Genomic DNA, 115,343 nt, shown 5'->3' with positions numbered 1-115,343 from the left:
GTATGCTCTACACCTACAGGTAGAGTCATAATGGCTTGGTAACTACCAAACTCACGCTGTTCAGACAATGCATGCACTTTCTGTGCAGGATACGCTGTAAATGTAGACTCTAAGCGTTGATATGGCTCGCTGGTTTTCCAATCTGCAAATTCTTTTTTCAGAATTTTTTCTATTTGCTTGGTATCAAAATCACCTGTTACCGCAATTTGTGCATGCTGTGTTTTAAAGAATTTTTGATGTAACTGCTGCACTTGATCACGTGTAGCCGACTCAATTTGTTTTTTCGTAAGTTCCGGTTCGAAGTGATAACGAATATCCCCCGGTTGATAGATCTCGACAATACGCGACAGCGTCATTGCAGCAACGGTATCCGGCTCTGTATAAGGTCGATCTAAACTCGATAAACTTTGCGCTTTGATTAAATCAAATTGTGACTCTTCAAATGCTGGAGCTTTAATAACATCAATGACATATTGCAAAAATTCAGCAAACTTTTCTTTACGTGCAACCACTTGAATCATGAGGCCATTATCATTTGCACTGACCGTTGCACCACCACCGACATCAATAATTTTATCGGCAATTTGCTGCAAGCTTTGATCTTTAGATGCACGGAACATGAGATAAGCTGTCAAACCTAGCAACTCACCTTTATTCATTAAGCTTTGCGCTGTACCAAAATCCAATGCAATCGTAGCATAGGTCTTGTCGTCACGTGTTTTAGTTGGAAACAATGCATACTGAATGCCGTTTTTAAATTTAGCGCGCTGAATCTGCTTTTCTTTCTGATTTAAATATTGCTTAGACTCTGCAACATATTGCTTCACTTCAGCACGATAAACACTCGCGTCTTTCAACGGCTCTTCTGCAGGCACTTGCTGATCTAAAGTTTCAGCAGGTTTTGACGCAGCCTGTTGCTGTGCTTTCTTTTGATCTTCAGGTGTAGGCAGAATATTTCCTGTGACACGGTATTCGGGCTTTAGAAAGTCCTTATACACCTGATTCACGTCGCTTACATTCAGCTTTTGTACTTTATCTAAGTCTCGGAAATATTGAGACCAGTCCCCGTTATAAGCCACAGTATAAGAACTGAGACGTTCGCCAAGAGCCGTAGCGCTATTCTTAACATTGTCAGCCATATTTCGAGTCAAGCTTTTAACACGGTTTAGCTCAACATCATTAAAGGCTTTATTCTGCTCTACACCTTGTGCCAGACTGGTTGCCACTTTGTTAGCATCATGACTTGGGCCATATATCGCCCCCATAAACACCAAATTAAAATCTTTATCTAACCATGTGGTGGATTGAACTGCGGTTGCTGTCCCTGTTTCCACCATGCTTTGATACAAATGCCCACTTGGCTGTAAGGTATACAAAGTTGGAGATACCGCCAAAGCGGTTTTAATCGGTTCGACTGCACCATTTAAATAAATATTAAATTTGCCAAAGTCACTACCCTTATGAACGGTAAATTCGCGTTGCTTTAATTTCGTTCCATCTAATTTAGGGACTTTGGCCTGTTCAGGAATTTGACGTGCGGCAATTGGGCTAAATTGTTGGTCAATTTGTTTTAATACAGCCGCTTTATCAAACTTACCAGAAATCACCATCACTGCATTATTTGGCGCATACCAACGGCGATAGAACTGGTTTAATTCGTTCATATTGATCGATTGAAGTTCTTTCAAATCACCTATCGGTAAGCGGCCTAAAGATTGATTGCCATAGGCTTCTTTTAAAACTTGGTCGATTAACACTGAAAATGGCTGATCTAAACGAATTTCACGTTCACGCTTAACGATATCAATTTCTGTCGGTACAAATTTTTCCTGAAGTACCAATTTGTCCATCCGTTCTGCTTCTAAATGCAAGACTTGATCGATTGAACTTTGTTCAGGACGAATCACATTGGTGTATTTTGTTGAATAATAATCCGTACTGGCATTGGTCATCAGCGTGAATTGGTCTAAGCGACGCTGAAATTCATCACCTTTGACATTTTCAGTGCCTTTAAAGGCCAAATGTTCGAGCAAATGTGCCAAACCACCTTTGCCCGCAGGGTCATTTAATGAACCCGTGAAATACACCGTATTCATAAACACTTTGCTTTCTTTATCATTTTGCGCCAAAACCACGCGAAAACCGTTGTCTAATTTATATTCTTCAATGGCTTGTTCAGTTTTAACCAATACAGGTTGAGCAAAGAGGCTTGTACTTAAACCTGCAAAAAAAAGTGAAAGCGTTAAATGTTTAATACGCATGTAATTCAAGTGTCCTTTATATTTAGCATCGATCAGCGCAGTGCTGTCGATCAGATTGGTTTTGATTTTATGCTGAGCTTTTCTGGATTAATAGTTATTTTTTATTAAATACATGCTGCAGATTTCGACAGCATGTATTTGATTTATGTTCAGATATAAATGTCAGACTGCATATATAAACAAGCATAGCCTGAGATTTCTATACGGTCATTTTCAAGCATTTGACAGTGTAACTCACCACCACGACTCGAAGCTTGATACGCTAAGATCTGACGCTTGTGTAGACGTTCTGCCCAAATAGGGACGATTCCAGTATGAATAGAACCCGTAACAGGATCTTCATTGATGCCATTACCCGGTGCAAAATAGCGTGAAATGCAGTCATATTGCTGGGCTGCCGCAGTGATTGCAACATCAGTGATCGTACCCGGCGCTGTGATGGCGGTGCGGATTTTGCCAAGACGTTTTAAAATTTCAAAATTCGGTTGTTCATCCAAGACTTGTTGTGCCGTTTCATATTCCACGATATACGCCTGCGCATTCAAATAAACCTGCTTAAAAGGTTGACTCAACCCTAGACGTAGCTCTTCAGGATATTCGCTCACGACCTGTGCCCGACGCACAGGGAAATTCATCAGAATTTTTCCATCTTCAGCTTTATTTACGCTAAAAATACCGAGATTTTTGACATGAAATTGGATGTTTTTTTCAGCCGTATAAAACTCAAAAAGCACATAACTGCTGGCCAATGTCGCATGTCCACAAAAATCCACTTCAGTGGTCGGCGTAAACCAACGAATTTCATAATTGCTGCTGTCGATTTTTTTCACAAATGCAGTTTCAGACAGATTATTTTCCAAAGCAATCTGTTGCATCAAGTGTTCATCTAACCATTCATCCAACACCAAAACCGCCGCTGGGTTGCCTTTAAATAACACTTGGGTAAATGCGTCCACTTGATACATTTTCATTGATAGAACTCCTGATTTAGTGATTTATATTAAAGGCTTTTGAAAATATTTCATGCGTTATATGCTATGTAACAACACTTTTTAATAAAACATCTAAGTTTTAGATGCACTTAAATATAGGTACAATTTTGAAAACGCATATTCACCCTGTTCCTTTAGAAAAATCATACCGACTTTTAAATCATGGCCCGACTGTGCTCGTCTCTGCTCAGGATCAAACCCATACTGGTGTGATGACTGCAGCATGGGCATGCGCCTTAGAGTTCAACCCTGCAAAAGTGACGGTAGTACTGGATAAATCAACTAAAACACGTGAGATTATTGAAAATTCAGGTTATTTCGCCTTACAAGTACCGACACTGAAACAACTCAAAATGGTCTATGCACTTGGCATGATGAGCCAACGTGATGCGCCAGAAAAATTACGCCAATGTGGCGTGGAATTATTTCAATTTAATGCCTCTGATATTCCTGTGGTTGAAGGTTGTGCTGCTTGGCTACTGTGCAAACTTATTCCTGAACCTCACAATCAACAAGCACATGATCTGTTTATCGGCGAAGTCATTGCTGCTTATGCAGACGACCGCGTCTTCCGTAACGGACATTGGTATTATCATGAAGTAGCAGATGAATGGAAAAGCCTACATCATGTTGCTGGCGGGCACTTTTATACCATTGGTAATCCTGTATCTGTAGACGAGACACCAGACTAAAATAGCGCTATGAACTCTGTCGTTTATTTAGGGTTGAAAATCGATAATCATACCTTTTGAGCATTTTCATGCTAACTTTAACTTAATTTAAAATATTGAATGAATGGATATGACGTTTAAAATACATACATTGGATGTCAAAAATTCACTGCAAAATTATATTTGGCTGCTTGAGCACACCGAAAGCCATGATGTCATTGCAGTAGATCCTACTGAAGCCGCTTTGGTCGAGCGCTATTGTCAGGTATATCAGCTCAATCTTACGCAAATTTGGCTAACGCATTGGCATAAAGATCACGTCGGTGGTGTACCTGAACTTATTCAAAATAAAAACATTGCCGTTTACGGCCCCCGTGCAGAATTAAGCCGTATTCCATGGGTGAATTTTCCTCTCGATCATAATGACCGTTTTGAATTTCATGGTCTTGAAGTTGAAATAACAGCAACGCCCGGCCACACCCTCGGTCATATCGTATATTTTATCGATGACATTCATACACTTTTCTGTGGCGATGTATTATTTGCTATGGGCTGTGGACGTGTATTTGAAGGCACCTTTCAACAAATGTACGATTCCTTGAACCGTATAGCCGCATTCCCTGCTGAAACTCAAGTGTATTGTACTCACGAATACACCCTATCGAATGCGCAGTTTGCGCGGCATGTTGAACCTGACAACCTTGCCATACAACAGCGGTTTGATGAGGTTGAATCCCTACGCATGCTCGGGAAATGTACTTTGCCAAGCAGCATTGAATTAGAACTAGAAACCAATCCATTTTTACGTGCAGAAAGTGTTGAAGCGTTTCAGCGCTTAAGAGAACTCAAAGACAATTTTTAATTGGATTGCGAGTTATAAGCATTTAAGATTTCATCACAAATAAACTGTTTTATTTGTGATGAATATTTCGGGCCGATTCATCATTTTATTTATAAAATTTGATTGGTTGCAGCAAAATCATCCAATTCGGCTTGAGTCACAACTCGTACGGCTTGCATTTCATCGATACGTACCATCAATAAACCACCTAATGCAGGCTGATAACGTCGCGCACTGCCAAAAGGCGTATATGCCACTTTGGATTGCTCCGAAAAGACCAACCAATCTTCATGTCCAAGCATCACCGCAACAGGCGTCTGCCCTGCTTGTTGCATCTGTTCAATTTTTGCTTTGACATCGTGCTCAATGTTTTGCATGCGTTCAATCTATTTATATCGATGGGATATAGTATAAAAGCATTTCGACAAATCTTGATGTGAAATAGCTTTGCATGCTCACCTATCCAGTTAATTTGGCTGTGAACAAGTCTTTATTTGCAATCAATACTGCACACCTAATCCACTATACTTTCTAAGTTAAGTCATCGCTTATTTTGCACACAGCTTCTCTATAGGCATAGGATAGATTTTAAGCCAGCAGTTAAAACCCAAATTTTCAAAATACGTTATATTTACTTACATTAAGTTTAGATTGTTATAAAACAGCGAGTTAAATGAATTTATACAATTTATAAGCCGATAATCTGTTTATTTATCAATCAAAATTTCATATTTTAAATAAAAGTTTTCCATTTCCCCTTTAAAAAATATTTTGACACCCCTATTTAATATTTTAATGATTGATAAGGAGTTCGCTCGTGAAAAAAGTGGTTAAAGCAAAAAATTTAGTTGCCTTCCGTCTTTGGTTAGAAAAGTTAGGATATTCTGTTCGTACACTGGCAGATAATCGTGGATTTACATTCAGTTTTAAAAAAGAATATGGTCTAGTGACTGTAGATTTGTCTGGTAATGCTTTGGCCATGCAGCTCGGTGAAGAGTTTGAAGATCATTTAAAGGCATAATCTTCTTTATAATTTATGCGAACGATTAGAAATAAATGATTTAATTCGATTGATTCGAATCCGCATTTCTAAATTTGCCCGTATATGCGGGCTTTTTTTCACCTTTGTTTTACTGACTCATTTTAACGAGATAAATTTCAGACAATAAAAAAGCAAGATAAGACATCTTGCTGTATCTCTGGTTCATCATTCTTTCATTAGATTTTTTTATTAGATTTTTTTATTAGAATTAGTCTTCAAAAAAGACCATGTTTAAGACACTGATTTTTTCGCATTTCAAAAACAAAAAAGCAAGGTATAAAACCTTGCTTAATCTAATGGTGGGGACGGAGAGACTCGAACTCTCACACCTCGCGGCGCTGGAACCTAAATCCAGTGCGTCTACCAATTTCGCCACGTCCCCAACTCGGGTGCTGACAATGTCAGACTTTAATTTGTTTAAAAACCTGTTTATTTTGCAACTTAATAAATTAAGTGGTGGGGACGGAGAGACTCGAACTCTCACACCTCGCGGCGCTGGAACCTAAATCCAGTGCGTCTACCAATTTCGCCACGTCCCCAACAGGGTTGCTGACAATGTCAGACTTTTTAAAACTTGGCAGAGGATCAAGGATTCGAACCTTGACGAACGGTTTTGGAGACCGTCATGCTACCATTACACCAATCCTCTGTGACCTTCATTACCAAACTCATGTTTAGTAATTCAGTGGTGGGGACGGAGAGACTCGAACTCTCACACCTCGCGGCGCTGGAACCTAAATCCAGTGCGTCTACCAATTTCGCCACGTCCCCGATGGCTGTGTATATTATAGAGATCATCCCTACATGACAAGCCTTTTTTATAAAAAAGCATCTTGTTTGTTTAAATAAAAAACAATAGTGCTTTTTTTGTATTTTTCTTAAGCAAATTCAGCAACTAAGTCGCTTTTTAAGCGATAAAAATCCACCAATCTGTCATTTTTTTGCTTCATCAACATGTGTTGCATTAGCTGATTAAACCCTTGATATTGCATTGGCAGATCAAGCTTTAAGCGTTGGCAATGTAAATAGGCCCAATCTTGATAGTTTTTCGCCTCTAAACGCTGTGATGTCAGCCATTCCAAGAAAATTATCCCCAATGCGTAGATATCACTGTGCAAAGATTTTGCTTGTCCATGGAAAAGTTCTGGAGCCATATAACGTGGTGTCGCAGTTAAGGCATTTTGCTGGTCAACAGCCAACGGGAGCGCTTGCTCAAAGTCGATGAGTCTGCACTGCCCTTGCCAATTCACAAAATGCTCTTGTTTTAAATCTGCATGTATCCAACCGTGCAAGCTTAATCGCTCAACCACATCGATTGCTTGCCATAGCACTTGCCTCACCTGCTCAATGCTCAAATTCGATGCAGGCTGTAAGAACCAAGGCTCAGCATTGGGCAGTATTAATAGGCGATCAATAGGCTCTTGCTGAATACTGAGATGCGTCTCTTTTATCACTTGAAAAGGTAGCGTGATACTGTTTTGTCTAGACGCTTGATTGAATAGCTGGTACAGCTCAATTTCTCGACCAAAACTAGCTACATGTTCAGGGCTGCTGTCACTGACTTGTGCCTTGAGCCAATAACGTTGTTGATTGAATTGAAATTGATATAGACGACGGCCAAAAACCAAACTTTTGGTTTTGGTTTTTGGCTCGCAAATGGTTTGCGCTAAATCTGTGGATTTAAACCGCAATAAATTCTGCATGTCGTTGACTGGGTTCATTTTGATAATTTAATAATTCCAAACAATGCTGAATGGTCTTACCAATGCGGGCTTGCGTTTCGATTAATGAAATCTTCGGCCAAGTGGCTCTTTCACCTTCACGCTGCAATACTTTAAACAGATAAGGTCGAGGATTTTGCAACATATAACTATAGTGTCTTAAGCCATATTTCCCCACAATATTGACATCACCATAGTAACGCTGATCCACCACGCCATAACCATGATCAAGCAACCGCCTTACCGGTGGAATACTTCCTGCTCGCTCACGGGCAAAATCCATCACCCCTTTACTAATCACCTTACCTTGACGACGAACGATCCGCTCAGGCCAACTCAACATGCTTTTACGAAAGCGTGAAGCATCATCCTGCATAAACGGCACAATATGCGGATTGACCTGACTAGCGATACTGTAATTAATATTATACAAACGCGCCATTTTCTCCTGTGGGAAATCACTGCGCACACTGCCATCCACCCAACGCGTTGCCGACATATATGGCGTAAATTGCCCGTCATAACGCTTACTGGTCAGTCGTACCGGTGGAAATAGAATGGGCACTGCACAAGATGCCAACACTGCACTCCACACCAACAAATCTGGTGATGTATACGCATTCATAATTCGTGCATCTTGTGATGCATCATAAGGCGCAACTGCCACATTGATATGCAGACCTGATTGCTTATATGCTTCGGCAAAAGTTAAGTCACCTAAGTTTTCAACCAAAAACTTTTTCAGATATTTTACATCTGCCAAACCGCCATTACCCTGCACTAACTCAGTCAATTTACGAAAGTGAAATGCCTCACTAAAGAAGTTTTGTCCATTTAATAAATTGGTAAATTCTGACGGTTTAGATACACCCAACATCCCGGTCATAATTGCGCCAGCACTGGAACCTGACAGAACTTTTGGCATCAAATCTTGTTCCATCAGTGCTTTACACACACCGGTATGAAACAAACCTAAAGTTGAACCGCCTGAAAACATCAAAACAGGTTGACCATACGCTTTTTTGCTTTGTTCAAAAAATTCAATTTTTTGTACAGCATTGAGACAAACGCATTCGTCGGATGCGATAAAAGCCAAACTTTGACTCACCTCATCAACATAGTCTTCAATAATTTTTTTGGTGCCGACGTAGGCTTCTGTAAACAGTAAAGGATGAGCAATATTGCCCACATCATAAGTTAAACCTTCACTTAAAATGTACATCAAATCTCGGGTACGTTTCTGAGCACGATATCGTCTCAGTAACCCTAAACGATGAGTAATAATTTCTGCATCAAAATACGGTGAACTATTATCGAATTTCCATTCTTGCGCACCCGATTCTTCATCTATTTTAAGTGCGATATCTTTCCATTCTTCATAACACTCAGCACGTTCAAGCTGACGCTTTAATTTTTTTATCCGATATGCCTGATGTGGATTAATACTTTTTGAAAACCCTGTAAACAACATGACTATCCCTCAGCACACTTTAAACTGTTCACTCAGCTAGATTTATAACAACTTTTTGGTTGTTCGAATAGCGCTGATCTCCCAGAACAATCATTAAACTTTGACATATTTAGGCGATTATAACTGCATTATTGATGTACACTGCTGTCATATACTAACCAACAACAAGACACGACAAGCTGACTTATCATGGCTACAATTGATTTACCTGACAACATCCTTCAATCGCTATCTACTGTACTGTTACAACTACAGCACAGTTTGCCTGAGCTTAAACAAGCACCCGATTTTTCGAGTATCGCGTTCAAATGGCAAGATAAACAGCTTAAAGCCATTCAACAGCCCAAAGTCATGTATTTAGAAGACTTAAAAGGAATTGAGCGTCAAAAAGAAAAAGTGATTCAAAACACTTTACAGTTTATAAAAGGCTTACCTGCCAATGATGTTTTACTCACTGGCTCTCGTGGTACAGGTAAATCATCCATCGTCCGTGCCCTACTGACCCATTATGCAGATCAAGGTTTACGTTTAATTGAAATTGAGCGTGATGATTTATCTGATTTGCCAGAAATCCAAAAGTTAATTGAAAAGCGCCCTGAAAAATTTATCGTGTATTGTGATGATTTGGCGTTTAATGCTGAAGATGAAAACTATCGCAGTTTAAAAAGTGTTTTAGATGGTTCATTACAATCAGGTTCGAGTAATTTTATTATTTATGCTACCAGTAACCGTCGTCATTTATTGCCTGAATTCATGCATGAAAACACACCTGTAACCAAGGTAGATGTGCCTCAATATACCGAACTTCACCCTCAAGAAGCGATTGAAGAAAAAATATCTCTTTCTGACCGCTTTGGGATGTGGCTGTCTTTTTATCCAATGGATCAAAATTTATATTTAGAAATTGTTGAACATTATTTGGCAAAAGCTGCAATGCCTTGGACAGATGAAGCGCGTGCTGAGGCACTACGTTGGTGTCAAGGTCGTGGGCAACGTTCAGGGCGTGCTGCTTATCAGTTTTCAAAGCATTGGATTGGGTCTGAAAATCTAAAGGCTTTGGAAAAATAACGTCTACAATATTTTTATGATCTGAAAATATAAGTTCTGCAAAGCCAGTCAGACAATTTCAGCTAAAAGCAGCCACATCCTCGTTGGCTGCTTTTAAATGCTAATAAACTCTTGATTGAACCAATTGCTTGAAAATCATTAAGAACACACCACTTATGGCGCTAAATTGAGTTGACCAATCACATATAAGGTATTGCAATCAATCACATTTTTCTCCGCATCAAGGTATTTTTGCTCCAAGATCCCATCCGTTTCTGTAAAACCATAATCATCATTTATAATTGCCAAATGCTGTTCATCAATCACCCACAAGCCTTCAACTTTATCGTGTGGATAATGTAAAGTTTCGACTAAATCGACAACTAAGCTCTTTGCCACAGGCAAAATATTTAATTTTTTTAGCGCCTCCCACCCCTCATTAAGCACATATTGTTCAGGTGTTTGCCCATCAATGAGCAATCCTAAAGATTCATTTTGCTAAAAATGATCACTTAGTTGAACTTTTTCTAGGTTTGTCGCCGCATCGAGATATATTTTATAGATTCGTTTAAAAGCGTTTGGATTATCTTTATAAAAATCATCATCACGTTCAGCCACTAAAAAACATGTTTCACTCAGCGCGACAATGGCTGTATTTGAGTTTGACTTAAGTTCTTGCCGATATAGATATTGTTCAGTTGAGCCATCGTCTAAATTGACCACCACAATACGAACCAAGTCCGACGTTGTGACTGATGAATCTGGATTACTCATCGTCGACTGCATGATGCCGACCAATTTTTTTTGATCTGGTGTAATCGTCAGACCTTCCATCCCTCGATTTTGCTTACGGTTGGCAAATGCATTTGGAAGAAAATAACCCGACTTGCAACGCTCATCTTGTTTGTATGCATTAATACGGTCTATTTCCACGCCTTCGCTATTAAAATGAACGAGATGAGGCCCATATTCATCACTCACCCAAAATGTGCCATCTTTTAATGCAACCAAACCCTCAGAATCTAAGCCATATTCATCTGTGCTAATTGCTAAAACCACACCATTTTGATCATAAGCCACTTCTTTTGTTGCACCAAAATGCCGATTTGGCAAACCTGTTATAGGTCTCCCAGTTGGATCTTTGAGTAATATTTCTTTCAATTTTTTAATCGATCCATCGAGCTGCAATTCAAAAAGTCTGATTTTTGGCATATAGCTTGGATCTAAGAATATCTTGCCTTTATCTCCATTCACATCATAGGTTGTATTCGGACCTCGATCCGTAAGAGCATAAAATTGATATTTTTGAGTGGGATGTGGGGAAATTTCCGACCCAAAACCTCCACAATGAATTTCAATAAAATGGTCTTGTTTTGCCCCATCTGGAATATTGTGGATATCCAAAGTTTCATAGGGTAAAGAAACACCTTTATAAAATTTCTTTAGGTCAATATGACTTTGATTTGGTTTTGATTGATCCAAAGCTTCATTATTTTTTGTCATTATTTCACATGGCTCTAATTATTTATTGAGCCATCATATCCACAATATTGTTCTAAAACCACAGTCTCTTTTTTGAAACACACAATAAAAAAAAGAGGCTAATTTAGCCTCCTTTTTAAACGATTTTTACGCTTCGTTTGGATTACCTAATTCCGTCATCGGCCAACGCGGTGTAGTCGTAACAGACAAACCATCACGTTGACCCGCTTTAAGACGCTGATAACCAGCAAATGCAATCATTGCGCCATTATCTGTACACAGTGCAGGTTCTGCATAAAACACATTTGCACGGATTTTTGCCAAGTCAGCTTCTAAGCGCTCACGTAAACGCTTGTTTGCACTTACACCGCCGGCAATAACTAAACGTTTTAAACCCGTTTGTTTTAATGCTTTCACTGATTTTTTCACCAATGTGTCAACCAACGCTTCTTGGAATGATGCAGCGATATCCGCCTCACGACCTTCGCCTTCAACTTTTTTCAATTGAACTGAAACGGCAGTTTTTAAACCACTAAATGAAAAATCTAAACCTTGGTGTAGCATTGGACGTGGAAATTCAAAGGCATTGATGTCGCCATTGATCGCCAATTTCGAAATATTTGGACCACCTGGGTATGGTAGACCCATCATTTTAGCGACTTTATCGAATGCCTCACCTGCTGCATCATCAATCGACTCACCCAATAATTCATATTGACCAATTCCATAAGCAGCCATCAATTGAGTATGTCCCCCAGAGACTAAAAGTGCCACAAATGGAAATTCTGGTGGAGTTTTAGACAACAGCGGCGCCAACATATGACCTTCCATATGATGTACACCAATTGCAGGTTTATTCAGTGCAAATGCCAACGTACGACCAAACAATGCGCCTGTCATTAATGCACCCATCAAGCCCGGCCCGCGAGTATATGCAATGGCATCAATTTCTGATTTATCAACTTTACTTTCTTCAAGCAGTTGTTTTAATAACGGAATTAACTTACGCACATGGTCACGTGAAGCTAATTCAGGTACCACACCACCATATTCTGCATGCAGTTTGATTTGGCTATACAATACTTGTCCGCGTAATCCTTGCTCACTATCGTAGAGTGCGAGTCCTGTTTCATCACACGAAGTTTCCAAGCCTAAAACGATCATTAAACTGCCTTTTGCCCATTTCAAAATATTGCGAAACCTATTATAGACTTGTGATATGAGATGTAAATGAGTAAAATACTGACCTTCACTTGTGATCAAGGGTAATTCGACCCGAGATCTTATCCATAACTTAATGAGGATTCTTCATGCCACAAGTTAAATTGAAAGAAGGCGAACCAGTAGACGTAGCTATCCGTCGTTTCAAACGTTCATGCGAAAAAGCGGGTGTTCTTGCTGACGTTCGTAAACGTGAATTCTACGAAAAACCAACTCAAGAACGTAAACGTAAAAAAGCTGCTGCTGTTAAACGCTACCAAAAGAAATTGGCTCGCGAATCAGTACGTACTACTCGCCTTTACTAAGATTAATTTGTGATTGATTGACTAACCTGGACAAGATAAATGACTACTTTAAAAAACCAAATAACTGAAGTTTTAAAAGCCGCTATGCGTGCTAAAGAAATGGACAAGTTAACGGTAATACGTAGTCTACAGGCAGCAATCAAGCAAATCGAAGTCGATGAGCGCATAGAGCTTGACGATAAGCAAGTTCTTGCGGTCATTGAAAAGCAAATCAAACAACGCAAAGAATCGGTTAAAGCCTTTTTAGGTGCAAATCGAGATGATTTAGCTAGTAAGGAACAAGCCGAGATTGAGGTGTTATCTCAATTTCTACCAGAAGCTATGACTGAGGAAGAACTTGATTCCATCATTGCGCAAACAATTACTGCGCAAGAAGCTACTAGCATGAAAGATATGGGTAAGGTGATGAACTCTCTACGTCCGCTCATAGCCGGACGTGCCGATCCTGCACAAGTTTCAGCTAAAATTAAAGCGAAACTCTCTTAATCTTTCATCTATATTGTTTGATTTGGTCTATTTAAGTACGCTGATGACTTAAATAGCCAAATTATCCAAATTCAAATTTATTCATCATTTATAATTTTCTTTCTTATCTAACGATTTCATACTTACAAATATCTCGCCAACTTCCATCTACTGGATTTTGAATTGCAGCTTGTTCGATTTCAATCAATTTAAAATTTGCTCGTTCACATAGACGTCGTGCTTGCTTGTTTTCTACATCTACAAAAGCGTTTAATTGCTGAAATCCTAGATCATTCAATAATTGATCCACAAATAACTGCAAGGCTTCAGTCATCAAACCCTGCCCTTTAAATTCAACATTTCCCCAAAACCCAACGTTAGCTTGGTTTTCCATCCAATTGATTTGATGAATATCCATGACACCTAAAAAGTTATGCGACTGTTGCTCACGAATCACATAAACAAAATTTTCCTGATTTAACGCAGCCAACACTCTCGAATCACAAAATGCCAATGAAGCATCTAAATTAGGTTCTTGTAAAGACCAAGCCAAACTTGCAGGAAACATTCGTAAGGTTTCTATACTTTGACAAATCGCCTCATAAAGTGCTTTTGCATCGTGGCGCTGAATCAACTGAAGCGTGATTCTGCCATGACTCATATCAAAATCATCGAGTTTCATTTTTATTTAGTTTCTCGTAATGATTTAAAATGCTAATAAATTTACTTTTAATTTAGGGTACATTGCACATTATATTTTTTTAATAATTGCATCTCTTTTGATGCGATCACCTGCTGAATCACATCCTGCTTATTCATATTACGGTACTCACGATCTAAAAATGCACGATTTTCGTCTGCAGCACGATAAAGATCATTCACATAAGTCTGAACAATACCGCAGTATTTCACTTGCTGGTCTGCTTTAAATCCCTGTTGCTGCGGATCTAATTGACTAAAAAATTGGCGTACATCGGTTTTATATTTTTCGTTAATATCATTCACAGCAATCACATATTGTTCTGCGCTAGCTGCTGCAATATTCGTTGCTAAGCCCAACAGACAGGCCACCAAAATCATATTTTTCATTTGTAAGTTCTTAATCATAAACATTTTACATACAGCTAGTTTACACTGATTAATCTAAACCACTAAAACTACAATTTGCACTTTATAATCGACATAGATAAGTGCATCACATTTGAAATCTTTATATTTTTAATTTCCGTTCATTTTGCATTTCGTCTACACGTTGCTTGATTTTCGCAGAAAGACTTTTCGAGTCTTTGGCGATGCGCTGCGCCTGTAGCAAAGATTTAATCGCACGTTCTTCATCCCCGCCCCAATACTCTACTTCAGCTCGATATCGTAGTACATTGACTGAACGGAAGCTTGCATCTTTATCTGCATCAGCCATTTGCAACATCAGTCGCCAACCACTCAAGTCACGCGGATTTGCTTGTAAAAAACGCTGTAGAATCAGTTGTGCTTGTGCATATTCTTTGTTTCGAATCAAAGCCTCTGCATATTTATAATTTAATGCACGATTTTCAGGCATGATGATTGCCGAACTTTTCACAGCGTTCACGGCTTCAGCCGCTTTGTTTTGACCCAACAGCACATCGGTCTGCAAAATAGTAAAAAGTGCATGCGAAGCATTTTGTTTTGCTGCTTCATTTAATAACTTTTGAGCAGCACTAAAGTCACCTTGTTTAATATGCAAGCTCACCAAAGCCAACTCAGCTGCATAATTCTTTTGTGCCACCATTGTATTTAATTGCAATTCAGTTGCCTGACCTGAGAGTACTCGACTATACCAGCGCAGAATTTCAAAATCTTGATCAACCAAACTAGTTTTAACTTTAGGCAACTGATTGGCACGTAAGCGAGCTTCGCTCATACGCTCCGTAGTTAAAGGATGCGTCAACCAAAAATCAGGCAGAAAGCTCACTCGACTCGTAGAGCGATGCATCACTTCAAAGAAGTCAGCCATGCTCTGTGGATTGTATCCAGCACGATACATATACTGCATCCCGATACGGTCTGCTTCACGTTCTTGGTTTCGGCTATAGGTTAGCTGTTTATCCATCAAAGCGGCTTGTGAGCCCATCATTACAGCCGCACCCACATCACCATCTGCCTGTGAGGCCACCAAGGCTCCAACCAAAATACCGGCTAGTGACAGTAAACCTTGCCCTTTAAAGGCTTCCTGCGAACGACTGTAATGACGTTGTGATACATGTGCAATTTCATGTGCCATCACCCCTGCCACTTCATCCATATTACGTGCTGAATTAATTAATCCCGCATTTAATGCAAACAAGCCACCTGGTACAGCAAAAGCATTAATTTGTGGATCATTAATTAATAACAAACCGACCGGTTGATTAAGTTGAGTTTGGCTCAAAATATGCGTAAAGACAGATAAAAGACGATCTTCCATCCACGGATTTTCAGTCACAGGAAGTTGACGATGCACCTCACGATACACCTTCTCACCAATGGCACGTTCTTTTTGTTGATCCAACAAGCCGACGCCACTACCTATTTCAGGCACAGAAAATTGTGGGGATGAACTAAAATCTACGGACTGCGTCTGCGCCAATGTCGAACAAAGCCCGAGACCACATGCCAGTAAAATCTTTTTCAAAGTCTATTCTCTAAATTTCATATTCATACTTCATCGAATATAGCATTGAATTTTGGTGAATTATGGAGAAAACTGTTGTGATTGTTTATTCAAATTTTGGATTGACCACATAGCGTGGCGCGCGCTCATGTACCAAAACATCCACTAGATTTTGATAAGCCAACTCTGCCATACGTTTACGGGTTGCCGCTGTTGCTGAACCCACATGGGGTAATGTCACGACATTGGCTAATGTAAATAATGGCGATTCTTGAAGCGGCTCTTGCTCATAAACATCTAAGCCTGCTGCAAAAATTTGACCACGACTTAATGCATCGATTAAAGCGGCTTCATCAATCACTGAACCGCGTGAAATATTGACCAATACTGCATGCGATTGCATCAAGGCCAACTCACGTTCACCAATTAAAGCTTTCGATTCTGCATTTAAATTCACTGCAACGACCACAAAGTCAGCACGTTGCAACAAATCATCCAAATCGCAATATTGCGCTGATAAAGATTCAGCCAATTCAATTTTTTCTCGGCGATTATGATAGAGCACATTCATATTAAAGCCGTAGCGAGCACGACGCCCAATCGCTGCGCCAATATGCCCTAAGCCAATAATTCCGATGGTTTTAGCAAAGACATCCATGCCAAATTGCTCAGGACCCACTGTACGCTTCCACTGCCCTTGTTTGGTCCATTGATCCAATACAGCCACTTTACGTGCTGCACTCATCAACAAGGTAAATGCTAAATCTGCTGTAGTTTCCGTCAGTACATGCGGAGTGTGGCTCAACCAGATATTTTTTTGGTTTAAAAATGCTAGATCATAGTTGTCATAACCGACACTTACACTTGAGATGACTTTTAATTGTGATGCATGGGCTAAATTCGAAGCATTCAACAAACGCCCCGCACCAATCATGGCGTCAGCATCTTTTGAATGCTCAAGTATTTGCTGATTCACATCGCCCAATTTAGGGCTAATTTGGAAAACTTTAAATTGCTGTTCTAAACGTTGAATTATTTCTTGATCTATTTGACTAAAAACCACTACTTTTTTTTGCATAAATTTTCCATTTACGTAATTTAAGTATTTTGTCCTGCCTTATTTTGCATAAATTGCCATAGGCGTTTTTTCAATAAAGGCTGTTCAATCATTTGCTGTAAAGATGCCAATGGATACACCTTCGCATGCTCTAAATGCGGAATATCGCCTAGGCAAATGACATTTTTATCCAAGCTCATCGCATCGATAAAGCCCTGCACATAAGATGCTGCACCACGACCATCTTGCAAATTCACCCAACCAAATGGCCACTGTAAGGCAAAAAAATCTGCACTGACTGCGCGCTGAATATTGCTCCACAAAACTTGCTGCTCTGCAGTTAATTCTGTGGCATCAATAACAATGACACAGTGCATTAAACAGATAGCTTCTAAGTTAAACGAAGGGATTTGAACAATCGGACGAACTTCAACAGGCTCAACAACCTTTGGTTCATCTTTAGGTGCTTCTACAGGTTGATTTACAACAACATCAACGTTCTTTTTAAGCTCAGTCTGTGATGGAACAGGCGTTGGCTGAGGCGCATTTTTGAGTAGAATTTCAGAGACTATTTCAGGAGCCGCCTGATCTCGCCAAATATTTGAGCTAAATTGCTGACACGGAGCTGCCTGAGGAATCCATATATCAATTCCCATTGCCGCCATTATGCTTCGCTGATGCCCAATCATGCTTTCATTTTCACCTATTCAAGGCTTGATATTCTAACGGGATTCATTGGTTTTTGCTGAACTTTTATAAATCAATTAGATCATACTATTTCTTTAAAGATTCTGTAGACTTGCTCAGATTACTTTTCATTGACACTTTTAATCTATTCATAAATCAAGCCGCTATAAATAATTATACGATCATTAAACTATTTTTCTTTTGCATTAGTTCAACTATCTCAGCTGATTCAAATCCAATACGCCAATATAGTAGCTGCAAAACATCCAACTCATCTTGCGTGATAATTCGATCATTCCATAAACATATTTCAGCAACCCCAAGAATGCTTAGACGCTCACGCAGCAGCAGCCCAGAAATATCATTTAGGATTTCAGCCAAATCAATTGGCTCATCAGATATATCGCGATAGAACTCTAGTTCTTCTTTCGTTAAGATTCGATTGAGGATTTTTTCACGCACTTCGAGTTGGTTATCACTGTTAATTTGTTGCACATGCAACAAGGCATCAATCAAACGCACAATACTCGGTTTTACATCTTCTAAAGATGTAGGTGTATGTGCAGGCAACAGATTTAACTCATATTTGACTGTTTCAAGTAGTAATGCATCGAGCAAACCAATTTCACCATCTTCCTGAATAATTTTGGCCAGCTTGGTTAAGAACTGCCGTGAAATTGTTGCTGGCATGGTACCAATATTTTTACATGCCTCATGAAAAATTGAGATATGCACACGACCATCAAGATTCAATAATGCATCTACAATCGCACGACTCACTTCAGCTTCAGTCGGAATAAACTCTCGATACTGACGAATCATTAAAATCGCCACCATCACTTCACGCGAACCGGTTGCTGTTTGTAAGGCACGTTGGATTAATTCAGGTCGCTGCCAATTTTCACGAATCTCCGGGTTTAACGGTTTAATCGCATCTCGTATCGCAAAACTAATCGGTGATAAGCGCAGTAAAGGCAATGGTTGCGGCGAGTTCCATGGTGTCGCAACATCTGGATTGGCTTCTTCCAACGAACGGAATAAATAAAATAGCGGTTGGTTTCGCAGTTTTTTTAAATTTTCAAGTTGCAGATCATGAATAAGCGCCGGATTTAATTCAAAAATACGCTGCTCAATACTCGGATGAATGTTCATCCAGTTTTGCGGACTGAGTGAGTTTGCAAAACACATATGAGAAATCGATTCCGCATATTCACTATGAATCTGCGAACCTGAATGATGCACATAAATCCTTAATAAGGTTTGAATATTGGCATCATTTTGAATCAGACGTTTAGTTTTCTGGTCATTACGATAGGTTCGAGAACCCAAAGAGATATATTTAATAAAGCGGGAAATCAAAACACCTAAACTACCGATCAACCAAATAACTGCGCCAATCGCTACAAAGAGCGTTTCAAACTTATTGTCCCGTGCTTGTCCATTTTTATAGAAACCACGTTTTGCAATTTTACTACCCCACTGACTAAAGGTCGTCAAACCGCTATATAAGATTTTCAAACGGGTATTTTCAGCAGCTTCCCCCGACAAGATCTTATTAAATTCATGGCTCAGCAAACCATACATTTCCATCTCATCTAGGGTTTGTAAGGCACCCCAGGTTAAAATGATCGATGTATCTCGAGGGCTAAAACCAGCGGTGAGCGCATTCACACCCACTTCATCAGGTAAGACATAAAGTGCAGGAGTATCGATTAGAAAGGTATCTGCCAGTTGCTCCGTCATACGCAGTGCAACACTTTCTTCAGGAATACTTTCAATGAGACTCAGACGTCGCGCACCTAACTGTTTTGCAAGTGAATAGCCGCCTAAGCGAAAGGTGTAAAAATCATAGAGAACTGAAACCAACATAATCAGCAGTACAGTAGCCACTAAAAATGGGCTAAGGACATGCCAATAGATAGACTGAGTGGAATCATAATAATCCACAATTAAACCGACAATTACATTAATAATTGCGACGGTCAAAAACACTGCCGCCATACACATGGTGACAGGCCAAAACATATTTTTGTTTTTTATAAAATCATAACCCACACGTCTCAATGTAATACCCTTAAGCTACATTGTCTTTTGTTTGCTCATCATAAATGAAAAAAGCGGGAAATTCCCGCTTTTTCAGTGTGTTTTCAGCAGATTATTCTTCGCGAACACCTGTTAAATCCACAGAAGCTGCATCAATGTTAACATCGATATAAGCTGGCTTTTCATTTTTTGCAGAGTCATTACGCTTACGCTCTAATGCTGCCAAATATTCAGCATCAATACCACCTGCCACATATTTACCATCAAATACCGAGCAATCAAAGTCTTGTAACTCAGGGACTTTCTTGGTGCGTACTGCAGATTTCAGATCTTCCAAGTCTTGGAAAATCAAGCGATCAGCACCAATAATTTCACGAATTTCTTCAACGCTACGTTCTGACGCAATCAGTTCAGATTTGGCTGGCATATCAATCCCGTACACGTTTGGATATTTCACCATCGGTGCAGCAGACGCAAAGAATACTTTTTTCGCACCCGCATCACGCGCCATTTGAATGATTTCGTTACAAGTTGTACCACGAACAATCGAGTCATCAACCAATAGTACGTTTTTGCCTTGGAACTCTAGCTCTACAGGGTTAAGCTTTTGACGCACAGATTTCTTACGAAGTTGCTGACCCGGCATAATGAAGGTACGACCGATATAACGGTTCTTCATGAAGCCTTCACGGAATTTCACACCTAAAGTATTTGCAAGCTCTAGCGCTGAAGTACGTGAAGTATCAGGAATTGGGATCACGACATCGATATCGTGCTCATCACCCCATTCACGCAGAATTTTCTGAGCAAGTTTTTCGCCCATTTTCAAACGTGCTTTGTAAACTGAAATACCATCAATGGTTGCATCCGGACGCGCAAAATATACGTATTCAAAGATACAAGGACGATATTCAGGGGCTACTGCACACTGCTTGGTCGACATCACGCCATCAGCAGTAATATAAATTGCTTCACCCGGTGCAATATCGCGCTCAACTTTAAAGCCAAGCGCTGTAATTGCGACAGATTCAGACGCAATGATATATTCCATACCATTTTCAGTTTCACGCGAACCGTAGATCAATGGACGAATACCATTTGGATCACGAAAACCCACAAGGCCTTGACCTGTGATCATAGCAACAACCGCATAACCACCTTTGCAACGTTCATGCACACGTGAAACCACGTGGAATACATCTTCAGCGCTTGGTGTAAGTTTTGCGCGTTTTTGCAATTCGTGAGCAAATACGTTTAATAATACTTCTGAGTCTGAATCGGTGTTCATATGACGTAAGTCAGTCTTGAACAAGTCATCATGAATTTCAGCAGCATTAGTTAAGTTACCATTATGTGCAAGCGTGATGCCATAAGGTGAGTTTACATAGAATGGCTGAGCTTCAGCACTGCTTGAAGAACCAGCAGTTGGGTAACGAACATGGCCAATACCATAATTACCCTGTAATGCACGCATATGACGTGTGTGGAACACATCACGTACCATACCCGTATCTTTACGCAGGAATAAACGACCATCCTGACAAGTTACGATCCCGGCTGCATCCTGTCCACGATGTTGTAACATCGTTAACGCATCAAACAACATTTGGTTAACAGGTGATTTACCAGCTATACCAACTACTCCACACATAGCAACCTCGCAGACAAGCTAGGGTTAATAAAAAGGATTATTTGTTGACTCACCCGATCCAGAACGTCCGTGCTTGTTCTGCGACTCAGATGGGAGGTCTGAAGATTTCTGAGCATCTTCAGACTGAATATGATGAAGTGCTTGATTTGCAGCATCTTTGGACAATTCGGTTGCCCAAGGCGCATATGGCAATAATGACTGAACCATTTTAGATTGTTTCCAATGTGGTGAACTTTCTACCCAAGGACCTAGCCCCTGCATAGTGATCAACACCACCAACAATCCTTTCAAGCTTCCAAAAACACCACCTGCCAGTCGATTTAAAGGACCAAGCTTTAATGTTTTCAAAATACTGTTCAATAACCATGTCGCGACCCAAGTCATGACTACAATCAACAATACAATAAATGCGAACGCGGCAATCTTCTGTACCACTGGATCTGTACTTAAAGATGTCATCGAAGGTGCAAGGACGGTTGCATACTTTGCCGCAATGACAAGTGCAAGAATCCATCCAATGAAGTTCGCAAAGGCTTTTACAAATCCTTGACGCAAACCGTTAAGCCCTCCAATGAGCAAAATAATCAGTATAAAGATATCAATGGTATTCATGATATTTACAATGCGTCTACGCAGTCTTTTACAAGTGTCGGACCTGTATATATGAGGCCACTATACACTTGTACAAGGCTAGCTCCTGCTTTTTGTTTCGCAACAGCATCCGCGCCCGACAAAATACCACCTACACCGATCAATGGAATTTGACCGTTTAATACTTTAGCAAAAGCCGCCAAACATGCCGTACTTTTTTCAAAGACTGGCGCACCGGATAGACCACCTGCTTCATCACCATATGGAAGGCCTTCAACACCTTCACGTGACAAAGTCGTATTGGTAACAATCAGACCATCAATTTTAAATTTTAACAATTGTTGGGCAATAAAATTAATGTCTTCTGGTTCTAGATCTGGTGCAACTTTAAGTACTAAGGGTACATAATGTTGATTTTCATCCGCCAACTCGAGTTGACGTTTCTTGAGTGTCTCTAACAGTTCAGTCAAAGCATCACCGCTTTGTAAGCTGCGAAGATTTTTAGTGTTAGGAGATGAAATATTAACCGTAATATAAGAAGCGTAGTTATAAACTTTTTCTAGACAAATCAGATAATCGTCAACTGCTTTTTCAACAGGTGTAACTGCATTTTTACCGATATTGATCCCAAGTACACCCTTAAATTTTGCAGCTTTTACATTTTCGATCAGCTGATCCACGCCATCGTTGTTAAAACCCATACGGTTAATAATGGCTTTTGCTTTCGGTAAACGAAATAAACGAGGTTCAGGGTTACCTGATTGTGGAAGGGGTGTAATTGTACCAATTTCAATAAAGCCGAAGCCCTGGCTCGCCAGCGCATCGATATAAGCACCGTTTTTATCAAGACCGGCTGCTAAACCAACAGGATTAGGAAATTCGATTCCCATACATGTCACTGGTTTAGACGCCACGTTTTGACGCATCATTCCCATCTTGTGAGAAGATTTCAACAGCGATAATGTCAGCTCATGTGCACGCTCTGGTGCTAAAGTAAACAACAAAGGGCGGGCTAGAGAATACAACATATCTATAAAAGTCTACTGCTTTTTAAGTCGGCATATTATAGGCACAGCACAAATAAAACACCATGCTTAGCAGATCTTTATTTTTACCGATTATTGTACACTCGCTGTTAATTTGACCTGTCCCGCTTCAGAACTTAATTCCATCTTTTCAATACTTAAACCCATTTGAACCAATTGCGTCAAAAAATTGGCCAGAATTGCATAATTTTCATGCATCACAGCAATCTGTATTTGCTCGCCGACTTGTTGAGATGCTACTGACAAGCCCTGTTGTTGCGATACACGCTGAACTTTTTCCAACGCGCTCAGTTGTGTATCACCTGCTGGTTTCATCGTGACGGCATTACTTTGCATCCAAACAACAGTATCTTTGAGTTCATTCACGCGCTTTTGTTGAAAATTTGCAGCTTTGTTCATATAAAACAGTGCCGAACCAATCGCTGCCACTACAACAAAAATTGTGGTAAAGATCACCATGACTCGTTCACGAGTAGAAAGTTGGTCTAAATAATCAGTGATGCGCTCAATTTGCCCATCTATACGTTGCTGTAGGTTTTCCATTTTTATCATTATTGTATTTTCACCAATCCAATCGCGCCGTTGGCACTTGGTTGAATATTCCCTAATTCGACTTTAAAACCTTGTTGTTTTAATTGATCAGTTAGGGTTTGTAGTACTTCTGCCGAATTAGCTTTTAACTCCATATTCAGCATCGAGGCTTCATAGCTCACACGATTTGCAGAAATTTGGTTTTGCATTAAAACTGGCCCGACACGGCTCAGTAAAGACAAAGCCTGTGCATTGCCCGTTTGACTCTGACGCAATTGTGATTCGAACTGGCTTTTCAGCGTTTGTTCGGTCACAGGATAGCTTTGACCAAACCAATATTTAAACTGATCAATCGCTTGTGCCGCAGTGATATTGGCCACTTTTTTGTATTGATACCAGCGAACTGCATCATAACTAAACTGAGTAATTAGAGCCGCAACCAAAACAGCTGCACAAGCTTTCCAATAACCGCTTACACCCGTATTGGTTTTGGCTTTCGGCAAAACATTCAGTGGATGTTGTTTCGGTTTTTTTATATTGGGTAATTCATAATGAAAAGATTCAATGTGATCATGCGTTACAGCGGCTTCAAGACTATGCGTCTGATCTGAACTTAGATTTGAAATCTTATAGTTCGGCTGACCAATTTGATAATCTAAGTACAAAGCCAAATCATCAACGGATTGCCCGACATATTCACCATTTCGGACCAATAAATGACCGCTGACATTTGCCAAAACATGTTGCCCAGCTTCTGGGCTTGGCAAGACCAAAAAGTCAGGTAATAACGAAATGACTTTTACAGGAATTAGCGTCAAAGCATGCTGCATCGTTTCGACTGTACTATGCGCAATCCCCATGACCGTTAATTCATCCGGACTTTGAAAATGATGCAATACTTTCATTGCATCCAAAGGCAAAATGACATATTCCTCAAGTAAATATTTTACGCCGTCTGGGCCAAGTTTTTTATATTGGTTTTTTGGAAAAATTTGCTGAATGATTTGTACATCACGACTTGGAAAGAAAACAACCGCTTCCTTTCCCGCATGCGGCTGAATTTCCTGAATCAATTGTTCAAGTGTCGATGACTGCTTCCAGAAATCCCCTTCTGACCATTGCCAAACCCCATTGGCTTCGGGCATCCATAAATACAACATTAATTTTTCTGCCGTTTTAATTGGTTTTTATGTTGATGGTATAAACGTTTTAATTTGTGTTGATAACCCTGGAGCAATGACCGCTTGTTCATAAATGCGCGCTTCTGCCAAAGCATAGGGATTAAAATATTCTGAGACCAAAACACTGGCCATATGTGCCACAACGTTCATATGGCACACCACCACAATAGACTCATACGGTAAATGTGACAACCATTCCACTGCAACTTTGGCATCATCTTCCGGTTTGATGGCATTACAAATAACCACAGGCACATGTGGAAAATGTTTTTGCAAAGATGAAAGTGTTTGCTGCGCACGCAGTAGCGGACTCACCACAAAAACGTCTGGTTGAATTATATCTTTCAAATATGCTGCAGTTTCTGCCGCTTGAGTTTGTCCGCGCGCTGTTAAAGGACGCTTTTCATCATTCCCCATTACTGGCGGAGCAGCTTCGCCATGCCTAACCAATGTCAGTTGCATAAAATTTCCTTATTCTATTCCGCACATTATATACAGCCAGTATGACAAAGCTATGTGTATTGCATATTAATCAGCAAACTTAAACTTGCTGATGTGGCAAGACAAATTCAACATCACTACGATGGCCATTTTTCATCAGTGACAATGCAATATTCAGTGCCGGTGCACCTTCAAAAATCACTTCGTACAAGGCACTGGTAATTGGCATATATACACCGAGCTCTTCAGAGCGTGCGCGTACTTGCACAATGGTATTAATCCCTTCCGCAGTTTGTCCCAGTTCTTTGGTGGCTTGCTCTAAGCTTTTACCACTACCGAGTGCAAAGCCGACTTGGTAATTACGGCTGAGCGGACTACTACAAGTTGCAAATAAATCACCGACACCAGATAAACCTAGGAATGTTAATGGGTTTGCGCCTAATTTCACTGCAAAACGGCTCATTTCTGCCAAAGCACGTGTCAAAATCATACTCTTGGTATTTTCACCGACACCATAAGCCGCAGCTAGACCCATCGCGACTGCATAGATATTTTTCAGAGCACCGCCCAATTCCACGCCATGCACATCATCACTGGCAAATACACGGAACAACGCACTGTGTAGCGCTTGTTGAACTGCATAACGAACCAGCTCAGATTGGCTTGCGATCACTGTTCCTGCTGGTTGTCCTGCAACAATTTCCTTCGCCAAGTTTGGCCCTGAAAGCACACCATAAGGGACTTCAGGAAGTTCTTCACGAATAATATCGCTCATAAAGCTAAAGGTATTGGCTTCAATACCTTTGGTTAAAGACACCACTGCTTGTGACGTGATAAAAGGCTTGATCTGCTGTAAAACACTACGGAAAGAATGGCTCGGAATGGCCACCAAAATAATGTCACGATTACATACTGCTTTTTCTAAATCTGAAACAGCAAGCAAACTTGCTTCTAATTGAAAATCTGGCAAGTAACGTTTATTAATATGTGTTGCATTAATGTCCGCAGCTACCGCCTCATCACGAATCCATATCATGGTGTCACAGCCATTACGTACTGCGGTATTGGCCATCGCAGTACCAAAACTCCCACCACCCAACACCGTAACACGTAGTGCAGTTTTTTGGTCAACTGACACAGGGCTAACAAGACTTGCAAAATCAAGTTCTGACATTGTTCTTTTATCCTAATTTCTTTACTGATCGAACTTCATCAATCGATCTATTTTTCACTTTTATTGGTTTGCTTTATGCCAATGGCTTACAAAGTCAGCAGACTGTATTTCAGCACGAGGTGGAATTGCTTTCACAGCTGTACCGATATAAATAATGCCTGAAATCAAATCGTTTTCCGTTAAGCCTAAGGCTTGTTTAAACAATTTAGATTCAACCACCGCCCCACTACGCCACATGGTTGAAAAGCCCTGTGCTTGTAAAGAGAGCAAAAAGTTTTGTACTGCTGCGCCTGAACTTAAAATTTGTTCGAAATGCGGAACTTTGGGATGATCTTGTAATTGAGTTAAAGCCAAAACCAATAGTGGCGCACGAAATGGATGGTGTTTCACACGTTCCAACTGCGCTTCTTCTGTTTGTCCAGTATCGGCTAAAGCATGTGAAAGCAACTCACCAAATGCTTCACGTTCAGTTTCAGGAATAATCACGAAACGCGTAGGCTTAAGACGATGATGATCTGGCGCCGTTAAAGCGGCTTGAAACGCATTTTCCAATTGCTCAGCATTCGGCGCAGGTTCAATTAAATGACCAATCGACTGACGCTGATGAATATTTTGATGAACTGTATCAACTGCTGATTTTAGAATTGACATCTATACACTGTACTTTAAAACGTTTGCTCAAGATTAGCATATTCTCAATAACTTACTCTAGAATGTTTACATCAGACTCGGTGCTTATTTGTTAAGTCAGCTTTATTCACAGATTTACTATAAAAAAACCGCATAACTTGTACAGCAGTTCCCTGTTCTATAAGAAATTTTATGTTCAAATAAATCAAATTGTTTCTAACTCGGGGCACCGCATGAAAAAATTCAACAAAACTGTTGCCATTGTTAGCACGCTAAGCGCAACTGTGCTTTTAGCTGCATGTACATCTACGCCAATAAAATCTTTAGCGATTCAAAAACCAAATAATCAATATGAAGTGACTGCCGTAGGTAAAACCAGTTTAGCGGCAAAAAATAATGCAATTGCAGCTGCAAATAGTACCTGTGGTAAAAATGCGACCCCTGTCGTGGTGGATGAAAAGCAAGAATACAACGGAGTTTTAAAAGGCGTGGTCGATGAAAAGACAGGTCAAATGATTCAAGCGGCGGCTGGCGTACTTGGCACCATTACAGGAAATAGCGGCAGCATCAGCAAAGATGATGATTACCAAACCGTACTAACCTTTAGTTGCCGTGCAAACTAAAACGCTAGTCTGTGATTTTGTTTTGTCATTAACTCAAAATGAAATAGTCGACATGAAATAAAAAAGCCTGCAAAAATGCAGGCTTTTTTAGAAACAAAAATTAGCAATAACCGTCTAAACGGGTTAAAGGTAATTTTTGACCAATGGCTTTTTCAATTTCAGGCAGTGAAAAAGCATCATCTTCAGACAAGAAACTAATACTCACACCACGAGTACCTGCACGACCTGTACGACCGATACGGTGTACATAATCATCAGACTGTTCAGGAAGTGTAAAGTTCACTACATGAGAAACACCATCGACATGGATACCACGACCCGCAACGTCTGTTGCAATCATGATGTTATGTTGACCATTTTTGAACTGATCAAGCATTTTCAAACGCTTATCTTGAGCGATTTCACCTGACAACATCACCACTTTATAACCGTCTTTTTTGAGATGATCATAAAGTTTACGCACTTGATCACGACGATTGGCAAAGATCATGACCTTTTCAATTGGTTCATCACGTAAGATGTCTTCCAATAATTTATATTTATCAGACTTCGCCACCATGTAGACACGTTGCTCAACATCGGCATTGGTTTTCTTTTCAGGTTCAATTTCAACAGTTACTGGTTCAAACAACCATTGCTGTGCCAAATTTAAAACGTCATAACTAAACGTCGCAGAGAACATTAGCGTTTGGCGTTGTTCTTTACGTGGTGAAAAGCGCACGATACGTTTTACAGATGGGATAAAGCCCATATCTAATAAACGGTCAGCTTCATCGATCACTAAAAATTCTATTTGATCGAGCCAAACTTCTTTTTGTTCAACAAAGTCAATTAAGCGACCCGGTGTCGCCACCATAATGTCGACAAAATTACGATTTAATAGATTTTTTTGCTTATCAAAATCTACCCCACCGAGCAAAGTCATGACATTAAGATCAGTATATTTCACTAATTCTTTGGCATCACTTTCAATTTGCAATGCAAGCTCACGGGTTGGTGCAAGAATCAATGCACGCGGCTCACCGCGGAAGCGTTGTTCTTTAATTGGATTATTCAACAAGTCATTGATCACACTGACCAAGAAAGCCGCAGTCTTACCAGTACCAGTTTGAGCACGACCAATAGCGTCATGTCCAGCCAATGTAAATTTTAAAACCTTTTGCTGAATAGGCGTCATATCCTTAAAACCTAAAGCATCAATGGCTTTTTTAAGGTTCGGATGTAAATTTAAGGTTTCAAAACCTGATGACATATAGATGTGCCCTAATTGAATAATCACAAAATTGCTGAAGCATTATAAACAAAAAACGCCCCAATTTACATTGGAGCGTTTTTGAGTACATTCAGACGATTAGTCTAAAGGTTGTACTTCTTCAGCTTGGAAGCCTTTTTGACCTTTAACAACGCTGAATTCTACGCGTTGGCCGTCACGAAGTGAACGGTGGCCTTCGCCCATAATTGCGCGGAAATGAACGAATACGTCGTCGCCGCCGTTACGTTGAATAAAGCCAAAGCCTTTAGTGTCGTTGAACCATTTAACAACGCCTTGTTCACGAGCTGTCATAAGTTAATCCTTATCGTATTTAAAAAAGAAGGACCACCCGGTGTTGCAAACAGCAGACCAAACAAGGTTAAAAAAAATATTTTTATTTCTAAGCTTGTAATCATTCTGTAAAACTATCAACAAAATCCCGGTTACATCCAAATATATCAAGAGTTAAGAGGCTTCACAGCCAACAAAAATCTTAACAACGCAACGAGCTTAACACGGGTTTACCGCAATTAATAGATTTTTTTGATCTATTTTCCTTTTGAATATTCTTATTTTTTCACATCGTTTGAGTTATAAATCACAAAGGATTTTTACCTATTTTAGGTTGGGATTTGGCACTGTATTTGCTAATATTTCCATTGAAATGTAAACATGTTGGATCTGCTTCGTGAGTGACAGCCAAAATTCGCTTTTAACTGTAGATGCAATGGGTAAACCCTGCCCGATGCCACTATTGATGCTCAAAAAAGCTTTAAAGAAAAGTCCAGACCAATCTTTATTGTTAAAGTCATCCGATCCGCACAGCCAACAAGATGTATCACGATACTGTCAAATACATCAGTTAAACTGTGAAATGCGCAAAATTTCCGATTCTGAGTTTCATTACTTAATTGAATCTTAAAAAGATTCAGTTAAACTAAATTGCTTCATAATTGAATAAAAGTTTACATTTCTATACCCAATTTTCCATAATTTACGGAAATATTGGATTAAGATGAATCTTAGTTATTGGGCTTACCCATTTTAATTCTCAAGGAGAAAACATGAGTGACAGCAGCAATCAATTGATGCCCCTGTCATTATCGGCACCTGGGGTGAATCTTGGTGCTTATATTAGTACTGTTAATCAGATTCCAATTTTATCGGCCGAACAAGAAAAAGAGCTAGCCGAGCGTTATTATTATGACCAAGATTTAGACGCAGCTAAAATGCTGGTGATGTCGCATCTTCGTTTTGTTGTGCATATCGCACGTAGCTATGCAGGCTACGGTTTGCCACAAGGTGACCTGATTCAAGAAGGTAACTTGGGCTTAATGAAAGCGGTAAAACGTTTTGACCCAAACATGGGCGTACGTCTTGTATCTTTTGCTGTGCATTGGATTAAAGCAGAAATTCATGAATATGTGATTCGTAACTGGCGTATTGTCAAAATTGCGACCACTAAAGCGCAGCGTAAATTATTCTTTAATTTACGTAGCTTAAAAAAGTCATCTAAAAAATTAACTTTGGCTGAAGCACAGTCGATTGCCAATGACTTGAATGTAACACCCGAACAAGTCTTGGAAATGGAAGGCCGTTTAACCGCTTATGATGCTGCGTTTGAAGCTCAAGGTGATGACGATGATGAAGGTTCGACCCATGTCGCTCCTGCCCTTTATCTCGAAGATAACCGTTACGACCCTGCGCGTTTAGCGGAAGATGAAGATTACGAAGAACAAAGCACTTCAGCTTTACATGAAGCCATGGATCAGCTGGATGATCGTTCACGTAACATCTTACAACGTCGCTGGTTAGATGACGAAAAGTCGACACTGCATGAATTGGCGGCGGAATATAATGTATCTGCTGAACGTATTCGTCAGTTGGAAAAAAATGCGATGGAAAAAATTAAAGTCGCAATGTCTTCAAACTAAGTTGAAGGCTTTTCCCAGTCATACTAAAAAAGAGCATTTCGATGCTCTTTTTTTTATGCCTGAATATTGTCGAATGACAAACTGCAACACAAAAACTTTGGGCATTTTTGCTTTAACCCTGCGTGCTAAATATGCTATGGTTATGCGCAAATTTTGTTAAGGTGAATGCACATGTGGATTGCCATTTCCGCACTTAACTTAGCTTTTGCTGTGATGCTTGGTGCCTTTGGTGCACACGGATTAAAAGCGCGCGCTACTGAAGCCCAATTGGCTTGGTGGCAAACTGCAACGGACTATTTCTTTTATCATGCACTGGGCTTACTTGCCCTCGCGATCTTATCCAAAGTCATTCCCCAACTTCCAATTAAAGCCAGTTTCCTGCTTATACAAATTGGTATTTTCTTCTTCTGTGGTTCTTTATATGTGATGGCTCTAGGCTTACCACGTGGTCTCGGAGCCATTACCCCGATTGGTGGAGCGCTGATGATTGCTGGATGGCTCATATTGGCATGGAATGCGTTGAAATACGCAAAATAATCAACAGCAGATATTGGCCTTACTCAATAGGCAAGGCAGCAAGAACGGAATCCGCAAATGCAAATCTATTTAAATGGCGAAGCTACACAAACCGAATGTGTCAACCTCTTGCAATTGGTTCAACAATTACAACTGGAAGGCAAACGCTTTGCTGTTGAAAAAAATGAAATGATCATCTCGAAAAGTAAATTGGAACAAACCCCAATTGCAGAGCAAGATCATATTGAAATTATTCATGCCGTAGGTGGCGGCTAAAATGGAGCTCCCATGGAAGATACACCCCTAATCATTGGTTCACGTACATTTAATTCACGACTTTTAGTTGGTACAGGTAAGTACAAGGACTTAACGGAAACTGACCAGGCCATTCAAGCCAGTGGTGCTGAAATTGTGACCGTTGCCATTCGCCGTGTGAATATTGGTCAACATCCAGACCAACCAAACTTGCTTTCAGTGGTTCCACCTGAGAAATATACGATTTTGCCAAATACAGCAGGTTGTTTCGATGCGAACAGTGCGGTCCGTACTTGCATGTTGGCGCGTGAACTATTAGATGGTCACAATCTGGTTAAACTTGAGGTTTTAGGCGATGAGAAAACCTTATATCCAAATATTACCGAGACTTTAAAAGCTGCACGTACATTGATTGACGATGGCTTTGAAATCATGGTTTATACCTCAGATGACCCGATTGTGGCACAAGAACTGGAAAGCATGGGCTGTGTAGCGATTATGCCTTTAGGTAGTCTCATTGGCTCAGGTTTAGGCATTCTCAACCCACATACTATTTCGATCATTAAAGACAATGCCAAAGTGCCTGTCTTGGTCGATGCGGGTGTAGGTACAGCAAGTGATGCAGCGATAGCGATGGAATTGGGCTGTGATGGCGTATTAATGAATACAGCAATTGCAGCTGCACAAAACCCTGTTCTGATGGCTTCAGCGATGAAAAAAGCAGTTGAAGCAGGTCGTGAAGCTTTCCTAGCAGGACGTATGCCTCGTAAACGCATGGCAAATGCCAGTTCACCTGAAACTGGATACTTCTTTAAATAAGAACTCATTCACGGTATAAAAGAGGACTCTATTGAGTCCTTTTTTTGATTTTGCAAACCTGATAATAATGAAAATATCCCATATATTTTGTACTTTGAGTCTTTGTGCCGCATCTAGTTGGCTGTCAGCCCAAGTGCCCAGCACAACCAAATCACTTGCACCGCAAGGTTGGAACATTTTGATGGCTACGACTGGCGACCTAAACAAAGATCAAAAGCCAGATATTGCGATGATCGTGGAAAAACAAAAAGTCGATGTGGCGACCTATGATGACGATGGCAAAGTCGTTCACAACCATCCACGAAAACTCATCGTGTTTTTTAAAACCGCAAAGGGATATCAACGTATCGTTGAAAACAACAGCATCCCTGTCGCTCAGCAGCCCAATTCATGCTTACTTGACCCACTTGCTGAAGCAGAAGACATCCAAATCAGTAAAGGCAATTTACTCGTTCATTTTAGTTATTTTATGGCTTGTGGTGGCTGGAAATGGCCCCGACATAGTTATACCTTCCGTTGGCAAAATCAACGCTTTGACCTGATTGGTTTTGACTACAGTAGCTTTCACCGAGCTTCTGGTGAAGAAACATCGAAAAGCTATAATTTTTCGACCTTAAAACGTAAGGAAATTGTAGGCGGCAATATGTTTGAAGATGTCAAAACTCAAACCAAATGGTCAACCTTCAAAGCACCACAACAAGTGACGCTTAAAAATATTAACTTTGATGATTTCTATACACAGTTCGAGTACTAAGTTGAACCTGAGCAATGCCAATCTAGCAATAAAAAAACCGCCAATTTCGGCGGTTTTTTTAATTCAATTTGAATACACAACTTAAGGAATCAATCCTTCATCACGCATCGCAATTTGAACTGATTGGCGCTCTGCAACTTTGTTACGCAATGCAATGATATTTTTATATGGCGTTAAATCATGACCGATGCCATTTGACCAATTTGTCAGTACAAAGAGATAAGCATCTGCTGGGCCAAAGTTATCATCGACCAAATAGTCGTTATCCGATTCACCAATCGCTTTATCGATGTATGTCAATAAACGATCAATTTCTGCATAAGCTTTTTCTTTAGCGTCTGCATCTAGTGGTGCACCAAAGAATACGGCATAAGCATCATGTAATTCTGAGTTCAAATAGCCAAGCCATTCTAAAACTTTGGCACGACCTAAACCTGATGGTGGAATTAAGTCTTGTTTAGGATCATGCTGCGCAAGGAAAGGTAAAATTGCCACATTCTCGGTCAGGATCAAACCTGGGTTAATTTCTAATGCGGGTACATAACCTTTTGGGTTGATCTCGTAATAATCTACCCCTTTTTCTGTTTTATGGTTTTTTAGGTCAACACGGACCAAATCAAAATCGACATTAATTTCATTTAAAATTATATGTGATGCTAATGAACATGCACCTGGAGAATAATAAAGCTTCATATCTGATCCTTGTTATGTACTATTCAATGTTTTAAATCTCTTCTGTCAAACTTTCAAGTGATCAAACCTGTAAATTGCAAAAAAGCGTAAATGCTGAAACACATATACTCATCGACTATTGTCCATAATCAAGAAGATTTCAAGTCAATCTGTTATGCATTTTTATACTCAGTTGTTTTAACATAGCCGCGTTTAAGATTTGATGAAAAGTTACCGTGTTACAACTTAAAAAAGAACAATGGTTTTCCAATATTCGGACCGATGTGCTCGCTGGCTTGGTGGTTGGACTGGCGCTGATTCCAGAATCGATCGCTTTTTCAGCTATTGCTGGGGTTGACCCTCAGGTTGGTTTGTACGCTTCGTTTTGTATCGCCGTCACCATTGCCTTTTTTGGTGGTCGTACAGCAATGATTTCAGCTGCTACGGGTGCGATGGCCTTACTTATGATCACATTGGTCAAAGATCATGGTTTACAATATCTTTTGGCAGCCACGGTTTTAACTGGTGTGATTCAGATCTTTGCTGGCTATTTTAAAGTCGCAAAACTTATGCGCTTCGTCTCGCAGTCAGTGGTGTATGGTTTTTTAAATGCACTCGCGATTTTGATTTTTGTCGCACAGCTACCTGAAATGTCAAAGATGGATAGTTTGGGCTATGTGTTTATGCTTTTAGGACTTGCAATAATTTATCTTTTTCCATATCTACCTAAAATTGGCAAAGCTATTCCATCACCGCTGATTTGCATTATTGTCCTCAGTGGCTTGGCATTATTTTTAGGCGCTGACCTGCGTACTGTGAGTGATTTGGGTAAGTTTCCAGAGACTCTACCTATTTTCTTGATTCCTGAAATTCCTTTCAATCTTGAAACCCTCACGATTATTTTCCCCTATTCCATTACCCTAGCAACAGTTGGCCTATTAGAAACCATGATGACCACTACAGTGATCAATGAAGTCACTGGAACTGAAGGAGATCGTCATCAGGAATGTCGTGGTCAAGGGATTGCCAATATTGTCAGTGGCTTTATGGGCGGCATGGCTGGCTGCGCCATGATTGGGCAGTCGATTATTAATGTCAGCTCTGGTGCGCGTACTCGCCTCTCCACTCTGGTTGCAGGTGTATTTTTGTTGTGCTTAGTGGTGTTCTTAAAAGACTGGTTGGCGCATGTCCCAATGGCGGCCTTAGTCGCGATTATGGTTATGGTATCGTTTACCACTTTCCAATGGAATTCAGTCAAGCAATTTTCAAAGCATCCGATGTCCTTTAATGTCGTGATGATTGCTGTGGTGATCGTGGTGCTTGCAACACATAACTTGGCGCTTGGCGTATTGGTTGGTGTGCTCCTCTCTGCGTTGTTTATTATCAATCAATTAGAAAGTTCGGTAAAAGTCACATCAGAACTTAAAGACAACGTCCGTAGTTACACGGTCTATGGGCAAATTTTCTTTAGTAGCTCTGAGAGTTTTTATCAATTTTTTGATTTTCAAGAGACGGTTCGTCAAGTGCGAATTGATCTGAATCATGCACATATTTGGGATATTACTTCCGTTAATATTTTGAAGAATGTCGTGCAAAAATTTGAGTCAAAACAGATTCAAGTAGAGGTTTTTGGCTTAAATGAAGCAAGTAGCACTTTACTTGACCGTGTCAGTGACTAATGGATTTTTGAAATATTCACTTTGAATCAAATCAATTTTCAATAAAGTGTGACCTATTGAAACCCTATGCAGGATGTATATAGCAAAGGGTTTCAATAATCAAAGTCTCATTTGTAATGACATTACATAAAATACCTAGCCTATAAAAAAGAGAAAAATTCACCATTCATTCGATTTAACTGTATAATTCATCTCATAAAATTATAACTATCAAAAATAAAACAAAGATTTGATGTGACTTTCTATTTATTTTTTTAAATTGTGGATACACAAAATTGGGGGAATTTTGATGGTATGGTTTTGGTCACGACACTACATTCAAGAAAATCGACTGCTGGTCTTCGCGAGTCTATTTTGCCTGCTATGTTGTATCGCTATACCCAGTTTTGCCAATGCCACCCCACAGATCTCAAGCAGTCATTGTCCTGTTGAAATTGCCCATATTGCCACAGCTAAAAGCGGTGTCGAGCAAGAGCGCCCACGTACAGGTTGGCAAAATCTGCAAAAGCTTCCAGACACTTGGAATAAGCGTTGGCCGGATTATCATGGTATCGCTTGGTACAAAATCCAATTTAAGTTGAACTGTGACCTCCATCAGTTAAATCAGCCCATTGCTATCGCCATACAAGGCATCACCCAAAGTGGTCGGGTTTACATTAACGATGCCCTACTTTGGCAAGATTATATTTCAGCAGAACATTTTTCGCGAAGCCAACATCAACCTAGACTATTGAACTTGCCTAGCTCGAGTTTAAAGCAAGGTGTTAATACCATTTGGGTGCAAGTGTATGGTTCAGTGACCCAAAAATCAGGACTCAGTTCAGTTCAAATTGGGGAATACCCGCAAGTCTACGACAGCTTTAAAATTTGGTTACTCGAACAACGACAATTAGTCGAACTGAATACGATGATTAATTTCGTCGTGGCCGTGTTCTTTTTTTTAGCATGGCTCGCCAATCGTAATGAAAGAGCGTACTTATGGTTAACCATTACAGGCATGGCTTGGGTATTTTATAGCCTGTGTATTATTTTTAATGGGCCAATTGCATTTCTAACCACCGTACAGGTCGACCGCCTACAAAATATTATTTTCTGCTTTTATACGGTTTTTGGCTGTATTGGTGCATGGTATTTTGCAAACCACCCATTTCCAAAAATTCAAAAACTATTATTAAGCCTTGCTACTATCGCAGCGCTCTGTATTGGTTTTGCGCCAGAGGCTTATTTAAAGACCGTCATCCAAATTTGTTTTAGCTTCTTTGTTTTGGTCTTTGTGGCCAAATGTATTAGCTATCCGTACTTGGCGTATAAAGCCAAAATGGCCGAAACCTATTTGCTTGCAACGCTGTATCTGATTTATTTACCGATTGCGGTACATGATGCGCACTTTATGATGACCATGGAAGGCCATGCACTCTCGCCGTATACTGGGCCACTGACCACCCTCGTCTTGGGCGGTGTACTTGCTTTGCGTTTAGCTCGACACACTCGTCAAATTGAGCGTTTTAATAAGACCTTAACTGAAAATGTTCAACGAGCTGAACTGAAACTCGCTACTTCACTCGGTCAACAACATCAACTCGCGCTTGAAAATGCACGACTTCAAGAACGAATTCATTTATCTCATGACTTACATGATGGTTTAGGCGGATCTATTGTCCGTTCAATTTTACTGTTAGAACAAAATGATAAAATTGAAAAACCACAAATCATGTCGATGCTTAAACTGTTCCGAAATGATTTAAGACAAGTTATCGATTCGGGTTCAAGTATAGGGACGAAAGTTCCAGACACTCCGATCGAATGGGCGGCGCCGATTCGCCATCGCTTTGTACAGCTCTTTGAAGAATTAGACATGAGCTCGAGCTGGAAAATTGCTGCCGAATGGATTCACTCACCGTCTGCGACCCAATGTCTCAATTTGACTCGTGTCGCTGAAGAAACCCTGACCAATATTCTAAAGCATAGTCAGGCTAGCAAAGTTCAAGTCAGTTTGTGCGAAACAGAGACTCAACTGATATTACGTATTGAAGATAATGGTATAGGCTTCAACCCTGACGATGTTGAACAAGGTCTACATGTTGGTCTACATAGTATGCAAACACGAATCCATCGTATCGGTGGTGAATTTAAAATACAGTCACAGCCGGGTTGTACCGTGCTTGAGGCCATTTTGCCGTTTAAGCTTGATGGTGCTGATCGTGAAGATATTGGCGATAAAATCGCCTAGCTTAATGTTATTTCATCGCTTTTGAGCTGAGTAATTCACTGTACATGGCAAATCCTCGGCACGGCTTCCGTCGGTGAGATTGAGCAAAAAGCGGATTTATTCACGGTAAAAATTTGACTTGTGCATCTCAGGACTTAAAATACCGCATTCGAATTTTTTACATTTGCCAAAGTTATGTCGAACGATCAATTAGACCAGCACGCTGTAGATCTGGATAATCTAAACGAACACCGTGAAATCGTGACGTTTATGCGCCGCTCTGCGCCACTTAATACTTCGCAACGTACTGCGCTGGAACAATATGATCATCTAATTTTGGAATACCCTGTTGGGGATTTGCGTCAGCATTTTGAACACCCTGAACGCCCATTAACTGTTGAGATCGGTTTTGGTATGGGGCGTTCTTTGGTACTGATGGCAAAAGCAAACCCTGAACGTAACTTTGTCGGTATTGAAGTACATGTTCCGGGTATCGCTCAATGTGTTTATGAAGCAGGTCTTGCAGGTTTAACTAACCTTCGAGTATTAGATGCTGATGCCATCCAAGTGCTACGTGAAATGCCAGATAATAGTATTAACACTGTGCAATTATACTTCCCAGATCCATGGCAGAAAAAACGTCATTTCAAACGTCGTTTTGTATCTCATGACCGTATGCCATTGGTTGAAGAAAAATTAGAAATCGGCGGCACATTCCACTCAGCAACTGACTGGGAACCGTATGCTGAATGGATGATCGAAGTTCTTGAAGAACGTCCACGTCTTGAAAACCTTGCGGGTAAAGGCAATAGCTACCCTCGTCCAGACTGGCGTCCACAAACTAAATTTGAACGTCGCGGAATTGAAGCAGGCCATAAAATTAATGACTTCATCTTCAAAAAAGTAAACTAATTTTTGAATGAAATAAAAAACCACCGTTAGCGGTGGTTTTTTATTGCTGTTTTTGATCTAAGATTTATCTGTGTTGTTTCAAATCACAGGAAAACTGCTTACACCTAGGCTACTTGCGCTTGGAGCTGACTTTGACGAATCATATCCACGGCTTTTTCAGCAATCATCACTGTTGGGGCATTGGTATTGCCATTCACCACAGAAGGCATGATGGAGGCATCGACTACACGAAGGTTTTGAATCCCGTAGACTTTCAATTCAGGGTCAACCACAGACATCTCATCTACGCCCATCTTACAACTACCGACAGGGTGATAAACCGTATCCACACGCTGACGTAAGATTGCACGTATGTCATCATCTGTTTTGACCAGTGAGGTAAATAAATCTTGCTGATAATGACTCGATAAAGACGGCGACATCATTAACTGCTGCGTCAACTTAAAACCTTGTACCAAATCTTCTAAATCCTGCTCATCCCCTAAAAAGTTTGGATCAATCAATAATGGAGCATTTACACTAGAACCACTCAATTTGATCGTACCGCGACTTCTTGGATTGAGCAGACACACATGACACGACAAACCATGACTTGCATGAAATTTCCGTGCATGGTCATCTACTAACGCCACGACAAAGTGTAATTGCAAATTTGGCATTGCTAAATTGGGTGAAGACTTTAGAAAACCACCGCATTCTGCAAAATTTGAAGCAATCATGCCTCGTCGTTCCTTACGATAGCGACCAATCTGCTTAAACATATCAATTGAACCGGGTAAAGATACGCCAAATGTGCCTTGGTATTCTTTGACTTTATAACCAAAAATGAAATCTGGATGATCGTGAAAGTTCTTTCCTACACCCGGTAAATGGTGTTTCACTTCAATGCCATGAGCTTGAAGTTCAGCCTGGTCTCCCACACCCGACAACATTAAAATCTGCGGTGACTGCATCGCTCCAGCACTGAGCAAGACTTCACGTCTGGCTTTTAGGTGTTTCATTTGCCCTGCATGGTGTACTTCTACGCCAGTCGCGACTTGATGTTCTATGGTAATTTTATGCGTTGTTGCTTTGGTCAATACAGTTAAATTTGGCCGATCTAAATGTGGAAATAAATACGCACGTGCCACACTACAACGCTCTCCATTGATATGCGTAACCTGATAAACCCCTAAGCCTTCTTGTTCTGCGCCATTAAAATCATCGAGGACTTTATGGCCTTGTGCACGAGCCGCTTCGGTATAGCGTTGATGGAAAATATTGTCACTTTGTACATCTGTGACGGATAGAGGGCCGTCATTTCCGTGGAATTCATTCTGTATTCGGTTGTTATTTTCTGAGCGAATAAAATATGGCAAGACCTCATCATATGACCAGCCAGTATTGCCCTGTACCGCCCATTGATCATAATCATTTTTATGTCCACGAATATAAATCATGGCATTAATACTGGATGAACCGCCAAGGCATTTTCCACGCGGTTGATAGCCTTTACGACCATTCAAGCCAGCTTGCGGCACAGTTTCAAAGGCCCAATTATTGATTTTAGTCGGTAAGCTCACCACGCATGCAGCTGGAATATTGACCGTCCACTGATCACCTTATCCACCTGCTTCTAGTAAGCACACAGATATATTCGGATCTTCACTGAGCCGTGCAGCCAGTACGCATCCCGCACTTCCGCCACCAATCACAATGTAATCAAATTCCATTTTTGACATTATTTTCATCCAATTGATTCTTTTTATAAATGCACAATAAGTGATTTAACGCTGACTGAAAAGTTTCTTTTTAAAATAATGAGCGCGATACCGTGCAAGAAGGATGAAACTGATGATCGAAATTTTGCCTCAAGCGTCACTCATGCAAGGTAGCAACTATATCGATCAAAATGATCAATGGATTTAATACACTTAAACTTGGTCTTTATTCTTTTAATCCATAGACGTTTTAAAAGCACTGTAAGCCGCATAGCTAAAGATTTGACTGAAACAATAGATTTGATCAAAGCCTATTTCCGTTAGTAAGCTTTGATAATACTGCTGGCTAATCAGTTCAAAATCATCCTCTAAACGCTGCATCATTTTTGTCGCTTGCGATGCAGATAAACCCTGCATTTTGCAAAACTCAGGCAGTACATGCTGCTCAAAATTCGAATGAGTTTGCATCAAGTCAAAACTTAAAAAAATGCCCTGCGGTTTAAGCAATTCAAAAGCTTTTGTTAAAAAATTCGTTTTCTCTGACAACGGAATGAAATGCGTCACCAAGATACTCAGCACCGCATCAAAATAACTTACTTGATCAAAAGTAGTATGACTACCCAAAACAAAATTGACGCGATGCAACTCTCCAGCGGCTTCAATACGTTGCCGTGTTTGATTCAGCATGTTTTCAGACAATTCTGTAACGGTAAATGACCATGTTGGATTCAAGGTCATGAGATAGCCCAATTCATAGCCCGTCCCACATCCAATAATCAGTACATGGGCATCTTCAGCGACATGGCAATTCAACACCGCCTGAATCTGTTGATGGACAAGTTCATAGCCGGGAATTAATTTTCGTATATGCGCATCATAACTTTCGACCACTTGCGGATTATTAAAATCTTTTGCCATGTAACATCCTGTTTGACATGTATTTCTAAGCTAATAAATATTCATTGTTCTATATGGATTGTTTATTTCTGATGATGCTCAAGAATCTGCTGACTCAGCATTTCATAGACCGCTTTCAGGTCGACTTGATCAGCTTGCTCAAGCATATTGGCATGCATCTGCATGATATTTTGATCCCCACGCATTGCAGGGCCAGTTTGCATGTTACGTGGTTCAGCCTGAGTAGCTTTATTGGCCGTCTCTAAAATCAAAGGATAAAGTAAGCTAAAATCGACATGTTTTGCATCGACAATCTGCTTTGCCATGTCATAACAATAATTACTAAAATTACAAGCAAACACCGCAGCAAGATGCAGACTCAAACGCTGTGCTGAATCATATTGATATACCCTTTGGCTAATGCTGTTTGCTAAATCTGTAAGTGTCCTCAAATCTGCAGAATCCGCGGCTTCAACAAAGATCGGTGTCGACGTCCAGTCCACATCTCGATCTAAACTAAAGGTTTGTAAAGGATAAAATACCCCTGCTCGCGAATGCTGCTGGGTCAGTACCGTGATATTGGTGCTACCTGACGTATGCACAATCAAAACCTGTGGCACATAGGCTATGACTTGCTGAATAACGGTTGCAATCGATTGGTCGCTTACAGCAATGATCAAAAGATCAATCTCAGCATTCAACTTAGTTGGGGTATGAATAGCTTCTGCACCTACACTTGCTGCAAGTTTTTCTGCCTTTTCAAGATTTCGCGCAAAAACTTGCACAATGTGATGTTGTGGATGAAGTACCTTGAGCAAATGATGTGCAACACGACCTGCACCCACAATACTGATTCGCATATAGTTTTAACTCATTTTGGATGGCTACAGCATGTCAGGAAAATATCCGACGTGCAAATCGAGTCGTATCGATAGAATGATTTATTTTCAATACTTCCCATCAATTTCGCTCAGATAAGTACTATAAAGGGATGCACTTCATCCCTTTTGCTAGACGTCAATCTAAGTCTAATGCATATCATATCGCTTTCAATCTAGACAATATCCACGATATGCACTTTAGCTTTTACGATTTACCAATGATTTGATTCAGAGTCTGTAGGTATTGTTCTGCGTCACGGCGCGCATTGAATTTCTTTTCAAATACACCTGTGTTTTGCACACTGTTCGGTGTGTATTCTACCGAAACAACAAAGGTATCAAGCAAATCTCTATTAATCCGAATTGCAATAATATGATGTGAGTTTAAATAAAAACCTTCATCAACCTTAACTAACATGACCCGCCTCAAAATCTTGCACAATGAAATAGATAAAAAAATCTAAACATTCATAAACTTGGATGCCTTACCGCATACAGTCATTCATGTGTTAGACCTATTTTATTGTAGCGCCATTATGTGATTTATATTGCAATTATTATGTAATTTAAATAAATGCTCAGAGAAATTTTTTGAGTTTCAGTCATCTAAACATGATTGATTTTCAATCCTAACTAAAGTTTAGATAAAAAAGACTGGATATAAAAAAGCCTGCTGCCATACCTATGACAACAGACTCATTTTAGTAGGACTGATTTAACTCAAATCAATCGTACAGAGAGGTTGAATGATTAAACACTCAACATACTGTTTAATGTTTCTGACACATTCTTCGATTTCACAACAGGTTTAAGTGCTTCAAGTTTTGCTTTGACTTCACTACGCTGCGGTTCTGCCAAAGTGTACCAACGGGACAAAATTTGCAGTAAACGTGAACCGACAATTGGATTCTTCTCATCGAGGAATTTTGCCAATTCAACAATGTGCTGCACACCAAAACTCCATGTGTTGACAGGATTGCTATTTAAACCGCCTGTAACCGCACGAATACGGTTCGGTACTTTCAAGTCATAGTCAGGATGAGCAGTCAGTGCATTGATGGTTTCCGCAGTTGCTTTCGGATGTGCTGCTTGCAGCATAAACCATTGGTCCATCGACAAGGCTTCATTTTTAAAGCGTGTGTAGAAAGTTTCTAAAGCTTGCTGTGCTTGTGGTGCATCATTCCAAACCAATACTTTTAAAGCACCAAGACGTTCAGACATATTGCCTGTAGAGCTAAATTGTTCATAGGCCAATTCAAATACAGAAGCATCGCCTTGACGTGCCATCATGCTCAACATGATGTTTTTCAATGCACGAACACCCATGGCTTGTGAAAACTCTTTCTGCGCATCAGGGTCTAAAGTTGCATAAGTCTCTTTAAAGAAAGCACCTAACTCACGTGCCACACGACTTAAAAGTGCTTCACGCTGTTCTTGCACTTGGGCAGGACTGTAGTCGGCATCAATACGGCTACCTAAATAACCCTCTGTCGGTACATCGAATAAACGTGAAGCAAGTAGTGGATCACGCTCAACCAATGCTGGTAATGTATTTTGTATAGCTTGGACATAGATGTCAGCATCATGGCCATTTAACAAAATACGTTCTAACAAGGTTTGGCTGGCTTGCCATTGGTTAAAACCATTCGGCTCGTACTGCATCAGGAAAGCAAGCTCTTCATCTGAATAGTTAAATTCAAGATTAACAGGTGCAGAGAAATTACGCAGTAAAGACACAACAGGCTGGGTTTTTACACCGCTAAATGTAATCGTTGCAGTATCGGTATCAAATAAATACACGCCATCTTTGATGCCATTTTCAACCAATGCATCTGAGCTGAGAACTAACTGTTCACCACTCGTCGCATCAAACAATGCCAAAGCCACAGGAATTGGCACTGCTTTTAAATTTGGATATTTCGGATGCGCTTTTAAGCTTTGTTTCAAACTTAAAGTATAGGTTTGATTTGCAGCATCGTACTCACCTTTTGCTTCAAGTTTTGGTGTGCCCGGTTGGTTATACCAAATCAAGAAACTCGATAAATCTACACCTGAACCTGCTGTTAGTGCTGCCACCCAATCTTCAACAGTCACAGCTTGACCATCATGGCGTTTGAAATATTCGTCAGTACCTGCACGGAATTTTTCTTTGCCCAGCAATGTCGCCATCATGCGGTTAATTTCCGCACCTTTTTCGTACACTGTTGCGGTATAGAAGTTATTAATTTCAACAAAATGATCTGGACGCGGTGGATGTGAAAGCGGGCCTGAATCTTCAGGGAACTGATGTGCTTTTAACACTGCAACATCATCGATCCGTTGTACCGCAGCAGATTGTAAATCTTCTGAGAACGACTGATCACGGAATACTGTCAAACCTTCTTTTAAGCAGAGTTGGAACCAATCACGACAGGTAATACGGTTACCCGTCCAGTTATGGAAGTATTCATGTGCAATCACAGACTGAACGCGCATGATCGCAGCATCAGTCGTATATTCTTCATCAGCAAGCACACAAGAGGTGTTGAAAATATTCAAACCTTTGTTTTCCATTGCACCCATGTTAAATGCACTGGTTGCCACGATCATATAATTGTCTAAATCATAAGGACGACCATAATGTTCTTCGTCCCAACGCATCGAATGTTTTAAAGCTTCCATCGCAATATGACATTTTGGAATGTCTTTTTCTTCTGCATAGATTTCTAAAGCAACATTACGACCTTCAGACGTCACATAAGAATCTTTGAGTACAGCCAAGTCACCAATCACACAGGCAAATAGATACGATGGTTTTTTGGTTGGATCTTGCCAAACGGTATAATGACGACCTTCACCGGTTTCACCCGCTTCAATCAAATTACCATTGGCAAGTAATACAGGGAATTTTTTATCCGCTTCGACACGTGTGGTAAATACCGATAGCACATCAGGACGGTCAGGATAATAGGTAATTTTACGGAAGCCTTCAGGCTCGTTTTGGGTAACGAATAAATCGCCTGCCGCTTGGTATAAGCCTTCGAGTTGAGTATTGCTTTCAGGATGAATCACGACTTCGGTTTCAATGACAGCTTGGTCAGGTGCATTTGAAATTACCAGTTGTTCTGCATCTACAACATAGGCATCTGCTGGCAAAACTTGACCATTTAAGCGAATTGACTTGAGTTCCAAATCACGACCCAATAACACCAAATCCCCAGCAGTTTGACGCTGCATCACTAATTTTGCATTTACATTGGTATGCTCATCAAAGACTTGAATATCTAGATCGATACTATCTACGACAAATGATGGTTTTTGATAATCTTTTAAATAAACAGTTTGGTCTGCTTCGACCACTGGATTTGCCGCAATATTCATATCTCGTCCTATTCCTTAGTTATTGCTTCATCAGCTTTTTGAACACATTGTGAATGACTTGATCATACGACAAGATGCATAAGCTGTCTTCGCATTTACAATGATTTATATATGGGCTCAGCGCATGTTGTTTTCAATCATCTTTATTGAATAATTTAAAGGCTGGCACATATTTTCGCCATGTTTAAGCAAAATAAATGCCTGAGTTGAGCACAGCTACTTCAATATGCAAATTTTATATCTACCTCAAATAAATAAAGCACCTATATACTAGAAAGAGAAAGTACAAATGCTTTATCCATCTGTACGTTCAAATTATTGCGCTGAAACTTTCATGCTTAAGACTTAGAGGATTATTGATTTGCAAAAATTAAATCGAGTGCGCTGTCGTAGTCTGCTGCAAAGTAAAATTGAAATGCCGTAACTTTTGAAGTAAGGAATTGCTGAATTTCTTCCGTCGCACCCGCCACATAAATTTTAGATACTTGATGTTGCTGCGCCAGGCCCAGTAACTCGATCGTCTTTTCTAAAGTTTGATCATGCCCAATAATCAGCGCGCCAACCGTACCCTGTAGCTGCTTATATAATTGCATACGGGTGATATTGCTGTTTTTAAGTGCGTCTGACATGTGTATTCCATACAAAGAAAGGATAAAAAAGATTAAAACCTTTAGAAATCAAGCTGAATCATGTTGTGTATCAAGTACAGTAATTCCGCTTCCTTTCAATTCTAAAAGCCTAAATCATTAAAAATTAAAAGCTCAATATATACAAATATACTTTTCAAATCCAATCGCTTAGGTGATTCCTTTCAAAAAGCACCTTAGTTAGCAAATCATATCAATCTTCTAATTTGGATTTGATTGCATATTTCTGTTTATACCATGCACCAAGATGTATCTTTTTCAACAGTTCAAGCATTTTAAAAACTCTTCTGAGATAGCAATACTCATCAATATTATTTTGTTACTTTTAAATTAATAATTTATTTTCAATACCTTAGTAAACAAATATACAGTTTATCTGCTTTAAAATGTCTACTTAAAACATTTGAGCATGCGTTTTGCATCTACTTAATTGCCAAAAGCAAAAAATTCAGGCTAAAACAAAAAAGAGGTGCATTATGTTTATTAAAGAACACATCATCCGTATTGAAAATATGAAGACCCTGCAAGCACTTGATGCTGCAAATATCGACCATCAAGTGATTGCAATGTTTATGACCTGCGAAGGGATTCCACTCAAAGCCTTTGAGGTCAGTTCATTACTTAACTCATATAGTGCATTAGGCACTAAAAAAGTTGCGTCTAAAAAAGTGCAAGCTTTAATACAAGCCAAACAACTTGGAGAGGAGGACGAATCGATCCCATGCCCAGCCGCCTATTAATAATCCATTCTGACTAAAAGCTGCATCATCACTATGCAGCTTTTTTATTTGTCGACATATCGCCTGAGCTGCCGCAACTGAAATTGCAAACCCGTCTTTAAACAGAGATGTGTATAATCAATTTAATCTTTCAAAAAACGCTGGCAACATGTTCAATATTCTACGCAAACAAATGGATGAAAGTACGCAATGCCCGTTGTGTCGTGCATCTATGTATTGGGTAGATGCTGAAAAATTAGATGAGCAAGAATTTAATTTTTACCAGTGTAGCCACTGTCATCATCAAATATTTCCAGAACAGCAATACAACTGTCATTGTGAAAACTGTCAGGCCGCACGAAAAAAACTACTCAAAGAAACCCGCTTACAAGAACAGCGTAAACTTAAAAATAAAGATATCGTTGAACGAGAATTAAGTGAACTGAGTTTTTTACAGAAACTTTTTTTGCTGGCTTTATTGGATAATCACGTCCAAGAACATACGGCGCATCAAGAATTTATCGACTGGGATACGATTAAATATCACAACATCAGCCCGAATTATCTCTTTCAACAGTCGCTCAAAAAGCATCTCGTACATGAGCAAATTTTGATTGTGAAAGATGATGCACTACAAGCTGAGCAGTATTATATCAATGTCCGTCTGCATGGATATTCGGAGCCCAGCCTTTTTAGCGTAGCGCAGCAACTGCGCCATTGGTTTTATGAAAATTTAGCCTTAGGCGTTCCTTTTAAAAGTGCTGACGAAGTGAAAGAGTGCTTGTATCTCCTACTTTTCCAAGAAATTGTGCAATTCATGCAGTTTTACTGTAAGACATGGGGTATTCAAATTGCAGGGAATAAAAGCTTTCAGGTGTTCTGTTATCGCTTACTCGACCATTTAGCGGTTGGGCAGATTTATTATATGATTCAGTCAGCACTCGAATACCTACATAAACAGAAAGCCCTGCAAGTACGTAATGAAAATTTCATTAATACCAATCTGTTAAAAAAGACCTTACAGCAATATCGTGAACGTGGCTTAAAGGAAAGATGGGAAACCTTTACCCTCCCTCGTCCGCCACAATTACCGTTTAGTAAAATGAGTGAAATTTTGCTCTTTAACTTTTTAGGACTCGATGAAAGTATCTTTGTGCAACCGATACACCATGCTTGGAAAAAAATCGAACCTCGATTAAATTTTTATTCCACAAAGCGCTGCATGTACTGTGGTTCACAAGAGCTCTCTGTCGATTATGATGCCGCAGATTATGTGACCCTGTTCTGCCGTAATTGTAAACATCAAGACCATTACTTCACCCGCTAAGGGAGAAAACGATGAATCAATCTGAAAATTTTGAAACGACCATGAACAGTGAATTAACTGACTTAAATAGCCCTCTTTTGCAAAGCGTTATCAATGCGTGGATTGAACTTCAATCCAAACAACCCTTGGTGCATATCATCACCAATGCAGTCGCGAGCAATTATGTGGCCAATGTCCTTTTGGCTGCGGGTGCTTCTCCTGCAATGATTGACAATCCCTTTGAAGCTGAAAGCTTTGCCTCGATTGCCAGTGCATTGAATATCAATTTAGGCACGCCAACGTCTGAACAAATGCAGGCCATGCAAATTGCTGCACAAACAGCACAAAATTTAAATAAACCTTGGGTGCTTGACCCTGTCGGTTATGGCCCCGTTTTGCCATGGCGATCTGAAATGGTTGACCAATTACTCCAATACAAGCCAAGTATTATTCGCGGCAACGCATCAGAAATTAGCGGTCTTGCAGGTAACCAAGGTGAATCCCGCGGTGTCGATAGCACGCTAAATAGTGCAGAAATTTATTTAAATGCTGTGCCCTTGTTAGAACACTGTGAATGTGTGGCAATTTCAGGCGAATCAGATTTCATCTTATCGAAAGAAATGAATGCAGTGATACAGATTAATGGTGGGTCTTACTTACAACCCAAAGTAACGGCTTCAGGCTGCGCTTTAGGTGCGTTAACAGCGGCGTATTGCGCCGTAAGTGAAACGCTAACTGCTGGCACGATCGCAGCACATTTGCACTTTGCGATTGCGGGTCAAAAAGCCTATGAAATTAGCTCAAGTGTCGGCAGTTTTAATGTTGCATTTTTAGATGAAATTTATAATCTCAATGAAGATGATTTCAATCAACTTGCCAACATGCAAATTTATGTACTATGAAGCTACGATAGCTTGAGAAAAAAAACAGCTTGAGTAAATGGCTCAAGCTGTTCAGGGATTCATACTGTTTTGTACTAATTAATATGCGACAAAAAATTTACTGTGCCGTACTGTCACTTGCAGCATTGGCATCAAACATTTCTGAATCTTCGATCGTTTCTGTTGGATTACTCAAAATCATGTCGAGGTCATAGTCCCCCGCATAAACAATATTTTTGATTTTTGAACAGTCGCCATCACTCATTTCATAATTTAAGACTTTGGCTTCATCACCAATTTTAAACTCAGCACGAACGACGTTTTTATTTTCATCAAAACTCAGTTTAGGCTGAACGCCTTTTTTCGAATCTTGCTGCGGATCTTGGCTATCCGTGAAAATATCGAAATCCACATTACACGCTTGTTGCGACTGCTTACAGTTAATTTCTGCTTGCATACGTTCCGCTAACGATGGCTCAAAATAGGCAGTAAGTTGATCTTTACTCAAAGCATGCAATTTCAACTCTTGGTCATAAATTTGTTTGACCAGTTTTTCGGGGGCAACACATTTCTGCGATTGCTCCTGTACTTTTTGCTCTGCTGGCTGACAAGCCGTTAAAAAGATCGCCGCGCCGAAACCGAATAATCGATATATCGTCATTTGTCGCATAACACATCCATGTCCATCATTAAACTGCCCGCCCAACTGCCAGATTCATACTTGCTTCAAAAATAGTTGAAACATTTAATTTACAAATACACATTAAACCCATGCCATCAAAATAATCTGGCACGTGCTGCATAAAAAATTGAACATGTTCATCAGATTTGTTCCGTAGCCGAACCAACTGCTCAGGCGTCACCTTCGGTAAATCACAACGATGAACAAAAATATCCTCAGCCCGATGCTGTACATCATGCTGACGGATTTTATAACTATTTAAAACATCCACATACTCAGTGGGCATCGGGACACCGTGCCTTGGATAAAACTTAACAGAGCGCGAGGCAAATAATGTATATACCTTTGGTTGTGCCAATGTAGCCACAAACCACATCGGAATCGCTGGAAATCGAATCTGATACTGCATTGCCACTTTAATCGCCGAGTTTAAGGTCAGGTTTTTCCGACGATAATCAACCAATACCCCAGCGCGTGAATTAAAAATAAAAATCGGCCGATTGTTATGCATAATTTTTAATATACGCACAATGTTTTGCCCGATCAGTTTATCTTGTTCAAAATACTGAATAATTGGTAATGCAACAATATCGGGGTCATGCATGTATTGATAGAGTTGCTCAATTTTCGAAGTCGGAAAAATACATTGATCAAACTCCCAGAGCCGTTGAAACAACTCATGTTTTTCTTCAGTCTTGAGCTTACTAAAATCAATGATATTTTCAGTAATCGCCATACCAACACCCATTTTTTAATGGATTAACTTTGAATTTCTTCAAAGTACCTAGTTATAAATTTTTCAAAACCGATATATAAAACGAAATAAAAATTATTAATAGATCATCTATGATGATTAAAACCCCGAGCTAAAATAAATCGCTATTTAACTTATGCTCTTTAAAACCAACCATATCAAAATTTTTTACTTTTGAACCGTTTTAGCCCTCTAACAAGCTCAAAAGATGCAGCGTTTTTTGACTGTTACATCATGTAAATATAATACGTTTTAACATCGTGAATTACAGCCCCCTTGGATAGGATTTCTTATACTTTCTAGTCATACAAAAAAGACAGCTTCGAAAAGCTGTCTTTGAGTTATTTTAAAATTTAAGCATTAAGCTTGGTAATAAATATCAACCGTTTTAATGCGGTTTTCATCCATTGCCGTGACTTTAAATTGGATGCCTTTAAATTCAACCACAGTTCCGACTTCAACATTGCCGTGAGTCTGATCTAAAATAAGGCCTGAAACACTGATATAACCATCATCTTCTTCGATCAAATCCAGCATTTCCAATTCAAGTTCTAACTGATACAGATCGAGCATGCCTGAAGCTTTCCAATGTTCATCATCGATTTTAATCAAATCAAGTTGTTCATCCGCATCTGGGAATTCACCAGCAATTGCTTCAAACACATCGAGTGGTGAAATCAGACCCTGTACCGCACCAAATTCATCCGTAACTAGTACCAAAGAGCCTTTAGAGGTACGCAAGGTATTAATCGCATCAATCACCTTCATTTTTTGGAAAATAAAAATCGGACGATGACGTTTAATCAATACTTTTAGATCATCTTCGCTATCTAGAACATCAATAAGTTCTTTCGCACGGACAATACTAATCACTTTGTCCAAGCTACCACGACACACAGGGAATAAACTGTGCGGCACTGAAAGTACTTGCTCACGAATTTGCTCAGGTGTGTCATTTAAATCAACCCAAGAAATTTGATTACGAGGGGTCATGATCGACGCAACTGAACGCTCTGCAAGCGTCAATACACCACCAATCATGTAACGTTCTTCGTCTGCAAAGGTTTCTTGTGCTTGATTACCGACTTGATCGGCTTCTAAGCGTCCACCCATCAGCTTTAAAATACTGTCCGCAGTACGATGACGTAATGGAATTTTCGCTTCGTGTTTTTGAGCATTACGCTGACTAAACTGGTTAAAGGCTTCGATGATAATCGCAACACCAATACCTGAGTAGATATAGCCTTTCGGAATATGAAAACCAAAGCCTTCTGCAATCAAGCTAATACCGATCAGCAATAAGAAACTTAAGCATAGGATCACGACAGTCGGATGTCGGTTTACAAAGGCCGTTAACGGTTTAGATGCAAATAACATCACTGCCATTGCAACAATCATTGCAGCCATCATGACATAAATGTTGTCGACCATACCGATCGCTGTAATGACCGAGTCCAGAGAGAAAACTGCATCTAAGACAACAATTTGCGCCACGACTGCTGTAAAGCTCGCATAAGCCACTTTTGTTGTCACTTGAACTTCTGGTTTACCTTCTAATTTCTCATGCAGCTCTGTGACCGCCTTATAGACTAAGAACAATCCACCGAACAATAATATGAGATCTCGACCAGAGAATGTCCAATCAAAAACTGTAATCAGGGGCTTTGTTAATGTGACCAACCAAGAGATTGCAAATAACAATCCTAATCGCATAAATAATGCGAGTGAAAGACCAAGTACGCGGGCTTTATCACGTTGTTCTGGAGGGAGTTTTTCTGCCAAAATGGCAATAAAGACTAGGTTATCAATTCCTAGTACAATTTCTAAAATAATTAATGTAAGTAAACCAACCCAGATTCCGGGATCTAACAAAAATTCCATTAGCTCTCTTCCTCATTCTGGATTGTAAGAATATCTTCAATCAGACCAACGCACGGCGACGGATCCATAAATTTAACCTGTGTAACTAGAGACCTTTCCATTATGCACAATCTTGCGCATTTGTAATGTATTCAAGCATATTTTTTCGCATCAACTATATGACAAAATGTTAAAAAACGCTGAATACATTACAAATCATATGGCCGATATAAAATACATATCTAGATGTTAAAACCTACTTTTTGATATATCCGCTTCCACTTTTAAAAAAGCTTGAATTCACCTGACTTTTAATTAAATGTAATTAAATACGTTGTATGAGATTGTATGAAAAATCTAATGAATTGTTTATTTTCAACCTTTTGGTAAAATATATTAATATTCAATTTAAATTAAAAACTTATTTATTTTCACTACACTATCTCTTTACCCAACTTTGCTTTTATTCTCTTTTAATCGCTTGGAAAGAATATCAATATAATCTATTAAGATAATCTAAAAATGAGATATCTTCTACTTTCTATTTTTTTATTGTGAACTCTTGCTATTACCCTCTATTTTTCAATAGAATGTTAAAACATTAAATAAAATTAAAACAAATATTCAGGGGACTTCTTCATGACAAAAAAGTATTCAAAATTTTTACCATCCACCGATGACTTTAGCTTAGAAAATTTTCCTTTCTACTGGGTCACTCAGGTTCATGCTCAATACGTTTTAAACGTTGACCATGCGTTGAAAAAATATGGTGTTGATAATTCACGTCGCCGTATCCTTCTCGCACTCAAGTCTAAGCCACATGCGAGCGTTTCGGATTTATCTGAAATGGTCGTGTCTAAAATGTCGACGACAACCAAAATTGTTTATCGCTTAAAAGATGAAGGCTTAGTAGATACCTATTCTTGTGAAGATGATGCGCGTATTACCCGCGTCGTGTTAACCGATAAAGGCACTGCAATGACGCAGAAGATTAACGATCTAACGAATGTCGTTCTCGAGCAATCTTTTGAAGGCTTAACACCGCTACAAATTGAAAAAACCATGGAAAGCTTAAAGCACATCTTCAAAAACTTAGCGCGCTAAGCATTCTGCATCACCGAAGTATTAATCGAAAAAGTTCAGTTGGGGACTGATTTTTTCGATTTTTATTTTAGGTGCATGCGCGCATTCAAATTCATCAACGGGAAAACCCTGTACAAAACTTTGGATATTGGGTGATTTCCAGCTTAACCATTCCTCTAATCGCGCATGCGGAATCACAATCACCGAGCGTTTTATATTTCCTGGCTCATGAAAGTGTTTCATCATTTCATGATCGATAGCATCCATCGTAATCATGGTTGCAGAACGTACAATCTCATCACCTTGCCGACAAATGTCATATAAGGCAGCGATATAAAACGCTTCTCCATCTTTGCGTTTAACACTCCAACGCTGCGGTTTATTGTCGATATACATAGACTCATAAAATTCAGACACTGGAATTACGCCAAACTTACATTTTGAGATCGCATTGATAAAAGACGGCTTTTGATACAAAGTTTCATTTCGGGCATTATAGGTTTTTAGTGCAATAGATTTGTCTTCGGCCCATTTAGGCACCATGCCAAAACCCACTTTTCGCCACTCTAGCCCTTGCTCAGACTTAAAGAGCAGCGGTAAATCATAATTTGGATAGACTTCCTCAGGATATTCAAAACTGATTTCAGGCAAGTTTTGCGACTTTAATTGCGCTAAGGTAATCGGTTTGAAATTGGCACACATATTTGCCATAATCCGCAAAAATTCAATCTTTATAATAAATGAAAAATCTAGACCGAAGTCGCTTTATCGTTTTAATTCTCAGTTTAAGTCTATATCCAACTGCAAAGCAGCAAAAGTTTCTGTACATACCGTTTCATTTCTACCTTTTAGTCTCGACGCGCTCTATCTCAATGAATATCCATTTAAACAAAGCCTGATCAATGAAATCGAGATCCCTGCAGGCAAATACCGCATTCAATATAAGCATTTTCGCAATCAGCAAATGATCAGTACACATCATTGGGTCACGGTCAAAAATCTTCCCAACACCCAAGAGCAGCAGTTCTCATTAGTCATCCTGCCCTATGGTGAAATGATCAATGTCTCTGACTTTAAAATTACATCTCCAGAAATGTTTCCTGAAATCCGTTTTGCAAAACATGCTCAAAATAGTTATCGCTTGATGCAAAATCAGCAAAGACAACGAGATCAATTTGGCGTGATTCTTCCTGACGCAGATGAAGCCCACACGACAGAATTAGAAGATCAATTTGACTGGTTTACAGTGAACGCAGATGAAGGCCGTGTCAGGACAGATTGTACAGGCACTTTTAAGATCAATCCTCTGGATGCGCTCCCCTATTTCACCACTGCAAATTCAGCTATTCAGTTTAATTATCAACAAGGAAAACAAAAACATAATGCATATTTAGCGTTTAGTGATAACAATCCGCTTATTCCAATCGAAGATCGAACAACTCATGAGGCAACGGATTACAAAAATGGCTTGAAGTTTGATGTGTATATTAACAATATCCAAAAAATGAAAACCGAGACTATTTCTTCTAATTATTCAATCTACAATTATAAAGTGCAGGTAAAGCTGTATATAACGACCTTGCAACGTAAGCCTATGCTGTTGATGAATCAGCAAATGTACTATCAGAATAATTGTTCAAGTCAGGATATTGGCGCTTTTCTGTATTACAAAACACGTTGGAGTCGTTTTTGGGACTATATACTTCCTGATATTTCATGGAAATAAACTAGAGAGGTCCTGCTCCTGCGCAACAGAACCTGTTGTGAAGTCTATTGCACAAGATAAAATAGACTTCATTTTGTGTATTTTAAGCGGGGAAAGTCTGCCAATGGGTGCGGGTAAATTCCTCAAATATCCACTCACCATTAAAACGGCCAAGGCCTGAATTACGTTCACCACCAAAGGGTGCATTAGAATGATCCGCCACACTGATGCCATTGATATGCGTCATGCCTATATCGAGTTTGGCAGCAAACTCTCCGCCGCGCGCTAAGTTTGACGTACATACCGCACTCGATAAACCAAATCGGGTTGAATTCGCCAATTCTAGTGCATGTGCTTCATCTCGCGCTTTTAAAATCGGCAAGATTGGCCCAAAGCTTTCTTCTAATGCAATATCAGCGTGTGCATCCACATGGGTAAAAATATGCGGTGCAACCAATTGACCTTCAATGCCGCCTGCATAGGCTAAAATTGCATCTTGCTGAATAGCATTTTGAATAATGGTTTTTAATTTATCAACCTGCGCCTTGTTGATGATAGGCCCTATGAGGGTTTCAGTAGCATTTGGATCACCGACCACAATACTTTTTACCCGCTGAATCAATTTTTCAACATAAGCATCGTGCAAGGATTCATCCACAATCACTCGATTGGTACTCATGCAGATTTGTCCTTGATGCAAAAAACGCCCCATCACGGTCAGTTCAACGGCTAAATCTAAATCGGCATCATCTAAAATCACTAAAGGCGCATTACCGCCAAGTTCTAGCGCTAAACGCTTAATCCGTGAACTTCCTAGTGCTTTCACCCCGACCTGCTGACCCACTTCAGTTGAACCTGTAAATGAAATCATTTTAGGCACAGGATGCTCTACAAAATAGTCGCCAATTTCACTGCCACTGCCTGCAACGACATTTAACACGCCATGCGGCAAGCCCGCTTCTTCAAATAATTTTCCGAGCAACGTTCCACCTGTCACTGGCGTGTCACTTGCAGGCTTCAACACCACACTATTACCGCAGGCAATCGCAGTCACCACAGAACGCATCGATAAATGAAATGGAAAATTCCACGGGCTAATCACCGCAATGACACCCAAAGGTTTGCGCAGTACAAAACTCTTTCGACTCGGGTCTTTACTCTCTAGCTGCGTAGTTTGCATTTTTTCAGGAAAACGCAACGATTCTTGGATAATGCCGAGCGCCGCATCAACTTCAATATTGGCTTTTAAACGTGTACTCCCAGATTCATCTATCAGCCATTGAATAATTTCTTCTCTGCGCTGCTGAATGGTTTGAGCTAATTTATTGATAACTTGCTGACGTATTTCAATGGGCTTGGTCATTTCTGATTTGAATGCAGCTTCTGCCGCACTATAAGCACTGTCTACATCGACACTGCTGGCTGCCTGCAATTCAAAAATCTGTGCTTGGCTAAAGGGATTTATATTTTTGATGTGACGCGTTGAAGTCCCTGCTCGCCATTGCCCACCAATATATTGCAAATCTAATGCGGTATAAGCTGACATCGTTTCCATCCTATTTTTATCATTCATCCCAATGTAAAGACTTCAGCATCGAAAAGCTATGAGAAAAACAGGATAAAACTTTATAATTAATTTCTTTTGCAACCTTATACTTTAAACAGGCTGATGAATCTGCCGCATCGCTTTATAGATTCGCCAATAAATATAACAGCTAATGATGACTTCAAAACTTAGATCTTTAACTGTGGTGAGTTGCTCAAGCGCAGCCTCCTCCATGTTTAGGGTCAACATAGGTAACAGCCCTTCGACAACAACAGCGATCAAGATAAAGAGGACTAAACTCTGAATCGTTACGGGCAAATACAATGCAATAAAGCGCTTTAAAAAATCTCGGCCTTGCTCGCCGCCATTGGCTTTAAATATGGCATTCACCCAGCTAATCAGCAGACCAACTTGTAAAACAAACGAAGCCCAAGCTTCTGTAGGTTTGGATTCTGGGGTTAACGTCAGTGCTAAGTAGCTAAAGAAAATCAATATTGAGCTGGCAATATAGTAGTTTTTATAATGGGTTTCAGAGACTTTATTCAGTCTTATATCATCCACCAACCGATTTACATTCCATAAATACATGGAGTTTCCTTTTCATTTTTTATGTCGACATTCTAAATTTCTCAAGCAATAAAAAAAGCCTCCGAAGAGGCTTTTTTTGATTTACAGATTAGTCACCTGTATAACCTTTTAATTTTAAACGGTAAGCATGAAGAAGCGGCTCTGTATAACCAGAAGGCTGCTCGCCACCTTTGAATACTAAATCATAAGCAGCTTTGTATGCATAACCATCAAAGCTTGGTGCCATTGGTGTGTAAAGTGGATCGTTGGCATTTTGCTCATCTACAACTTTCGCCATGCGCTTAAATACTTCTTCAACTTGCTCAGCAGTTACGATACCGTGACGTAACCAGTTCGCAACGTGTTGAGAAGAAATACGTAAAGTTGCACGGTCTTCCATCAAACCAACGTTGTTGATGTCTAGAACTTTTGAACAACCTACACCCAAATCAACCCAACGAACCACATAACCCAAGATACCTTGAAGGTTATTTTCGAGTTCTTTGGTTTTCTCTTCTTCAGACCAGTTTGTATCTGTCGCTAAAGGCGGTGTTAACAAGTCATCTAAAGATAGCGGTTGAGTATTCAACAACTCTTTTTGACGTTCAGAAACATTGCACTGATGATAGTGAATCGCGTGAATTACAGCGCCAGATGGAGACGGAACCCATGCACAGCTTGCGCCAGCTTCTGGATGCTCAATCTTAGTTTTGTACATATCAAGCAACATATCTGGTTTTGGCCACATGCCTTTACCGATTTGCGCTTTACCACGTAAGCCTGCTTGTAGACCGATCATCACGTTACGGTTTTCATACGCTGGGAACCAGATTTGAGACTTCACTTCGCCTTTACGAACGAATGGACCTGCTTCCATGAAAGTATGGATTTCATCACCCGTACGGTCCATGAAACCTGTATTAATAAAGATCGTACGATCTTTCGCTTGCGCGATACAGTTTTTCAAGTTCACAGAAGTACGACGTTCTTCGTCCATGATACCGATTTTCAAAGTCTTCGCAGGTAGACCAAGCGCTTGTTCAGCACGCTCAAATAATTCAACTGCAAATGCAACTTCTTCTGGACCGTGCATTTTTGGTTTAACGATGTACATAGAACCTTTACGAGAGTTCTTGTTTTCGTTTTCGCCTTTGATGTCTGCAAACGTCAATAACGGTGTGATCAATGCATCCATGATGCCTTCGTAGATTTCAGCACCATCTACAAGGATCGCAGGGTTTGTCATCAAATGACCTACGTTACGAAGCAACATCAATGAACGACCGTGAAGCGTAGTTTCACCACCGATCAAGTTTTTGTGCGTACGGTCTTTGTTCAATGTACGAGTAACGGTTTTACCATTTTTCTCGATAGATTCAGAAAGCGTACCTTTCATTAAGCCTAACCAGTTACGGTAGCCTTCAACTTTCTCTTCAGCATCAACTGCTGCAATTGAGTCTTCCAAGTCTTGAATTGTCGTTACCGCAGCTTCAAGAACTAAGTCTTTCACGCCAGCAGCATCTGTTGAACCAATTGGGCTCGTCGCATCAACTTCAATGATTACATGTAAACCATTGTTTAAAAGTACGATTTCAGTTGGTGCAGCTTCGTCACCATTAAAACCAACAAACTGAGCTTCTTTCGCTAAAGTTGCAGTTGAGCCATCTTTTAGGCTTACAACTAACTTTTTGCCTTCTACCGCATATTTAGTTGCATCTGCATGCGAACCATTTGCTAACGGGAAAGTTTCATTTAAGAAGTTTTTAGCAAATTCGATAACTTTTGCGCCACGAGCTGGGTTATAGCCCTTACCTTTTTCCGCGCCGCCTTCTTCAGAGATCACGTCAAAACCGTAAAGAGCATCGTAGAGTGAACCCCAACGTGCGTTCGCAGCGTTTAAGCAGTAACGTGCATTACGCACAGGTACTACCAATTGCGCACCAGCCAATAATGCGATTTCTTCGTCTACATTTTCTGTGCTGATTTGGAAATCTTCTACTTCTGGTAATAAGTAGCCAATTTCAGTAAGGAAAGCTTTGTAAGCTTCGAGTTCAAATTTGTTGTTGCGGTGCCATTCATCAATTTTAGCTTGAATGTCGTCACGCTTAGCCAATAGTGCTTTATTCTTTGGGCTAAGATCGACAACGACTTGTTCAAAGTTTTTCCAGTAAGTTTCACTGTCTAAACCTGAACCCGGTAGTGCTTCATTTTCGATGAAATCGTAAAGTTCTTTAGCAATCGCTAACTTGCCTTTTTGAATACGTGCAGTCATTGTCTTTCCTGATATTGCTATTTTTTATAACAAGAGATTCTAGTATACCCATTTATACTTTGCTGAATAGTACTATCACATTCCTAAATAATGATCATTTTCTATGTAATGAAATACCCTCATCATTCAACATAATAAAGATCAGAAATACGACGTCATCATCAGCCTGAATACCTTTTTACAGTGTATAAAGTTTTTGAAATGTCGAAATTAGACTTAAGTGCAGAATTTTGTTCTAAAACTGAACAAATAGACCCAAGCCTCAAACAAACTCACTCGATTAAGCCATGAAATGCTGCCAATGTCGATGCTACAACTTCAACCAATCAGTTTAAATTTAACGCTTTTATCGATGAATTATTATTCAGTCTAGCTTCTTATTAAATGATGCTTTTATCTTGAGACTTGGCTTTAACTTCTATTGTTCGTTCCACAGCTTTTCTTAATTTATACATGTTATCTAAAACAAAAAATCAAAAAAAAAGAACGCCATTAAGACGTTCTTTTTTTATTCCAACAAAAACGCTTAATTTTCTGCTGTAGATTCTGTTACATTGATTTGGCGGTGAGAGGTATGTAGATAATCATCAGATTGCATTTCCAATAAGCGCGAACGTGTACGCTCAATTTCAAATGCCAATTTTTCACCTTGATATAATTCAATAATCGTATCTTCTGAAGTAAGCAACAACTTCACCCCACGGTCATAAAATTCATCAACCAAGTAGATAAAACGACGTGTCCCTTCAGACAAATAATCGGTCATGTGCGGCACATTACTCACCAAGACTGTATTATAAATATTGGCAATTTCAATAAAGTCCGCTGGGCTACGTGGTTTTAGGCAAAGCTCAGAATATTCACACCACAGCACATCTTCCGTATGACCAATGGTTTCTACAATACGCTGATTAATAATAATTGGCTCTTGTGAAACCGTTTGGGTTTGCGTTAATGCTGTAAAACGCTGTGCCATCCACAACTTATGTTCATGTGTTAAAGGCGACTTAAACAACTGCGCTTGTTTCAATACACGTAAACGATAGTCTACGCCTGAGTCTACATTTAAAATCACACAGTTCTTTTTTACCATTTCGATGGTTGGGATAAAACGGTCACGGTGGATCCCGTTTTTATATAAACCATCTGGTGCGATGTTAGATGTTGCAACAAGGGTGATCCCACGCGTAAATAATTTTTGGAATAGATCACTCAAAATCATCGCATCTGTGACATTGGATACAAAGAATTCATCAAAGCAGATCACGACTGCTTCTTTATAAATTTGGTCGGCAACAAGGTCGAGTGGATTACGCTGACCTGAAAGCTTATTTAATTCACGGTGTACGTACTGCATAAAGTGATGGAAATGCATACGTGTTTTGCGTCGAAATGGCACAGAATCATAAAACTGATCCATCAGCCAAGTTTTACCACGCCCTACACCGCCCCACATATACACCCCTTTCGGTGCTGTTTGACGACGGAAACGACGAAATGCTTTTTTAGAAGCCTTAAAACGTTGGATTAATTCTTGCCAAACTCGATCCAACTCATGCACTGCTTGCGCCTGTTCCTGATCTGGTAAAAACTGACCAGATGCTAAGGCTTGAGCATAACGCTCAGCCGGTGAAATCGGAGTAAATGCGGTGTTGTGTGGTGACTGAAAATCTGACATATCATTAAATACTTTTTGGGGCTAAATGAATTATAACGAAGAATAAACTCGAAGATATAACACTTTGGCAGTAAAGCGCATTGGCTATTTATTATATTGTCTCGGACTATGCCCAAACCAACGTTTAAACGCATGATTAAACGCCGCAGGTTCTGAATAACCCAGCAATTCTGCAATCATTTCAATTGAATATTCATTATATTCAATCATACGGAGTGCTTTATCTTTAATAATATCTTCACGAATTTGCTTATAACTGGTATTTAACTGTTGCAATTGATGACGTAAAGTTCTTTCCGGCAAGTTCAATGCTTGAGCAGTTGCTGCCATACTTGGCATCGCACCACTTTGTAATTCCAAATAATCTTGTACCCGTTGAACCAATGATGGCGCATCTTCATCGGCGCTTAAACGTTCTAACTCCGCAATACACTTCGACTCATATAATCGAAACGTAATAATATCAGCGGATGGAATACGAATATCTAGAACATCCTCATCAAACCAAAATGCCGCAAATGGCGCGCCAAAACGAACTTGAGAGCCATAATAATCGGTGAACATTTTTAATTTTTCGGGATCTTTGGGTTCAGCAAACGGCAAATCAATTTGAACTTGTGGCGTAGATAGCCCCATCATTTTGTACAGATCACGGATGAATTTATACGTTCCTGAAATCTCTGACTGTGCTAATAATGCACCCAGTGGCGCATACACATCTTGCGGTTGATAGCATAAAGCCACTTTATGTTGACTGATTTGCAAACTTAAACGCCCAGTTAGATGCGTCAACTGTTGAAAGCGAATCCCCTGATTTAAAGCTTGGCGTAAAGTATCACTAGTAACCAATAACATCAGCAATGGGCCATAACCCGCCAACGTATAATGTTGACCAATAAATAACCCTTGTTCAGGTTCTACATCTTTACCAATGACTTTCAGTACATCCCACTCCAAACTCGGATGGATCACTGAGGTGGGATCGAGTGCGTCGACACGCAGCCCAATGGTTTGCAAACGTTGATCGACATCTACGCCTGCTTTACGCATTCCTTGTACTAAATACATCAGGCTTAGAATGGATCGTTTCATAAATCGTAAAATGACATTAAATTTCTTCTTTTTTACTACAAATTTGCAATTATGAACATTGCTGTTTCGATCAATATTTCTGTCACCTCAATCATATTGTTCTGATCATGAACTCAAGTATGCTTAGCCTGTAATCTCGCTTGGAATTAAAAAAATGATGCAGGAAGCGCAAACAAAAACAATGCAAACCTCTAAAGCCAATTCGGAAATTCATACGCAAATCGCTATCATCGGCGGTGGTTTTGGTGGTATTGCTATGGCAATACGGCTTTTCCAACAAGGCAATCAAGATTTCCTGATTCTCGAAAAAGCCAATGATTTTGGTGGAACTTGGCGTGAGAACCGCTACCCTGGCGCTGCGTGTGATGTGCAATCACATATGTATTCGCTTTCTTTTGCACCCAAAACAGATTGGTCAAAACGTTATGCCGAAGCACCTGAAATATTTGATTATATCCAACACGTCACCCGTGAATATAATTTAAAACAATTCTGTCGCTTTAATAGTGAAGTGCTTTCAAGTCGATACAATGAATCAACCTGCGACTGGCATTTAGAACTCAAAGATGGTGTTAAAATTACCGCTCAATACGTGATTTTTGCATCTGGCCCGCTACATGTCCCGCAAATTCCACACATTCCGGGCATTGAAAAATTTAAGGGTAAAGTGTTTCATTCTTCGCAATGGGATCATCAATATCCATTAGAAGGTAAAAAAGTCGCATCGATTGGTACAGGCGGCAGTGCCATCCAATACATTCCAGAAATCGCACCACAAACACAGCAACTGTATGTTTTTCAGCGTACCGCGGCTTGGGTCATTCCACGAGATGAACGTAGTTATCATGGTTTAGAAAAATCATTATTTAAAAAATATGATTGGTTTCGAAAAATTCACCGCGCTCGCCTGTATTGGACCAACGAATCACGTGTCGTACCAATTGTTAAACCAACCACCATGAAATATGCGCAAAAACTGGCAGAACTGTATATTAAATACCAAGTCAAAGATGCTGAACTTGCCAAGAAACTAACGCCAAACTACATCATGGGTTGTAAACGCATTTTAATTTCTAATAAATACTTTCCAACGTTTAATCGACCTAATGTGGAATTGGTCAGTGATGCAATACAAGAAATCACTGAAAATGCCATTATTACCAAAGATGGAAAATCCCGTGAAATCGATTGTCTGATCTATGGCACAGGCTTTATTACCGATCCAAGAATTTATTTAAAATCATTTAAATGTATTGGTGAAAATGCTCAAGAACTCAAACAAGTTTGGCAAGCTGGCGCAGAAAGTTTTTATGGCATTTGCACCAAAGGCTTTCCAAATCTATTCCAATTATTAGGCCCCAATACCGTACTTGCGCATAATTCAGTGGTATTTATGATTGAGGCACAAGTCGATTACATCTTACAAATGATGCAATTGGTTTCAAAATCTAATGTTCAAGCCATCGCTGTCAAAGATCAGGTGCAAGATCAATTTAACACTCATGTACAAGACATGCTTGATGGCACGGTATGGCAATCAGGCTGCGTGAGCTGGTATCAACAAAATGGCGGTAAAAATTTTGCACTGTGGCCAACTTATACATGGAAATATTGGCTCGCTACTCGAAAAATAAATCCAGCTGATTTTCGACTCCTAAGTAAAACAAAATCTAGTCATGCAGCTTAAGCAATAACAGGTCATAATAGGCAGGTATTCATTATCTGCCTATTTTTTATGCAATCTTTCTGGCTGATTTTCCAGCTCTTGGCCTGTTTAGGGCTTGGTTTTATTCTTGCACGTCGCCTACCCACTTGGCTTGAAAAAATCGCCTTTAAACTCCTGCCGTACTTTACTTATATTTTGTTATTTGCGATTGCGATCGAATTTTCTGAAACATTACACACTATTCCAGCACCTCTGCAAATCCTCTCTTCATCAGTACTTATTGCACTATTGACCTCAATGGGTGCTTTTATTTGCTGCTATATTTTGTTTAAGCTTTTAGGCTACAAACCTAGTCATGGCAAAGTGTCCATGCAGTTAGTGACAAGCTCACTCATCAATATTAGCTATGCTTTTATTGCATTAGGTTTAGGTTATGCTTTTGCCGAAATTGCAGCACATTTTAGTCTTCAGCCACATATTAGTACTTGGGATCTACTTTTAGTCTTCATGTTTCTGATTGGGCTTGATCTCGCCTACTCACCGCTCGATCGTTCTTGGTTAAATTGGAAAATTCTACTTGTTCCACTCGGCTGTATCGTCGGTTCACTTTTGGGCGCTTTTGCTGCTGCCTATCTATTGCCACAAATCAGTTTGAAAGATTTGATTATGTTGTCACAAGGCTACGGTTTCTATTCGATGACAGGCATCGTCGTGACTGAATTAAAGAATGCGCATCTAGGCAGTATCGCGCTGATGAATGATTTATTCAGAGAAATTTTTGCGATTGTATTTATGTATATTATTGGCTGGCGCTACCCACGCTCTGCAATTTCATCTGCGGGTGCAACAGCTATGGATGTCACCCTACCCATGGTCAAACAAGCCTGTGGTAATGATTTTATTCCACATGCTATGGTCAGCGGCTTTATCCTTTCTGTACTTGCACCAATATTGGTGAGTATATTGGCGGCTATCTAACCCCTCACCTAAATCCTCTCCCAAAGGCAGAGGACTTTCTCTCTCCCTTTGGGAGAGAGTTAGAGAGAGAAGGTAAATATTAAAGTGTCGCTAAAATATCTTTTAAAGTCTGACGCATATTGTCCGATTTGGTAATCGGACGACCAATCACCAAATGTGTAGAACCATCGAGCATGGCTTGTTTAGGTGTCACAATTCGTTTTTGATCATCAGCAGCAGAACCCGCAGGACGGATACCCGGTGTCACTAAAGCAAACTCAGCACCCAAAGTCTCACGCAGCATTTTTGCTTCTTGTGCCGAACACACTACACCATCTAAACCACTTTCTTTCGTTAAAGTCGCAAGACGTTTCACATGTTCAAAGGGTTCAACATCTAAACCTAAATCCGCAAGATCTTCACGGCCCATCGAGGTTAATACCGTTACTGCAATCAGCTGAGTGTTATAGTTACCCGTCTTTAAACGCTCAACACAGGTTTCCATCATTTTACGACCACCTGAAGCATGAACATTCACCATCCACACACCCATATCCGCAGCTGCACAAACTGCTTGCGCTGTAGTGTTTGGAATATCGTGGAATTTTAGATCTAGAAATACTTCAAAACCTTTATCATGCAATGCCTTAACGACACTTGGACCCTCATGGGTAAATAACTCTTTACCAACCTTAACTCGACATAATGCAGGATCTAACTGCTCTGCAATTGTAAGTGCGTCATATTGGCTTTTAGCATCTAGTGCAACGATGATACTCAAGAGACTTACCCTTCATTTTGACAAAATTAGTGCATTATAGATGGATTCAACTTGATCAGAAAGTCATAAAACTCATGTTATTTGAAATGATTAATTTGAATTGAGTTATCTCATTATTTTATTTGAGATAAGCGTTTTATTTTTTCAGCCCATAAAAAAACACCCCGATGATCCACCGGAGTGTTAAATATAAAATTTAAATCTACTCATAAAAGTAGTTAATTTACTTCTAAAACCCAATTATAACGGGTTAGAAGGACGCTCATTCGCATCAATATCTAAAACTGTCTTTTCATGACGCGTATGTGCAGCCGCTTCAGCAGCAGCCAGTTGAGCAGTTTGAATTTGCTCTTTGCGTAGGCGGTCAATATCTTTACGTAGACGTTTAATTTCCCAGTTATTTTGAAATACTCGAAATACTTGCACTGCCAATAAAAGACCTAACACCAAACCTAAAGACAAGGTTAATAGCAATAAAAGCCCTAAACGCATTGCAGGCACTTGTGTAAATAACAAATCGACTGAAAGTTCAGTTCCGTTTTGCAGAACCAAAGCCAATGAGTATCCAAATAGAACCAGTAAAATTACGACCAATACGTAACGCATAAACACCCCTAACAATGTTTTGAATTAGTTTGCAGATTCGTTTACCGCATCACGTAAAGCTTTACCAGGTTTAAAGTGCGGTACAGCTTTTGCTGCAACTTCTACTGATTTACCTGTTTTTGGGTTACGACCCACACGTGGTTCACGGTGATGTAATGCAAAACTACCAAAACCACGGATTTCAATTCGGTTGTCTGTAGATAACGCTTCGATCATTTGATCGATCATTATCTTAACGGCCTCTTCCACTAAGGGTTCAGCTAAGTGTGGGTTTTTAAGAGAAATACGCTCTATTAAGTCAGACTTATTAAGTGCTTCAGTAGTCATCTGCGACCTCTTTAATTATCAAGCTACCTAGGATCAGTTTCCTGATAATAACCTGTTTAAATACAAAACGGTAGCGTAATAATCACTTACTACGCTACCGTTACAGTAATTGTGTAAAAAATATTAATTAATTTACATTAATAATACAATTCAAACACTTACTTAGTGGTTCATTTGAGCTTTGATCAAATCACCAATAGTCTTAGGACCATTGTCTGAAGATGCTGTAGCTGTCTTGTTCAAGTTAGCTACCGCTTCTTTTTCTTCAGCTTCGTCTTTCGCTTTGATAGACAAGTTGATAGAACGTGATTTACGGTCTACGTTGATGATTTTAGCTTCAACTTCTTGACCAACTTCAAGGAACTTAGTTGCATCTTCAACGCGGTCGCGGTTGATTTCAGATGCTTTAAGAGTCGCTTCAACTTCGTCAGCTAACTTAACAGTAGCGCCTTTAGCGTCAACTGCAGTTACAGTACCTTTAACAAGCGCACCGCGTTCGTTAGCAGCTAAGAAATCGTTGAACGGATCGCTGTTCATTTGTTTGATGCCAAGGCTGATACGGTTGCCTTCAGCGTCTACTGAAAGGATAACCGCTTCAACTGTGTCACCTTTCTTGTAACGACGGATAGCTTCTTCGCCTTGTTCGTTCCAAGAAATGTCAGACAAGTGAACTAGACCATCGATACCGCCTGGTAAACCGATGAAGATACCGAAGTCAGTGATTGACTTGATCGTACCTGAAACTTTTTCACCTTTGTCGTGTTCTTTAGCAAACTCTTCCCATGGGTTAGCACGAGTTTGTTTGATACCAAGAGAAATACGACGACGCTCTTCATCAACTTCAAGAACCATAACGTCAACTTCGTCACCGATCTGAACAACTTTAGATGGGTGGATGTTTTTGTTAGTGTGGTCCATTTCTGAAACGTGTACTAAGCCTTCAACGCCTTCAGCGATTTCAGCGAAGCAACCGTAGTCAGTTAAGTTAGTTACACGAGCTTTAACGATAGAACCTTTAGGGTAACGGTTCATGATCGCTAACCATGGATCTTCGCCTAATTGTTTAAGGCCTAAAGATACGCGGTTACGTTCGCGGTCGAATTTAAGTACTTTAACAGTAACTTCTTGACCAACTTCAACAACTTCTGAAGGGTGCTTGATACGTTTCCAAGCCATGTCAGTGATGTGAAGAAGACCATCAATACCGCCAAGGTCAACGAACGCGCCGTAGTCAGTAAGATTTTTAATAGTACCAGTAACTGTTTGACCTTCTTCAAGCTGAGCAAGAAGAGCTTCACGGTCAGCTGAAGATTCAGCTTCCATAACAGCACGACGAGATACAACAACGTTGTTACGTTTAGCATCAAGTTTGATTACTTTAAATTCTAACTCTTTACCTTCTAAGTGAGTAGTATCACGAATAGGACGAGTATCAACTAAAGAACCTGGAAGGAACGCACGAACTGGACCGATGTCAACAGTGAAACCGCCTTTAACCTTACCAGAGATAACACCAGTAACGATTTCGCCGTCTTCAAAGATTTTTTCAAGTTTAGTCCAAGTTTCAGCACGTTTAGCTTTTTCACGTGATAAAACTGTTTGACCCATACCGTTGTCAAGAGCTTCAACAACTACGTCAACAGTGTCGCCAACTTGAACTTCAAGTTCACGTTGTTCATTTAAGAATTCAGCGCGGTCAACAATACCTTCTGATTTAAGGCCAGTGTCAACTGTTACCCAGTCAGAGTCGATATTTACTACAACGCCTTGGATGACAGCACCCTTTTCAACGTTGAGGTTTAATTCGCTTTCTTCAAAGAGGGCTGCAAAAGATTCGGTCATGATATACCTAGTAAAGTCAGCGGTCTTGGATCAGACAAGGCCGGTTTAATTAAGCGTCTACATAGTCCGTATAAGACTGATCAAGCTATGCTTCTGCTGAAAATTCTTTAGTTTGCTAATTGCTGATCGATGTAATTCGTCATCAGCGTGAATACTTCATCAATACTCAAAGTTGAACTATCAATGAAATAAGCATCTGGCGCAGGCTTGAGTGGAGCGACTGTGCGTTCCATATCTCGCTTATCACGCGCTTCGATATTAGCTAAAATGTCGTTTATTTTAACATCCACGCCCATAGCCTGCAACTGATTTACACGGCGCTCTGCACGGGACTGAGCAGAAGCCGTTAAATAAATCTTGGCTTGAGCATTGGGAAAAATCGTAGTTGCCATGTCACGGCCATCTGCAACCAAACCAGGTGCTTGGGCAAAGGCATGCTGACGTTCTAAAAGCGCAGTTCTAAGTGCGGGAATTGCAGCAACTTTTGAGGCAAACTCTCCGACTCTCTCAGTACGGATAACTTTTGAGACATCTTCACCATCTAAAAGCACCGAAACACCTGCTTCATTTGTCACAAATTGTATGTCTAAATTTGTTGCAATTTTTACGCATTCATCGAGCTTTGAGTCTAATGCATCAATTAAGTCTTGCTTATGCAATGACAATCCCAACAGACGATATAACGCACCTGAGTCGAGTAAGTGGAACTGATAATGTGCCGCAATTTTTGCTGCCAATGTTCCTTTACCTGAGCCACTTGGGCCATCAATTGTAATGATTTGAACTGTCATTGCTCTTCCATTTTTGTTTATACGGTTTTTGCAAGTTTTGAAAAACCAATTTTAATCGCTGACTTCAGTTGCGCAAGGATTAATTGACTAACGAATGGCGCACGCGCCTGTAATTCAATCGTATAAGTGACTAAAGTACGCGCAGCATCGATCGCTTCGAATTGAATCACACCCAAATGATGTTTCACCAATGGGTTTTTAATAATCTTATATTCAATGCGTTGGTTTGGCTCAAGTAAGGTAATTTGCTCTTGTAACGGCTTCACTGGCCCAAAGCCCATTCGGCGCACTGAACCCACACCATCAGGACGCTCAGGATCTGCTGAATCTTTGACACGCACCACTTGAATCGGTGCAAAAGCCACGTTATAGGTCGAATGTTTTGAAAGTAAGTCAAAAACCTGCTCGACTGGTGCATTAAATTCTTTTTTTACTTGGATCGATTTCATGGTGTACCCTATTTTATTTGACAATATTAATTGTCAGTAGAGTTTACTTGATTTTTTAAATGAAGTTCAGTCAAAGTGGCTTTTTCCTGTAACTTCATCAGTCGTTTTTGTTCACGACGCATTTTAAAAAAATCACTTAATTGTTGGGAGCATTGCGCTTGCAGGCAACCATGCTCAAACTCAAAGATATGGTTATAGTAGCCTGAATTTAACAATTGACGCGAACTCACTAAAGAACCTGCTTTAGGCTCAGTCGTCGCAAATACCACGCGTTTAATTCTTGAATGGACCAAAGCACCCACACACATTGTGCAAGGCTCCAAGGTCACATATAAAGTTGCATCATCAGGTAAACGGTAATTATCGATATTTAAACAAGCTTGACGCAAAGCTTGTACTTCCGCATGCGCGGTGGGATCTTTCAAAGAAATAGGCGCATTAAACCCTGCACCTATGACTTGATTTTGACTCACAATCACTGCACCTACAGGAATTTCTTGCAATTCGGCAGCTTGCGCAGCTTGCTCGAAAGCAAGCTGCATCCAATGCTCATCACTATGTTGGTTTTGTTCAGACATCAATTAACTAAATTACACCATACTGTCTTAACAGTGCATTCCAACTGTCAATATTGGTTACAGGAGGATCGTCAGCCAAAATCCCTTTAAGGGAAAGGTCTGTACCTTTTTTCCACTCTGGGGAGAGATCTTTATCAACAAGACGTGCACGCACACCTTCCACAAAGTCCGCATGACGAATTTTCCACTCTGAAATTTGAGTTTCTAGTTCAAACACTTCATTCCAAGAATGCACTTTTTTCCCCCACTGCCACAATAACCATGTTAATGCTGCGGTTGCAGGTGAACCTTTTTGCAGATTTTCACTGGCTTGGCGTAGCCAATCACTGCGTGCATCGCTTAAACCAATAATTGATTCATAGTCATGTTCAAAATTGTGCCCACGGCACACACTCTGAATCACATCTAATGAATTTTGTAATGGGCCCGGCCCCACAGGACGATGCATACTATTTAAAGTGTCATCAATGGCACGGAAATCGCCCGCTGGATAATGATCCCAATCAATATTGATGACAGTTTCAAGTACGTTATCACGCTGTGCATCGCAAATGTGGGTTGCCCAGCCGATACCATAAGCACCTGCTGCGGTCATAATCGAGCCTGTTAATCCCGTAAACAAACCAATAGCACCACGGTCAGCTAGGAAACGCGTCGCACCTACATCTGGATACAAACCGATATTAATTTCAGGCATTGCTAAACGCGAATAAGGTGTCACCAAACGGAAAGGTGCGGCCATAAATAGACCTAAACCACCACCCATGACATAACCTTCGCCCCAAACCAAAATCGGCTTTGCATAGTTATGCAGCAGCAAATCTAGGGCATATTCTTGTTCAAAGAATTTATTCGCCGTTTCAACTTCATCATTGACCACCAATTGTCGCAATTTGCGTACATCGCCACCTGCACAAAATGCTTTCGGCGTAGTGGAATCCAACCAAATCGCTTTAACAGCATCATCATGTTGAAAGTCCTGAAAGACTTCAAGCAATGCTGTACAGATAGATTCATCTAATGCATGAAGCGATTTTGGGCGATTCAGGCGAACAATGCGCCAGCCCTTTTTCGCTTCTTCCACAATCAGATCTGGGTGATAATTTTTTGAAACGGGAGAATAAGTCATGCGTCCAGCTGCCAGTCTATTGGCTCAATGCCATTTTGTTTAAGATAATTATTACTTTTTGAGAACACCTTACAACCAAAAAAACCACCGCGGTTTGCAGCCAAAGGAGATGGATGCGCGGCTTTTAGCACCAAGTGCTTATTTTGGTCAATGCGTTGTCCCTTACGCTGTGCATATGCCCCCCATAAAATAAAGACAATATGCTCACGTTGCTCATTTAAAACATCAATCACATGGTCTGTAAAATCCTCCCAGCCACGTTTTTGATGTGAAGTTGGTTGCCCAGCCTCAACAGTCAGTACCGCATTTAAAAGCAAAACACCTTGTTCTGCCCAGCGTGTTAAGTCCCCATGTTTTGACACAGGCACCCCAAGGTCGGTATTTAACTCATGGAAAATATTACGTAAAGAAGGTGGTAATGCAACCCCCTTTTGTACCGAAAAACTCAAGCCATGTGCCTGATTTGGCCCATGATACGGGTCTTGGCCTAAAATCACCACCTTTACATTCGCCATAGGCGTCGTGTTTAAGGCATTAAAAATCAGCGGATTCGGTGGATAAATCACTTTATCCTGTTTCATTTGTTGTAGCAGAAAGTCTTTTAACTCATCCATGCGGGGGCTAAGCAAAAACTCACTTAGGCCATATTTCCAGCTAGCATCAAGCTGCACTTTAGCGAGTTTTGCTTGTTGCTCTTCTGTTAAAGACATCACTGTTAACCAATCCTAATAAAACCAAATATTTACTTAAATTTTAACTTGTAAATCAACTGCAGGGTTTAAAAATTTTTGACCCTGTTTTAATTTTTCATACATCTGGGAATCGTTCCATTCCGACTGAACCTGTTCGGAAAAGACGATTTGATCTAACTGCAACAGCCCCATTTGTGCGTTGTCGATATCTTCTAAAAAGCTTTGCGCATAGCCTGTGTCCGTCTCATGTACGATCACAGAATACACTTCAACATCACCCTCACCATTTTGAGTTTCTGTTGATTTTAGAACTTGTTGTGCCAAGTAAAAGAAGATCCGTGAAAACTGTTCTGCTGAAGGCGATACGGGTAGTTCAACCCAACGTGCGCTGAACTGCTTGCAGGCACGAATATACTCGGCATCATCGTGTTGCCAAAAACAAATCGCATGATCAAAACTGTCAAATAAGTCTTTAATAACCCCTTTGAGCAAACCGAAATCGTAAACCATTTGTCCATGGTCAAGTTTCGACGCTTTGAGTAATAGTTCGACTTTATAACTGTGTCCATGAATGGAACGTTTGCAGCGGTCTGACGTGCAATTACGCACGATATGCGCATTTTCAAACTTAAATAACTTACGAATTAACATATGTCGTAATGCAATCAAATAATCTATGGGTTCTCAGAGATTATAATGCAAAAGTCTAACAAGAGGCATTAATTTTGCTGTTCAGCACAATTGGGAAAAGGCATCATGAAAATTTAGCGATATTTAAGACCTAAAATGGTGCCATACTGCGAAAAGCCACATATACATCTTTATCTTTTCGCACTAACTCACTGGTAAATTGACGCTTTCTTTCATTTAAAATAATTTCAATTTGCGCTTTAAAATAGTTCGACTGCACACCCAATTGTGAGTTTAAAACTTCTCGATTTTCTGTGCTCACCTGTGCAAATGGCTCCATTGCCCATAAATCATTGATATTTTCAAAATGTTCAAATTTGGCAGCTTTTTGTTGCAAAGCTTGTTCGACTGCATTGACATCTAAACGATCATCCATAGTCGCTAACAAAAATGCAGGAGCGGTATTAATGTTTACCGTTGTTTCATGCGAGGGCAAGCTACTCACATAGGGCGCAATCAGTTTATATTGAGCACCTTCAAAACCACGGACTGATTTCAGTTCTTCCACACTATGAAATTTTGCATTTGGCGGTAGTGCCGCATTATTTAAACCACGATAGTACGCCAGCTCTGCTCCCATCGGGCCAGAGGTCTCATCATCTTCATCTTGCCAATCAATCACGGCTTGACTTAATTCTGCGGGTAAACCAACACGCTGCAATATTTTTTCAAACCATAGCTTTGCTTTGTCATTTACCACACCCTCTTCTGAAACCAAACTATTGAGGTTAAATTTTCCAGATTCGTCTTGCAGCACACCTGCAACAGTTCCACCTTCCACTGGAAAGGCGGGCATAGGCTGAGCCCAATTTTCTTGGAGGTGATCCACCTGCCCTGCATTTTCGGCATCATTTACTAAAAGTTCAGCAAAAAATGCTTCGGCACTTTTCGCATATAACAACGACTGATTTTGGCGCATCACATAAGCGGTATTTTCAGAAGTATGGGCTTGTTGTTTTGCGATACCTGCTGCAACTATGGTTGCCAAAGCTACCATCATCAGGATAGTTAACAAAGCGATACCACGTTGCTGTTTCATACGCAACTCCGAACTTCAAATGACTCTACTACCTGACCGCTAACCATTCTTATTTTTATCCAATAAAAAATCAGTATTTAACAAACTGAATAACCATTCGTAGTTTGTCCCATCCACTGTGAGCTGCATCCTGATACCCCGCGGTAACAGTTGAATGGTTTTTTCATTATTCAAATCAGCGGCAGCATCTGGCCAATTCTCTAACTCATTTGGATTGAGTACCGTGATTTTATATTGTTCAACATTATCCAGTAAAACACTCGAATCTGGCTGATCATGCCCCGTTTGGTTGAGATTTTTAAATTTTAGCCGATACAATTTTTTTTCATCAGCTTTGTATTGATATTCCACTCGCTCGTCAGGTGCAATGCCCTGATTTAATGGATCAGTGACACCTGTCTTACTGAAATTAAATCGGCCATTTTGCAATACTAACGCTGGTTGAATATCTCCATTAATATTGGCAGTTAAGGGCACAGCTTGTACTGTGTCTCTGAGAATTTGCTGATGGGCATCTTGCAACTGACTAAGCCTTGCCTCATGGGTTGCGTTTCGTTCCTTCACTTTCGAGACATAATCAAAAACCTTCCAACCCAAAGCAGACAGCACTGCGAAAATAGCAATCGCAACCAAAAGCTCAACTAAGGTAAATCCTGCTTGATTCTTCATTCCTTGCTGTACAAGCACAGGCATATCTTGAGATGTACGTTTTTTTCTAGTTATTATTTTCATCCAACGGAGCCTTATAGTTAAAGAACACCAAACTGCTAATCCCTGCTTCAACATCGCCTGTTTCAGCATTCATCAAACTCACTTGGATATCAATCCGTTGTACATTTGGACTAATGGTGGCTTGGGCTTTTTTGTCAATTTGCCATTGTTCGCCTTGTTCAGTGACTTGTTTAGATGCAGTACCCGTCATCCATTCACGATTGATTTCCATCTTAGCGATTTCATTCAACGCGACAAATTGTGCTTTATTTCTTAAAATTGCGTGTGCTGTCGACTGTGTATATTGCATCGCAACATTAGACAAAGCCATTGCCGCAGTCGCAAAAATCGCCAATGCCACCATGACTTCAAGTAGCGTAAACCCTTTAGCCCGCATTAACTTTCCCTAAATGATCGATTTCGATTTCATTACCAATGGGACGTTCTTCAAAATAAAACTGTATACGCACAGGCTTTACCTCACCATTGCCCAACCAAATCAACTTGGGTGCATTGGTATTTAACAAATCATCATTATTGGCATTTGCATACTGCTGATCTAAAGGCTGAATCGTAAAAGAGACATTTTCAGGTAATACTCGGGTTTCAAAATCTTTATAGTTTTGCCATTTATTATTCTGATTTAAAATACTATTTTCTACACGTTTTTGTTCTGGTAAATATTCTTGTACCGCATAGCTTTGCGTGTTGACATCCGTTCCAGCGTTTTGCTGTAGGGCCAATATCAAAGCTTGATCATTTGCATCGCGTAAAATTCGTTTTAGATCCATCACAAACACTTCACGTGCCTGCATGGCTTTGCGTTGATCTGTCCCACCGATATTCAAAAGCACCAATGAGGCCATGATGCCCATAATCACAATCACCACCATCAATTCTACGAGGGTGAAGCCACGAACCAATGATGGTGATGCACTTTTCATAAGCAGCCTTTAAGCGAATTGAGCAACCGCATGCACTTGTTTTGGTAAGGCCAAGGCTTGATCAATATAAGCAACCCGCAAGGTGTCTCTTGAACCCAAATAACGCTGATAAAAACTTGAATTCAAAATTGCTGCAGCGCCATGTGTAAGTGACCAAATCGAAGCAAGATAATCACGTACTGGCATGCTACTTTGAATCGACTCCAAATAACGCTCAGTCATACGGATGATCAATCTTAGACGCTGTTTGCGTACCTGATATAGTTCACTAAACAAGTGCTGAATACCCACACCCGTTGTCGATAAACGCTCTTCAATTTGGTGAAACAACACAGTACGTTCTGGGTGATGTAAGTGATGCAACATAAAGAAAGCAAGGTGTTCAGGAAAAGCTTTATCGGTGTCTTTAATCATTTCCAATAACATGCGTTCATTACGAATAATGAGCAACATATATAGTTCATCTTTACTTTGAAAATGTTTATATAACGTCCCTTTTGCCAAGTCGAGTTCTGCCGCTAGCGCATCTAGTGTCATCCCTGCTTCGCCATTTTCCAATAGCAGTTGCTCTGCCACTTGGAAAATTAATGCTTCTCTTGCTCTAAACTGAGCTTGACGATCCATCTTCACCCTATACTCTCTTACTCTTATATCAATTCAAATTATTTACTTAAGATTGAGGAGATTTTCAAAGTTTTGCATTGTAATGAAAGCCATCTCTTCAATTGACTTATCATATACATCACTTAAGGCTTTGGCTACATAGGGAACGTATTTTGGTTCATTAGACTTTCCTCTATAGGGCATCGGTGCAAGGTATGGACTATCAGTTTCAATCAGCACTCGATCCAATGGTACTTGCTTGGCCACATCACGCAAATCTTGTGCATTTTTAAAAGAAACAATGCCTGAAAATGACACGTAATATCCACAATCTAAGACAGCTTTTGCCGTTTCCCAATCTTCAGTAAAACAATGCAAAATACCGTGAGTAGATTTCTCTGCACGGATAATATCCACCGTATCATGCTTTGCAGAACGGGTATGAACAACCACTGGTTTTTTTACAGCTTGTGATGCGTGAATATGGCGGGCAAAGCATTCTTTTTGCTCTGCAATAAAGTCTGTACTATGAAAATAGTCCAGCCCTGTTTCACCAATCGCCCAAACCTTTTCAGGTTGTGCTAATTCAATGAGATATTCTTCTGTTGCCCGAGCCATCGTTGCAGGATCTTCACATGGGTGAACCCCAACGGAATAACCCACATCAGCATGACGTGATGCAATTTTTGAAAGTTCGATATGGTCATCTAGATCAACCGAGATACTCATAAATTTTGAGACCCCGGCTTGACGAGCCTGATCCAATGCAAGATCTAAATTACCCTCATAAGGGCTTAAGTCAAGCATGGTTAAATGGCAATGGGTATCTACAAACACAATATGTACCTACAAGTCTTCACTGTTGTAACTACATAGTGTAACTTCTACGCCCCTCAGATTTAAGCCCTGCAAGTAAACGTTCTGCTTCTGTTTTGAAATAAACGCCTTTTTCGCCGCTTAATTGAATTCCAAAGCCTTGTGGTTTAATGCCATTTTGCTTTTGCGAAATCCAAATGACTTTTCCTGTCAAAGGAATTTTTATACTTTGTTCAGGCAAAGTCGCCAATAAGAAAACCTCATCACCCATTTTCACAGCTTGCTTTGATGGTACAAATAAACCGCCACCAACGACATAAGGCATGTAGCTCGCAAAAAGTGTTTCCACATCTGGAATATTAGCGTGAACGATCCCGCCCATACGTGGTTGCATGATGTTTCCCCTTAATTAAACATTCATCAGTTTGATGCAAAGCTCATCTACGACCAGATTCCCCTGTACGTTCTGCTCGATGAACCGCTTAGACTGCTGTAATTCTGTATAAATCCCAAAGAGTGTTTCGAGCGAATATTGCTCTGCCAACACCCCAAAATCCAAATCTATATTTTTTATGGATTGATTTAGCTTGACACAAATTATATCGGACAACAAGTATTCAAACATTTGACTAAAATCACTAAAACTCAGAGCTTTATTCCACTTGGTCGCAATTGCCATCGGCATATTTTTTTGTGTCACAAGTTTTTGCCAATCTTGTAGAAACTCTTGGCGCATATTTAGCCATTCACTACTTGCCAATGAAATCGCTTGTAATGGCATTTGACTGGCTAAGTTCATGAGAACTTTGCGCTGGGTTTCACCACTATCGGGCAAATGCTGCTGTAAATATTGCTGTGATTGTTCCGGTTCAATACGATCCAATGCATAGTGCTGCATTCGACTGCGAATGGTTGCCGGCAATTTCAAATAATGCTCTGCCAATAACATAATCACAATCCGCTCGCCCGGCTCTTCCAATGTTTTCAGCAATGCATTTGATGATGCAATGTTTAATGCTTCAGCGGGCTCAATCAACACAACTCGCCAACCGTCTACGGTTTGCTGCACAAAGGGCAATAAATCACGAATTTTTTCGATTTTAATTTTGGCGTTTTGCTTTTTATTGTCTTCATCTGTGCTGATGTGGACAAAATTTGGATGTGTATCTGACTTTAACCACTGGCAACTCCCACACTCACCACATGGCTCAGTCCGCTCATCACGTTTTTGACACAGCACCCATGCAAGAAATTGTTTTGCAAATGCCTCTTTACCACAGCCTTTTTTGCCATACAAAAGCACGCCATGTCCCAGTTGTGGAAAACGGCTGGTTAATGTATTCCATGTATTTTGCTGCCAAGGGTACACTTGCGCCACAATTTCATTTTGCATAAATCGTTAAACCTTATTCGAAGTTTGAAACATCCATTTGGTTCAAACGATCAAGGTCAGCTTGAGTATCTACGCCCGGTGGTAGGTTCGCTTCTGCCACAGCAATGGCAATACGGTGACCATTTTCCAAAACGCGTAATTGTTCAAGGCTTTCTAATTTTTCGAGTACACCCATATCCCAAGTGACATATTCTTGTAGGAGTTTTACGCGGTATGCATATAGGCCTAAATGACGATAAGCCTGATCATGCAAGGTTTGTTCTGCTTGCTTTGCACCATCACGGTCATACGGAATAGTCGCACGACTGAAATACAGCGCTTGATTGTGCTTTGACATCACCACTTTGACAATGCTGTCACGTTGAAATTCTTCTAGACTATGAATCGGCTCGCAGAGTGTCGACATTGAACATGTCGGCTGATCAACGAGTAATTGTGCAACTTGTTTTACCAATTGAGCGGGAAGCAAAGGTTCATCGCCCTGCACATTGACAATAATGTCATCACTTGCCCAACCTTTGATACGTGCAACTTCACTTAAACGATCTGTCCCAGATGGATGCTCTGTAGAGGTCAATACCACATCAACCCCTTCCGCACGACATACTGCTGCAATACGCTCATCATCTGTAGCGACACAAAGGTCATCGAATCCTGCAACTTTTTTGGCTTGATCAACCACACGTAAAATCATCGGACGGCCGTGAATTTTAAGCAATGGCTTACCTGGTAAACGTGAACTTGAAAAACGTGCAGGAATAACAATATGTTTCATAAATTAAATGCCTTCGGGAAGTTTCAGACCCAGTTGTTTCAACTGCGCATGCAAAGTTTCATAACACGCAGGTGACAACACTGCATCTACAGGAACAACCCATATTTCTCTTTTAAAATCTGGATTATTTTTGAGGATCGTTAAAATTTTAACTGCATCTTTTTCAGTGGTAATGATGGGATTGGCATCTTCAAACTGCAAATCACTCAGTTCATATTCATAATGATCTGGGAATTCATGACATTGAAATTGATGAATCCCCATATTTTCTAAAGTTTTATAAAATCGTTGCGGAAAGCCAATACCCACCACAGCATAGAAATCTTTATTTGCATCAAATGTCGTCACAAGATCTTTATTGAGCAAATAAGGCTGCGCCGCTTCTAGGTGCATATTCAGTGGAGAACTTGGATCTGCTGAATGCTCAATGACCGTTCCACTGGCAAGACGCTTTTTCGGTTCACGCAAATAACCTTCGGGTAATAATTTTTCATTGCCTAAACCACGGTTATTATCCAGCACGATCCACTCCAACTGACGTTGAAGCGCCCAATGCTGCAAACCATCATCGCAGATAATCAAATCCAATTCATGCTTGGATAGTAGCAACTCAATACTTTGCTGGCGATTTGGACCGACCGCCATCGGTACACCTGTAGACTGAACAATTAAGCTCGGTTCATCACCCACGATTTCAGCCGTCGACTCTAAATCGACATAAGCCGGAAATGGTCCTTGACCACCATAGCCACGACTGATCACACCAACTCGCAGCTTTAAGCTATTTAAATAACTAACCAAATGAATGAGCAATGGGGTTTTACCACTTCCACCCACTGTGATGTTTCCAATGACCATGACTGGAATAGGAGCTTTATAACTTTGCTTAATACCTGATTGATAGAGTTTTTTATTGAGTAAAAAGCCGCCACGATAAAGCCATGACAAAGGTCTAAACACAACGAGCCACTTTGCCTGTTCATTCCAAGCATCCTGAATCAATTGTGCAAAAGACATGACTTAATTTTCCTCAAAATTACGCTGATGAAGTTGGTAATATGCACCACGTTGTGCCATCAATTCTGTATGCGAACCTTGTTCAATAATACGCCCTTTATCCATCACTACAATACAGTCTGCATTTTCAATGGTCGATAAACGATGCGCAATCACGATCGTGGTACGATCTTGCATCGCAGCGTCAAATGCTTGCTGAATGAAAAATTCAGATTCGTTATCTAGCGCACTGGTCGCTTCATCTAAAATTAAGATCGGTGCATTTTTCAAAATCGCACGCGCAATCGCAATACGTTGACGTTGACCACCAGATAGATTTAAACCTTGGGCACCCAATGGTGTGTCATAACCTTGCGGTAAGTCCATAATAAAATCATGTGCAAATGCAGCTTTGGCAGCAGCAATGACTTGCTCATCTGTTGCATGCTCGAGCTGACCATAAGCAATATTTTCACGTACTGTACGGTTAAACAAAACCACTTGCTGATTGACCATTGAAATCTGAGTACGCAAGCTATTGAGTTCTATGTCGTGAATATCATGCTGATCAAGCAACAATTGTCCAGAAGACACCTCTTGGTAACGTACCAACAGATTGACCAATGAAGTTTTACCTGCACCTGAACGCCCAACCAATGCAACGGTTTGCCCTGCATTAACTTTTAAATTAAAGTCATGAATCGCATGGTGACCATCAGCATAGATCAAATTGACATTTTTAAATTCGACATCACCTTTCAAAGCAGGCTTCAGCGTGCCGTTATTCACTTCTTCAGGCATATCTAGCAATTCAAATACCGAATAGGCCGCTGCCATGCCTCGTTGTAGTTTTTCGTTGACATCCGTCAAGGTTTTAATTGGCTTACTCAGCATACCTGCGGCAGTGATATACGCTACAAACTCACCCGCTGTTGTATCTTGTAAAATCTCAGGGCGTAGCGCGATATACATCACGATACTGAGCGCGATCGACATAATCAGCTGAACAATTGGGCTATTGAGTTGCTGCACCACAACCATTTTTAAGCCGCGGCGTAAGTTCTCCATTGAGCTTTCATAAAAACGTTTTTGTTCATAATCTTGCCCTGCAAAGCCCTTCACTACCAAGTTGCCTTGTACTGTCTCTTGCACCACATGGTTAACGTCACCCATGGTACTTTGTACTTGCATGGATAATTTACGCATGCGCTTGGATGCTTTACGGATAATCAACCCAATAATTGGACCAAAAATCAAAATACACAGAGTTAAACGCCAATTGGTATAGAGCAAATAACCCAATAATGCGATGGTAATCAGACCCTGTTGTACAATCGTTTTCAGTGACTCAGACGATGCCGCCGTCAACTGTTCAACGTTATACATAATTTTTGCAGTGATATGACCGCTCGAATTATCTAAATAATATTGCGAAGGCAAACGCATGAGTTTTGCGAACACTTGCTGACGAATATTAAAAATTAAGTTTCGAGAAATCACTGCGGTAAAATATCCCCCCATGAACAAACCGAGTCCACGGAAGAACATCAATAAAACCACCAAGAGTGGAAATAAGGTTGTAAAGCTTTGATCTTTGTTTTGAATGGCTTCAATAATGCGTTCTAATAATTTTGCGACAGAAACTTCTGTCGCAGCATTAATACCGAAACCAAGCAAAACCAGCAGGCCGATTCCCCAAAAAGGTTTTAAATAACTTAATAGGCGTAAATAGACTTTAAAATCGTGCTTCACTAATAACCTCGAGTTGGAACTTTGGTACTGATGTTGATATTCACAAATCCAAGTTGACCTGCAACATCCATCACCCGGATCACATCTTGATGTGTTGCTTTTGCATCTGCTGCAATCACGAACATTAAATCACGACGATCATTGGCTGTCTGTTTAATTGCAGTATTCAAATCAGAGACTTCTTTACTCGCCAATGACTGACCATTGACAGAATAGTGTCCTGAAGAATCCACCACAACTTCAATCTTTTGATCATAGTTTTTAGGCGGAACACCTTGTGCATCTGGCAAAGTCAGGTTCATTCGACTCATCTGGTTAAAGGTGGTCGAGAGCAACAAGAACACCAAAATGAACATCAAACAGTCAATCATCGGTGTGAGGTTGATATGAATATCTTCAACCTGACGACGTTTAAATTTCATGCGCAGTCTCCACTCAGCTGGCTTTCTGAATGTCCTGACTTTCTACTTCAGGTGTTTTTTTATAAAACAAAGCGGCATGAAATAACGTCGACTGCTGTTCTAACTCAGCCACATATTCCTGAACCAAACGTTGGAAATAGCGATGTGCAAATAATGCAGGTACAGCAATTAACATACCGGCAGCAGTGGTAATCAAGGCTTTAGAAATACCCGGCATCATCAACACTGGATCACTATTGGTGCCTATATCAATCATTAAGAATGCTTCAATGATACCGATCACCGTACCCAACAAACCTAGTAAAGGTGCAACAGCGCTTAAAGTGCCCAAAAAGTTGATATTTTTTTCTAAATAACCAATTTCTTGTGACGCTGTGACTTCCATTTGCGCACGTGCATATTGCTCGTTTTGATCTTTACTAGCGTAACCTGCGCCCAATACACGACCCAATGTACTTTGTTGTAAAGTTGGACTTTGCTTTAGCTGCTGCACCACATCTTTCACCGATGTGTTTACATTCATCATCAAGTCTTTTGGTAACACCATTGATTTCTTTAAACGAATAAAGCGCTCAATGGTAATGGCTACCGTAAAGATCGAACAAATGACGAGCGGGATCATTAACCACCCGCCCGCTTTGACTAATTCCCACATTTGATTTTCCCCAATAAATCGAATTTAAAAATTATTCAGCTAGACAAATATTTAAAATGCCATCTAGCTCTTCAAGAGTATGGTAGCTAATCACCAGCTTGCCTTTCCCTTGTTTATTATGATCAATTTTCACATCTGCACTGAAACGATCAGAGAGACGTTGTGTCAGTTGTTGAATGTCTGATGAAACAATTGGTTTAGCTTTTTGTTGTTTTGGTGCATTCAAATCACGAACAAATTGTTCGGTTTGACGTACAGACATACTTTTTTCAATCACCATTTCAGCAACTTTAAGCTGATCTTTGGCTTTTAACGTCAAGATCGCACGTGCATGCCCCATATCGAGCAAACCTTGCTGCATAAAGTCTTTGACTTGATCCGCTAAAGACAAGAGGCGTAGCAAGTTACTAATCGTGGTACGTGCTTTACCGACCGTGTCAGCAATCTCTTGATGACTTAAACCAAATTCGTCATGGAAGCGTTGCAAAGCCATTGCTTGATCGATTGGGTTCAAATCTTGACGTTGAATGTTTTCAATCAATGCCAATGCAATTGCCACTTGATCACTCAAGTCACGAACAATGGCAGGAACTTCGGTTAAACCTGCAAGCTGAGCCGCACGCCAACGACGTTCACCAGCAATAATTTCGTAGGGATGCTTTTCATCTTCGACAGGACGAATGACGATTGGCTGCATGACACCATGCTTTTCAATCGATGCAGCAAGTTCTTGTAAATCTTGTTCTTTAATGAAACGACGCGGTTGATACTCGCCGCGTTTCAATAAATGCACATCAATTTGTTTTAACTGTCCATGATCTAAAGCTTTTGCTTCGAGCTGTAGTTTTTCTTTTTGGATTGAGCCGAGTAAGGCATCCAGACCACGACCTTTAGCCAGTCCGCGTTTTTTTACGGTCATGCTTTAGTTCCTTTTTTTACTTTGGTTTTTTTTAACATCTCAGCTGCCAAGTTCAAATAAGCAACTGCACCCTTCGAGCTTTTTTCAAAATAAATCACTGGTAAACCGTGCGCAGGCGCTTCAGCCAAACGAATATTACGCGGAATAACCGTGTCATAAAGTTTCTGACCGAAGTATTGTTCAAGCTCAGCAGACACATCACGTGTTAAGGCATTACGCGCATCGTACATGGTACGAAGTACACCCACGATCTCTAGATCCGGGTTTAAAGCTTGCTGAATACGGTCAATAGTTTGGGTTAAGTCAGCCAAACCTTCCAAGGCATAATATTCACACTGCATTGGAATCAGCACCGCACGTACCGCTGCAAGGGCATTGACAGTGATCAAACTTAAACTTGGTGCACAATCGACAATAATATAGTCGAAGTCTTTTTCAACGCTTGCCAACGCTTCACGCAAAATAAACTCACGACCGTCTTGATCCGCAATCGCCAGTTCAACGCCAGCTAAGTCACGGTTTGCACCTAAAACCTTATAGCCCACTTCCGCTTTATAAATAGCGGTTTCAATCGGCACTTCACCAAGTAAGACATCCGTGACTGAATACAACAAATCATTTTTTTGAATGCCCGAACCCATCGTGGCATTGCCTTGTGAATCCATGTCCACAAGTAAAACTCGTTTTTTTAATATGGCTAAAGATGCAGCCAAGTTCACAGCCGTTGTGGTTTTACCTACGCCACCCTTTTGGTTTGCAATCGCAATAATTTGAGCCATGGTAACCCCAGTCCTTTGAAAATTTTAAATACGTTTAAGAAAAATTAAATGACGCTGCTCATCAAGTCGTGGAACTTTTAATGCAACGATATCAATCTTGAAATCACTTTTTAGTGTTTCAACTTCTTCTTCAGGAATTAAGCCTTTCATCGACGCGATAATACTTTGCGCATGCATATACGGTTTAGACGCATCCACAAAATCCGTTAACGATGCAAAAGCACGGCTGGTAATCACATCAAACTGACCCAGTTCATGAATGCTGTCTTCATTTTCGACACGTGTTTGTACCGCAATGACATTTTTTAGTTTTAAGTCAGCAATAAATTGTTTTAAGAATCGAATTTTTTTACCGTTGGCATCTAAAAGCACACATTCACGTTCAGGCTGACACAGTGCAATGATCATGCCCGGCATGCCACCACCCGTACCGATATCCAATAAACGACCTGCAGGCAAATCATTTAGGATACTTAAGCTATCCAATAAATGCTTAACCAACATTTCTTTAGGATCACGAATAGCGGTTAAGTTATATGCTTTGTTCCACAGCACTAGGGCATCTTGGTATTTCAGCAATAGATTTAATGCTTCTTCACTCAAATCTAAGCCAAGCTTTTGACTACCTTGCTTTAAGTCTTGAAAAAAAGGATGCATAAAGAAGACATCTCAATAAAAATTAACTGAAGTATACCGATTTCTAAGCCGTGGAACAGTAGCTAACGCTTAGCGAATATGCACTTAATCGTACATGCCTTGGCGAATCTGTAGATCTAGATCACTTAAACGCTCAGGTGTGCCAACATCAACCCATGCAGTTTGCATTTTCTCTGCAGAAATTTTTCCATCCAACATAGCTTCTTTCAATAAAGGTGCGAGCGGACGCTTGCCCGCTTCCAATCCATCAAACATATTTGGATGAATGACCGCGATCCCACTATAGGTGAGTGCCTCGCCTGCATGTTCTTGCTCAAAGGTATAACTACGCCCTGCATCCAAGATAAAATCACCCTTTGGATGTTGCGTTGGATTAGTCACATAAACCAAGTGTGCCAAATCATCTTTTAGCTCAACATTGAGCAAGGCTGAAAAATCGTAAGTCGTCCAAACGTCACCATTGACTAAAATAAACGGTTCTGTCCCAAGCAAAGGTAAAGCATTAATAATGCCACCAGCTGTTTCCAAACCTTCCGCTTCACGTGTCCAACGAATATCTACACCAAACTGCGAACCATCACCTAAAGTACCAATCAGGATATCTGCAAGCCATGCAGAATTGATGATGATTTCAGTTACGCCAATTTTTTTTAGCTTTTCTATATGCCAAACAATCAGTGGTTTTCCACCCACTTCAAGCAACGGCTTTGGCTTATACAATGTTAAAGGGCGCATCCGATTTCCGAGACCCGCCGCTAAAATCATGGCTTTCATTATGCAACAACCTCATAAGTGCCGTATTTGGCTTCAAATTTCGGCAATACTTTAGCCTGAATAAATTGCATAAAAGGTTGTAATTCTGCATACGGTTTACTTTCTTCGAGTAAATACCACATCACGCGCGGCAAATCTTTGAGATAACTCGACTTACCATCACGCTCAAATAAGCGCACAAAAATACCTAAAATTTTGATATGCCGTTGAATCGCCATGAGGTCTGCGTCTTGTTTGAATTGCTCAAAGCTACGACCTTCTTTTGCCGATGCAGGTAGCAAATCATAGAACGTCTTAAACCATGCATAAACGCGATCTGCATTCCACTGCACATAGGCATCACGTGTAATAGAAATCAAATCATAAGTATCTGCACCAATCACAGCATCTTGGAAGTCAATCACACCCTGATCTTGCTCACCATCAAGTACCATCAAATTACGGCTATGAAAATCACGATGCACAATCACTTGAGGCTGAGCCAATGCAGCATTGGCTAAGATAGCAAAGGTACGTTTAATCAGTGCCGATTCTTCTTCAGTAGGCTGCACTTGTAGAGATGGCAATAACCAATCGGTTAACAGCTCCATTTCAGAAATCAGCTTTTCATAGGTATATGCAGGAAAATGAGCAGTACCATCAATTGACTGTAATTGAATCAACTGTTTAAAACTTTGAGCATAATGTGCGTCTACTGTTTGATCATTCAACAACGTGGACAATAAAACATCACCAAAATCCTCTAACAATAAGAAGCCTTGATCAAGGTCTTTGGCCACGATATGTGGTACACGCACGCCATGTGCATCAAAAAATTCATCAATCGACACAAAAGGACCACAATCTTCTTTTTCTGGTGGTGCATCCATGAGCATAAATGTTTTATTATTCAATTTGATTCGTGCATAACGACGGAAGCTTGCATCGCCTGCTAAGAAGTTAATTTCAAATTGATCTGAATCGAGTACAGATGAAATCCATGTTTGTATCAATTGTTCACGTTGTGTATTCATTTGCGATAAATTCTAATACAGGCTGAGTTTTTAAAGTGCTAAGTGTAGCTACTTATCAACTTTTTCTCTATGATGCGACAATAATTAATTGCGATTAAGCATACCTGGTTAATGAGACAAATGAAGCATCAGTTTAAATTTAATCCTTTAGCGACTGCGATCTTAACCCTTCTATGTGGTAGCTCGTTACCAAGCTATGCAGCACCTGTTTCAAACCCGTCCACGGATGACGATACAGAACAACTCAAACAAAGCATTTCAGAAGCTTATCCGGGGCAGCAGTTCTTCGAACAATATTATGTCGATAAATCTGCACCTGAAGCACAGATTCGCAACACTAATCAATTAAGTTCTGCGTTTTGTACAGGCACCTGGATTACCCCAGTTGCTCCAACAACGAAAGCAGTCGCACCTGAAGATGCAACCTCTACCATTACCGCAGACTATGGTCATTTTGACCCGAATGGCGACTCCATTCTTGAAGGTAATGTTCTGATTGACCAAGAAGGTCGTCAAATTCGTGCCGATCAAATCAAAATTGATAAAACCCAAACCTACGCCAATGCTTCTGGCCGCGTACAAATGGCACAGTCTGGGCTGATTTCTCAAAGTGATTCGATTGATTACAATTTAAAAACCCAACAGGGTGATTTAAATAACAGTTTCTTTATTGCTGAACAGCAGCATGCACACGGTCGCGCTGAGAAAATTTCACGTACTTCAACCGAAACCCTTGAATTAGAAAATGCGGTTTATACCACCTGTCCACCCGATGAAAAACCAACGTGGAAAATTCAAGCAGACAAAATTAAGCTGAATCAAGAAACCGGTCGTGGCGAAACCAAGGGGACAACACTTTATGTAAAAGATGTTCCTGTGATGGTTGTACCCTACTTCAACTTCCCGATTGATGACCGCCGTACCACAGGTATTTTGATCCCAAGCTTTGGTTTTACCAATGATGGCGGTATTGAACTTGCAGTACCAGTTTACCTAAACCTTGCGCCAAACTATGATGCTACAGTAACACCACGTTATATTGCAGACCGTGGCGCAATGATGGAAGGTGAATTCCGTTATTTGACCAAAAACTTTGGTTCAGGGATGGTGTGGGGGGGGTATTTACCATCCGACCAAAAGTATGATGATCAGGATCGTAAAGACTTACATTTCCTACATAACTGGAAAATTAACGATCAATTCACGACAAATTTAGAATACAATTATGCATCTGATAAAGACTATTTCTCAGATCTCAATAATAATCCAAACTCAAAAACTGACCTGAACTTACGCCGTGCATGGGAACTCAATTATAAAAATGGTATCCCTGGCCTAAAAGCACAGCTTAAAGTGGAAGACTTCCAAACACTGGATAAAACTGTCAGTGATGAAGACCGTCCATATGCGCGCTTGCCACAATTCCTACTGAACTACAAGACTGGTAATCCGCTCGGCTTACAGTACGAATTTAACAATGATACGGCTTACTTCAAAAAGAACTTACGTAGTAATAATATTCCAAGCAATACTGGCGATTCGCCAATGTATGAGCCAAGCGGCGCCCGTATTTATAACGACTTTAGTGTGCGTTATAACTATCGTACTCCTTGGTCATTTGTGATTCCTGAAGCAACGATTCGTAATGTCAACACGATTTACGATCAAGACACCGTTAATGCACAAAACATTAGTTCATCAAATGAAAGTAAGTCGGTCGTTGTACCGCAATTTACTTTAGATGCGGGTCTTGTGATGGAGCGCGAAGGTCGTTATCTACAAACTTTAACGCCACGTTTCTTCTACGCGTATTCTCCATACAAAAACCAAGACACTAACCCGAACTTTGACTCAACCACAGCGTCAATTAACTATGACCAGTTGTTTAGCCCGCGTCGTTTCTACGGTAATGACCGTTTAGAAGACAACAACTTCGCATCTCTAGGCTTGAGCTATAGTTTATTTGATGATGTAGGTCTTGAGCGTTTAAAAGCTAGCGTTGGTCAAAGTTTCTATTTCGAAGACCGCCGCGTCACGCTAAACAACGTCTCTGATAAATTTGATACCGAACGCCATACCGGCCCTGTCGTGAGCATTTCTAGCCAGCTATCTGACAGCATCAGTGTGAATGCCAATTCTGCATGGATGGCGAATGGTGATAATGCTCAGCGCGATATTCAAATGTATTACACAGGAAATAAAGGCAATTTATACAATGTCGGTTATTTCCATCGTAAAGACATTCCGAACCGCCAAGACAGCTATGACCAAGCAGTAGCATCGTTTATTCAACCTATACACAATAACTGGCGTATTATCGGTCATGCACAATATGACCTCGACAACAGTATTGCGCGTGAATATTTACTTGGTGTGAACTACGAGTCATGCTGCTGGGGTGTTTCAGTTTATGGTCGTTCGTACTATAACGATTTAGATGATGTAACATCTTCAGATGTTAAACCAAAACGTGCCATTATGGCGGAGTTCACCCTAAAAGGTTTAGGTGGCTTCAACAATAAATTAACCTCTTTGCTTGAAAACCGAGTGTTGGGTTTTAACAATATTAATCAATCTTGGACAGAACGTTAATGAAGACAAAACAGTTAAAACAAATTTTTAAAGCGTCAGCCTTGGCACTTTGCCTATCGACTTCTGTATCTGTATTTGCTGCTGCGCAACCTAAAGATGAAATTGTAGCTGTCGTTGACAATAGCGTGATTCTACGTAGTGATCTTGATCAAAGCATTGCCGAAATTACTCACCAACTTCAAGCAAAAAAACAAACCATCCCACCGACCGAATACTTGCAGCAACAAGCTTTAGAACAGCTGATTACGCGCCAAGCACAGCTTGAACAAGTGAAACGCTATAACGTCAAAGCGGATGAAAAATCACTCAATGAAGCCGTACTTAAAGTTGCGAAAAATGCCGGCTCTCCAAGCTTAGAAGCGTTTCAGCAAAAATTAGATGCTGTTGCACCAAATACCTATGCAGGTTTACGTGCACGTATCGCTGAAGACATCGCGTTACAACGCCTACGCCAACAGTTGGTCACTTCTCGTATTCAAATCAGTGACCAAGATGTGAAAAACTTCTTAAGTTCACCACAAGGTCAAGCTGCGCTAGGTAATCAAGTCCACGTCTTACATGTACGCGTTGCTAGCAGTGATAATGCCGTTAAAATCGCTGAAGACATTCGTAAAGAACTTGCAACAAGCAACGATGTTAAAGCGATTACTAGCAAATACAGTACCAAAGACATTAAAGTTGACGGTGCCGATATGGGCTTCCGCAACTTATCTGATATTCCAGATGAACTTGCTGCACGTGTAGCACCTTTGCAAGTTGGTCAAACCACTGAACTGATTTCAGTACGTGATGGCGTTCATGTTTTAAAATTGGTCGACCGTAAAGGTGGCGAACAAAAAGCCATTGTTCCTCAATACCAAACTCGCCATATCTTGATTCAACCATCTGAAGTGGTGAGTCCTGAAAACGCAAAACAAATGATCGACAGCTTGTATAACCGCCTGCGAAAAGGTGAAGATTTTGCAGTCTTGGCTTCAACATTCTCGAATGACACAGGTTCTGCTGCCAATGGTGGTAGTTTAGGTTGGGTTAGCCCAGGTGTTATGGTTCCAGAATTTGAAGCAATGATGAAATCAACTGCGAAAGGTGAAATCAGCAAACCTTTCCAATCTCAGTTTGGTTGGCACATCCTTCAAGTAACAGATACACGTCAACAAGACATGACACATGAAGTACAAGAACGTATGGCCCGTCAGATTTTAGGTGAGCGTCAATTTGACACTGAACTGGACAGCTGGTTACGTGAAATTCGTAACAATGCCTATGTTGAAATTAAAGACCCTGCTCTAGATCGTAAAAAGAAATAAGTGAATAAATAACTGATGTTACGCAGTAACATCAGAAGCGTAATTTGATTCAAATGAAAGAACGATACGCGGTAAGGTCATCCGCAAGTGTTTGAGACAGGACTACATCTATTCAAAAATGTTTTTGCGATACTTTGAATAAGTAGACGCTAGTGAACGAGTTTTGCGGATGACCATGGTTTTGGGTACTTTTGCCGAATGAGAAACAACGTTTCGTAAAAGTACCTCCAGCCGAAGGCTGATCCCTTTATTTAAACCCTAGATGTAAGACTCCGTCGAATCGGCTTAAAAATCATTTAAAAAATACGATGTTACTTTTACGTGCGTAACATCAGTAAATAAAAAAACCAGCTTCGGCTGGTTTTTTATGTCGATTCTTATCATTATTCAGCGTTGTAGTAATTATTAGTTGTAGTAATTATTAAAAAACCAGTATTTAAACCATCTACTCTTTTTATAGGCAAAAAAAACCTCCCATTTGGGAGGTTTTTTTAACTCAATTAACGATTGTTGTTTTCGTCGTCTTGAGCATCTTCAAATTTAGTTTCGCCATCAAAACCAGCATTTTGACCGCCGAAGCCACTTTGACCGCCGAAGCCACCTTGACCACCAAAGCCACCTTGACCACCGAAGCCACCTTGACCACCGAAGCCACCTTGACCACCAAAGCCACTTTGACCACCGAAGCCACCTTGACCACCGAAGCCACCTTGACCACCGAAGCCACCTTGTTGACCGCCGAAGCCGCCTTGTTGACCACCGAAGCCAGCAGCGCCTTGAGCACCAGCAGGAGCACCAGCAGGACGTGGGTTACGTGCTGGAACAACAGTTGAAATAGCGTGTTTGTAAACCATTTGGCTTACAGTATTTTTTAATAAAACAACGTATTGGTCGAAAGATTCAATATGACCTTGTAATTTAATACCGTTGACAAGGAAGATCGACACAGGAATACGTTCTTTACGGAGAGAATTTAAGAACGGATCTTGTAAAGTTTGACCTTTAGACATGTTATAACTCCAAAAAATAATAAAAATCAGCGCAAAAGCTACCTTTACTTTTCAATTAAAAATTATCAAAAAGGTAGTCTGTAAATTTTGCTTTATCCGTAGTACTTTCGCAAGTCTTCTTGAGCCTGCTGCGCAGTTAAATATGTAGTAAATTTATGCGTTTCTTGCAAAGATCTTAACCAAGTATATTGACGTTTTGCAAGTTGTCGTGTTGCAAAAAGCGCCTTATCCTCCATTTCACGCTGTTTTTCGCTACTTTGATCACTATTTTTCAAAAAATCTAAAGCTTGACGATATCCAACTGAGCGCATAGAGGGTAAATTTTCATCTAAATCGTATTTTTCAATGAGAGCTTTCACTTCATTTAAAAATCCAATTTCCCACATTATTTTTAGACGTTGAGCTATGCGCTCATGTAATTCTAATCGGTCTGGCAATAATGCGTAATTATGAAAATTGTAACGGTATGGTAGGTTTTTAGGTTGCTCAGCTTGTAACTGAGTAATGGGTTTACCGGTTAACTTAAAAACTTCGAGCGCACGGATAATTCGTTGCTTATCACTCGGTTTAAATTTTTCACCTGCCAATGGGTCTACATTGCACAGTTCTGCATATACAGCATCCCAACCTTGCGACTCAGCTTTGGCTTCAATTTCAGCACGTACAGCATAGTCTGCACTTGGTAAGTTTGAAGACAACCCTTCCAATAAAGCCTTGTAATACAACATTGTACCACCGACTAAAATCGGTGTTTTACCTCGTACATGCATATCATCAATCAGTACACACGCATCTTCCACAAAGTTCGCTGCCGAATACACTTCTAGCGGACTGATAATATCAATCAAATGATGTGGATATTTCTCCAACTCAGCTTTACTTGGCTTGGCCGTACCAATATCCATATCCTGAAAAACCAAAGCAGAATCGACTGAAATTAATTCGAATCCACCTTGCTCGTATAACTCACATGCCAAGGCGGTTTTACCGCTTGCAGTTGGTCCCATTAAGTTGATGACCGGCAATTGATTTGACATGTAAAACTACTCTCCCCGAGCAAAAAGTTTATCTAGCTGTGCCAATGGAAACGCACGCCACGTCGGACGCCCATGGTTACATTGGCTGGCAAATTCAGTTTGTTCCATCTGACGCAGTAATGCATTCATTTCAGATAGACTTAAAATACGGTGTGCGCGTACAGCGCCGTGACAGGCCATGCCTGCCAATATTTGATCACGCTTTTGTAGTAACCCTGCAACCTGATCACTTGGGTCTAAATCATTTAATAAATCTGGAATCAGCGCATCAAAGTCTGCTTTATGCAAAATGGCAGGAACACCTCGGACAATGACTTGCTCATCGCCATATTGGTCTATTTCTAAACCTAGGCGTGCCAATTGTTCTTTGAGCTCATCGACGCGCATCGCTTGCATCCGACTGATACTGACGACTTTAGGAATCAGCAACTGCTGTGATGTCCAAAACTCAGGTTTATCCCAAGCCGTTTTCATTTGTTGTAAAACGATGCGCTCATGCGCAGCATGCATATCAACAATGATTAAACCTTCGGTGTTTTGGGCCAAAATATAAATACCATGCAATTGCGCAATGGCAATCCCCAAAGGATGCTCATCAACTTTCTGCTGAATATGTTCAGCTAAAGCGGTATCCGGATCATTTAACGACTCAGTTTGACGTAAAGGCGCTAAATAACTTTGCAATGCATTATTGAGCTGTCTGGAACCCGCTATATTTGACTGATATCCAGTGCTATTGTTCGACGCATTTGAATATTGCTGTGTATAAGCTTCCTGACCTGTTGGCGCATGATTTGAAGCATATTGCACCGTTGCTGGCGAACTAAAGTCAGTAAGTCCACCTGCGATCTCTGGACTGACAAAATTTGTGCCTTGCTCTGCAACTGGCTGAGGTTGATGTAATGAAAATTGTTCCTGATGACGCGGCTGCGGAATAATATTTTCGTGTGCCTGCCCATCAAGTTTCATTGCAGATGACAATTCGGCGGTCGCGGTTTGAAATTGCGCTAATGTCGATTTGGCAAAATGACGAACAAACTCATGTACTTCACGTTGATTTAGAAACCGAATTTCATGCTTGGTCGGATGCACATTCACATCGATATTTTCAGGATCAACTTCCATAAATAACAAATAAGCGGCATGTTGATGCCCATGCAAAATACCGTCATAAGCCATGCGAAGTGCATGTGAAACGGTCTTGTCTTTTACGATACGTCCATTCACATATACGTATTGCATATCGGCCTGCGCACGTGCATCTGAAGGATGGCCTAACCAACCACTGAGACGCATATTGACGCTATCAGCATCTATCCAGTACGCATTTTCAGTAAATTGACGGCCTAATAATTGTTGTACCCGCTGAAAACGGAGCGCGCCACTGTCTGCAATCGGCAAGTTCAGCTTAATACTATTGTTATGCTCAAGGACAAAACGTATATCAAAATGGGTCAGTGCCAAACGACGGACAATTTCTTCGATATGTCCAAACTCAGTCCCCGGTTTTTTGAGGAACTTACGCCGTGCAGGCACATTAAAAAATAAATCTTGCACACGGATGGTGGTGCCTTGCGTCGCTGCCACAGGCTGAATTTCTTGCGAATCAAATGCAGTGCCATTTACTTCGACCTGATAGCCTACACCGTCATCATTTTGGCTACTGGTCAAAGTCAAACGAGACACCGCAGCGATCGAAGCCAAGGCTTCCCCACGAAAACCTAGACTTACAATGGCATGCAAATCTTCAGCAGTTTGGATTTTACTTGTGGCATGGCGCATGACCGCCAAAGGTAGATCTTCAGGGTGAATACCCCGACCATTGTCTATTATTTCAATCAGTGTACTGCCGCCTTGTTCAATACGAACAATCAGCTCAGTCGCCCCTGCATCAATGGCATTTTCCAGTAATTCTTTGACCACAGAAGCAGGACGTTCAATCACTTCCCCTGCGGCAATTTGGTTGGCTAAGGCAGGATCAAGCGTTCGAATGCGGCGGGCACTGATTTCATTCAGCATGGTTAAATTTTTGCTCCAAAGCGTTTTGCAAAGTTTCTGAAGAAGAGCTTAAAGTCGCTGTACGGGTGGTTTCATCCGCAGACTTTTCAATATTAATAATTAAATCAGCCTCAGGGATTTCGTCGCCCCCTTTAGATGGCCATTCAAATAAAAATAGGGCGTTCGGCGTTTCTAAATAATCACGGATACCCATAAGTTCAAGCTCATAAGGGTCATTCAGACGATATAAATCAAAATGAAAAATATCTTGTCCTTGAATATTGTAAGGTTCAACCAATGTATAGGTTGGACTTTTTACCGCACCTTGATGACCCAAGTGTTGTAAAAAATAACGTGTTAACGTGGTCTTTCCTGCACCCAAGTCACCAATTAAATACGCTACACCCGTCGTAAAATGCGTCGCCAGTACGGTAGCTAAGTTTTGGGTATCGACTTCACTATTAAGTTCCAGACTGAATGAATACTGCATATTACTCACAACATGTACATAAGAATTAAATATGATAGCATCGCACTGGCTAAAATGGATATGTTCACACTACAGATTGAGCATTTTTCATGATGTGTTCTCTGCTTTATTTGCTCAGTTTTTAGATCTTTCTTCATGCACAGTTTTGAATTTACTCCCCCAATGATCAATGGTGTTAGTGCCAGCAAAGTCTTCCTTGACGGTCAACACACGCAAGCCTCTACCGTCTATGCATATTTGTGTGAACAATTTCCTCATATCCAAGCAGCAGAGTGGCAACAACGATTTAAGGATGGATTGGTCTATGCCGCAAATGGTGACGTTTTAACGATAGACAGTCCTTTTGAAGCCAATCGTCATGTTTATTATTATCGATTCTTAGCGCATGAAATCCATGTTCCTTTTGAGCATCAGATTTTGTTTGAAAATGATCATTTCATTGTGGTCGATAAACCACATTTTCTCACCATGAGTCCAACCGGTCAGTATGTACAAGAAACCTTATTGGTTCGACTCAAAAAACAAACGCAGCTTGAACAGCTAACGCCGATTCATCGTTTAGACCGTGAAACTGCAGGTGTGGTGCTGTTTTCCAAATGTGTCGAAAGCCGTGGGCTGTATCAACAAATGTTTGCCACTCGAAACGTTCAAAAAACCTATCATGCCATTGCAGCTTATCGAGATGAATTAAATTTCCCAATCACAACTCGCTATCGTATGGAAAAAGGTCAGCCTTTTTATACAATGCAAATAGTAGATGGTGAGCCTAATAGTGAAACCTTCATTCAGCTGATCCAGCAGCATGGAAACCGTGCCAAGTATGAATTAAAGCCACATACCGGCAAGCAGCACCAACTCCGTGTGCATTTAAATGCTTTGGGCATTCCAATTCAAAACGACCCCTTTTATCCAGTAGTGCAACATAAGGCAGAGGATGATTTCAGCCAACCTTTACAACTACTTGCGAAACATCTTGAGTTTATCGATCCTGTGACAGAGCAGGCTTTTCAATTCAGTTCTGCCTATGAATTGACACTGTAAATCGATTGTCATTACATTAAATTGATAAAATACTGCCGAACATTCTTGAATTTATGATAGTTTTGATTAGAATAAATGCGAAAAGTTAAGTATTTTAAAGCTTTCTAAGAATATGAGAAAAACTGAAGTCTACCAAATCCGCCTCGATTCACAGGAAAAGAAACAGGCCTTTGCCGTGTTTAAGCAATTAGGCATTACACCTGCACAGGCTGTACGTCTATTCTTTAAACAAGTTGTTTTAACCAAATCGATCCCCTTCTCTATTGAAAACCAAAATATCAATATTGAACAATTGATTAAGTTACGTAAATTAAAACAACAAGAAGCTCAAGCCATTTCAACCACTGAAATTAGCCCTGCGGAATTAGAAATTTTAAATAATGATCCATTATTAGATGATGATCATCTCGACTTGTTTGAAGAGCTCAATGCAATTTTGGGTGAAGGTGACAAAACTTAACACTGTCGCATTTATAAACAATTTATAAATCAACCAATTTCGAAAATTCGATATGCTTCATGCAAGACTGATAAAAATAGCATGGAGTATAGAAAAAAATGATCGTTCGACGCGCAACAGAAGCAGACCTTCATCCACTTGCTGTTTTATTTGATGAATATCGCCAATTTTATGGCACCTCTTCTAATCTTGATATTTCATATAAATTTCTAAGACAACGTTTTGAAAATAATGAAAGCGTAATTTTTATTTGCTTAAAAGATGATGTGATTACTGGGTTTATCTTACTATATTTGGGCTTTTCATCTGTGGCTTGTTCAACCTACTATATTTTAGATGATGTCTATGTCAGCCCTATATATCGTCGTCAAGGTTCAGCCAAACAATTGATCGATACTGCGGTTCTCTTTGCTCAACATGAAGGCGCGCTTCGAATCAGCCTCGAAACTCAAAAAAATAACTATCACTCACATCAACTCTATGAATCGATGGGCTTCATTAAAGATGATGAATTTCAAACCTATCATTACTTTATTCGCTAATGCATTGCTCAGCTTTAAAATACATCAACAAAGCATGTTGAAAAACGCATCTTTAGATCAGCAGACAGCAGACAGCAGACAGCAGACAGCAGACAGCAGACAGCAGACAGCAGACATATTAAAGGGCTTTAATACCGCACATTCATCCTTCAAATGATGACGTATCAAAGCCCTGTACCTATTACTGTGAATTTAGATTTTCACGAAATTTCGATTGTTCAATTTGCTCTGCATTCAAATAGATCCATTCACCCTCAGCAATATCTTCAAGCTTTAATTGTCCTATTTGAGCACGATGTAATGTTTCAACTTTATTGCCGACAGCCGCCAACATCCGCTTCACTTGATGATATACCCCTTGATGGACAGTCATTTGCAATTGATGTGAAGCCAATAGCTGTACATCGGTTGCAGCGAAAATGCCTTTTTCGTTTCGAAGCTCCACGCCTTGTTCTAATTGTTGTATTTGCTCAGGTGTCACAGGATCTGCGGTATGCATCGAATACACTTTGGCAACATGCTTTTTAGGGTGTGTAAGCGCTTGTAGATATTGACCATCATCCGTGAGCAGCAACAGTCCAGTGGTGTCTTGATCCAGTCGCCCGACGCATTGCAGACCACGATTTAACAGCACATCATCAAATAATTCAAAAACACTAAAATGATGGGTTGCCTGATGCGAACATTCATAACCTTGAGGTTTATTTAACGCGATATAAACATGCTCACGATAGGTATAGTCCTGTCCATGCACACTGTAAGTTAAATCATTCAAGTCCAGCTTTTGCTTTGGATTATCTACAATCTCACCGTGTATTTCGACCGCACCATTTTTAATCAACTGTTGGCAATATTTACGCGAACCAAAACCTTGTGATTGCAGCATTTTTTCCAAAAACATAGAACAACCTAATAAACACCATATATTGCTATTTTATACTGAACCACGAGCCAACTTGCAGGAAAAATAGCGGAAATAATCTTGAACGCCAGTTTTTAATGTTTCTGCGCTACACTATTGATTATTTATTGAAGTTTCTCACGAATATCCTATGTCTCAGTTGGATTTAAATCTGATCGTGTTATTGGTGTTATTGGCTTGTGGCATCTTTAGCCACAATACAGCGATCACCATAGCAGCAGGTGTCTTGATTATTTTCCGCATCACGCCTTTAAGTGAATTTTTCCCCTATCTGCAACAATATGGCTTAAACATTGGCATTATTATTTTAACCATTGGCGTACTCACGCCGATCGCTAGCGGAAAAATACCCGGTGATTCGATTTTAAAATCCTTTTTAAGTTGGAAATCCCTCGTCGCAATCGCCATTGGCATCTTTGTCGCATGGCTAGGCGGACGTGGTGTCAAACTGATGTCCAATCAGCCAGATGTGGTTGCCGGACTATTGATTGGGACAGTCGCAGGTGTTGCCATGCTGCGTGGTGTACCTGTCGGCCCACTCATTGCAGCAGGCATCTTGTCGCTACTGATTGGGATTAAACAATAAGGCCGTTGCTGACATAGCGGTTTAACAAAATTTTAATTTGAGCCATGCTGCATTTGAAATAAACGTCGACTAAGCATGATTCCAACGAATGATAATGCTGACATCAAGATCCCCGCCCAAAACCACGCTCCAGTTTGTGAAACCACAGTGGCAATCACAGGTGGCAGAACAAATTGTGATATGGCAGAGCATTGTAAAATCATGCCGACCGTCGTACTAATTGCCGCAGGATAAGGTGCAAAATGCAGTGATTGCGCAAAGACCGTCGCAGCAACCAAGCCTCCAAAAAGCGAAAAACTAAACACCGTTAAATATTGCAGTAAAAAAGGTAACGCATCTTTAGAGAGATAAAACCCTAAGGAGCAAATGATCAAAACAGCAAAACCCAGTTGGACTAAAGTTTTAGCTTGAAAACCACGCTGTAATAGCAGTCCACACCCCCATGTGCCCACAGCATTCGCAACGGCAACACTGGCTGTTAAAGCACCCGCCAGTTCTGCTGAAATTTGGTTTTGGGCATAAATCATCGGTAAGAAGCCCACCAATGCAAACCACTGCCCTGCATATGTCCCAAAAATGAGCGCCAAAAGCCATGCTGCAGGATGTTTCAGAGTATCCCGAATGAGACCAATAATAGGTGTTGTATTCAGCGCCACATTAGGCTGAGGAATAAACATAGCGATACAGAGTAGTAATGCTGCAGTAATCATAGCGAAACTGAGCCAAACCACACTCCAACCATATTGAGCAATTAGAAATGGCGCAACCAATAAGGCAATGCCCATACCTCCACCCATATAGGCACTCCACAGCCCCATCTTTGCGCTGATGTGCTGTAGCGGTACAAGCTGACGGATAAATGCAGGCCCTGTGAGTGTCACCAATAAGAAGCCAAATCCTTCTATGACACGCAGTAGCAACAAGACATCAAAGCTTTGTGCAAAGCTCCCCCATGCACTTGCTATCGTCAATAGACTTAAGCCCAATAAGATACACAGTTTAAATCCAATTTTTTGGATATAACTACCAATCAACAATGCAAAGCACATTCCTGCACCCTGTACTAGTGAGAGCAATAAACCAGACTGAATAAAGCTAATACCAAGTTGCTGTTGTAATACAGGTATTGCGGGCGGTAATTTCCCGATATGCATTGCAGCAACAAAACCTGCCGCAATAATGAATAAATCTTTTGACATCCCTTTCATTGAATTGTCATGCTCTTTTCGCCATGCAATAGTGCACAGCTTAACAATTCAAAATATTATTTTGAGTCAAAAAACAAATGACCTTAGATGATTTTTCAATTATTCAATCATCTTGCACCGTCACATGCTAAGCGCACTTTGATTTAAATTAAACAATGATATTCCGTGATGTCATCTGCAATTGTTTGAGACAACACGCATTCCCATCAAAAATGTTTTTTCTGATACTTTAGATAATATGAAGGTAGTGAAGGAATTCACCTACATAACAATTAGAGAATTATTTAGGCAGTACGTTATTCAGGATTGATTTGTTTCCGTACACGCTTATTGGCGTACATTTTCAAATCTGCCATTTCGACCAATTGATCGATGGATTCGGCATCCTCTGGAAATAAAGCCATGCCTATACTGGCACCAATTTTCAAGCTCATTTGCTCAAATACAAACGGCAGTCCGCAACTTTCTGCGATTCGATTCATCGCCGTTTGCGCACGTTCTAAGTTGGCAATATTGGTTAAGATCACAGCAAATTCATCACCACCCAAGCGTGCAACCAAGTCATCTTGACGTGTTTCACGCAAAATGCGCTGTGCAATTTCTTTCAGTGCAGCATCCCCAATGCGATGTCCGAACTGATCATTAATCGGTTTCAGACCATCCATATCAATCATCAAGATACCCAGTACTTTTTTCTGCGCGCGTGCTTTTTCTATCCCTTGACGTAAAAAGTCGACAAACAAAGCCCGATTAGCTAAGCCTGTTAAGCTATCTTGAGTCGCCAATTTATATAACTCTGTCGCACCGAAACGTGTCGCATGGTACATTGCCGCAGCGATCAACTCAGACATCAAACTCAATATATGCAAGTCGGCTTCCTGAAAGGCATCGACTTGGTCAGAGTAAATCTTTAAAACACCAACACCTTCATCACAATGAATCAATGGCACCACAGCCATCGAACGCAACCCGACACGTCGACATGCCACGCGATCTACCCGTGCATCTGTTTCCGAATCTTGGCAATACAGTGTTTGTTTCTGCGCAATACATAGACCTGATAAGCTATTTTCAATATGTAGTCTTAAACCCAGTAAATGACTCGCCCCACCAGACACTGCACGATAGACCATATCACCATCTTCAGCCAACTCTACAACAGCACCTTTAGCATGTGTAATCTGCTGCGCCTGTTCTGCGACCACGGTCATCACTGCATTTAGATCTAAACCCAGTTTGGCAATAGCTGTCTGCGTTTGAATCACAGACATGAGTTGAGTTGGTGAAGGTTCTATAGTATTCGGCATGATTGAGCCCAAACAGGTTTCAGTGTGAGATACAGCTCAATTCTAAAAATTATTCATCCACTTGTATAGCAATCTTAAAGTGATTTCTGTGCATTCAAGCACTTTAGATACAACTCTTTCAAATACTGCTCTTTAAAAGAAAATGCACTCAAGGAAACAATAGAGCAAGCAGAATCATCGATACATATTTCGAAGGTCGGGGAAAATCATGATGTATGGATGGCCCACGTATTTTACAACTCTCCCCTCAATATTATTTCAAAGCGTAAATTTCACTCTGCATCCATTCTCCGCCTTCCAATTGCACATCGACAGCCACACGTTGATATTCAGCCCCTTCAAATTCATCTAAAGCCGCCCAATGTGCTGCTAAATTTTCAGAGATAAAAACATAGCCTTCAATGGCTTGACCTGACTTCGATAAACGAATGCCCGGACTGCCCATCGCCGCACCCCAGCCTTTATGTTCTAATTCACCCCAAACCACACCTTTCTTCCACACACCACCTATGCGCTCCATCACATGAGCATTGGGCTGACCTAGACGTAATGTCCCGTATACAAAAAGACTCTGTGTCATAGATCCTCCTTAGTTGGAATAATATTGATTGCGTTTTTGTGAGAATTTCGCCAACTGTTTTAGGAAGCCTTCAAAGTAGCTTTTTTCAGCCTCTTCGGTACGATAACCGGCGTACAAAGTCCGTCTTAAACCTTCAGGTGAAACACAATCTAAGCGTCGAGAGGTCACCCAACCTTTTTGTTCATATTCATTTACCACCCAATCAGGTAATGCCGCGATACCACGACCACTTGCAACCAACTGAATCAGCATCTGGGTCAAATCTGTGGTACGGACGTGTTTAGGCTGAATATTGGCCGGTAAAAATAATTTCGCCATGATATCTAAACGATGTTTATCGACCGGATAGGTAATCAGCGTTTCTTCTGCTAATTCTTGAACAGTCACATTTGTTGCACGAACCAATGGATGCGTATTTGACAGTACCAAACGAGACTCATATTCAAAGATAGGGAAATATTCCACACCTTTTAAATTGATCGGATCTGCCGTAATCAGAAGATCAAACTCGCCCGTTTGTAATAGTTCATGCGGATTGGCTTCAAAGCCAGAGGCAAAGTCTAAATCTACATCGGGGTATTGCTGACGGTAGACATTCAATAACGGCATGAGCCAATCAAAGCAACTATGACATTCTGAAGAAAAAATAATTCGGCCGGTTTGACCATGCACAATACGTGTAATGTCCGATTGTGCAATTTGAACTTGCGGCAAAATATCATCAGCAAGGCGTAGTAAACGTTGCCCAACATTCGAAAAGGTCACAGGACGTGTGCGTCGGTTCACCACCTCTACCCCATACCAATGATCTAGCTCTTTCAACTGGTGTGAAAGTGCAGAAGGCGTTAAACACAGATCATTAGATGCAGCGACCAAAGAGCCGTGTTCTCTGAGTGCCAATAAGGTTTTGAGATGGCGTAATTCCAACATGATTGTTCTCAACTAAACTTGGGAGCAACTTTGCAATCGAATAGTTTTCGCAAAGCATTAATGAATTATACTCATCTTATCATTATTTTATTAAGTTTTATTCATTTAAAGTTTTATTTGGAACTTTAACCACCAATTCATCGTTTTTAAGCAGATGCAAAGGATGAAAATAAACACGATGCCCCTTATTAAAAAAGCCAGATTGATCAATCTGGCTTTAAATGTATGTAATCCAAAGAATGTGTTATTCCACAAATAATAAAGCCAAACGAACTTGGTCATATCCCATGCGTGGACTGGTCAACTCCACAATTGGGCGCAGCTTAACAGTACCATCATCGTTATAATGTGCTGGGTCTTGTCGTTTCGCCAAACGTTTATAAATTTTACGCACCTGCTCAACCACGTCTTCTCCCGGATGTGCCACCGATATATCTAAACCTTGCTCTTTTTGCAGACGAGCCAAATGGTTAATAATCGTAGCAGGTGTTAAACCACGCTCCACTGCAATATCTTGAATTTCATAACCTTCCTCAAACAACTCCCGAGTTTGATCTAAAGTCGCTGTGGCAAAGCTTTGTTTTACTCCAGTTTTGGCAATTTTCTTTTCATTGCGCTCGATTTCCACTTCATTCAGTGTTCCGCCACAGTGGCGAATAAAGGCTTTATGTTGTACGGTTAAATCAGCCTCTGCAAAATTGGTTTCCGCTTCGTCAGAGAGTTCCTGAAAGCGTCGATCGGCTTTAATCGCCAAACTGTCGAGTTCTAAGGCTTGTTCATTAAAGCCAAGTAAACGCAGACCATCTAATGTTTTTAAACGAGACAATGCCACATACCCCTGACCCTTTTCAAAAGTATGCGTCAAGTTAATTTCAGCCGCTGCAAGGGTCATCCCTTGAGATTTATGAATGGTGATCGCCCAGGCCAAACGCAGTGGAATTTGTTGGAAACTGGCAATGGTTTTACCATCATCATTATCGACAGACCATGTTTCAGGTTCGACCACCAAGGTCGTGCCGTCCGTAAGTTTTACTTTAGGCAAGATGCCATATTCATCATCTTCTTCAAAACCTATCACTTCACCGAGGCTGCCATTGATATAGCCCACGTCAAAGTTGTTTTTTACAAACATCACTTTGGCATTTTTCTTTAAGGTCAAAGTTTCCGGCGCACGCACTGAAGATTTTAAGGTTTCGATCAGTTTATCATTACCATCACATTGGGCATCAAACTGGCGAGATTCTTGCTCAATTTCATTTAGATGTTTATAGTTAATACTATCTACATCCATATTATGGGTATACAAGCGCGTAAAGGTTTCACCTATATTTTGTGAACTTGTCTGCCTTAAAGCATGCAAATGATCGCCCGTAATTTGCTGAGCACGAATCGCATTTAGAATATCATTGAGATAGTCATTACCCTGACGATGTTGTTCGGTCAAATAACACACGCGAAACTTCGCTTCTACCCATGCCTCAGACATAAAGCAAAACTTGTCACGGTTTAATTCACCTTTGCGTCCCACAGGGGGTAACTGGAAGAAGTCACCTGCAACAATGACTTGAATCCCCCCAAAAGCATCTTCACTGTCTTTAAAAAATTTTAAAACTTTATTCACCAAGTTTAATTGCTTGGCATGCAACATCGAAATTTCATCGATGATTAAAACTTGGGCATTTTCCAAATGCTCTTTTAAATATTTACGTTCTTTTAAGCGCTTTAACTCATCTTCGGAAATCGCATCTTTAATCCCAATCCCTGCCCATGTATGAATTGTCATGCCATTCATATGGGTTGCAGCAATCCCTGTAGAAGCCGTAATTGCCACCGGCACTTTGCGCGCTTTTAGATAATTGATGTACTGATTTAAAGTATAAGTTTTCCCTGCACCAGCCGAACCTGTTAAAAACACATTTTCGCCTGCTTTGAGCAGCTTGAGTGCAGTTTCTTGTTTCATAAGACCTATACCGTAAAAGAACGGCTATAGCCTAACGATTTTTGACTCAAAAGTTAAGCGCACAACACAGTTTCCTAAATCCGTATTTCGCCAATCTTACTTTAAGCTATTGAACATATTTAAAAATTCTTTGGCGATATTTACTTTTTCTATTTCTGCTTGGGTATTATTTGAATACTCAAGTTGATCAAAAACCAAAATGTGGTTTTGCACATGACAGCCCAAAGTCATCGATACATGCAAAATGGGATGGTACATATGAAAAGCTACATATACTCTTGCAATGATACTGGCGCTATAACTTGATGCCAAACAATGTTTAAAGTGAATAGATTCATCAATAATTCGATCGATGGTTTTTAATTCTTCAAAGACCCAATCTTGAAAATATATTTTGTCTTCTGTTGTAAATGGCTGCCAGACTGTTGTCGCAAATTTACGCTTTAATTGAGTTAACATTTCTTGCTTTTGTTGCTTAGCATGCCAATGCACCGCCTGATGAAAGACCCCATTCCAGGTAATATTTTTAGGGACTGTATGACCTGTAGAATAAGTCGCACTAACATAGTCACGCACATATGCATCAAATACAGATACTCTTAAATTAGCATGCTTTAAATAAAATAAATTTCGAAAATCCTGCAGTTGAATTTTATGCTGTCGTAACATACTTAAAAACTGGCGATTTTCTTGGGTTTCTGGACGGATATAATCCATCAAAGCCTGCGGTAATTGCTGCGTACAACGTACTAAATGTTGCAGATAGGCCTGCATAATACGGCTCAAAGGTAGATAGACTTTTTTTATGGCCTGATCCTCTGCGCCTAACACCTGTCGCATTAAGATCAACCACTCATCTAAATACAAAATCGATGGGCTGATCACTACACGATGGTCATCATGCTGCTGATATTTTCGCTGTAAAACAAACTGTAGATTTTTTTCATGATTAAACCAATCATGTTCATGCGCAATCGTATGACAATTTTGAATAAATAAGCGCGCTGCAACAAATTGAAAATGTTGTAAGGTTGTAAGAATCAATGCGGGATGAATATGCTGCGTATCGACAAAACTTAATGCCGTCACAGCCACTCGTACATTACTGTGTTGAAAATTACGACTCAGCCAATCCAACACTTCGACTGACTGCTTGAACATCCATCGCACTGCACGGTTGTTATCGAGTAAAGGGAGTTTTCCACATTTTTTTTGCCAAATTGCTGTAGCTTGCACAAAATTACTGTGGCTTAATATGTCCTGCTCTGCCCAAACATCCCGATGCATCAAACGAATAAAACCCAACAAATTGGGACGCTCATATGCATGGTCGAGCAACAAAATAATATCTTCTATATGTTCATTTAATTCTTGTAAATTGAACCGATCTTCATAACTCAAACTCATGATCCGGTAAATCGTTGGATCTAAAAATTGTGCTGTAGCAAAACAAATCTCGTCCAAACTATCCATCAAGAGCTGTATCGGCAATATTTCAGCTTCTGTAAGTGAATGAAGCGCAAACATCTGCTCAATCTTTTGCATCAACCAATGTGGTAGACAGATTTGGCATTCGATATACGTTTGTAATAGCGGTGTCTGATAAATCTGCTGCTCTTGCATCAGCTGATCAAAAATTTGCGCTTCAACTGCTGTCATCTGTGCTAAAAACTGCTGAACACGCGCTGGCCCATTTAGATGTTGAAAAATCGACTGTAAGATCAATTGTCTAAATTGCTGTGCTTTTTCTCTGAGCAAGAGTGAATGTTGCGGCTTTAGGTCGCCAGTAAAAAAATACAATTCATGAAATAAGAAATCTTCTACTACTTCAATACATGGCACTGTCGTATGCAATTCAGCAATTTTGATGGGTCTAAATGGACTTCTAGGAAACTGATAGCCAATCGATTCACGACTTTGTAGCTGTAAGGTCCACAGTCCATTACACAGTTGAATGCGGTGCTGCTCTTGTTCAATTTTAAAGATATTTTGTGAATTGAGTGCTGTAGCAAGATCCATTTGCTCTTGATACAACTGCTTTAAACTTGGAGATATTCGAATAAGTTGCCGAGCAATATGCTCAAGCTGCGGGGTCAAGCTTTTCTTTTCCATCTTCCGCCCTAACGATCGTTGATTATTTTTCAACCTTCACTATAGTCAAAGTTTAATGCTCCGACTACTGCCATTAATCAGCCGAATAGCTGTACAAAAGGTCAATACAAAGGCGTTCAATAAAAAAATCTAAAAGCTATTGTTGTGACAAAATTCACCATAATTTTGAGCTGTGACGAATAAAAATGAATGAAGTTGAAGAGTAGTCACTATTATTGATCTGTAGAATATTGTTCTGAACGGATTTTCTTAAGCTGTTCTATCGCATTGTAAATATCTTGTTGTAGTGCCTCTCGATAGAGCTTTAAATCCTCCACACTCTGAATATGACTCAAACTTTGACGGGGTAAAAATTGAAAATAGAATGGAATGCGCTTGGGGATAATACGCTTGGGTAAAGACGGAATCACATCACCATGACGTAATAATTTATCGATTTTTTGTATTTTTAATAGTTGTTTAAACCAACGATGTTCAACAATCACACTGGCATCAAAACCCAGTTCAAAGACTTCATCTCCACCTAAAGCGGCAAAAGGCACGATATCATAATTAAATTCTTGCGCCAGTTTTAAAAAGCCATAACGTTGCTTCCAAATCAGTTGATAGGCTTCGCCTTTTCGCTTCAAAACCTCTCGACCACCACCGGGAAAAACTAAAATGGAATAACCTTGTTGCATCACTGTTCTGACATAGTCCTGAATGCCTTGGACTGCACCGAACTTTTTGACCATGCCACGCCAACCGGGCAAATAAAAATGGCTATGATCAGCGATACTGACCACAGCCACTTTATGTTCATTGTAGAGATAATCAATAATCAACGGTGAATCGAGTACACCGTAAATTGTATGATTCCCTACATACATTGCAGGTTTTGATGCATCAATATATTCAGCGCCAAAAAAGGTCGGCGTGAAATACATGCGGGATAAAGCGCTTAAACGCTTTATCCATTTTGCATCATGTTCAACCTGCAAATGTGCTGACCTTAGGCAGCATCATGTTTTTGAACAAGTACAGAACCTACTGAGTAGCCTGCACCAAATGAGCAAAGCACACCGTATTCGCCATGGTTTACTTCATTTGCTGTACGGTGCAACGCAATAATGACACCTGCTGATGAAGTATTGGCAAATTCATCAAGAATGATTGGTACAAGGTCTGGCTGAGCATGTTCTTTACCCACAACCAGTTTCAGAATCAATTCATTCATGCTGGCATTTGCTTGGTGTAACCAGAAGCGTTTTACATCTGTTGCCGCAATTTTATTGTCATCCAATTGCTTGGTGATCATTTTCGCCACTAATGGACACACTTCTTTAAATACTTTACGACCGTCTTGACGGAAACGGTTGTTGTCGATGTCAACATCGACTTCACTCATATTTAAGTAACCGAAGTTGTTACGAATATTGTTTGAGAACTGTGTAAACAGGTCAATATCCAACACTTCAAAACCAGCTTTGGTTTCAGTTTCTTCAATGATCGAAGCCGTTGCAACGTCACCAAAGATGAAGTGACAGTCACGCATACGGAAATCTGTATGCCCAGATGTAATCTCAACGTTTACCAATAACACGCGACGAGCGCCTGATTTGATCGCGTCATAGGCTTGCTTGATACCAAAAGTTGCAGCTGAACATGCAACGTTCATGTCATAAGCATAGCCCTGAATACCCAATGCAGTTTGGATCTCAATTGAAACGGCTGGATATGCACGTTGAATATTTGAACAAGACAAAATCACTACATCGATGTCTTCTGCAGTCACACCCGCATTTTCCATCGCTTGTTTAGCCGCAGCAACACCCCATTCCGCTTGTAGCGAAATTTCATCATTTGGACGTTCATGTAGCACTGGGCGTAAACGTTTTGGATCTAAAATACCGCTTTTTTCAGCAACATAACGTGCTTTCACGCCAGATGCTTTTTCGATAAATTCTGCACTTGAACCACGGCGCGCTTCTAGCTCACCGGCTTCAATTTTTTCAGCATTGTCGCTGTTGTACTGTTCCACATAAGCATTTAAAGCTTCAACTAACTCTTCGTTAGTAATTACGTCTTCTGGATGATAAAGACCTGTACCCGTAATGCGGATGCCCATGTAAAACTCCTTTTAGAAATTACCTATATCTTAACTGATTCCGAGCTTATCCCATACTTTTTGCAAGCGGGATGGAGAAATTGGCATCTTGGTCTTCATTGGTTGAGAGAAAATAGAGATGCGTAACTCCTCAACCATGAAATACAATTCTTTAAGGCGAGTGTCATTTTTAAACTTAAATAATTTTTCCATCCATGGGTCAACTTGATCAATGGCAGAATTGTCCCTTTGTAGGTTATTTGGCAAGCGGTCTAAACGCAAGACTAATGCCTTCAAATATCTTGGAAATTCGAGCCACACATCGGAAGTTTTGCCATAAACAAAATCTGAAAGTTGCATCAAATCGAGTTGATCTTCAATGTCATCAATGTTCTTTCCAAACACAGAATCATCTAAAACCAACAATTTCCGACGTATATCCTGCCATTGAATATAGGTTTCAGTTAAAACGGCTAATGCTTGTTGCCCATGGGTTAAGAAAGATTTCTTTACATTTAAAATCAGGTTTTGGTACTCCTGCACATTGACAGGTAGCTCATTTATTGCAAGCTGAAGTGTGGCATAAACTAACATTTGCTCTAGTTTTGCTTTGTCACCTAGTGGTGAATAAGCCAATGCCAAGGGTTTAGAAATCTGTTTTTTCAACTGACGAACTAAATCTCCCAGCTGCATATGAACCAAACGAATGATCCCTTCACGGTGTTGTTTGACTGCTTCAAATTGGTCATTGAAGGTCTGAATCACCACACCCGATTCGTCTTTGGCATCCAACTCCGCAAAGCCTTTGACTGGAACAAGGGCTTGGTATTGTTTCACCACCACACCCGTGACTTTTTGTGATGCTTCGAACACAAAATTATCAGGGAAGGTTTTAAACTCACCTTTTAACTGTTTGACTGGACTATGAGTTTCCGTACGACAGCGTGCTTTGAGTTCATCTAGATCACGACCTTGCTCAATCACACGGCCTTTTTCATCAATGACTTTGATTAAAGGCAGCAGATATTGCTCAACACGTTCCCAAGAAAAGTCTTTGTCTGTGATTTGCTCACCACGCAGTTGGAACGCCAAGAAACTAAAAATATGCTCGCGCAAATGCACGGCATCGACACGATCCATTAATTTACGCGCTGTATCTGGTATTGGCACCAAATGACGACGCTTATCTTTTGGCAATGCTTTAAGTAAAGCTTCAATCAGGTCTTGTCGCCAACCAGGTATACCCCATGACCAAATATTTTCATCCACTTGCGGCAAAGCTTGAACTGGAATTTTGACCGTTGCGCCATCTTCGTCATGACTTGGGTCAAAACGATAACTTGCAGCCAAACGCAGTTCACCATTGCGCAGATAATCTGGAAATTGCTGGGTCGTTGGACGGTCATTCATCCAAAGTGCATCATCATCGATAAATAAATGCCGGGGATTTTGCGGTTCTACCGTTGCACGCCAGTCTTCAAAACTACGACGACTTGCCACCTCTTCAGGCACTTTAGCAGCATAGAACTGGTAGATGGTTTCCTCATCCACCACCAAATCACGACGACGCAGTTTATCTTCAACACGTTCAACTTCTTCGAGTTTTAATAAATTGTGTTTTAAGAACGGTGGCGTAATACCCAAATGTCCCGTCGTCAACGCATCTCGTAGGAAAATTTCATGCGCCGCAGGATGATCCACTTTTTCATAATTTATTTGACGACGTGGCTCAATAATCAAACCAAACAAAGAAATTTGATCATAGGCATTGACTACACCAGATTTTTTTGACCAATGCGGTTCAAAATAATGATGCTTCAATAAATCGCCTGCAGCCAATAGAATCCATTCAGGTTCAATTTTCGCCAACGTTCGAATATATACCTGAGAGGTCTCAACCATCTCAAAAGCCATGACCCAAGGTGTATTGGTTTTATGCAAGGTTGATGCAGGGAAAATACGCGCCTTTTGCTGACGCACCGCCATGAACACGTTACGTTCATCGGTTTTGTTGGCAATAAATGAAAGTAAACCCGTTAATAGCGCACGGTGCAGATTTTCATAATTGGCCTTCTTTTCATTAAAGGACAGTTTTAAGCCTTGAGCCAAATCCACCAATTGCTCATGGGTTTTTTTCCACTCACGGAGGCGTAACCAACTCAGGAAATGGTTGCGTGCAAAGGTTCGACGCTTATTTTCACTCATGTCACGGTTAGCGACTAAAGCTTCCCATAACTTGATATAGAACAAGAAATCTGAGTCAGCTTCACGGAACAAAGCATGTTTCTGATCGGCCTGCATTTGTTTATCCGCAGGACGTTCACGTGGATCTTGTACCGCTAAAGCAGCGACAATAATCAAGACTTCATTTAATACGCCAAAATGCGCTCCGCCCAAAATCATCCGTGCAAGACGCGGGTCGATTGGCATTTTCGCCATTTGCTGACCAATTTTGGTTAAACCACCACCCTTCGCCGGAGGAAGTCCCCCTTTTGTAAAGGGAGATTTAGGGGGATTACTTTCAATAGAATCTCCCCCAACCCCTCTTTGCGAAAGAGGGGCTTTCCCTTTCTCAACCATCGCCCCAAGCTCAATCAAAAGCTTACGACCATCATTCACCAAACGATGATCTGGCGGCTCAATAAAATCGAAGTCTTCTAATTCACCAAAACCCAAACTTTGCATTTGCAAAATAACCGAGGCCAAGTTGGTTCGTTTAATCTCCGGTTCGGTAAATTCAGGACGACTCATAAAGTCTTCTTCTGAATACAGTCTAATACACACACCCGGTGCAATCCGACCACAACGACCTTTACGCTGATTTGCTGCTGCTTGTGATACTGCTTCAATCGGTAAGCGCTGTACACGTGAGCGATAGTTATAACGGGATATCCGTGCAAAGCCACTATCAATTACGTAGCGAATATTCGGTACAGTTAAAGCCGTTTCTGCCACGTTGGTGGCAATAATAATACGTCGCCCACCACCCGATGGATTAAAGATCTTTTGTTGTTCTGCCAAAGCCAATCGTGCATATAAAGGTAAAACTTCGGTATGTCTTGGCCCAAACTTTTGCAGTGTTTCTTGTAATTCTCTAATTTCTTGTTCGGTGCTGGCAAAAATCAAAATATCCGCATGTTCAGGATGACCTTTCTCCTGCGCATCTTGAAAACATTCTTCTACTGCCGAAACCACGGCACGGGGTAAATTTTCTTCAAAATCGTCAAATTCATCGTCATCACTACCGACAATACTCAGCTCTGAAATCGGACGATAACGCAATTCTACTGGGAAGCTTCGACCTTCGACTTCAAAAATAGGTGCCCCATTAAAGTAATTCGAAAATCGATTTACGTCTAAAGTTGCTGAAGTAATAATGACTTTGAGATCTTTACGACGAGGCAAGAGCTGTTTGAGATAGCCCATGATGAAGTCGATATTCAGCGAACGTTCATGTGCTTCATCGATAATAATCGTGTCATATTTATTTAAGAATCGGTCATTAGCCAGTTCAGCCAATAAAATACCATCGGTCATTAACCGAACGATGGAATCTTGTGAACCTTGTTCATTGAAACGAACTTTAAAGGAGATCGACTCCCCCAGCTTTTCGCCCACTTCTTCTGCAATACGTTGCGAAACACTACGCGCTGCTAGTCGACGGGGTTGAGTATGGCCAATCAAACCCGTTAAACCACGACCTGCAAGCATGGCAATTTGAGGCAACTGTGTGGTTTTACCCGAACCGGTTTCACCTGCCACAATAATCACTTGATGCTTTTGAATCGCATCGATCAGTTTGTCTGCATACTGCGTAACAGGTAAGTCTTGATTTAATTTAATATTTGGGATGCGGGCAATCCGTTCGCGGACTTTCGCATTCGACTTTTCAAACAGTTCTTTATGCTGCTTTTCGTTGGCGTCTTTTCCCTTACGCAATCGATTTAAACGGTGAACATCACGAGCCATCACCATCTGATCTACATTTAAATCTTTCGCCACCAAGAATACGCCTTACAACTACATGAAACCCGATATTCTACTCGGTTTCATCGCATTTCCCAATGCAACAATTGAAAACCCGAAGTGAATTTATCTGGCGCGACTGGCGTGGTGCGGTTTAGATCTCAAATTTGAAAATAGGATGAATTCGCCATATCCCCCTTCATCCGCCTAATTGAACAAAAGAAATGCTTCGCTGATGAGCGAATCGGCATGCCTAAAGATGGATTAAATCAACAATAGAAAAATTTAAATCACTTTTTTTAAATTTTACCCTTGAATTTTAAGGGGTGTGGCTTCATGTCTGTGTAGGGCGTTTAGGGTAGTTCCTGTCATTTAATCCTCACACAACTGCGGTTAAATGAGATGAAATACTGGTCTATTGGGAAATGAGTAAATCACTATTAATTCGGATTTTCCGATATTAGTTATGTAAAAATACTATTTCAGCAATAAGAAAAATTTCTGTACCCTATTGGAAATCAAAAACAAACCTCAATCATGGAGACAATGATGAGCTTAATTAATACTGAAGTTAAACCGTTTAAAGCTACTGCATTCCAAAATGGTCAATTCATCGAAGTAACTGAAGCTGATCTTAAAGGTAAATGGTCTGTTGTATTCTTCTACCCAGCTGACTTCACTTTCGTTTGCCCAACTGAACTTGGTGACCTTGCTGACAACTATGCAGAATTCCAAAAACTAGGTGTTGAAATCTACTCAGTTTCTACTGACACTCATTTCACTCACAAAGCTTGGCACGATTCTTCAGAAGAAATCAAAAAAATCCAATACGTAATGGTTGGTGATGCGAACTGGACTCTTGCTAAAAACTTTGACGTATTAATCGAAGCTGACGGTCTTGCTGATCGTGGTACTTTCGTTATCGATCCAGAAGGTAAAATCCAAATCGTTGAAATCAACGCTGGTGGTATCGGTCGTGATGCTCAAGAACTTCTTCGTAAAGTTAAAGCAGCTCAATACGTACACGCTCACCCAGGCGAAGTTTGCCCAGCTAAATGGAAAGAAGGCGACGCAACTCTTGCTCCTTCAATCGACCTAGTTGGTAAAATCTAATCTGTATTAGATTGAACTGATTCAAAAACCACGCTTTTAGCGTGGTTTTTTTATGCCTATTATCTGCGAGTATATACCTCTATACACCCTACGCAGTTCACACTTTATTCATACAACTTTAACGTACTAGCACTTTCCACATATCTGTAGATATTCATCAAGTTAGAGCTTACACAAATATAATAAAAATGCGCCGCAAACCCGATTGTCTAGGCTTACATCTTTGCCAGTATTTCAGTATTTTTAACATGAATTTTAGGTCAATTGCTTATTTCAGGAAGATGTAAGCCCATGAAAAAATATTTCGTCTCGATCAGTTTAATTTTATGTTCGTTTACAACTTTTGCTGCCGTGAACTGCGAAGGTGAAATTAAAAACCAAAGTATTCGTGAAGATATTAAAGTCAAAAAAAATTGTCAGCTTGAAGGTTTAATTGTTCATGGCAATGTTATTTTAGAAAATGGTGCCAGTGTTGAACTGCATGACAACCACATCAAAGGCAATATTGAATCTAATAAAAATTTTACCAAGATCATTGCCAATCATAACAATATCAGTGGCAATGTCGATTTTACAACTGGGAAAAACATCCAACTCATCAATAACCAAATTTCAGGCGACCTCAAATTAAAGAAAAATAATGGCAATATTGTTCTAAATAATAATGAAATCGCAGGTAATTTGATTTGTCTTGAAAATGCTTTTTCAATTAATGGCAGTAACAACCAAGTCAAAGGCAATAAATCAGAACAATGCCGTAGTTTTTAACCCGCCCTACACTAGGGTGTGTTGACATTTACAGCCGATAAATTGAGCTAAAGAGGCAACCATATAAATATACAAGCTAAAGCAACAGCGCTTTGATAGTTACGTTTTAGCTTATCGTATCTTGTGGCAATTCCTCT

General features: G+C 40.3%; 112 protein-coding genes, 4 tRNA genes and 2 pseudogenes (1 of these 118 running past the window's edge). 31 read left to right on the top strand and 87 right to left on the bottom strand.

Translation table 11 applies throughout. The annotated features are described in order from the left end of the window. Positions 1–2,261, bottom strand: the 5' portion of a protein-coding gene (locus tag FTU06_RS10690) for a pitrilysin family protein (RefSeq protein WP_180146532.1). 508 nt of this gene lie to the left of the window's left edge; 2,261 of the gene's 2,769 nt are visible here — the first part of the coding sequence; its start codon is at positions 2,259–2,261; its stop codon lies beyond the left edge, outside the window. A 149-nt stretch (positions 2,262–2,410) separates the two neighbouring features. Next, complete coding sequence (locus FTU06_RS10685; RefSeq protein ID WP_180146528.1) at positions 2,411–3,232, bottom strand: PhzF family phenazine biosynthesis protein; 822 nt, start codon at positions 3,230–3,232, stop codon at positions 2,411–2,413. 104 nt (positions 3,233–3,336) lie between these two features. Here FTU06_RS10685 and FTU06_RS10680 point away from each other — a divergent pair, with 104 nt between their 5' ends. Both FTU06_RS10680 and gloB read left to right on the top strand, forming a co-directional pair. Continuing rightward, the gene (locus FTU06_RS10680) at positions 3,337–3,945 is read left to right on the top strand and encodes a flavin reductase family protein (protein ID WP_180007298.1); all 609 of its coding nucleotides are present in this window, start codon (positions 3,337–3,339) and stop codon (positions 3,943–3,945) included. 109 nt (positions 3,946–4,054) lie between these two features. Beyond that, entirely contained in the window at positions 4,055–4,786 is a 732-nt protein-coding gene (gene gloB, locus FTU06_RS10675; protein ID WP_180026842.1) for a hydroxyacylglutathione hydrolase, read from the top strand. 89 nt (positions 4,787–4,875) lie between these two features. Here the strand turns inward: gloB and FTU06_RS10670 are convergent, their stop codons facing one another. Beyond that, positions 4,876–5,142, bottom strand: coding sequence for a hypothetical protein (locus tag FTU06_RS10670; RefSeq protein WP_257223241.1), 267 nt, complete (start codon positions 5,140–5,142; stop codon positions 4,876–4,878). A gap of 440 nt (positions 5,143–5,582) precedes the next feature. Here FTU06_RS10670 and FTU06_RS10665 point away from each other — a divergent pair, with 440 nt between their 5' ends. Further along, positions 5,583–5,786 carry a hypothetical protein gene (locus tag FTU06_RS10665; RefSeq protein WP_078188846.1) on the top strand — a complete coding sequence of 68 codons (204 nt, stop codon included), beginning with the start codon at positions 5,583–5,585 and terminating at the stop codon, positions 5,784–5,786. A gap of 318 nt (positions 5,787–6,104) precedes the next feature. On the opposite strand, the gene FTU06_RS10660 is transcribed toward FTU06_RS10665, so the two are convergent. The 6 genes from FTU06_RS10660 to FTU06_RS10635 form a co-directional block, all read right to left on the bottom strand. Beyond that, a tRNA-Leu gene (locus FTU06_RS10660) sits at positions 6,105–6,189 on the bottom strand. A gap of 72 nt (positions 6,190–6,261) precedes the next feature. Then, positions 6,262–6,346 (bottom strand) — tRNA-Leu (locus tag FTU06_RS10655). Between the two features lie 36 nt (positions 6,347–6,382). Next, a tRNA-Trp gene (locus FTU06_RS10650) sits at positions 6,383–6,456 on the bottom strand. A gap of 37 nt (positions 6,457–6,493) precedes the next feature. Continuing rightward, positions 6,494–6,578 (bottom strand) — tRNA-Leu (locus tag FTU06_RS10645). Positions 6,579–6,685: 107 nt separating this feature from the next. After that, the gene (locus tag FTU06_RS10640) at positions 6,686–7,510 is read right to left on the bottom strand and encodes a protein kinase (RefSeq protein ID WP_180146525.1); all 825 of its coding nucleotides are present in this window, start codon (positions 7,508–7,510) and stop codon (positions 6,686–6,688) included. Beyond that, on the bottom strand, positions 7,488–8,999 hold the full coding sequence (locus FTU06_RS10635; protein ID WP_180146522.1) for a DUF3336 domain-containing protein: 1,512 nt from the start codon (positions 8,997–8,999) through the stop codon (positions 7,488–7,490). The genes FTU06_RS10640 and FTU06_RS10635 overlap by 23 nt, the downstream gene beginning before the upstream one ends. Before the next feature lie 189 nt (positions 9,000–9,188). Between FTU06_RS10635 and FTU06_RS10630 the strand changes: the two genes are divergently transcribed. Beyond that, positions 9,189–10,067 carry an ATP-binding protein gene (locus tag FTU06_RS10630; protein ID WP_168378934.1) on the top strand — a complete coding sequence of 293 codons (879 nt, stop codon included), beginning with the start codon at positions 9,189–9,191 and terminating at the stop codon, positions 10,065–10,067. Positions 10,068–10,220: 153 nt separating this feature from the next. On the opposite strand, the gene FTU06_RS16875 is transcribed toward FTU06_RS10630, so the two are convergent. From FTU06_RS16875 to tsaD, 3 genes are all read right to left on the bottom strand, one after another. Continuing rightward, positions 10,221–10,526 carry an esterase-like activity of phytase family protein gene (locus tag FTU06_RS16875; RefSeq protein ID WP_257234395.1) on the bottom strand — a complete coding sequence of 102 codons (306 nt, stop codon included), beginning with the start codon at positions 10,524–10,526 and terminating at the stop codon, positions 10,221–10,223. A gap of 18 nt (positions 10,527–10,544) precedes the next feature. Further along, the gene (locus tag FTU06_RS10625; protein ID WP_257234394.1) at positions 10,545–11,549 is read right to left on the bottom strand and encodes an esterase-like activity of phytase family protein; all 1,005 of its coding nucleotides are present in this window, start codon (positions 11,547–11,549) and stop codon (positions 10,545–10,547) included. A gap of 126 nt (positions 11,550–11,675) precedes the next feature. Further along, on the bottom strand, positions 11,676–12,692 hold the full coding sequence (gene tsaD, locus FTU06_RS10620; protein WP_180146520.1) for a tRNA (adenosine(37)-N6)-threonylcarbamoyltransferase complex transferase subunit TsaD: 1,017 nt from the start codon (positions 12,690–12,692) through the stop codon (positions 11,676–11,678). A 146-nt stretch (positions 12,693–12,838) separates the two neighbouring features. Between tsaD and rpsU the strand changes: the two genes are divergently transcribed. After that, positions 12,839–13,054 carry a 30S ribosomal protein S21 gene (rpsU, locus tag FTU06_RS10615; protein WP_001136722.1) on the top strand — a complete coding sequence of 72 codons (216 nt, stop codon included), beginning with the start codon at positions 12,839–12,841 and terminating at the stop codon, positions 13,052–13,054. Positions 13,055–13,093: 39 nt separating this feature from the next. Next, positions 13,094–13,540 (top strand): GatB/YqeY domain-containing protein, encoded by a 447-nt coding sequence (locus FTU06_RS10610; protein ID WP_078193617.1) that lies wholly within the window; start codon positions 13,094–13,096, stop codon positions 13,538–13,540. 103 nt (positions 13,541–13,643) lie between these two features. Here the strand turns inward: FTU06_RS10610 and FTU06_RS10605 are convergent, their stop codons facing one another. The 14 genes from FTU06_RS10605 to FTU06_RS10540 all read right to left on the bottom strand — a co-directional run bounded on the left by FTU06_RS10605 (position 13,644) and on the right by FTU06_RS10540 (position 27,201). Beyond that, entirely contained in the window at positions 13,644–14,180 is a 537-nt protein-coding gene (locus tag FTU06_RS10605) for a GNAT family N-acetyltransferase (RefSeq protein ID WP_257234393.1), read from the bottom strand. Between the two features lie 68 nt (positions 14,181–14,248). Further along, the gene (locus FTU06_RS10600; RefSeq protein ID WP_180146514.1) at positions 14,249–14,608 is read right to left on the bottom strand and encodes a hypothetical protein; all 360 of its coding nucleotides are present in this window, start codon (positions 14,606–14,608) and stop codon (positions 14,249–14,251) included. Positions 14,609–14,729: 121 nt separating this feature from the next. Further along, entirely contained in the window at positions 14,730–16,169 is a 1,440-nt protein-coding gene (locus FTU06_RS10595) for a M48 family metalloprotease (protein ID WP_180146511.1), read from the bottom strand. Positions 16,170–16,254: 85 nt separating this feature from the next. Then, positions 16,255–17,226: a D-glycerate dehydrogenase gene (locus FTU06_RS10590; protein ID WP_180146508.1), complete on the bottom strand. Its 972-nt coding sequence runs from the start codon at positions 17,224–17,226 to the stop codon at positions 16,255–16,257. A gap of 20 nt (positions 17,227–17,246) precedes the next feature. Then, positions 17,247–17,894: a hypothetical protein gene (locus FTU06_RS10585; protein WP_180146504.1), complete on the bottom strand. Its 648-nt coding sequence runs from the start codon at positions 17,892–17,894 to the stop codon at positions 17,247–17,249. 172 nt (positions 17,895–18,066) lie between these two features. Beyond that, positions 18,067–19,956, bottom strand: a complete 1,890-nt coding sequence (locus FTU06_RS10580) for a M48 family metalloprotease (protein ID WP_180026853.1) — start codon at positions 19,954–19,956, stop codon at positions 18,067–18,069. 91 nt (positions 19,957–20,047) lie between these two features. Beyond that, on the bottom strand, positions 20,048–21,586 hold the full coding sequence (gene purF, locus FTU06_RS10575; RefSeq protein ID WP_078193623.1) for an amidophosphoribosyltransferase: 1,539 nt from the start codon (positions 21,584–21,586) through the stop codon (positions 20,048–20,050). Positions 21,587–21,610: 24 nt separating this feature from the next. After that, a complete protein-coding gene (locus tag FTU06_RS10570; RefSeq protein WP_078188866.1) occupies positions 21,611–22,198 on the bottom strand; it encodes a CvpA family protein in 588 nt (195 codons plus the stop codon). 5 nt (positions 22,199–22,203) lie between these two features. Further along, on the bottom strand, positions 22,204–23,205 hold the full coding sequence (locus tag FTU06_RS10565) for a quinone-dependent dihydroorotate dehydrogenase (RefSeq protein WP_180003012.1): 1,002 nt from the start codon (positions 23,203–23,205) through the stop codon (positions 22,204–22,206). Between the two features lie 90 nt (positions 23,206–23,295). Further along, complete coding sequence (gene gspM, locus FTU06_RS10560; protein WP_168378926.1) at positions 23,296–23,775, bottom strand: type II secretion system protein GspM; 480 nt, start codon at positions 23,773–23,775, stop codon at positions 23,296–23,298. Next, complete coding sequence (gspL, locus tag FTU06_RS10555) at positions 23,775–24,914, bottom strand: type II secretion system protein GspL (RefSeq protein WP_180026854.1); 1,140 nt, start codon at positions 24,912–24,914, stop codon at positions 23,775–23,777. Before gspL ends, gspM begins: the two co-directional genes overlap by 1 nt. A 27-nt stretch (positions 24,915–24,941) precedes the next feature. After that, positions 24,942–25,397, bottom strand: coding sequence for a histidine phosphatase family protein (locus FTU06_RS10550; RefSeq protein WP_078193626.1), 456 nt, complete (start codon positions 25,395–25,397; stop codon positions 24,942–24,944). Between the two features lie 79 nt (positions 25,398–25,476). After that, complete coding sequence (locus FTU06_RS10545; protein ID WP_180023883.1) at positions 25,477–26,550, bottom strand: NAD(P)H-dependent glycerol-3-phosphate dehydrogenase; 1,074 nt, start codon at positions 26,548–26,550, stop codon at positions 25,477–25,479. 60 nt (positions 26,551–26,610) lie between these two features. Then, positions 26,611–27,201: a nitroreductase family protein gene (locus FTU06_RS10540; protein ID WP_171525909.1), complete on the bottom strand. Its 591-nt coding sequence runs from the start codon at positions 27,199–27,201 to the stop codon at positions 26,611–26,613. Between the two features lie 212 nt (positions 27,202–27,413). On the opposite strand from FTU06_RS10540, the gene FTU06_RS10535 reads away from it, so the two are divergent. Further along, the gene (locus FTU06_RS10535) at positions 27,414–27,803 is read left to right on the top strand and encodes a hypothetical protein (protein ID WP_180146501.1); all 390 of its coding nucleotides are present in this window, start codon (positions 27,414–27,416) and stop codon (positions 27,801–27,803) included. 100 nt (positions 27,804–27,903) lie between these two features. On the opposite strand, the gene rhlB is transcribed toward FTU06_RS10535, so the two are convergent. Together rhlB and FTU06_RS10525 are read right to left on the bottom strand one after the other, a co-directional pair. Further along, positions 27,904–29,055, bottom strand: a complete 1,152-nt coding sequence (gene rhlB, locus FTU06_RS10530) for an ATP-dependent RNA helicase RhlB (RefSeq protein ID WP_078188878.1) — start codon at positions 29,053–29,055, stop codon at positions 27,904–27,906. A 99-nt stretch (positions 29,056–29,154) separates the two neighbouring features. Next, positions 29,155–29,367 (bottom strand): cold-shock protein, encoded by a 213-nt coding sequence (locus FTU06_RS10525; protein WP_005014923.1) that lies wholly within the window; start codon positions 29,365–29,367, stop codon positions 29,155–29,157. Positions 29,368–29,782: 415 nt separating this feature from the next. Between FTU06_RS10525 and FTU06_RS10520 the strand changes: the two genes are divergently transcribed. The 6 genes from FTU06_RS10520 to FTU06_RS10495 all read left to right on the top strand — a co-directional run bounded on the left by FTU06_RS10520 (position 29,783) and on the right by FTU06_RS10495 (position 33,333). After that, positions 29,783–29,977 (top strand): sulfurtransferase TusA family protein, encoded by a 195-nt coding sequence (locus FTU06_RS10520; RefSeq protein ID WP_078189214.1) that lies wholly within the window; start codon positions 29,783–29,785, stop codon positions 29,975–29,977. A gap of 142 nt (positions 29,978–30,119) precedes the next feature. Then, positions 30,120–30,989, top strand: a complete 870-nt coding sequence (gene rpoH, locus FTU06_RS10515; RefSeq protein ID WP_078188879.1) for an RNA polymerase sigma factor RpoH — start codon at positions 30,120–30,122, stop codon at positions 30,987–30,989. Between the two features lie 171 nt (positions 30,990–31,160). After that, on the top strand, positions 31,161–31,526 hold the full coding sequence (locus FTU06_RS10510) for a DUF423 domain-containing protein (protein WP_180146499.1): 366 nt from the start codon (positions 31,161–31,163) through the stop codon (positions 31,524–31,526). A gap of 57 nt (positions 31,527–31,583) precedes the next feature. Beyond that, on the top strand, positions 31,584–31,781 hold the full coding sequence (gene thiS / locus FTU06_RS10505; RefSeq protein ID WP_111885686.1) for a sulfur carrier protein ThiS: 198 nt from the start codon (positions 31,584–31,586) through the stop codon (positions 31,779–31,781). Positions 31,782–31,793: 12 nt separating this feature from the next. Then, complete coding sequence (locus FTU06_RS10500; RefSeq protein WP_111885685.1) at positions 31,794–32,579, top strand: thiazole synthase; 786 nt, start codon at positions 31,794–31,796, stop codon at positions 32,577–32,579. Positions 32,580–32,760: 181 nt separating this feature from the next. Beyond that, positions 32,761–33,333, top strand: coding sequence for a hypothetical protein (locus FTU06_RS10495; RefSeq protein ID WP_180146495.1), 573 nt, complete (start codon positions 32,761–32,763; stop codon positions 33,331–33,333). An 81-nt stretch (positions 33,334–33,414) separates the two neighbouring features. On the opposite strand, the gene FTU06_RS10490 is transcribed toward FTU06_RS10495, so the two are convergent. After that, a complete protein-coding gene (locus FTU06_RS10490) occupies positions 33,415–34,026 on the bottom strand; it encodes a glutathione binding-like protein (protein ID WP_078188886.1) in 612 nt (203 codons plus the stop codon). A 215-nt stretch (positions 34,027–34,241) separates the two neighbouring features. On the opposite strand from FTU06_RS10490, the gene FTU06_RS10485 reads away from it, so the two are divergent. The 3 genes from FTU06_RS10485 to trmB all read left to right on the top strand — a co-directional run bounded on the left by FTU06_RS10485 (position 34,242) and on the right by trmB (position 38,805). Next, positions 34,242–35,684, top strand: a complete 1,443-nt coding sequence (locus FTU06_RS10485) for a SulP family inorganic anion transporter (protein ID WP_180146492.1) — start codon at positions 34,242–34,244, stop codon at positions 35,682–35,684. A 289-nt stretch (positions 35,685–35,973) separates the two neighbouring features. Next, the gene (locus FTU06_RS10480) at positions 35,974–37,914 is read left to right on the top strand and encodes a sensor histidine kinase (protein WP_180146489.1); all 1,941 of its coding nucleotides are present in this window, start codon (positions 35,974–35,976) and stop codon (positions 37,912–37,914) included. A gap of 174 nt (positions 37,915–38,088) precedes the next feature. Then, the gene (trmB, locus tag FTU06_RS10475) at positions 38,089–38,805 is read left to right on the top strand and encodes a tRNA (guanosine(46)-N7)-methyltransferase TrmB (RefSeq protein WP_180146486.1); all 717 of its coding nucleotides are present in this window, start codon (positions 38,089–38,091) and stop codon (positions 38,803–38,805) included. 104 nt (positions 38,806–38,909) lie between these two features. On the opposite strand, the pseudogene FTU06_RS10470 reads toward trmB, so the two are convergent. The 6 genes and pseudogenes from FTU06_RS10470 to FTU06_RS10445 form a co-directional block, all read right to left on the bottom strand. Next, a pseudogene (locus tag FTU06_RS10470) lies at positions 38,910–40,526 on the bottom strand (GMC family oxidoreductase). A gap of 213 nt (positions 40,527–40,739) precedes the next feature. Next, positions 40,740–41,423 (bottom strand): class I SAM-dependent methyltransferase, encoded by a 684-nt coding sequence (locus FTU06_RS10465; RefSeq protein ID WP_180146483.1) that lies wholly within the window; start codon positions 41,421–41,423, stop codon positions 40,740–40,742. Positions 41,424–41,485: 62 nt separating this feature from the next. Beyond that, positions 41,486–42,262, bottom strand: a complete 777-nt coding sequence (locus FTU06_RS10460; protein WP_180146480.1) for a Rossmann-like and DUF2520 domain-containing protein — start codon at positions 42,260–42,262, stop codon at positions 41,486–41,488. 226 nt (positions 42,263–42,488) lie between these two features. Next, entirely contained in the window at positions 42,489–42,701 is a 213-nt protein-coding gene (locus FTU06_RS10455) for a hypothetical protein (RefSeq protein WP_078193638.1), read from the bottom strand. Positions 42,702–43,033: 332 nt separating this feature from the next. Then, positions 43,034–45,643, bottom strand: coding sequence for an aminopeptidase N (pepN, locus tag FTU06_RS10450; protein ID WP_180146477.1), 2,610 nt, complete (start codon positions 45,641–45,643; stop codon positions 43,034–43,036). 353 nt (positions 45,644–45,996) lie between these two features. Next, complete coding sequence (locus FTU06_RS10445) at positions 45,997–46,272, bottom strand: hypothetical protein (protein ID WP_180146475.1); 276 nt, start codon at positions 46,270–46,272, stop codon at positions 45,997–45,999. 494 nt (positions 46,273–46,766) lie between these two features. Here FTU06_RS10445 and FTU06_RS10440 point away from each other — a divergent pair, with 494 nt between their 5' ends. The 3 genes from FTU06_RS10440 to thiM all read left to right on the top strand — a co-directional run bounded on the left by FTU06_RS10440 (position 46,767) and on the right by thiM (position 49,217). Beyond that, positions 46,767–47,030 (top strand): hypothetical protein, encoded by a 264-nt coding sequence (locus tag FTU06_RS10440; protein WP_078193641.1) that lies wholly within the window; start codon positions 46,767–46,769, stop codon positions 47,028–47,030. A 148-nt stretch (positions 47,031–47,178) separates the two neighbouring features. Further along, complete coding sequence (locus FTU06_RS10435) at positions 47,179–48,336, top strand: hypothetical protein (protein WP_168378915.1); 1,158 nt, start codon at positions 47,179–47,181, stop codon at positions 48,334–48,336. A gap of 11 nt (positions 48,337–48,347) precedes the next feature. Then, positions 48,348–49,217, top strand: a complete 870-nt coding sequence (gene thiM / locus FTU06_RS10430) for a hydroxyethylthiazole kinase (protein ID WP_180146472.1) — start codon at positions 48,348–48,350, stop codon at positions 49,215–49,217. Between the two features lie 97 nt (positions 49,218–49,314). Here the strand turns inward: thiM and FTU06_RS10425 are convergent, their stop codons facing one another. The 3 genes from FTU06_RS10425 to FTU06_RS10415 all read right to left on the bottom strand — a co-directional run bounded on the left by FTU06_RS10425 (position 49,315) and on the right by FTU06_RS10415 (position 52,513). After that, complete coding sequence (locus tag FTU06_RS10425) at positions 49,315–49,866, bottom strand: hypothetical protein (protein ID WP_180146469.1); 552 nt, start codon at positions 49,864–49,866, stop codon at positions 49,315–49,317. Positions 49,867–49,885: 19 nt separating this feature from the next. After that, positions 49,886–50,614 carry a hypothetical protein gene (locus tag FTU06_RS10420; protein WP_180146466.1) on the bottom strand — a complete coding sequence of 243 codons (729 nt, stop codon included), beginning with the start codon at positions 50,612–50,614 and terminating at the stop codon, positions 49,886–49,888. Positions 50,615–50,992: 378 nt separating this feature from the next. Next, positions 50,993–52,513, bottom strand: coding sequence for a transporter associated domain-containing protein (locus FTU06_RS10415; protein ID WP_180146463.1), 1,521 nt, complete (start codon positions 52,511–52,513; stop codon positions 50,993–50,995). A gap of 618 nt (positions 52,514–53,131) precedes the next feature. Between FTU06_RS10415 and FTU06_RS10410 the strand changes: the two genes are divergently transcribed. After that, a complete protein-coding gene (locus tag FTU06_RS10410) occupies positions 53,132–53,596 on the top strand; it encodes a MarR family winged helix-turn-helix transcriptional regulator (protein WP_180003047.1) in 465 nt (154 codons plus the stop codon). 21 nt (positions 53,597–53,617) lie between these two features. Here FTU06_RS10410 and FTU06_RS10405 read toward each other — a convergent pair whose 3' ends face one another. Next, a complete protein-coding gene (locus FTU06_RS10405; protein WP_180007386.1) occupies positions 53,618–54,277 on the bottom strand; it encodes an SOS response-associated peptidase family protein in 660 nt (219 codons plus the stop codon). Positions 54,278–54,539: 262 nt separating this feature from the next. Between FTU06_RS10405 and FTU06_RS10400 the strand changes: the two genes are divergently transcribed. Beyond that, positions 54,540–55,301, top strand: coding sequence for a hypothetical protein (locus tag FTU06_RS10400; RefSeq protein ID WP_180146460.1), 762 nt, complete (start codon positions 54,540–54,542; stop codon positions 55,299–55,301). A gap of 82 nt (positions 55,302–55,383) precedes the next feature. On the opposite strand, the gene FTU06_RS10395 is transcribed toward FTU06_RS10400, so the two are convergent. From FTU06_RS10395 to FTU06_RS10375, 5 genes are all read right to left on the bottom strand, one after another. Next, a complete protein-coding gene (locus tag FTU06_RS10395; protein ID WP_180146457.1) occupies positions 55,384–56,826 on the bottom strand; it encodes an aldehyde dehydrogenase family protein in 1,443 nt (480 codons plus the stop codon). Between the two features lie 111 nt (positions 56,827–56,937). Further along, entirely contained in the window at positions 56,938–57,414 is a 477-nt protein-coding gene (locus tag FTU06_RS10390) for a hypothetical protein (protein WP_111885048.1), read from the bottom strand. 88 nt (positions 57,415–57,502) lie between these two features. After that, the gene (locus tag FTU06_RS10385; protein ID WP_168378907.1) at positions 57,503–59,665 is read right to left on the bottom strand and encodes a malate synthase G; all 2,163 of its coding nucleotides are present in this window, start codon (positions 59,663–59,665) and stop codon (positions 57,503–57,505) included. A gap of 526 nt (positions 59,666–60,191) precedes the next feature. Continuing rightward, entirely contained in the window at positions 60,192–61,343 is a 1,152-nt protein-coding gene (gene zapE / locus FTU06_RS10380) for a cell division protein ZapE (protein ID WP_180007329.1), read from the bottom strand. A gap of 84 nt (positions 61,344–61,427) precedes the next feature. Next, positions 61,428–62,435: an AraC family transcriptional regulator gene (locus tag FTU06_RS10375; RefSeq protein ID WP_111885051.1), complete on the bottom strand. Its 1,008-nt coding sequence runs from the start codon at positions 62,433–62,435 to the stop codon at positions 61,428–61,430. A 181-nt stretch (positions 62,436–62,616) separates the two neighbouring features. On the opposite strand from FTU06_RS10375, the gene FTU06_RS10370 reads away from it, so the two are divergent. Beyond that, positions 62,617–64,122 carry an NAD(P)/FAD-dependent oxidoreductase gene (locus FTU06_RS10370; RefSeq protein ID WP_180026952.1) on the top strand — a complete coding sequence of 502 codons (1,506 nt, stop codon included), beginning with the start codon at positions 62,617–62,619 and terminating at the stop codon, positions 64,120–64,122. A gap of 48 nt (positions 64,123–64,170) precedes the next feature. Further along, on the top strand, positions 64,171–65,079 hold the full coding sequence (locus tag FTU06_RS10365) for a lysine exporter LysO family protein (RefSeq protein WP_180065253.1): 909 nt from the start codon (positions 64,171–64,173) through the stop codon (positions 65,077–65,079). Between the two features lie 79 nt (positions 65,080–65,158). Here FTU06_RS10365 and pyrF read toward each other — a convergent pair whose 3' ends face one another. From pyrF to FTU06_RS10225, 28 genes are all read right to left on the bottom strand, one after another. Next, on the bottom strand, positions 65,159–65,839 hold the full coding sequence (pyrF, locus tag FTU06_RS10360) for an orotidine-5'-phosphate decarboxylase (protein WP_180040242.1): 681 nt from the start codon (positions 65,837–65,839) through the stop codon (positions 65,159–65,161). 240 nt (positions 65,840–66,079) lie between these two features. Then, entirely contained in the window at positions 66,080–66,445 is a 366-nt protein-coding gene (locus FTU06_RS10355) for a lipopolysaccharide assembly protein LapA domain-containing protein (RefSeq protein WP_078188931.1), read from the bottom strand. 24 nt (positions 66,446–66,469) lie between these two features. Then, a complete protein-coding gene (locus FTU06_RS10350) occupies positions 66,470–66,772 on the bottom strand; it encodes an integration host factor subunit beta (protein ID WP_067767464.1) in 303 nt (100 codons plus the stop codon). A gap of 162 nt (positions 66,773–66,934) precedes the next feature. Next, positions 66,935–68,614, bottom strand: coding sequence for a 30S ribosomal protein S1 (gene rpsA / locus FTU06_RS10345; RefSeq protein WP_168378903.1), 1,680 nt, complete (start codon positions 68,612–68,614; stop codon positions 66,935–66,937). Positions 68,615–68,721: 107 nt separating this feature from the next. Next, on the bottom strand, positions 68,722–69,405 hold the full coding sequence (gene cmk / locus FTU06_RS10340) for a (d)CMP kinase (RefSeq protein WP_168378902.1): 684 nt from the start codon (positions 69,403–69,405) through the stop codon (positions 68,722–68,724). Between the two features lie 17 nt (positions 69,406–69,422). After that, entirely contained in the window at positions 69,423–69,854 is a 432-nt protein-coding gene (locus FTU06_RS10335) for an SRPBCC family protein (protein ID WP_078188937.1), read from the bottom strand. Between the two features lie 26 nt (positions 69,855–69,880). Beyond that, positions 69,881–70,432 carry a tRNA adenosine(34) deaminase TadA gene (gene tadA, locus FTU06_RS10330; RefSeq protein ID WP_180088567.1) on the bottom strand — a complete coding sequence of 184 codons (552 nt, stop codon included), beginning with the start codon at positions 70,430–70,432 and terminating at the stop codon, positions 69,881–69,883. Positions 70,433–70,439: 7 nt separating this feature from the next. Then, a complete protein-coding gene (locus tag FTU06_RS10325; RefSeq protein ID WP_180026944.1) occupies positions 70,440–71,561 on the bottom strand; it encodes an enoyl-CoA hydratase/isomerase family protein in 1,122 nt (373 codons plus the stop codon). Further along, entirely contained in the window at positions 71,558–72,271 is a 714-nt protein-coding gene (gene ung / locus FTU06_RS10320; RefSeq protein WP_168378900.1) for a uracil-DNA glycosylase, read from the bottom strand. Before ung ends, FTU06_RS10325 begins: the two co-directional genes overlap by 4 nt. A gap of 36 nt (positions 72,272–72,307) precedes the next feature. Then, positions 72,308–72,904 (bottom strand): 6-carboxytetrahydropterin synthase, encoded by a 597-nt coding sequence (locus FTU06_RS10315; RefSeq protein WP_168378899.1) that lies wholly within the window; start codon positions 72,902–72,904, stop codon positions 72,308–72,310. Positions 72,905–73,034: 130 nt separating this feature from the next. Further along, positions 73,035–73,982: a type II secretion system minor pseudopilin GspK gene (gene gspK / locus FTU06_RS10310; protein WP_180022531.1), complete on the bottom strand. Its 948-nt coding sequence runs from the start codon at positions 73,980–73,982 to the stop codon at positions 73,035–73,037. A gap of 39 nt (positions 73,983–74,021) precedes the next feature. Continuing rightward, positions 74,022–74,651 carry a type II secretion system minor pseudopilin GspJ gene (gene gspJ / locus FTU06_RS10305; RefSeq protein ID WP_111885090.1) on the bottom strand — a complete coding sequence of 210 codons (630 nt, stop codon included), beginning with the start codon at positions 74,649–74,651 and terminating at the stop codon, positions 74,022–74,024. 46 nt (positions 74,652–74,697) lie between these two features. Then, complete coding sequence (gene gspI / locus FTU06_RS10300) at positions 74,698–75,090, bottom strand: type II secretion system minor pseudopilin GspI (protein ID WP_078188947.1); 393 nt, start codon at positions 75,088–75,090, stop codon at positions 74,698–74,700. Next, the gene (locus tag FTU06_RS10295) at positions 75,080–75,637 is read right to left on the bottom strand and encodes a type II secretion system protein (protein ID WP_180146454.1); all 558 of its coding nucleotides are present in this window, start codon (positions 75,635–75,637) and stop codon (positions 75,080–75,082) included. Before FTU06_RS10295 ends, gspI begins: the two co-directional genes overlap by 11 nt. A gap of 9 nt (positions 75,638–75,646) precedes the next feature. Further along, the gene (locus FTU06_RS10290) at positions 75,647–76,261 is read right to left on the bottom strand and encodes a TetR/AcrR family transcriptional regulator (RefSeq protein ID WP_168378896.1); all 615 of its coding nucleotides are present in this window, start codon (positions 76,259–76,261) and stop codon (positions 75,647–75,649) included. A 42-nt stretch (positions 76,262–76,303) separates the two neighbouring features. Further along, entirely contained in the window at positions 76,304–77,077 is a 774-nt protein-coding gene (locus FTU06_RS10285) for a TatD family hydrolase (RefSeq protein ID WP_168378895.1), read from the bottom strand. A gap of 31 nt (positions 77,078–77,108) precedes the next feature. Continuing rightward, complete coding sequence (locus FTU06_RS10280) at positions 77,109–77,450, bottom strand: PilZ domain-containing protein (protein ID WP_111885061.1); 342 nt, start codon at positions 77,448–77,450, stop codon at positions 77,109–77,111. Positions 77,451–77,465: 15 nt separating this feature from the next. Beyond that, positions 77,466–78,449, bottom strand: a complete 984-nt coding sequence (locus tag FTU06_RS10275; RefSeq protein ID WP_180059027.1) for a DNA polymerase III subunit delta' — start codon at positions 78,447–78,449, stop codon at positions 77,466–77,468. A 13-nt stretch (positions 78,450–78,462) separates the two neighbouring features. Beyond that, positions 78,463–79,224: a 3-deoxy-manno-octulosonate cytidylyltransferase gene (kdsB, locus tag FTU06_RS10270; protein WP_180146451.1), complete on the bottom strand. Its 762-nt coding sequence runs from the start codon at positions 79,222–79,224 to the stop codon at positions 78,463–78,465. A gap of 3 nt (positions 79,225–79,227) precedes the next feature. Continuing rightward, on the bottom strand, positions 79,228–80,241 hold the full coding sequence (gene lpxK / locus FTU06_RS10265; protein WP_180146448.1) for a tetraacyldisaccharide 4'-kinase: 1,014 nt from the start codon (positions 80,239–80,241) through the stop codon (positions 79,228–79,230). Positions 80,242–80,244: 3 nt separating this feature from the next. Then, entirely contained in the window at positions 80,245–81,972 is a 1,728-nt protein-coding gene (gene msbA, locus FTU06_RS10260; RefSeq protein WP_180007340.1) for a lipid A export permease/ATP-binding protein MsbA, read from the bottom strand. After that, a complete protein-coding gene (locus FTU06_RS10255) occupies positions 81,972–82,394 on the bottom strand; it encodes a biopolymer transporter ExbD (RefSeq protein WP_180022523.1) in 423 nt (140 codons plus the stop codon). Before FTU06_RS10255 ends, msbA begins: the two co-directional genes overlap by 1 nt. 13 nt (positions 82,395–82,407) lie before the next feature. Further along, a complete protein-coding gene (locus FTU06_RS10250; RefSeq protein WP_078188956.1) occupies positions 82,408–83,049 on the bottom strand; it encodes a MotA/TolQ/ExbB proton channel family protein in 642 nt (213 codons plus the stop codon). Positions 83,050–83,080: 31 nt separating this feature from the next. Continuing rightward, positions 83,081–83,968: a ParB/RepB/Spo0J family partition protein gene (locus FTU06_RS10245; RefSeq protein ID WP_111885065.1), complete on the bottom strand. Its 888-nt coding sequence runs from the start codon at positions 83,966–83,968 to the stop codon at positions 83,081–83,083. After that, positions 83,965–84,747, bottom strand: a complete 783-nt coding sequence (locus FTU06_RS10240; protein WP_078188958.1) for a ParA family protein — start codon at positions 84,745–84,747, stop codon at positions 83,965–83,967. Before FTU06_RS10240 ends, FTU06_RS10245 begins: the two co-directional genes overlap by 4 nt. Positions 84,748–84,771: 24 nt before the next feature. Then, entirely contained in the window at positions 84,772–85,404 is a 633-nt protein-coding gene (gene rsmG, locus FTU06_RS10235; RefSeq protein ID WP_180088548.1) for a 16S rRNA (guanine(527)-N(7))-methyltransferase RsmG, read from the bottom strand. Between the two features lie 84 nt (positions 85,405–85,488). After that, positions 85,489–86,178, bottom strand: a complete 690-nt coding sequence (murU, locus tag FTU06_RS10230) for an N-acetylmuramate alpha-1-phosphate uridylyltransferase MurU (protein ID WP_180007341.1) — start codon at positions 86,176–86,178, stop codon at positions 85,489–85,491. After that, complete coding sequence (locus FTU06_RS10225; RefSeq protein WP_180146445.1) at positions 86,178–87,191, bottom strand: aminoglycoside phosphotransferase family protein; 1,014 nt, start codon at positions 87,189–87,191, stop codon at positions 86,178–86,180. Before FTU06_RS10225 ends, murU begins: the two co-directional genes overlap by 1 nt. A 120-nt stretch (positions 87,192–87,311) precedes the next feature. Between FTU06_RS10225 and FTU06_RS10220 the strand changes: the two genes are divergently transcribed. Continuing rightward, positions 87,312–89,783, top strand: coding sequence for an LPS-assembly protein LptD (locus tag FTU06_RS10220; protein WP_180146442.1), 2,472 nt, complete (start codon positions 87,312–87,314; stop codon positions 89,781–89,783). Continuing rightward, positions 89,783–91,090 carry a peptidylprolyl isomerase gene (locus FTU06_RS10215; protein ID WP_180146439.1) on the top strand — a complete coding sequence of 436 codons (1,308 nt, stop codon included), beginning with the start codon at positions 89,783–89,785 and terminating at the stop codon, positions 91,088–91,090. The genes FTU06_RS10220 and FTU06_RS10215 overlap by 1 nt, the downstream gene beginning before the upstream one ends. Positions 91,091–91,590: 500 nt before the next feature. Here the strand turns inward: FTU06_RS10215 and hfq are convergent, their stop codons facing one another. The 4 genes from hfq to tsaE all read right to left on the bottom strand — a co-directional run bounded on the left by hfq (position 91,591) and on the right by tsaE (position 95,625). Continuing rightward, positions 91,591–92,100, bottom strand: coding sequence for an RNA chaperone Hfq (gene hfq / locus FTU06_RS10210; protein ID WP_180026935.1), 510 nt, complete (start codon positions 92,098–92,100; stop codon positions 91,591–91,593). A 92-nt stretch (positions 92,101–92,192) separates the two neighbouring features. After that, positions 92,193–93,137: a tRNA (adenosine(37)-N6)-dimethylallyltransferase MiaA gene (gene miaA / locus FTU06_RS10205; RefSeq protein ID WP_180146437.1), complete on the bottom strand. Its 945-nt coding sequence runs from the start codon at positions 93,135–93,137 to the stop codon at positions 92,193–92,195. Positions 93,138–93,143: 6 nt separating this feature from the next. After that, entirely contained in the window at positions 93,144–95,156 is a 2,013-nt protein-coding gene (gene mutL / locus FTU06_RS10200; protein WP_180003095.1) for a DNA mismatch repair endonuclease MutL, read from the bottom strand. Continuing rightward, positions 95,146–95,625: a tRNA (adenosine(37)-N6)-threonylcarbamoyltransferase complex ATPase subunit type 1 TsaE gene (gene tsaE / locus FTU06_RS10195; protein WP_180007348.1), complete on the bottom strand. Its 480-nt coding sequence runs from the start codon at positions 95,623–95,625 to the stop codon at positions 95,146–95,148. The genes mutL and tsaE overlap by 11 nt, the downstream gene beginning before the upstream one ends. A gap of 135 nt (positions 95,626–95,760) precedes the next feature. Here tsaE and FTU06_RS10190 point away from each other — a divergent pair, with 135 nt between their 5' ends. From FTU06_RS10190 to FTU06_RS10180, 3 genes are all read left to right on the top strand, one after another. Beyond that, on the top strand, positions 95,761–96,666 hold the full coding sequence (locus tag FTU06_RS10190) for a pseudouridine synthase (protein ID WP_180040217.1): 906 nt from the start codon (positions 95,761–95,763) through the stop codon (positions 96,664–96,666). A 112-nt stretch (positions 96,667–96,778) separates the two neighbouring features. Further along, positions 96,779–97,126, top strand: a complete 348-nt coding sequence (locus FTU06_RS10185) for a type II toxin-antitoxin system RelB/DinJ family antitoxin (RefSeq protein WP_078189014.1) — start codon at positions 96,779–96,781, stop codon at positions 97,124–97,126. Between the two features lie 98 nt (positions 97,127–97,224). Further along, on the top strand, positions 97,225–97,668 hold the full coding sequence (locus FTU06_RS10180; RefSeq protein WP_180063143.1) for a GNAT family N-acetyltransferase: 444 nt from the start codon (positions 97,225–97,227) through the stop codon (positions 97,666–97,668). Positions 97,669–97,849: 181 nt separating this feature from the next. Here FTU06_RS10180 and FTU06_RS10175 read toward each other — a convergent pair whose 3' ends face one another. Continuing rightward, on the bottom strand, positions 97,850–98,569 hold the full coding sequence (locus tag FTU06_RS10175) for a pseudouridine synthase (RefSeq protein ID WP_180146434.1): 720 nt from the start codon (positions 98,567–98,569) through the stop codon (positions 97,850–97,852). Between the two features lie 151 nt (positions 98,570–98,720). On the opposite strand from FTU06_RS10175, the gene FTU06_RS10170 reads away from it, so the two are divergent. Then, positions 98,721–99,176: a DUF441 domain-containing protein gene (locus tag FTU06_RS10170; RefSeq protein ID WP_180003104.1), complete on the top strand. Its 456-nt coding sequence runs from the start codon at positions 98,721–98,723 to the stop codon at positions 99,174–99,176. Between the two features lie 32 nt (positions 99,177–99,208). Here the strand turns inward: FTU06_RS10170 and FTU06_RS10165 are convergent, their stop codons facing one another. The 9 genes from FTU06_RS10165 to FTU06_RS10125 form a co-directional block, all read right to left on the bottom strand. Continuing rightward, positions 99,209–100,384, bottom strand: coding sequence for a CynX/NimT family MFS transporter (locus tag FTU06_RS10165; RefSeq protein WP_180063145.1), 1,176 nt, complete (start codon positions 100,382–100,384; stop codon positions 99,209–99,211). Positions 100,385–100,680: 296 nt separating this feature from the next. After that, positions 100,681–101,691 carry a sensor domain-containing diguanylate cyclase gene (locus FTU06_RS10160; protein WP_180146431.1) on the bottom strand — a complete coding sequence of 337 codons (1,011 nt, stop codon included), beginning with the start codon at positions 101,689–101,691 and terminating at the stop codon, positions 100,681–100,683. Between the two features lie 253 nt (positions 101,692–101,944). After that, on the bottom strand, positions 101,945–102,271 hold the full coding sequence (locus FTU06_RS10155; protein WP_180146428.1) for a gamma-glutamylcyclotransferase: 327 nt from the start codon (positions 102,269–102,271) through the stop codon (positions 101,945–101,947). Between the two features lie 9 nt (positions 102,272–102,280). Further along, positions 102,281–103,201 (bottom strand): LysR family transcriptional regulator, encoded by a 921-nt coding sequence (locus FTU06_RS10150; protein ID WP_078189020.1) that lies wholly within the window; start codon positions 103,199–103,201, stop codon positions 102,281–102,283. Positions 103,202–103,445: 244 nt separating this feature from the next. Then, positions 103,446–105,161 (bottom strand): AAA family ATPase, encoded by a 1,716-nt coding sequence (locus FTU06_RS10145; protein ID WP_180007354.1) that lies wholly within the window; start codon positions 105,159–105,161, stop codon positions 103,446–103,448. A 96-nt stretch (positions 105,162–105,257) separates the two neighbouring features. Next, on the bottom strand, positions 105,258–107,273 hold the full coding sequence (locus tag FTU06_RS10140; protein ID WP_180146426.1) for a hypothetical protein: 2,016 nt from the start codon (positions 107,271–107,273) through the stop codon (positions 105,258–105,260). A 212-nt stretch (positions 107,274–107,485) separates the two neighbouring features. Continuing rightward, complete coding sequence (locus tag FTU06_RS10135; protein ID WP_180108750.1) at positions 107,486–108,253, bottom strand: 1-acyl-sn-glycerol-3-phosphate acyltransferase; 768 nt, start codon at positions 108,251–108,253, stop codon at positions 107,486–107,488. 11 nt (positions 108,254–108,264) lie between these two features. After that, on the bottom strand, positions 108,265–109,380 hold the full coding sequence (locus tag FTU06_RS10130; RefSeq protein WP_180146423.1) for a beta-ketoacyl-ACP synthase III: 1,116 nt from the start codon (positions 109,378–109,380) through the stop codon (positions 108,265–108,267). A 30-nt stretch (positions 109,381–109,410) separates the two neighbouring features. Beyond that, on the bottom strand, positions 109,411–113,361 hold the full coding sequence (locus FTU06_RS10125; RefSeq protein ID WP_180146420.1) for a DUF3418 domain-containing protein: 3,951 nt from the start codon (positions 113,359–113,361) through the stop codon (positions 109,411–109,413). A gap of 513 nt (positions 113,362–113,874) precedes the next feature. On the opposite strand from FTU06_RS10125, the gene ahpC reads away from it, so the two are divergent. Further along, positions 113,875–114,438, top strand: coding sequence for an alkyl hydroperoxide reductase subunit C (gene ahpC, locus FTU06_RS10120; RefSeq protein WP_005097370.1), 564 nt, complete (start codon positions 113,875–113,877; stop codon positions 114,436–114,438). A 291-nt stretch (positions 114,439–114,729) separates the two neighbouring features. Then, positions 114,730–115,206 (top strand): hypothetical protein, encoded by a 477-nt coding sequence (locus FTU06_RS10115; RefSeq protein ID WP_180026926.1) that lies wholly within the window; start codon positions 114,730–114,732, stop codon positions 115,204–115,206. Between the two features lie 47 nt (positions 115,207–115,253). Here the strand turns inward: FTU06_RS10115 and FTU06_RS10110 are convergent. Next, positions 115,254–115,343: pseudogene (locus FTU06_RS10110) on the bottom strand (IS5/IS1182 family transposase); the annotation flags it as partial.

The sequence above is a fragment of the Acinetobacter sp. YH12052 genome (assembly GCF_013419835.1).
GTDB classification, from domain to species: domain Bacteria; phylum Pseudomonadota; class Gammaproteobacteria; order Pseudomonadales; family Moraxellaceae; genus Acinetobacter; species Acinetobacter amyesii.
Note: the sequence above shows the minus strand (reverse complement) of the source record. Positions and strands in the feature narration are given on the sequence as shown.

Bases quoted from the DNA above. Each gene is read 5' to 3' on its own strand.
- FTU06_RS10685 (WP_180146528.1), bottom strand. From the start codon at position 3,232: ATGAAAATGTATCAAGTGGACGCATTTACCCAAGTGTTATTTAAAGGC.
- FTU06_RS10680 (WP_180007298.1), top strand. From the start codon at position 3,337: ATGCACTTAAATATAGGTACAATTTTGAAAACGCATATTCACCCTGTT.
- gloB (WP_180026842.1), top strand. From the start codon at position 4,055: ATGACGTTTAAAATACATACATTGGATGTCAAAAATTCACTGCAAAAT.
- FTU06_RS10670 (WP_257223241.1), bottom strand. From the start codon at position 5,142: ATGCAAAACATTGAGCACGATGTCAAAGCAAAAATTGAACAGATGCAA.
- FTU06_RS10640 (WP_180146525.1), bottom strand. From the start codon at position 7,510: ATGCAGAATTTATTGCGGTTTAAATCCACAGATTTAGCGCAAACCATT.
- FTU06_RS10635 (WP_180146522.1), bottom strand. From the start codon at position 8,999: ATGTTGTTTACAGGGTTTTCAAAAAGTATTAATCCACATCAGGCATAT.
- FTU06_RS10630 (WP_168378934.1), top strand. From the start codon at position 9,189: ATGGCTACAATTGATTTACCTGACAACATCCTTCAATCGCTATCTACT.
- FTU06_RS10625 (WP_257234394.1), bottom strand. From the start codon at position 11,549: ATGACAAAAAATAATGAAGCTTTGGATCAATCAAAACCAAATCAAAGT.
- tsaD (WP_180146520.1), bottom strand. From the start codon at position 12,692: ATGATCGTTTTAGGCTTGGAAACTTCGTGTGATGAAACAGGACTCGCA.
- rpsU (WP_001136722.1), top strand. From the start codon at position 12,839: ATGCCACAAGTTAAATTGAAAGAAGGCGAACCAGTAGACGTAGCTATC.
- FTU06_RS10610 (WP_078193617.1), top strand. From the start codon at position 13,094: ATGACTACTTTAAAAAACCAAATAACTGAAGTTTTAAAAGCCGCTATG.
- FTU06_RS10605 (WP_257234393.1), bottom strand. From the start codon at position 14,180: ATGAGTCATGGCAGAATCACGCTTCAGTTGATTCAGCGCCACGATGCA.
- FTU06_RS10600 (WP_180146514.1), bottom strand. From the start codon at position 14,608: ATGAAAAATATGATTTTGGTGGCCTGTCTGTTGGGCTTAGCAACGAAT.
- FTU06_RS10590 (WP_180146508.1), bottom strand. From the start codon at position 17,226: ATGCAAAAAAAAGTAGTGGTTTTTAGTCAAATAGATCAAGAAATAATT.
- FTU06_RS10585 (WP_180146504.1), bottom strand. From the start codon at position 17,894: ATGATTGGGCATCAGCGAAGCATAATGGCGGCAATGGGAATTGATATA.
- purF (WP_078193623.1), bottom strand. From the start codon at position 21,586: ATGTGTGGAGTAGTTGGTATAGCTGGTAAATCACCTGTTAACCAAATG.
- FTU06_RS10570 (WP_078188866.1), bottom strand. From the start codon at position 22,198: ATGAATACCATTGATATCTTTATACTGATTATTTTGCTCATTGGAGGG.
- FTU06_RS10565 (WP_180003012.1), bottom strand. From the start codon at position 23,205: ATGTTGTATTCTCTAGCCCGCCCTTTGTTGTTTACTTTAGCACCAGAG.
- gspM (WP_168378926.1), bottom strand. From the start codon at position 23,775: ATGATAAAAATGGAAAACCTACAGCAACGTATAGATGGGCAAATTGAG.
- gspL (WP_180026854.1), bottom strand. From the start codon at position 24,914: ATGTTGTATTTATGGATGCCCGAAGCCAATGGGGTTTGGCAATGGTCA.
- FTU06_RS10550 (WP_078193626.1), bottom strand. From the start codon at position 25,397: ATGCAACTGACATTGGTTAGGCATGGCGAAGCTGCTCCGCCAGTAATG.
- FTU06_RS10545 (WP_180023883.1), bottom strand. From the start codon at position 26,550: ATGTCAGAACTTGATTTTGCAAGTCTTGTTAGCCCTGTGTCAGTTGAC.
- FTU06_RS10540 (WP_171525909.1), bottom strand. From the start codon at position 27,201: ATGTCAATTCTAAAATCAGCAGTTGATACAGTTCATCAAAATATTCAT.
- FTU06_RS10535 (WP_180146501.1), top strand. From the start codon at position 27,414: ATGAAAAAATTCAACAAAACTGTTGCCATTGTTAGCACGCTAAGCGCA.
- rhlB (WP_078188878.1), bottom strand. From the start codon at position 29,055: ATGTCATCAGGTTTTGAAACCTTAAATTTACATCCGAACCTTAAAAAA.
- FTU06_RS10525 (WP_005014923.1), bottom strand. From the start codon at position 29,367: ATGACAGCTCGTGAACAAGGCGTTGTTAAATGGTTCAACGACACTAAA.
- FTU06_RS10520 (WP_078189214.1), top strand. From the start codon at position 29,783: ATGGGTAAACCCTGCCCGATGCCACTATTGATGCTCAAAAAAGCTTTA.
- rpoH (WP_078188879.1), top strand. From the start codon at position 30,120: ATGAGTGACAGCAGCAATCAATTGATGCCCCTGTCATTATCGGCACCT.
- FTU06_RS10510 (WP_180146499.1), top strand. From the start codon at position 31,161: ATGTGGATTGCCATTTCCGCACTTAACTTAGCTTTTGCTGTGATGCTT.
- thiS (WP_111885686.1), top strand. From the start codon at position 31,584: ATGCAAATCTATTTAAATGGCGAAGCTACACAAACCGAATGTGTCAAC.
- FTU06_RS10500 (WP_111885685.1), top strand. From the start codon at position 31,794: ATGGAAGATACACCCCTAATCATTGGTTCACGTACATTTAATTCACGA.
- FTU06_RS10495 (WP_180146495.1), top strand. From the start codon at position 32,761: ATGGCTACGACTGGCGACCTAAACAAAGATCAAAAGCCAGATATTGCG.
- FTU06_RS10490 (WP_078188886.1), bottom strand. From the start codon at position 34,026: ATGAAGCTTTATTATTCTCCAGGTGCATGTTCATTAGCATCACATATA.
- FTU06_RS10480 (WP_180146489.1), top strand. From the start codon at position 35,974: ATGGTATGGTTTTGGTCACGACACTACATTCAAGAAAATCGACTGCTG.
- trmB (WP_180146486.1), top strand. From the start codon at position 38,089: ATGTCGAACGATCAATTAGACCAGCACGCTGTAGATCTGGATAATCTA.
- FTU06_RS10465 (WP_180146483.1), bottom strand. From the start codon at position 41,423: ATGGCAAAAGATTTTAATAATCCGCAAGTGGTCGAAAGTTATGATGCG.
- FTU06_RS10460 (WP_180146480.1), bottom strand. From the start codon at position 42,262: ATGCGAATCAGTATTGTGGGTGCAGGTCGTGTTGCACATCATTTGCTC.
- FTU06_RS10455 (WP_078193638.1), bottom strand. From the start codon at position 42,701: ATGTTAGTTAAGGTTGATGAAGGTTTTTATTTAAACTCACATCATATT.
- pepN (WP_180146477.1), bottom strand. From the start codon at position 45,643: ATGAATATTGCGGCAAATCCAGTGGTCGAAGCAGACCAAACTGTTTAT.
- FTU06_RS10445 (WP_180146475.1), bottom strand. From the start codon at position 46,272: ATGTCAGACGCACTTAAAAACAGCAATATCACCCGTATGCAATTATAT.
- FTU06_RS10440 (WP_078193641.1), top strand. From the start codon at position 46,767: ATGTTTATTAAAGAACACATCATCCGTATTGAAAATATGAAGACCCTG.
- FTU06_RS10435 (WP_168378915.1), top strand. From the start codon at position 47,179: ATGTTCAATATTCTACGCAAACAAATGGATGAAAGTACGCAATGCCCG.
- thiM (WP_180146472.1), top strand. From the start codon at position 48,348: ATGAATCAATCTGAAAATTTTGAAACGACCATGAACAGTGAATTAACT.
- FTU06_RS10425 (WP_180146469.1), bottom strand. From the start codon at position 49,866: ATGCGACAAATGACGATATATCGATTATTCGGTTTCGGCGCGGCGATC.
- FTU06_RS10420 (WP_180146466.1), bottom strand. From the start codon at position 50,614: ATGGCGATTACTGAAAATATCATTGATTTTAGTAAGCTCAAGACTGAA.
- FTU06_RS10415 (WP_180146463.1), bottom strand. From the start codon at position 52,513: ATGGAATTTTTGTTAGATCCCGGAATCTGGGTTGGTTTACTTACATTA.
- FTU06_RS10410 (WP_180003047.1), top strand. From the start codon at position 53,132: ATGACAAAAAAGTATTCAAAATTTTTACCATCCACCGATGACTTTAGC.
- FTU06_RS10405 (WP_180007386.1), bottom strand. From the start codon at position 54,277: ATGTGTGCCAATTTCAAACCGATTACCTTAGCGCAATTAAAGTCGCAA.
- FTU06_RS10400 (WP_180146460.1), top strand. From the start codon at position 54,540: ATGATCAGTACACATCATTGGGTCACGGTCAAAAATCTTCCCAACACC.
- FTU06_RS10395 (WP_180146457.1), bottom strand. From the start codon at position 56,826: ATGTCAGCTTATACCGCATTAGATTTGCAATATATTGGTGGGCAATGG.
- FTU06_RS10390 (WP_111885048.1), bottom strand. From the start codon at position 57,414: ATGTATTTATGGAATGTAAATCGGTTGGTGGATGATATAAGACTGAAT.
- FTU06_RS10385 (WP_168378907.1), bottom strand. From the start codon at position 59,665: ATGACTGCACGTATTCAAAAAGGCAAGTTAGCGATTGCTAAAGAACTT.
- zapE (WP_180007329.1), bottom strand. From the start codon at position 61,343: ATGTCAGATTTTCAGTCACCACACAACACCGCATTTACTCCGATTTCA.
- FTU06_RS10375 (WP_111885051.1), bottom strand. From the start codon at position 62,435: ATGAAACGATCCATTCTAAGCCTGATGTATTTAGTACAAGGAATGCGT.
- FTU06_RS10370 (WP_180026952.1), top strand. From the start codon at position 62,617: ATGCAAACCTCTAAAGCCAATTCGGAAATTCATACGCAAATCGCTATC.
- FTU06_RS10365 (WP_180065253.1), top strand. From the start codon at position 64,171: ATGCAATCTTTCTGGCTGATTTTCCAGCTCTTGGCCTGTTTAGGGCTT.
- FTU06_RS10355 (WP_078188931.1), bottom strand. From the start codon at position 66,445: ATGCGTTACGTATTGGTCGTAATTTTACTGGTTCTATTTGGATACTCA.
- FTU06_RS10350 (WP_067767464.1), bottom strand. From the start codon at position 66,772: ATGACTACTGAAGCACTTAATAAGTCTGACTTAATAGAGCGTATTTCT.
- rpsA (WP_168378903.1), bottom strand. From the start codon at position 68,614: ATGACCGAATCTTTTGCAGCCCTCTTTGAAGAAAGCGAATTAAACCTC.
- cmk (WP_168378902.1), bottom strand. From the start codon at position 69,405: ATGACAGTTCAAATCATTACAATTGATGGCCCAAGTGGCTCAGGTAAA.
- FTU06_RS10335 (WP_078188937.1), bottom strand. From the start codon at position 69,854: ATGAAATCGATCCAAGTAAAAAAAGAATTTAATGCACCAGTCGAGCAG.
- tadA (WP_180088567.1), bottom strand. From the start codon at position 70,432: ATGTCTGAACAAAACCAACATAGTGATGAGCATTGGATGCAGCTTGCT.
- FTU06_RS10325 (WP_180026944.1), bottom strand. From the start codon at position 71,561: ATGACTTATTCTCCCGTTTCAAAAAATTATCACCCAGATCTGATTGTG.
- ung (WP_168378900.1), bottom strand. From the start codon at position 72,271: ATGTCTTTAACAGAAGAGCAACAAGCAAAACTCGCTAAAGTGCAGCTT.
- FTU06_RS10315 (WP_168378899.1), bottom strand. From the start codon at position 72,904: ATGTTAATTCGTAAGTTATTTAAGTTTGAAAATGCGCATATCGTGCGT.
- gspK (WP_180022531.1), bottom strand. From the start codon at position 73,982: ATGAAACAGCAACGTGGTATCGCTTTGTTAACTATCCTGATGATGGTA.
- gspJ (WP_111885090.1), bottom strand. From the start codon at position 74,651: ATGAAGAATCAAGCAGGATTTACCTTAGTTGAGCTTTTGGTTGCGATT.
- gspI (WP_078188947.1), bottom strand. From the start codon at position 75,090: ATGCGGGCTAAAGGGTTTACGCTACTTGAAGTCATGGTGGCATTGGCG.
- FTU06_RS10295 (WP_180146454.1), bottom strand. From the start codon at position 75,637: ATGAAAAGTGCATCACCATCATTGGTTCGTGGCTTCACCCTCGTAGAA.
- FTU06_RS10290 (WP_168378896.1), bottom strand. From the start codon at position 76,261: ATGGATCGTCAAGCTCAGTTTAGAGCAAGAGAAGCATTAATTTTCCAA.
- FTU06_RS10280 (WP_111885061.1), bottom strand. From the start codon at position 77,450: ATGCAACCACGTATGGGCGGGATCGTTCACGCTAATATTCCAGATGTG.
- FTU06_RS10275 (WP_180059027.1), bottom strand. From the start codon at position 78,449: ATGCAAAATGAAATTGTGGCGCAAGTGTACCCTTGGCAGCAAAATACA.
- kdsB (WP_180146451.1), bottom strand. From the start codon at position 79,224: ATGAAACATATTGTTATTCCTGCACGTTTTTCAAGTTCACGTTTACCA.
- lpxK (WP_180146448.1), bottom strand. From the start codon at position 80,241: ATGTCTTTTGCACAATTGATTCAGGATGCTTGGAATGAACAGGCAAAG.
- FTU06_RS10255 (WP_180022523.1), bottom strand. From the start codon at position 82,394: ATGAAATTTAAACGTCGTCAGGTTGAAGATATTCATATCAACCTCACA.
- FTU06_RS10250 (WP_078188956.1), bottom strand. From the start codon at position 83,049: ATGTGGGAATTAGTCAAAGCGGGCGGGTGGTTAATGATCCCGCTCGTC.
- FTU06_RS10245 (WP_111885065.1), bottom strand. From the start codon at position 83,968: ATGACCGTAAAAAAACGCGGACTGGCTAAAGGTCGTGGTCTGGATGCC.
- FTU06_RS10240 (WP_078188958.1), bottom strand. From the start codon at position 84,747: ATGGCTCAAATTATTGCGATTGCAAACCAAAAGGGTGGCGTAGGTAAA.
- rsmG (WP_180088548.1), bottom strand. From the start codon at position 85,404: ATGCATCCTTTTTTTCAAGACTTAAAGCAAGGTAGTCAAAAGCTTGGC.
- murU (WP_180007341.1), bottom strand. From the start codon at position 86,178: ATGAAAGCCATGATTTTAGCGGCGGGTCTCGGAAATCGGATGCGCCCT.
- FTU06_RS10225 (WP_180146445.1), bottom strand. From the start codon at position 87,191: ATGAATACACAACGTGAACAATTGATACAAACATGGATTTCATCTGTA.
- FTU06_RS10220 (WP_180146442.1), top strand. From the start codon at position 87,312: ATGAAGCATCAGTTTAAATTTAATCCTTTAGCGACTGCGATCTTAACC.
- FTU06_RS10215 (WP_180146439.1), top strand. From the start codon at position 89,783: ATGAAGACAAAACAGTTAAAACAAATTTTTAAAGCGTCAGCCTTGGCA.
- hfq (WP_180026935.1), bottom strand. From the start codon at position 92,100: ATGTCTAAAGGTCAAACTTTACAAGATCCGTTCTTAAATTCTCTCCGT.
- miaA (WP_180146437.1), bottom strand. From the start codon at position 93,137: ATGTCAAATCAATTGCCGGTCATCAACTTAATGGGACCAACTGCAAGC.
- mutL (WP_180003095.1), bottom strand. From the start codon at position 95,156: ATGCTGAATGAAATCAGTGCCCGCCGCATTCGAACGCTTGATCCTGCC.
- tsaE (WP_180007348.1), bottom strand. From the start codon at position 95,625: ATGCAGTATTCATTCAGTCTGGAACTTAATAGTGAAGTCGATACCCAA.
- FTU06_RS10190 (WP_180040217.1), top strand. From the start codon at position 95,761: ATGCACAGTTTTGAATTTACTCCCCCAATGATCAATGGTGTTAGTGCC.
- FTU06_RS10185 (WP_078189014.1), top strand. From the start codon at position 96,779: ATGAGAAAAACTGAAGTCTACCAAATCCGCCTCGATTCACAGGAAAAG.
- FTU06_RS10180 (WP_180063143.1), top strand. From the start codon at position 97,225: ATGATCGTTCGACGCGCAACAGAAGCAGACCTTCATCCACTTGCTGTT.
- FTU06_RS10175 (WP_180146434.1), bottom strand. From the start codon at position 98,569: ATGTTTTTGGAAAAAATGCTGCAATCACAAGGTTTTGGTTCGCGTAAA.
- FTU06_RS10170 (WP_180003104.1), top strand. From the start codon at position 98,721: ATGTCTCAGTTGGATTTAAATCTGATCGTGTTATTGGTGTTATTGGCT.
- FTU06_RS10165 (WP_180063145.1), bottom strand. From the start codon at position 100,384: ATGAAAGGGATGTCAAAAGATTTATTCATTATTGCGGCAGGTTTTGTT.
- FTU06_RS10160 (WP_180146431.1), bottom strand. From the start codon at position 101,691: ATGCCGAATACTATAGAACCTTCACCAACTCAACTCATGTCTGTGATT.
- FTU06_RS10155 (WP_180146428.1), bottom strand. From the start codon at position 102,271: ATGACACAGAGTCTTTTTGTATACGGGACATTACGTCTAGGTCAGCCC.
- FTU06_RS10150 (WP_078189020.1), bottom strand. From the start codon at position 103,201: ATGTTGGAATTACGCCATCTCAAAACCTTATTGGCACTCAGAGAACAC.
- FTU06_RS10145 (WP_180007354.1), bottom strand. From the start codon at position 105,161: ATGAAACAAGAAACTGCACTCAAGCTGCTCAAAGCAGGCGAAAATGTG.
- FTU06_RS10140 (WP_180146426.1), bottom strand. From the start codon at position 107,273: ATGGAAAAGAAAAGCTTGACCCCGCAGCTTGAGCATATTGCTCGGCAA.
- FTU06_RS10130 (WP_180146423.1), bottom strand. From the start codon at position 109,380: ATGGGCATCCGCATTACGGGTACAGGTCTTTATCATCCAGAAGACGTA.
- ahpC (WP_005097370.1), top strand. From the start codon at position 113,875: ATGAGCTTAATTAATACTGAAGTTAAACCGTTTAAAGCTACTGCATTC.
- FTU06_RS10115 (WP_180026926.1), top strand. From the start codon at position 114,730: ATGAAAAAATATTTCGTCTCGATCAGTTTAATTTTATGTTCGTTTACA.